Source organism: Rhizobium sp. BK377 (genome assembly GCF_014193935.1).
GTDB lineage: Bacteria > Pseudomonadota > Alphaproteobacteria > Rhizobiales > Rhizobiaceae > Rhizobium.
Genome location: NZ_JACIAC010000006.1, coordinates 229,745 through 342,048, shown reverse-complemented (window position 1 = coordinate 342,048; position 112,304 = coordinate 229,745). Strand labels below are relative to the sequence as shown.

Genomic DNA, 112,304 nt, shown 5'->3' with positions numbered 1-112,304 from the left:
TCACATCGCGCGGCAAGGTGCGTTTGACGTGCTCGAGATAGCGGTAGATATCGCCGTCGACGCGCTTGGCGCGGCCGATTTCTTCGGCCTTGGCAAGCTGTCCCGACAGATCCTTGTCGAGCAGGTCCTCGATCTGGGCTTCGATGTCATCGGAGAGCTTGTAACCATCAGGACCGAAAAGCTTGATACCGTTATCCTGGAACGGATTGTGCGAGGCCGAAATCATCACGCCGATATCACATCGCAGCGAACGCGTCAGCATGGCAACCGCAGGTGTGGGAATAGGACCGAGCAGGAACACGTCCAGTCCCGCCGCGGTGAAGCCGGCCACAAGGGCATTCTCCAGCATATATCCCGACAGGCGCGTATCCTTGCCGATCACCACACGATGACGGTGGGCGCCGTTACGAAAAATCGTTCCTGCGGCGATGCCGACCCGCATCGCAAGGTCCGGCGTCATAGGGAAGATATTGGCTTGGCCTCGAATGCCGTCCGTCCCAAAATAGCGTCTTTTCATATGCACTCCTGCGCTTTCCGCGCGTCGTAGAAGCTTACGCATTCCTCAAGCAAGAATCCGGTTTCAAAGATTGCATTGCGCCCGAACTCGATTCAGCCTTGTTCTTACTCAGCGGAATGCCACAAAACCGCGTAACCGGCACGTAAATTACCAAGAAAACCGATTATATCCTGTTACTAATATTAAAAGGGCCGGATTCCCTGTGGAAATCCGGCCCTTTCAGGCAAATTCCTGTTCACTTTCAGTGAGGCTGAGGTTCCAGCCCGCCCTCGGGTTCATCACCCTTGGAAGCAGGGCGCGCACCGGCCTTTGGAACAGCCGAGCCACGGCTCGGAGGCGAATCATCACCAAGATCGCGTGCAGGCTTCTCGCCACGAATCAGCGCCTTAATCTCTTCACCCGTCAGCGTTTCGTATTCGAGCAGCCCTTCGGCAAGTGCTACGAACTCATCATGCTTTTCCGTCAGGATGTCCCTGGCCTGCTGATAGGCCTGGTCGATCAGGCGGCGCACTTCGTTGTCGATCTTCTGAGCGGTCGCTTCGGAGACGTTCTTCGACTGCGAAACCGAATGACCGAGGAAGACCTCCTGCTGGTTTTCGCCATAAGCAACCTGGCCGAGCTCGTCGGAAAAACCCCACTGGGTGACCATCGCACGGGCAAGCTTGGTGGCCTGCTCGATGTCGGAGGACGCACCCGATGTGATGTTCTCCTTGCCGAAAGTCAGTTCTTCTGCAACGCGGCCACCCATCATGATGCAGAGGCGCGAGATCATCCACTTGTAGCTCATCGAGTAGCGATCGCCCTCGGGAAGCTGCATGACCATGCCGAGCGCACGGCCACGCGGAATGATCGTTGCCTTGTGCAGCGGATCGGCGACGGCGACATTCAACGCGGTGATGGCGTGACCGGCTTCGTGATAGGCCGTGAGCTTCTTTTCCGCTTCGGTCATGGCCGAAGAGCGGCGCTCAGCGCCCATCATGATCTTGTCCTTGGCGTCTTCGAATTCCTGCATGGTGACGACACGCTTGTTGCGGCGGGCGGCCATGAGGGCAGCTTCGTTGACGAGGTTCATCAGGTCGGCACCCGAGAAGCCGGGGGTACCGCGGGCCAGAACCTTGAGATCGACATTAGGTGCCAGCGGAACGTTGCGGGCATGAACCTTCAGGATGCGTTCGCGGCCGACGATATCAGGGTTCGGAACGACGACCTGGCGGTCGAAACGGCCCGGACGCAGCAGCGCCGGATCGAGAACGTCGGGACGGTTGGTCGCAGCGATCAGGATGATGCCTTCATTGGCTTCGAAACCGTCCATCTCGACGAGCAGCTGGTTCAGCGTCTGTTCGCGTTCATCGTTGCCGCCGCCGAGACCGGCGCCACGATGGCGGCCGACGGCGTCGATTTCGTCGATGAAGATGATGCAGGGCGCATTCTTCTTGGCCTGCTCGAACATGTCGCGGACGCGGCTTGCACCGACACCGACGAACATTTCGACGAAGTCCGAACCGGAAATCGTGAAGAATGGCACGTTGGCTTCGCCGGCAACCGAGCGGGCAAGTAGCGTCTTACCGGTGCCCGGAGGACCGACGAGCAGCACGCCGCGCGGGATCTTGCCGCCGAGGCGCTGGAACTTCTGCGGGTCACGCAGGAATTCGACAATTTCTTCCAGGTCCTGCTTGGCTTCATCAACGCCGGCGACGTCGTCAAAGGTCACACGGCCGTGCGCCTCGGTCAGGAGTTTGGCCTTTGACTTGCCAAAGCCCATTGCGCCGCGCGAGCCCCCCTGCATCTGGCGCATGAAGAACAACCAGACGCCGAGGATCAAAAGCATCGGCAGCAGCGTTCCGAGATAGCTCAGGAAGCCGGAGGAACCGTCGGTTTCCGGGCGCGCGGTGACAGCGACATTCTTGGATTGCAGGCGATCGAGCAGATTGTCGTCGATCACGGGCGAATAGGTCTGGAAGGTATTGTTGTTCTCCAGATATGTGCCGGTCAGCCTGTTACCGGTGACCACGACATCCTTCACGCGGTTCGCATCGACCTCACGCAGGAACTGCGAATAAGGGATTTCACGCGAACCCGTCTGCGCCGGAGCCGTCTGGAACATACTGAAGAGGGCGATCAGCAGAAGCGCGATGATCGCCCACAAGGCGAAATTACGTAAGTTAGGGTTCATTGAACTCCCCAGCACTGGACAGTCGCCTCATGGCGACCGTCATATTTGGTCTCTAACATAGGGTTGCGCTACGCCATTGCCAAGGCAATCCACTAGGTCAGATCGTTTTTCCGTCAATACTTCTTAAAAGGTGGCTCCGCATAGGGCGCCTTTGAGAAAACTGCCGAAAGCCTATTGGCAAAGGTGAAATCAAATCGTGTCAAAAAGCGGTCGAAGGGTGCGAAATAGGCCGCCAAATCAACGGATCGGCCGGATTTCGGGGATAAAGTGCCTTTCTCGGCGTATAAGGCCGGCGCCGAAGCAACAGCGCGCTTCCATGCCGCCCTGGGCAGGTGCGCAAAATGCTCCGTGCTCGGCAAAGGAGGCCACCCACTGCGCGTCGACGGCCTAATTGACTGAACAGAGTATGAAACGCCTTCTGCGGACCCGAAAATAATGGTTTTCTCTGGCGAGTACAGGAACGAAGGTGCCCCGGCAGCTGCTGCCTCGACCCCAATGTTTGCTTCCGACCTGTTTCTGACCTCGAACCTGCCGTCCCAGATCCTGGTGCTCCCCGGCGGCAGCACCAGGGGCCAGATCCCCCTGGTCTCGCGCGCCAGATAAAGCCCGTCACGCCGCAGATCGAATACTACCCTGCCGACGCTCATTCGTCCCGGCTTGCCACCAGCTGAGAATGCAAGAAGCTGCTCCATCTGAGCCCTCCCCGGCCCAAACGGCTGTCCTCCGAAAACCGCCGTCAGGCGGCCGAGCGCGTAATCAACGACCGTGCGATCCTGCCTCAGCCCGTCAGGGATTACCTGACCGAGCAGACCGCCATGAAGCCTGAAATAACAATCGAGCCATTCTGCCCCATCGGAAGAAAGAGCCAGTCGTTCATCCCAGATTCCAGTTATATTTGTCTCCGGCTTCGCATCGGCGGAAAGCTGCCGCCGCGTCCGCACGCGCTCGTATTTCACATCCTCATTGCTTGGATCGTCGATCCAGGACATGCCGCGCGCGCTTAGGAAACCGCGGATATCTGCCCGGGCGGAGAAAAGAAGCGGCCGCAGGACCCAGAAACGCCGGTCGAAAAGCATCGCATCCGCTATACCGGTTGAGATTTGCTCCGACCGCATCCCGCGCATCTGCAGCGTTTCACCCTGATCATCGAGCGTATGTCCTGTGACGATGAGATTTGCGTCGAACGCTTCTGCCGCCTCGGCAAGAAGTCGGTAACGCGCCTCGCGCGCAGCTGCCATGATCCCGGTTTTCGGTTTCTCGTCCTGCCAGACCATTGTCCGGTGCGAAATGTCTTTCGATGTGCAGAGAGCAGCGACCTGATGGGCCTCATCTGCAGATCCGTCGCGCAAAGCATGGTCGACGGTTGCGGCGCAAAGGGAAATGGAAAGATCGGGAGCAGCCTTCAGCGCTTCGAGGAGCAGCAGGAGCAGGCCGGTGGAATCGCTTCCGCCCGAAATCGCGACAAGAATGCGCGCAGGCGTCTTCAGCGAAGCGAGGAAACGGCCGATTGCCGCTTCAGGAGACATCGGACCTTCCGGAAACAAGCCGGAGACCTCAGCAGGCGAGACGCTTCTGTTCGCTCGCAACTTTATTTATGACCGCACGGGAGGCCTTCGGATAGCGCTTGCTGACTTCGCGCAAGGTCGCGCAGGCGGTGTCGGTATTATCGAGTGCGGCAAGCGACATGCCGAGCTTCAGCAGCATCTCGGGTGCCTTTTCGGACGTACCATATTTCTGATGGGCGTTCAGGAAGGTCTTGGCTGATTCGTTGAACTTGCCCTGCGAATAAAGCGCTTCCCCAAGCCAGAAATTGGCATCCGCTACACGCGAGCTGTTGGGATAACGGGAGATGTACTGCGTGAATTCCTGCTCCGCCGTGGCGTAGTCACCGGAAAGCACATGGCCATACGCTGCCCTGTACTGATCGGATTCACTACCGAGTGAGGCCGTCTGTTGCGGTGCTGTCGCATTCGGCAGCGGCGCAGAACCAACCGTGGCATTCTTGTTCATCGTATTGCCAACGGGATTGCCGTTCTGGTCAAAATCGATGGAGCCGAGCTCGCGCGGCGGCTGACCGAGACCTTCATTGGCCGGCACATCGGTGGAGGGAGCCGTTTCGGCTCCCTGTGGGGCTTGGATAACCTTGGCGATATCGTCGCCACCACCGGATGCCGGCGGAGCGACGTCGGCTTCGCTCTTCTTCACTGGCGCCTTGGCACCGCCACCGCTGGCACCGCCGCCCGTCTTTTCAAGCTGCTGGAAGCGGAATTCATTGTCTTCCTGCTGCTTGCGGATCGTCTCCTGCATCTGGAGAAGCTGATAGCTCATTTCCTCGATACGGCCGTTCAACTGCCGCATCTGGTCTTCCATCTGCTGGATGCGGACTTCCGCTCCGCTGCTCTGCACGTTGACAACCGGCGCTGCCGGCTGGGCCTGTTGCACGGATTGGCCGCCGATGTGCAAGCCGAAGAACGAAGCGGAATAAGCCGCTCGCTCGCTCCCGGTCACGGCCGCAAGGCACAGCATGCCTGCCACGACTAGTTTCTTCATTTTTGTATCGTCCTGTCCCAGTGATTCTTCGCGCCCCGATGGCACGAACAGGAGATTTTTCCAATTGCTGTCAAAAAGCAACGGAGTCTGGCCAAAGTGTGGTCAAAAAGAAAGGCGGCCCGCAAGCGAGCCGCCCTGTCAAATTCCGGCTTTCGCCGAAAATTACATGCCTGCGCCGCCGAGAACGGTGACCGCACGGCGGTTCTGCGACCAGCATGAGATATCGTCGCAGACGGCGACCGGACGTTCCTTGCCGTAGGAGATCGTCTTCATACGCTGGGCCGGAACGCCGCGCGAAGCCAGATAATCCTTGGTGGCCGCAGCGCGGCGGGCGCCGAGAGCAAGGTTGTATTCGCGGGTGCCGCGTTCGTCGGCATGGCCTTCGACAGTGATCTGGTAGTTCGGGTAACGACCGAGCCACTGAGCCTGACGGTCGAGTGTCTGGGCAGCGTCGGCGCGGATCGATGTGGAGTCGGTATCGAAGAAGATGCGGTCGCCGACATTGACCGTGAAGTCCTGAGCAGAACCCGGCGTTGCAGCACCGGCGCCGAGGCCGAGATCACCGGCACTGTTCGGCACGTTCTTTTTGTTGGCGCAGCTCGCAAGAGCGAGGCCGGCGACAAGCGCGATCATGACGGGGTTGCGGGCGAAATTCTGCAGACGGCTCATTGCCGGGGTGTGAATTCGGCTCATGGCCGGGTCTCCTTGCGACTTCAATCAGGGTTTCCGGACAGTAACCGCACTCGGTTAACCGGCCCTCAAAGATCATGGTTAACGATTTACTGATTTGTCCCTGCTTTGCCCATTTTCAGGACTTTGCGGCGACATGAAGGCGAATTTCGGCCCTCCACTACTCAAGCAGCGGCGACCAGGCCGGGTCCGAGCCATAGGCCGGCGTCTTGATAGCCTGCTCGTTATAACCCGTCAGATCGATCGAATAGAGCTGGGGACCGCCGGCACCGGCCGCCTGACGGAAGAACATGATGACGCGGCCATTCGGCGCCCATGTCGGGCCTTCGTTGTGGAAACCGGTCGTCAGGATACGCTCTCCCGAGCCATCCGGCTTCATGACCCCGATCGAGAACTTACCGCCAGATTGCTTGGTGAAGGCGATCAGATCGCCGCGCGGCGACCACACCGGCGTAGAGTAGCGGCCATCGCCGAAGGAAATGCGGGTCTGGCCCGAACCATCGGCATTCATGACATAGATCTGCGACTGTCCGCCGCGGTCGCTTTCAAAGGCAACGCGGTTGCCGTCAGGCGAATAGGAGGGCGAGGTATCGATTGCCGCGGTCGAAGTCAGGCGGGTCGTCGTGCGCGAACGCAAGTCCATCGTGTAAATGTTCGAGTTGCCTTCCTGCTGCAGGCTCATGATGACCTTCTGGCCGTCAGGAGAAAAGCGCGGCGAAAAGGTCATGCCCGGGAAGTTACCGACGACTTCGCGCTGTCCGGTCTCCAGCTGCAGCAGATAGACGCGCGGCTGCTGGTTGGCGAAGGACATGTAGGTCACTTCCTGCCGGTTCGGCGAGAAGCGCGGCGTCAGAACGAGGTCGCTACCGTCAGTCAGCATGCGCACGTTGAAACCGTCCTGATCCATGATCGCCAGCTGGCGCTTGCGCTGCTGCTTGGTGCCGGATTCGGACACGAAGACCACGCGGGTGTCGAAATAGCCCTCTTCGCCGGTGATCTGCTTATAAATCGCATCAGCGATGATATGCGCGACACGGCGCCAGTTCTCCGGCTGCGTGTAGAACTGCTGGCCCGTCATCTGCTGACCGGCGAACGTGTCCCACAGACGGAACTCGGCGCGAAGACGGCCATCCGCCTCCTGGGTGACGCGGCCGGTGACTAGTGCCTGAGCGTTGATGACCTTCCAATCCTCGAAGCGCGGCGAGGCGTCCGGATTGGAAATCTTCTCGATGAAGGCTGTCTTGTTGATCGGCGCAAACAGTCCAGACCGCTGCAGGTCGGCCGCGATGACCTGTGAAACCTGCGCACCCATATTGCCCTGCAGGAAGTCCGTCACCGCGATCGGCAGCGGCTGGACGTTACCCTTATTGATGTTGATCTCAACAAGTGCGTTGGCCGGCGTCGCGAAGGCAGCGGCGGTCATCAGACCGGCAGCGACCATGATGGCGCGGAAGAAGGAACACTTTGTCATACCAAACAGCCTTTCAGCATTTATGGGTTCAGGTCGCTGGCATCGAAGTTAAAGATAACTTCCTTCCAGCCATCGTATTTATCTTTTGGGAGCATCGTGAAAGGAGCCGCGCGGACGATCGCACGAAACGCAGCGTCCCTAATGGTTTTACGCGTGGCCTCGCTACCACCGCTGGCGTCAGCCTCGGGGGTTCCCAAAATATTGCCGTCTTTGCCGAGCTTCACACGAAATTGCAGTTTGACGCTGCCGGCATCCTTGAGGTTACCGGGGAGTATGAAACGGACAGCGACCGAGCGTTTCATTGCGTCCATGGTCGCTCGGCTTATCATCGGCACCTTCGTACCGCTTTCTTTGCGGACGACAGTCTCAGCACGCGCATTAGGAGAAAGCGTGCAAGCAATCGCCAATATCGCCATGGTCCCGAAAGACTTCGCAAAATGGAATCGCCGGTGCAGCATCTAGATTCCCAGATCGCTCGGATCAAAGTTGACGACGACCTCGTTCCAGGCGTCGTATTTGTCTTTCGGCAGACTTGAGAAAGGCGCTGATTTCATGATGGCGCGATAGGCACCGCCGGCGAGAGCTCGGCGGGTGGAATCATTGTCGCCACCCGTAGCTTCGACTTCCGGCTCGCCAATGATATTGCCGTCCTGATCAAGCTTCATATGAACCTTGATGCGCACGTCAGCCATGCCCTCCATGCCGGGAATGACCGACCAGTTGCCGGCGATCGCGCTTTTCAGCGCATCCATTTCACTGAGCGACAGTTTCGAGGCGCCATTCGTGGCCTTCTTCGCGCCCAGCGATGCTTCCTGCGTCGAACGCTTGGTGCCGCCGGCAGACGGATCCGTCTTGTTCAACAGTGCGGAAATCTCATCCGCGTTGAAGTCGCTCTTCATCGACGAAGCGGATTTCGCCACTTCCTGCTTTTTGTCAGCCTTCTTCTTGTCCGTCGGCACTTCCGCAGCCTTCGGCTGATCCGGGGTCTTCTCCGGTGGTTTTTCGGCCGGTTTCTGCTCCGGCGGCTTTACCTGCGGCTTGACGACCGGGGTCGGCACCTTGTCCGGCAGTGCTTCCGCATCCGGCTTCGGCGGCTCCTCAGGCTTGGCCTGCTCTTCCGGCGGCTTTTCCTCAGGCTTCGGCGGCGGCGTTATTTCTGCCGGCTTGGTCTGGGGAATGGAAGCGACTTGCTTCGGCTGCTCGACCTCGGTCTCTTCCTTGTTGACTTCCTTAACGTCGTTCGGCTTCGGGTCGATCTGCGGCTGGGGCTTGTCGCTCGAATTGGCGGCGGCCGCGTCGCTGTTGCTCGGCTTGGCGTTCGGAACCGGCGGCGTCTTCAGATCGACCTTATTGTCACCGGCGTTTTCCGACGGCTCCGGGATTGGCGGCCGCGTCGTGGGCACAGGCGCAGAGGTCTCCTTCATTGGAGCCTTCTTATCGCCCTGCTGCATCTGCGTGATGGATTCCACCGGCACGAGATCGACCGGCATTGCCTCGAAATCCTCCACCTTGAAAGATTCCGGAGCGCCCAGCGACACCAGCGCCCAGGTAAGCACCAGCCCGTGCAGAACCGCAGATGTGACGACGCTGGTCTTCATCTTGAGCGTTACTGGTCCTTCTTCTGCTGCGTCACGAGGCCGATATTCTTGAAGCCCGCGCCCTGGATACGGGCCATGACGTCAGCAATCACGCCGTAAGGCGCAGTCGCATCGCCGCGCACGAAGATGCGCTCGTTGTAACCGGTGGTGGCGATCGCCTCGAGCTTTGCAGCAATTTCCTCAGCCGGGATCGGCGTTTCCTGCAGATAGACTTCGCCACTGTTCTTGACCGAGATCGTGATCGGTTGCGTCTCGGAATTCAGCGCCTTGGCCTGCGTTTCCGGCAGATCGATCGGAACACCGACCGTCATCATCGGGGCCGCCACCATGAAGATGATAAGCAGCACGAGCATGACGTCGACGAGCGGCGTCACGTTGATTTCGGAGATAACCCCCTTGTTGCGGCCACCGCGGCGGCGGCGTCCGCCGCCCCCTCCGCTATTGCCGCCTACAGCCATACCCATGATCGTCTACTCCGTTACTGCGCAGCCTGGCGCGGCTGCAGCTTCTCGTCGATCTGGCGCGAAAGGATGGCGGAGAATTCGTCCGCAAAACCTTCCATGCGAGCTGAGAGCTTGCCCGCGTCGGCGGAGAACTTGTTGTAGGCGATAACCGCCGGAATAGCGGCGACGAGGCCGATAGCGGTCGCGAGAAGCGCTTCTGCGATACCCGGTGCGACAACCGCGAGGTTGGTAGACTTCGAACCGGCGATTGCCTGGAACGAGGTCATGATACCGACGACCGTACCGAAGAGACCGATGAACGGACCGGCCGAACCGATCGTCGCAAGCGACCCAAGGCGGGCCGAGAGATATTCGGATTCACGGGCGAGTGTGACGTCCATGGCGCGGTCGATACGCATCTGCAGACCGATCGGCGAACGCGCACCGCGCTCGAAGGATTTCTTCCACTCGCGCATCGCCGCGACGAAGATCGCCGCAAGGCCGGTATTGTTGCGCTCGGAAAGCGTCCGGTAAAGTTCTTCCAGCGACTGGCCCGACCAGAAGACCTGCTCGAACTTGTCGAACTGGCGACGGGCGCGTCCGTAGGCTAGATATTTGTCGATGACGATAGCCCAGGTCCACACCGAAGCGGCGATAAGGCCGAGCATGACCAGCTTGACGACGATGCCGGCCTGCATGAAAAGCGACCAGAGACTAACGTCGGTCGTGGCTGCTGCCAATCCTACTTGTTCCATAGATCCAAAATCCCCGAATCCAAACGCCCGGCGCTTGACCGGGCGGCACGAAGTGATCACGCAAGAATGTCTGGCGGCCGCCGTCCAAAGCCCTGGTCAAGCTTCCCAGCTCTTCTTCCGCCTTCTTGCCGTCAAATTTGGTCAAAGGAAGGCGTGCGTCGCACAAACTCCGACTCCGCGAGTAAGACACTATTATGGTTAATAGATCGTTAGTGCCAGACTATGACAGCGGGAACGTCGCGGGAGATTTTGTTCCTGGATTAACTTGACCGGAGAATCGCCCGGTTGCTGAACACAGCGCTCATCTTGCAGCGCGGCAATTCCTTCACATAAAATTCAAGTTTTTTCAAGTCCTCGATTCCGTCACTTTGACGCAGAAAGCGCAGGCTTTAGCCTGGTTATTTTCAGCTTTCAGGAATGAGCATTTGCCTTGCCAGCGCCTCCGGCAACCGGCGCGGCCTGCCCTTGGCGTTGATCACGGCGATGATCACTTTGGCGGCGATCAGCAAAGTATCGTCGCGGCGGATTTCCTGGTTGAGCACCATCTTTGCGCCGCCGGCCTTTTCGGTGTGTGTGATCACGGTCAAAATGTCGTCCATGCGGGCCGGGCTTTTAAAGTCGATCTCCATGCGATGAACGACGAAAACGAGTCCCTCCTCGTCCGCATTGACGAGCTCTCGCTGCTCGACACCGAGGCAGCGCAGATAGTCGGTGCGACCACGTTCGAGGAAATGCAGATAGCGTGCATGATAGACCAGACCGGAGAAATCCGTATCTTCATAATAGACCCGCTGCACGAGTCGGTGGCCTATCTCGGTGAGTTCGCCGGAAATAGAAAAACCGTGTTCCGCCATAATTTTCTCCAAACTTTCCGCCCTCTTTGGCGCAACACGTCTCGACAGGCAAGCATTGAACAATTGTCATATTTCCTAACTATCCCCGTTAGGACGCAACCGATGAGGAGCCAGTGGCATGAAGATTGCGGTGATGGGCGGAGACGGTTTCATCGGTTGGCCAACCTCGCTGCATCTCTCCGATGCCGGGCATGACATCCACATCCTCGACAATCTCTCCCGCCGCTGGATCGATACCGAGCTCGGCGTCCAGTCGCTGACGCCGATGGACTCCATTCAGGAGCGCACTCGTATCTGGCATGCCGAAACCGGCCGCCGCATCCACTTCAATCTGATCGACCTTGCCCGCGACTACGAGCTCCTGAAGAAGTGGCTCGCGGAAAACCGTCCGGATGCGATCATCCATTTCGCCGAGCAGCGCGCCGCGCCCTATTCGATGAAAAGCGACCGGCACAAGAATTACACTGTCAACAACAACGTCAGCGCCACGCATAATCTCTTGAATGCATTGGTCGAGTTGCAGCTCGATGCGCATCTGATCCACCTCGGAACCATGGGCGTCTATGGCTATTCGACTGTCGGTGCCGCCATTCCGGAAGGTTACCTGCCTGTCGGCATCGAGACGATGGATGGCGAAACTGTCTCGCAGGAAATCCTCTATCCGTCCAATCCCGGCTCGATCTACCACATGACCAAGTGCCTGGATCAGTTGCTCTTCCAGTTCTATGCCAAGAATGACGGCCTCAGGATCACCGACCTGCATCAGGGCATTGTGTGGGGCACGCATACTGAACAGACGCGCCGCCATCCACAGCTCATCAATCGCTTCGATTATGACGGCGATTACGGCACGGTGCTGAACCGTTTCCTCATTCAGGCCGCCATCGGCTATCCGCTGACCGTCCACGGCACCGGCGGGCAGACGCGCGCCTTCATCCACATCCAGGATTCCGTTCGCTGCATCGAACTGGCGCTTCAGAATCCCCCCGCCCGCGGCTCACGCGTCGAGATCTTCAACCAGATGACGGAAACCCACCGCGTGCGCGATCTTGCGGAGATGATCGCCAAGATGGCCGGTTCCGAAGTCGTCTGGCTGCCCAATCCGCGCAAGGAAGCTGCCGAAAACGATCTGGTCGTCAGGAACGACAAGTTCCTCGGCCTTGGCCTCAACCCGATCACGCTGCAGGCTGGCCTGCTCGACGAAATCGTCGAAGTCGCCAAGAAATTCGCTTACCGTGTCGACCGCTCCCGCGTCCCGGCCGTCTCCGCCTGGACCAAGGATATCGCCGCGACGATCAATCACGACCCGGAAGGCAAGCGGCTGAAGTCCGTATCATGAGTAGTGCTTTCTTCTCGAGGCAACGGCCTTGCCGAAGCGAGGCCGTTCAGGAAAGTACACCGCATCCATGACCCCTGCCCCGCACTTCGCCTACGTCACTCTCGTCACCAACGCTGATTACGCCATGGGCGCGACGGCACTGGTCAACTCGCTGCGCCGCACTGGTACGGACGCGGCCATTGTCATCCTGCACACCGGCGGTGTTGACGCGGCCACCCTCGCCCCACTGGACGCTCTCGGCTGCCGGCTGATCAAAGTCGGCCATCTGCCTTTGTCTGATGCTTTCAATGAGCGGCATGGGCGCGGCAATCTCCATTCCGCAGCACCTTTCACCAAGGGCCGCAAACCGGCCTTTCACTCGCCGCTCGACAATTTCTGCAAGCTCCGCCTCTGGCAACTCGTCGAATATGAGCGCTGCGTCTTCATCGATGCCGATGCGATCGTCTTGAAGAACGTCGACAAGCTCTTCGCCTATCCGGAATTCTCCGCGGCGCCGAATGTCTATGAAAGCCTTGCAGACTTCCGCCGCATGAACTCCGGCGTCTTCGTCGCCCGCCCCTCGCACGAGGCCTTCCGGAAGATGCTCGCGGTTCTGGATCAGCCCGACATCTTCTGGCGGCGCACGGATCAGACCTTCCTCGAGACGTTCTTCCCCGATTGGCACGGCCTGCCGGTCTATTTCAACATGCTGCAATATGTGTGGTTCACCATGCCGGCTCTGTGGGATTGGAAGAGCATTTCTATCCTGCACTATCAATATGAAAAACCTTGGGAAAAAAATCATCCCAAGGCCGCGAGGCTACAACCTTTGATCGATTTGTGGCATTGTTTCCATACTGGCGGCCATGTGCCGGAGATTGCATCTCTGGCCAATCCGGATGAGGCGGCATGAAAGTACTGGTATCAGGCGGAACGGGCCTCGTCGGACACTATATCGTCGAAGAGCTGCTTTCTGCCGGATATCAGGTGATTATCGGCGGACGGCGTGCGCCGCTCCCCCGATCCTTCTCTCGTCCGGTCGATTTCGTCCCGCTTTCGCTCGATCCGGACAAGGACGATATCGGCGCCTTCGACGACGCCTATTTCTTCGTGCACGCCGCCTTCAATCACATCGAAGGAAAATATCGCGGCGGCGAAGGCGATGACCCGAAGGCATTTCACCGCCTGAACCTCGACGGCACCGTAAAACTCTTCGAGGAAGCAAAGCGCGCCGGTACCCGCCGCTGCATCTTCATCTCCAGCCGCGCCACCTATGGCGAGCATGCACCTGGCACCGAGCTTTTCGAAACCATGCCCGCCACGCCGGAAACCCTTTACGGACAGGTCAAGCTCGATGCGGAACGCACGCTCGCCCATCTTTCCGGACCAGGCTTTGCCGGAGCAAGCTTACGGGCAACAGGCGTTTACGGTGACCGTTCTCCAAACAAATGGGATCGACTGATCGATGACTATCTGAGCGGCCAGCCCATTTCCTCACATGCGGGAACCGAGGTACATGGTCGCGATCTCGGCCGCGCCGTGCGGCTGATGCTGGAAACAGAAAGCGCCCGAATCTCAGGCGAGATCTTCAACGTTTCGGATATCGTCGTCGATACGAAGGATATCCTCTCGTCGATGCGGCATCACGCCGACTGTCCCTTCCCGCTGCCAGAAGCAGCGGACAAGGCAGAGCTTTGCGCTATGAACACAGGCAAGATTCGCGCGCTCGGCTGGAAGCCCGGCGGCATACCCCTTTTCGAGCAGACGATGCGGCAATTGGCCGAGAAACAAACCGTTTCGCGGCCCAGTTCCACGCAAGTCTGATCTGGCAGAGTACGCCCCAAATGTAATCGGGGGTATATTATGCAGCTCGCAACCGTTTCGGCGACCACCCTTCTGCGCGGCACCCAACCGGCACAATCCGGCGTATCGTCCACGAGAGATGAGCCCGACACCGGTGTATTGAAGATCCAGCGGCAGTCGCTGGCGCTGGAGCAGGTGCGCAATTCGCTGGCAAGCTCCGCTGACGATGCAAAGAGCCGCGCCCAGCGCAAGCTGGAAGAAGCCAAGCAGGAGCTTCAGGCGCTGAAGACGGCGGGCTTCCCGCCTGAAGTGATTGCGCGTCTCGCCGCCGAACTCGCGCGAAAGGTCGGCGCCGCGGCCTCCGAATTCGCCTCGGCCGTTGCAACCGGGGGCTCCTCCGACGCAGGTGCTACGACCAGCATTGCAGCCATATCGGCTTCCACCGCCACCACGGCCGATGCCACCGCCAATGCGACGGCCGACGTTGTCGCAAGCGATGCAACGGCTTCTACCGAGGCAAAACAGGGCACCGAAACGACAACGGAAACGGTGGAAGGCGGCACGGACACTGCGGAAACAGATGGCGCGGCTCATGCCCGCAAAGCCTATCAGGAAATCGTCGAGGACGGTCCGAAGTCCTCGGCAATTTCCGCCGATGACCGCAAGACGATGGAGGAGTTCAAATCCGTCGTCCGCGAGCTGAAGCAGATCCTCGAAAAGGCCATGCGCGATCTGCGTGAAAAGAACCGTGACGCCGTCGAAGGTGCAATCGGAGCAGCACAATCAGCCGTGACCGGGCTGTCGGCTGCCGTGCCGACGGCGACCATTCCTTCGAGCATCGTTGTCTAAGCGCGAGGCGCTGCCGTCTGTGGCAGAAAATGAATCGTTGCGTGGTTGACGAGCAGGACAAGGCAGGCGGCGAAGACAGTTGCAAATAGCCTATCCAGCAGTGCTGACGTTGGCAGGGCATGATCGGCGGTTCCCATCGCCATCATCATCAGCGGCGTCATCACGATCGAATAAGCGAGATAATTCCTGGCCCGAAGGAAGGGCCTGGTGCCGCCGAGCATGCCGATGACAAGCACATCGGCCCAACTTGGCAAGGTTAGAAGCGACAGCAATCCCGCACAGCAGACACCGAAGAGAACGCCGATCACTCTTTGCGTCGTCTTCAGCGGCAAACGCTCCGGCCGCCGCTCGATCAGCAGCACCAGCGCCAGCGCCGCCCAGTGAATGTCATGATCGGGAAAGAACAAGTGGGTGAGCGAAACTGCGCCCAGGCAGGAAACCAGCCGGACGGGATATTGCCAACCCGCCGGTTCCGCCAGGGAGCGCCGCAGCCGGTTGAATTTCTGTCTGGCGGTCGGCTTGCGGTCATCCTCAACCGGCTCTGCCAGATGATGGCGAATATGCGCGACGACCGCAGCCATCACCATATGGAGAGCGACAGCAAAAAGCGCGCCGCCGATGACAATCGCAAAAATGAGCAACGGATCTGCCGTGGTGGTAGAAACGATGCCGCCGACCATGACGAGATAAAAGACGAAGCGCATGGCGGCGGCGACAACAACGCGATCGAAGCCGCCGACGACGCCGGCAAGTCCCGCGATCAGCAACAGGCCGATCTGCCACGCACCGCCCAGCCGCCCAATTGCACAGGCAAGCCCGGTCGCAAGCATCAACACCAGCAATGCAGCCCCTGCGCTCGCAGCTTGCGTCCTCAGCCTGCCGTGCGCTACCGTCCCGCTCATCGCCATGCCACCGATCAGGCCAAGCCCCGTATGATGGCCTCTCGCTGCAAGCAGAGCCGGAACGGCCATGGCGAGCGCCGAAACGGTGATTTCGACCGCCGTCACTTCCTTCTCAGTCGACCAGCGAAAGGCTCCGGCAAAGTGATTGAGTGTCTTTTCCATCAACCGTCTCTCGATCCAGGGATGGGGCTCGATCAATACAATACGCACTGCGTACTATATGTCCACTAACAACGACGCCGCCGCGACACTCATCCTGCGTTCGGTCCTGCTGCTCGGCCGCCGCCTGCGCGGCGCACGGTCCGAAAGTCCGCACAGCCTGGCGACCATCGCGATCCTCGCCACTCTTCATCGCTTGGGTCCGATGCCCGCCTGGCGTCTTGCGCTCGAGGAGCGCCTGCAACCGCAATCGGTCACCCGCATCATCGCCGCTCTCGAGCGTGACGGACTGATCAGCCGGATGCGGAGCGAAGCCGATCGCCGCGAGATCGAACTGTCGATCACCCGTCATGGCCGCAACATACTGTCGGAGGATATGGGCGCTCGCCGCGCCTGGCTGGAAAAAGCGATGGACGAACGCCTGACTTCGCAAGAGCGCAAGGCGTTGATCGAGGCGTCGGAGCTTATGCTGAAGCTCGCCTATGCCCATCCCGAGGGCGAGGCGCAATCAGGCGAGGAATAGACCCTTTTCACCTGTCGCCTCCAGCCGCAAGCGGTTATGTTCGCTCGGCAACGATACTGGATTTGAGATGACGCCCAAGGAATTGAAGGCTCAATTGCGCGCCGAACGTCTGGCTGCCCGGGACGCCATCCCGACAGATCTTCGCACAGCCAAAAGCCTCGACATGGCAGCTCATGCCGGCGATGCGATTGCTTTTGCGCCCGGTACAACCATCTCCGGTTTTCTGCCGATCCGCTCGGAAGCAGACCTGCAGCCGTTGATGGCGCGGTGGCGCGGGCGCGGCGGCCGTCTTTGCGTGCCCGCAATCATCGACAAGCAAACCATCGTCTTTCGGGAACTCGTCCACGGTGCGGCACTGAGGAGCACCGGCTTCGGCACGGTCGGCCCAGGCGAAGATGCTGCCATCCTCGACCCCGAAATCATGCTCGTGCCGCTATCGGCCTTCGATTCCCGCGGCCACCGCATCGGCTACGGCGCCGGCCACTATGACCGGGCAATCGACCGTCTCAGACAAAAAGGCCTGTCACCGAAGCTGATCGGCATTGCATTTGACTGCCAGGAAGTGGCAGAGGTACCCGCTGAGCCGCATGACATAAGCCTGGATGCCATCCTGACGGAAAGCGGCCTGCGCCATTTTACCTCACGGATTGGATAGGGAATGCGACTGCTATTTCTGGGTGACATGGTCGGCAAGACGGGACGCACGGCGGTTTGGGACCGCCTGCCTGGCCTGGTTTCCGACCTGAAGCTCGATTTCGTCATCGTCAACGGCGAGAACGCCGCCGGCGGCTTCGGCATCACCGAAGACATCTTTCTGGAAACGATCAATGCCGGCGCCGATGTGGTGACAACTGGCAATCACGTCTGGGACCAGAAGGATGCCGTCGCCTTCGCGGGCCGCCATGACCAGTTTTTGCGTCCGGCAAACTATCCGCAGGGTACGCCCGGGCGCGGCTCGGGTCTTTTCTATGCGCGCAACGGCGCGCGCGTGCTCGTCGCCAACATCATGGGCCGCGTCTTCATGCATCCCGAGCTCGACGATCCTTTCAAGGCGGCCGAAACGATCCTTGCCGCCTGTCCGCTGAAGGAACAGGCCGACGCCATCATCTTCGATTTCCATGCGGAGGCGACGAGCGAAAAGCAGTGCTTCGGCCATTTCGTCGATGGCCGCGCCAGCTTCGTCGTCGGCACCCACACCCATGTCCCGACCGCCGATGCGCAGATCCTCAATGGCGGTACAGCCTATATGTCGGACGCCGGCATGTGTGGCGATTACGATTCCTCGCTCGGCATGGACAAGGAAGAACCGCTCAACCGCTTCATCTCCAAGATGCCGAAGGGCCGCATGGAAGCAGCAACCGGACCTGCCACCATCTGCGGCGTTGGCGTGGAAATTTCCGATGCGACGGGCTTGGCAGAGAAGATCGCCCCCCTGCGCCTCGGCCCGAGGCTTGCCGAGACGATCCCGGAATTCTGGCGCTAGCGCCTCGTAACACGCAATTGTGAGCATGCCGCGTCTGGACCGCTGCGGCAGCATGCCGCATCCTCCGGGCGTCGTGAAAGCGCCGGAGGGTGGCATGAGGCCGCACTGTTTTGTCCTCGCTATCGCATGTTTTGCGGTTTTCTCCGCTCCGAACCTTGCCACAGCCCAGGAAGATCGAAGACCGGTCAGCCAGTGCCAGGCCATCGCGCAAAATATTCCCAAGGCCTCTTTCGCGAGTTTCTCCGGCGCAGCGCCGGTAATTGCTGCGGTTTCCGAAGTTGAGGACGTCACGTTCACCTACCTCGGACATTCGACTTTCGAGATCGAGACGCCTGGCGGCATCGTCATCGCCACTGATTATAACGGGTGGTACAGGCCGGCCGTCACACCCGATGTCGTCACCATGAACAAGGCCCACTCGACGCATTATACGCTGACCCCGGATCCAGACATCAAACACGTGCTGCATGGATGGAGCGACGTGCCTGGCGGAAAAGCCAAAATCAATCTCCTCGTCGGCGATGCCTATATCCGCAATGTGACGACGGACATCCGCTTCAGCTACGGGCTCGGCGGATCGCAACAGGACGGCAATTCCATTTTCATTTTCGAAATCGCCGACCTCTGCATCGGCCATCTCGGCCACCTCCATTATGAGCTGACCGACGCACATTATACGGAAATCGGCAGGCTGGATGTAGTCATGGTGCCGGTCGACGGCGGTCTGACCATGGGAGCCGACAGCATGAGCCGCGTCATCAAGCGGCTGCGGTCATCGCTGATCCTGCCGATGCATCGCCGCGGCCCGCCTGTCAACGCCTTCATCTCGATGTTCGGCAACGGCTTCGACGTCAATTATGCGCCCGACAATAGCCTGACCGTTTCGATGCGTACGCTACCGAAAAAGCCTCTGATCTATGTAATGAAGGACGTGCAGTAAGAAGGTCCGCCGGGCTCGATCCCAAGCCTTTGTCTCACGCAAATTGCAAATGCCGTTTGATGCCGACGTCAGGCATCTTCTCCTCGTCGAAATTGGCCTTGGCAATTTCCCAGCCGAATTTCAGCTTGCTTCCGGTCGAGACCCAGATGTCGGCGTCGTCGACATGCATGGAAAGCATCGTCAGCTTCGGATCCTTCTTGCCGCCTTCATACCAGGCAGCCACGACAGAGTTCCAGAACTCCTCGATTTTTGCGGGATCAGGACGCACCTCGATAACCCCGGACAGGCAGGCATGATAGTCATGGTTCTTGCCGATGACGCAGAAATGCGCGCGGCTGCCGGGTTTGATCATCTGTACGAGTTCGGCATCCGTCTTGGTATAGAACCAGATCGTATTGGTGGTCGGATCGACATTCGGAGCCATGGGCTGCATATGCATGTCGACGCCTGAAAGGCCGAGCATGCCGGCATGGATGTCGTTGATTTGATCCCAGAGTTGACGCGCCGGTTGTTCACGGGCTTCGCTGAAGCTTGCCATAGCCGTTCCTTTCCTGCTGGTGTTGTCGGTTGAAAACGTCATCTTTGCCGCTTTGTTCCGCCATTCGCCATGCCACCAGAGAAGGATTGAAAAGCTGCTTTTTCCTTGAATATCGCCCTTTCCGATCTTATAAGGCGGCCCATTCCGAACAATGAGACGTGAACAGGGGTGCCATGGCTGGCCATTCACAGTTTAAAAACATTATGCACCGCAAGGGCCGTCAGGATTCCGTGCGCTCGAAAATGTTCTCCAAGCTCGCGCGCGAAATCACCGTTGCCGCCAAGGCCGGCCTGCCCGACCCTTCGATGAACGCCCGCCTGCGCCTGGCGATCCAGAACGCCAAGGCCCAGTCGATGCCGAAGGACAACATCGATCGCGCCATCAAGAAGGCTTCCGGCGCCGACACCGAGAACTATGACGAAGTCCGCTACGAAGGCTACGGCCCGGGCGGCACGGCGATCATCGTCGAAGCCCTGACCGATAACCGCAACCGCACCGCCTCCAACGTCCGCTCGATCTTCACCAAGGCCGGCGGCGCACTCGGCGAAACCGGCTCGGTTTCCTTCTCCTTCGATCATGTCGGCGAAATCACCTACAAACTGTCCGCCGGCGATGCCGACAAAGTCATGGAAGCCGCGATCGAAGCCGGCGCCGATGATGTGGAGACCGACGAGGAAGGCCATTACATCACCACCGCCTTCGAGGCCTTAGGCGAAGTTGCCAAGGCGCTTGAAGCATCCCTCGGCGAAGCCGAGACTGTGAAAGCCGTCTGGCGCGCCCAGAACAACGTGCCGGTCGACGAAGAAAGAGCGCAGTCGCTGCTTAAGCTCATCGACTCGCTCGAAGACGATGACGACGTCCAGAACGTCTACTCGAACTTCGAAGTCTCGGAAGAAGTTCTGGCCAAGCTCTCGGCTTGAAGCCGTCCACGATATTGAATGGAAAACCCGGCCATTCCGCCGGGTTTTTTTGCTTGCTAGGATGCTTGCCGGCTAGGCCGCGGCCCGCATGAAATTGCCGAGTCCGGCAAAGAGCTCCACCGATTTCAACCGTGCCTCGATATCATGGATCGGCATGGAGATGATGACCTCATCGGCCTGCGTTTCCTTGAGGAATTCATTTAGCTGGGCCTCTGCCGTGGCTGGGGAGCCGACGACGGCGTAACGCAATGTGTGCTCCACATTCATCTTTTCCATCGGAGACCAGAAGGCGTCCATGTCTTTGACCGGCCGCGGGAAAGGACCACGCACATTGCGCCTGAGATTGACAAATTGCTGCTGTGCAGAGGTGAAGTGATACCGCGCTTCCTCGTCCGTTTCGGAAACAGCGCCCATGACGCCGACCATCACATAGGGCTTGTCCAGTTCCGAGGAAGGCTGGAACCGGTCGCGATAGATTGCGATCGCATCAAGCAGCATGTCAGGCGCAAAATGCGAAGCAAAGGCGAAGGGGAGACCGAGCATGGCCGCAAGCTGGGCGCTGTAGAGACTGGAGCCGAGCAGCCATATCGGAATGTTCGAATTGCTGCCGGGTACAGCGAGGATTGCCTGGTTTTCGATCGGTGCCCCCAGAAGCTGCTGTAGTTCCACTACATCATTGGGAAAACTGTTTGCACCCGCATCGAGGTTACGCCTGAGCGCCTGCGCCGTTCGCATGTCCGTTCCCGGCGCCCGGCCGAGACCGAGATCAACGCGGCCGGGAAATAGCGCTTCCAGGGTGCCGAACTGCTCAGCAATGACGAGCGGGGCATGGTTCGGCAGCATAACGCCACCCGAACCGATGCGGATGGTCTTCGTCACCGCCCCGATCTGGCCGAGAATGACCGAGGTCGCCGCGCTCGCGACGCCGGGCATGCCATGATGCTCCGCCATCCAAAAACGCGTATAGCCGAATTCCTCCGCCTTCTGTGCCATGCGCTTCGACGCCGCAAAGGATTGGCTGATGGTCGTGCCGTCTGCCACAGGGGAAAGATCGAGAATGGAAAAGGGAACCATGAAAACCTGCCGCGCAAGAATGGGAGTGCGGTTTATGTAGGTTCGCCGTGGCTCTATTCCAAATCGCGGCTTAAACAAAAGCTGTCGCAGAAAATAACCGTCATTTGTCGAAAACCGGGGAGAATTTCAACGCACCTGATGGTGGCGATCCTTTGAAGACGATCCGCTGCACATAACGCGTGTCGAGATCGCCATAGGTGAGCTTCCCATCGCTCTCGAAACCGACGCCGCGATAAACTGCGGGATTTCCGATCAGCGCGCAGCCGGTCGCATCACACTCTCTCAGCAGACCAAGCCCCTTCAGGATCAACGCTCGGCCGATTCCCTGCCTTTGCCGTTCCGGTTTCACCGAAATCGGCCCCAGCCCAAACCATCCATCCTCGATATCGCCGACCGTGATTGGCGAGAAGGCAACATGGCCGACAATCTCTTCGCCCTCTTCCGCGACAAGAGATATTGTCAGGTCACCCGACGCGCGGAGATCTCTGACGATCTGAGCTTCGGTATTGTTGCTGAAAGGCATTGATTCGAACGCCGTCCACGTCAGCGCGTGAATGGCGTCGGCATCATCGGGTCTTTCGAACCGGATCAGCAAGATGCGGTCAGGCTCGCTTGCGCAGCAGATGTACGTCGGCGCTGTACTGCTGACCTTCGGCAAGCGTAAAATTGCCGAGCTGACGGTCCATCTCTACGGCCTCGGTTGCCAGACGGTGGATGGCAGCTGTCGTCTCCTCGACCATCGCCGCATTCTGCTGGGTCATGGAATCGAGCTCGGCGACCGCGCTGTTGATCTGTCGCAGGGTGTCGGCCTCTTCACGGGTGGATTCCATGATTTCGTTGATCTGGCCATCGATGGCTTCGACATGACCGCCTATGCTAGCGAGCGCAACGCCTGCCCTCTCAACAAGCGCAACGCCGCTTTCAACCTCATGCGTGGATTTCTGCAACAGACTGGAGATTTCCTTGGCAGCGCTCGAAGAGCGTTGCGCCAATTCGCGTACTTCCATGGCGACGACTGCAAAACCCTTGCCGCTTTCGCCCGCGCGTGCCGCTTCGACGCCGGCATTCAATGCCAGCAGGTTTGTCTGGAAGGCGATATCGTCAATGACGGAGATGATGGTGTTGATCTGCCGCGATGACGCCTGGATCGCTTCCATCGCTGCGATCGTCTCGCGCATGATCTGGCTGGAGCCGACCGTCTCCTTCTTTGCGTCGCGGGCGATGCGCGCGGCCTGCTCGGCGCGTTCGATCTGTACGCGCACCGACTGGGTGATGGCGCTGATCGCGTTAGCCGTCTCGGTAATCGAGCTTGCCTGCCGCTCGGTGCGGCCAGCCAGTTCATCGGCACCGGTGCGCATCTCTTCGGAACCTGCACGGACGGCCATGGAATTGCCGCCGATCGCCGTCATCGTCTCGTTGAGCGTTGCCAGCGCCTCATTGAAGTTCACGCGCAGACTTTCGAGTTCGCTCGGAAAGCGTTTTTCGATCTGGTAGGCCAGATCACCGCTGGCCAGATGATGAAGCCCCTCGTCGAGCGCTGCGACGACATCCTGCAGGCTGCGGGCTTCCGCCTCTCGCTGCGCAAGGTTCTGCTGGCGCTCGCTTTCGGCACGCGCACGCGCCCGCTCATTCTCGGCTTCGAGTTGGCGACCTTCGATCAGCGACTGCTTGAAACGACCAAGCGCCTTCGCCATGGTGCCGATCTCGTCCTTGCGGTTCTCGCTGCCGATCTCGACATCCAGCTTGCCGTCAGCGACTTCGCGGGTCACGCCGGCAAGCCGGACGAGCGGTGAGAACAAGAAGTTGGTGATGAGCCCCGTGGCGATCGCCATGATGACGAGAACGCCGACGCCGATCGAGGTCAGCAGCGTGGCGATCTCGATCGAGCCAGCGTTCAATTCGCTGAGCAGCATGCTTTCAACGACGAGGAAACGGTCGCCACGATAATCAATGCCACGCACATAGGCGCGGGCCGCACCATCGGCGCGATCGAAATCCGCGACCGTCATTGCCGAACTCGCAAGTGCATCCTTGATGAAGGTGAACGGCGCAGTATCCAGCGTTGCAAGCTGACCAGATGCATTGAGGCCGACGGCCGAGCCATCTGCCGAAATGATGGCCGCCTTTGCCGTGCTGCCGGACACGATACCCTTCGCGAGAATGCTGGTGACGACATCGTCGCGCACCTTGAAGAGCATCAGCCCCTTCGCCTGCCCGAGCTTGACGATCGGAACTGCATAGAAGATCGCCGACTTGCCGCTTCCTGCATCGACGCGCAGACCGGAGAAGGCCGTCGGCGCGGAATCGTCGGTCGCCTTGGCGGTGTTTTCCATTGCCTTGGCATAGGCGATGCCCGCTCCGGTCGATTTCCAAGCATCTGACTTCAGGTTTTCGGCGAAGTCGTCGTTCTTCTTGTAGGAATAGAGCACGGTGCCATCGAGATCGACGATCAGGAGGTCGCTGAAGGCGGTATCGGCGAGGTCGCGCGCCACCTCGCCCTGCGTCTTCTCATGGCTCGAATAGTAGAAACCGCTTGGCCCCTCGGGCTTTGCAAGCTTCTCGCGCTGGTCGGCCGGGTTCGGATTATTCGTGATGAAGGCCTTCTTCAGCTCCCCGCGTGCGTCACCCGAGCTCTTCTCCATCGTCTTCCAACCGCTCTTCAGGTTGGTGATCGACATCTGCAGCGCTTCGATACGCGCAATCGAGGTCGCTTGATTTTCAAGCTGCACAAGCTGATCCTGCAGCATGTCGCCGCGGAAGATCAAGACGCTCTCCTTGGCCTTCAGCGCCTGCTCGTCGGAAATGCGGCTGCTGGCGAAATAGGCGAGGATATTGATCACCGCGACCGAGAGCGTGGTCAGCAGGATGAAGGTGGCTATCACCTTGAAGGACAGGGACTGAAATCTCTGAGCCATGAAATACGAACCCTTCGGAACAGCGGCGCCGGCGAGTGGAAGCACGGAGACATCACCCGCCGGTTGAAATGCAAACAGACCATCAGAAGCCTTAAGCTTTGCGAAAGCTGGCCCCTCTCACATTTGACGGACTAGAATTCAGGCATCCGGTTTAATTCGCGGTAAACACCGCCCCGCAAAAACAACGAATGTTTTCGCTTTGTTCACACATCAATGGCACTTATTTCGTCATCGCTATAAGGTGAGCTATGCAAAACACGATTCGTATCATCGGTATCGATCCCGGCCTTCGCCGCACCGGATGGGGCATCATCGATACGCTCGGCAATTCGCTGCGCTTCGTTGCCTCGGGAACTGTCACTTCGGATGGTGACATGGACCTCGCTTCCCGCCTCTGCCAGCTGCATGACGGCCTTGCCGATGTGGTCCATTCCTACAAGCCGGATGAGGCCGCCGTCGAGCAGACTTTCGTCAACAAGGATGCGGTAGCAACCCTCAAGCTCGGCCAGGCCCGCGGCATCGCCATGCTAGTGCCGGCCCGCGCCGGTCTCCCGGTATCGGAATATGCGCCGAATGCCGTGAAGAAGACCGTCATCGGTGTCGGTCACGGGGAGAAGCAGCAGATCCACATGATGCTGAAGATCCTGATGCCGAAAGCCGAATTCAAGGGCAACGACGCCGCCGACGCTTTGGCAATCGCCATCTGCCACGCCCATCATCGCGGCAGCAACAGAATGCGGGCAGCTGCCAACGCTCTCGCAACCCATCCTTGACGGAACAATATCATGATCGGCAAGCTGAAAGGCATTATAGATGAGATCGGCGACGACTATGTGCTCGTGGATGTGCACGGCGTCTGCTACGTCGCCTATTGCTCGGCGCGCACGCTCTCGAAGCTCGGTTCCGTTGGAGAAGCCTGCGTGCTCTTTATCGAAACCTATGTGCGCGAGGACCAGCTTAAGCTCTTCGGTTTCCAGACCCGGCTCGAGCGCGAATGGTTCAATCTGCTGCAAAGCGTGCAGGGCGTCGGCGCGAAAGTGGCGCTCGCCGTGCTTTCGACCCTGACACCTCCCGAACTTGCCAATGCGATCGCCCTCCAAGACAAGACCGCCGTTTCGCGCGCCCAGGGCGTCGGTCCCAAGGTCGCGATCCGTATCGTCACCGAACTCAAGAACAAGGCACCTGCCTTTGCCGGCGAGGCGATTAATATCGGCCTCAAGCAGGAGATCGGCGAAGGCGTGGCAGCCGCTCCCGTCGCCGACGCTGTTTCGGCGCTAACCAATCTTGGCTATTCGCGCGATCAGGCCGCCAATGCGGTCGCCGCCGCCATGAAGACAGCCGGCGAGGACGCAGACAGCGCCAAGCTGATCCGCCTCGGCCTGCGGGAACTTTCGCGTTGATTGCCCGACGGGATGTCAACGGCGACCGCTTGGTGTATGGACTTGAGCAAGCTTTGAACGGAAGTGCCTGATGACCGCTGATCGCCTGATAGCGCCTGAAAAGCGTGGCGAAGACCTGGATACGACGCTGCGCCCGCAGTCTCTGGACGAGTTCACCGGCCAGGCGGAAGCGCGTGCCAATCTCAAGATTTTCATCGAAGCAGCCAAGAACCGAGGCGAGGCGCTGGATCACGTCCTCTTCGTCGGTCCGCCGGGCCTCGGCAAGACGACGCTGGCGCAGATTATGGCGAAGGAACTCGGCGTCAACTTCCGCTCGACCTCCGGCCCGGTCATCGCAAAAGCCGGCGATCTCGCTGCGTTGCTGACCAATCTCGAAGAGCGCGACGTTCTTTTCATCGACGAAATCCATCGCCTCAATCCGGCGGTCGAAGAAATCCTCTATCCGGCCATGGAAGATTTCCAGCTCGACCTCATCATCGGCGAAGGCCCGGCCGCCCGCTCGGTGAAGATCGATCTGTCGAAATTCACGCTCGTTGCCGCGACCACCCGCCTCGGCCTGCTGACGACCCCGTTGCGCGACCGTTTCGGCATTCCGGTGCGCCTGTCCTTCTATACGGTGGAGGAGCTGGAGCTGATCGTTCGCCGCGGCGCCCGCCTGATGGGCCTTGGCATGACCGATGACGGCGCCCGCGAGATCGCGCGGCGCGCTCGCGGCACGCCGCGCATCGCCGGCCGCCTGCTGCGCCGCGTACGCGACTTCGCCGAAGTCGCAAGGGTCGAAGCCGTCACCCGCGAGGTCGCCGACGAGGCGCTGACCCGCCTGCTGGTCGACAATGTCGGCTTTGACCAGCTCGATAAGCGTTACCTCAACATGATCGCGGTCAACTTCGGCGGCGGCCCGGTCGGCATCGAAACCATTGCCGCCGGCCTCTCCGAGCCGCGCGATGCCATCGAAGACATTATCGAGCCCTACATGATCCAGCAGGGTTTTATCCAGCGTACGCCACGTGGCCGCGTTCTGACCGCAATCGCGTGGAAACATCTCGGCATGCAGCCACCTAAGGATATGGAGGCTGCGCAATTCGGGCTGTTCCGAGAGGATGATTGATTGATCAGCCGGCGCGGTTTCCTTAAATTGATGGGTGGCAGTTTTGCCGGCCTCATGGCACTCGGCGGATATGCCTTCGCCTATGAACCGCTGGCCCGGCTGACAATTTCCCGTTACAAGCTAACCCCGCCGGGCTGGACACCCGGTCTGAAGCTGCGTCTTGTCGCATTGGCCGATTTCCACGCCTGCGAACCCTGGATGTCGGCAGACCGCATCACCTCGATCTGCGCCCGCGCCAACGAACTGGAGGGCGACCTCACCTTCCTGCTCGGAGACTACGCGGCGGGCATGAACATGGTGACGGGTTACGTTCATTCCAGTGAATGGTCAAAGGCGCTGGCGACGCTCAAAGCCCCGCTGGGAGTCCATGCGATCATGGGCAACCATGATTGGTGGGAAGATAGAACCGCGCAGATGAATGGCGGAGGCGATACGTTCGGACATAGGGCTTTGGCCGACGCCGGTATTCCCGTCTACAGCAATCGCGCCGTCCGTTTGGAAAAGGACGGATATGGCTTTTGGCTGGCGGGTCTGGAAGACCAGTTGGCGCTCCTGCCGGGCAGGAAATGGGGCCGCAGCCGGATGCAGGGTCTCGATGATCTCGACGGAACGCTCGCGCAGGTTTCCGATGACCTGCCCGTCATCCTGCTCGCCCACGAGCCTGATATTTTTCCGCGCGTGCCCGAACGTGTATCGCTCACCCTGTCCGGCCATACGCATGGAGGACAGATCCGTCTTCTCGGTTATTCGCCGATGGTGCCCTCACGCTATGGCGATCGGTATGCCTACGGCCATATCCTAGAGAACGGCCGAAATATCATCGTTTCCAGCGGACTCGGCTGCTCCATCGCGCCCGTGCGCTTCGGCGTTCCGCCGGAGATAGTGGTCATCGATGTCGGATAATATCATGCCCAAGAGAACCGTCGTTCGCCTCAATGCAGGCCGCCAGCGCTTCAACTACCGCATTGCCGGGCTCGGCTTTCGTGATGGGCACGTGCTTGTCCATCGCGCCGTTCACGAACCTTTCTGGACTTTTCCCGGCGGCCGTGCGGAGATCGGCGAAACCTCTGAGGAAACGCTGAAGCGGGAGATGATGGAGGAGATCGGCGTCGAAGTGACCGTCGGTCGCCTGCTCTGGAGCGTCGAGAACTTCTTCCATTACGAGGGGCGCGACTGGCATGAACTCGGCCTCTACTATTTCATGGAAATCCCCCAGGAATTTCCGTTCCGCACGCATGAGATCATTCATCGGGTGGAGGACGGCGACAACCATCTGGAATTCAAATGGGTGCCTGCAACATTCCAGGCCCTGACTACGCTTGATATTCCGCCCTATTTCATCGCGGCCGAGATCGAGAACCTGCCCGCCTCGCCCCGTCATCTCGTGTGGCGAGACGGCGATCTCGATGACAAGAACTAGGGTAAACCCCCGCAAAAGCGTGAAGCGTTCTGCGTCCAGGATTGCCTGAAAACAAAGAGACAATGCATGCATTAAAGAGGAGAGGCGATGCCGAGTTTCGATCCCTGTCGCATGTTCCGAAAGCTCGCCTACAACAATGCCCTGGCGAACAACCGGCTTCTTGCCGCCTGCGCGACCCTCAAGCCCGGTGAATTCGAGGCAATGCGTATAAGTTTTTTCCCGTCGATCAAATCGACGCTGAACCACATTCTCACGGTCGACTGGTACTATGTCGATGGGCTGGAAGGCGGCACGCTCGGCCTTCACGCTTTCGACATCGAAGAACCCTTTGACGATATCCCGTCGCTCTCCACAGAGCAGGCGAAGGTCGACCAGCGTCTTGTTGCGATCTGCGAAGGTCTGACACCCGAGAAGCTTGCCTCGACCATGGAGCTTCAGCGCGAGGGCCGCATCCAGCGGGAACGCGTGGACGATGTGCTGAGTCACCTCTTCCAACATCAGACGCACCATCGCGGTCAGGTCCATGCCATGCTGGCTGGAAGCAGCGTCGCCCCGCCGCAACTCGATGAATTCATCGTCGATGACGATGCTAGGTTCCGAGGCGGCGAGGTTGCCGCCCTCGGCTGGAGTGAACAGATGCTGATGCGTTAGAGCATGTCGCGCAAAAACGCCGCGCGGTTTTGCGGTAACGACATGCGAAAACAAGAGCCTGAAGCGTGGCAAGCGAATCTGAAAGATCGCGCCGCTCTTTAGCCCTTGAGGCGCGCCTTCAAGCCGTCGACGATCGTCTTCGTCAGAAGATCGTAATTTTCGTCGAAGTGATGATCGCCCGGCAGTTCGATGACCTCGCCGCCGACGTCCTTGACGGCGGGACAGGCAACATCATCGTCATCATCCTTGCCGTAGATGCATTGGACGAGCTTCGGATCGGCACCCTTGAGGTCCTCGATAGGATCGCCGCCTGCCCCCTCGGTTTTCTGACCGAGCCATCCCATGACGGAGATGACATAATCGACCTGGTGCGACAGCGAGAGAAGCGAAATCTGCGCAACAGCCGCCTTCTCCGCAGGCTTCAAAAGCTGGTAGGAGGCGGGCACTATATCGGCGCCGAAAGAATAACCGATCAGCAGGACATGCTTGACCTTCCACTGCTTGCGGTAGAATTCGATGATACGGGAAAGATCGTCGGCCGTTTCTTGCGGCTTCCGCTCCGTCCAGAAATAGCGTAGCGAGTCGATGCCGACGACGGGGATGCCTTCCTTCTGCAGCTTGCCGCCCACTTCCTTATCGATATCGCGCCAGCCCCCGTCGCCGGAATAGATCACCGCCATCGTGTCCAGATTCGGGGTGGCGTCGAGAACGGCAAGCGGCAGGCCGAGCGGATTGTCGAAGGCGCCGGAAGCCGTCACCAGATCGTCGAGCGTATCGGCAAACACAGTCTGCGCATCGTCGGTGGATTCGCGGATTTCGATGGCGTCATGTGTCTTCTTGAGATCCTCGACATGAGCACGGCCATCCTTGTCGGCCTTGGGCGTGAAGGTGGCGATAACAGGATCCGGCAGAGCACCATCGGTGAGCCCATAGACGCTGCGGTCCCCGACCACCTTCTTCGTGGCCGGTGTACAGAGCTCCTTGCTCAACGGAATGCCGGCCCGCGGATCGACGGCAAATGTCTGGCCGATCGTCGCATCAGGTGTCTGTGCGGCAATGGCAAGCGCCAGCGCGCCGCCTTCGCCGATGCCGGCAACGATCGGCAGGTGATAGGGGCTGTTGCCGGCGGCGCGCTGTACCTGCTGGCTGAGCGATTCAATATCGGAAACCGTGTAGATGCAGCCATCGTTGAGACTGACGTCATAGCGGTTCAGCGCTTCCATATAGGACGGAAAATCGACGCCGATGACGACGGAACCCTGCGAAACCAGACGATCTGCCTCGGTCTTTTCATTGTCTCCCCAGCCCGCTGCATCGGAAATCAGGAAGACCGCGCCCTTCACCTCGCCCTGCGGCAGGAAGATGTGCGGCGAAGGGATAAGGCCAGTTTCGAAACTCTCAGTGGTTTCATCCGCAGCATAAGACGGCGCGGCGGCGAGCATGCTGACGCATACAGCAGCAAACAGATATTTTTTCATCATTTTCTCACTACCCCTTTCAATCCGCCCCCGATCAGAAACGTCGCATCCATCAATGCGATCATCGGATTGCCCCCTCCTGAAACCGCAAGATAGCGCGGTTGCCAGTGCGGATGAAACTTGGATTTGAAGGCGCGAAGCCCTTTGAAGTTGTAGAAGCGCTCGCCGTGTTCGAAGACGGTACCGCCGATACGGTCCCAAACAGGCGCCACCTCGCGTTTCGACATGCCGGAGAGGGGCGCCATGCCGAGGTTGAAATGTGTAAAACCTTGGGCGCGCAGATGTTCCATGATCTGCACGAACAGGAAGTCCATGGATCCCTTGGGCGCATCAGGCGAGAAGCGCATCAGGTCGATCGTCCCTTCCTCTTTCGCCGCGGTGACAAGGATATTGGCAAAGGCAACGATTCGGCCGTCCTTCTTGAGAATGCCGACCGGTTGCGACTTTACATAGTCCGGATCGAAGGCGCCAAGCGAGAAGCCCTTCTCCTTGGCATTGTGATGCTCGAGCCAAGCGTTGGAAACGGCCGAGAGATCGTCGATGATCCCGGGAATATCGACTGGTTCGACAACGCTGAATTCCAAACCGTCGCGCTGGGCGCGGCTTGCGGTCTGGCGCAAGTTCGCCCATTTGCCGCCCTTCATCTCGAAGGTGCGCAGATCGGTCACTGCCAGTTCGCCGAGCTTGAAGGCGCGCAGTCCGGCGTCGGCGCAATGCGAAAGCAGCGCCGGCGAGATCTGGTAGAATACAGCGCGGCAGCCTGCCGCGCGCGCCGCTTCCACGAAGCGCCAGACCAGTTCCGGCACAGCATGACGATCGCCGATCGGATCAAACAACGCTATCCACGAACGGCCCTGCCGGCCATACATGATGAAGGCGTCGCCCTTTTCCGAAAACATGATGGACTTATCGCCCATGCGCACCAGATTGGCGTCTGCGCTATCCTGTTTCTCGACGATTTCCACGGCACGGCGCACCGCCTCCTCATCTGCCGGTTCCGGTTTGAAAGTCGCCGGCCGCAACAGGCTGAAAATGGCAATGGCTGAGGAAATGATGGAGATGCCGAGCACGGCACGCAGGCCGCGCGGCGCTTCTGCGGCAAATTCGAACTGCCACCAGAGCTCGTTGCTGTATTCGACGTCACGATAGACGAAGAGCAGGATGACGACCGCGCCTCCGATAATCACAGCGATCGCCATCAGCCAGGAAGCCGTCATCGCCTGGTTGAGAAGCGAAGCATGGCGAGTAAAAAGCCGACGACTGACGAATAGGCCGAAAACGAGAAAGGCGAGGAAAGCCGCTTCGACAAGGGCGATCGCCTTCAGCAACGAGAGCGTCAAGGCAGCAACCGCCGAAAACACCGCCACCCACCAGGCGCCATCAAGCCTCTGGCCAAGGCCCCGCGCCGCAACGACCAGTGCAAGGCCAAGAAGGCTGGAGAGGAAGTGGGCACCTTCCACAATCGGCAGCGGCAGATAGTTGGAGAGGAATTCGAGATTCTGGTCAGGCGTCGGCGTCACGCTCGAAAAAATCAGCATGACGCCGAGAAGCAGCGCCAGTGCCGAAAGCAGCTGCGGCATCAGCCGCCCGCCGATGCGCCGCACGCTGGAGGCGGCCGGATGATCCACGAAGCGGCGAAGCTCCGTCACCGAAACCGCAAGGATGGCGATCAGCAGCGGCAAGACGTGATAGATCAGACGATAAAGAACCAGTGAGCCGAGGACGGCATCGATATTCACCGCGCTGCCGAGCGAAGCGATGATGACGGTCTCGAAAACGCCGAGGCCCGCCGGCACATGGCTCAGCACGCCAAGGCCGACGGCAATTGCATAAACTGCCAGAAACACCGGCCAGCCAATCGCCGTCTGTGGCAGGAGCACATAGAGCACTGAGGCGGAAGCCGCGATATCGAATGCGGTCACCAGGAACTGGCGCGACCAGGTACGCGAATCCGGCAGGCGGAGCGCGATCGACCCGATTTCGATCACCCGGCCTTCGCGGCCGATGACCATGAGAGAGCCGAGGATTGCCAGGATCGCTGCCGCGATGATGCGAAGCCACAGGCTGCTGACGCTGATCAGCGGGGCGATTTCATCGGCAATGACGAGGAGCGCAATTGCGGCGACGGCAGCCAGCCCGAGGCCGAAGGAAAGTGTCACGAAAGCGATGATACGGCCGATATCTTCGGGCGCAATTCCAAGCCGCGTATAGGCACGGTAACGGATCGCACCACCGGAGAGAGCGCCGAAACCGGCGGTATTGCCGACAGCATAGGCGCTGAAGGCCGTGAGGGCGACATGCGGGAAGGGCAGACGCCTGCCGATATAGTCGATGGCGTTGAGATCATAGAAGACGAGCGCCAGGAAGCTCAGCGCCGTAAAGAACAGTGCGATCAGGATCGAACTCGGCCGCGTTTCGGCCAGTGCCTCGACCACATCGTCATAGCGCACCTCATCCGTCAGCTGCATGATCGCATAGCCGACGAGGCAGAAAATGAGGAGCGTGGCGAGAGCCGTCAGCGGTGTGCGGTAGCGCCGGAAAAGTGCGCCAAAGGAAGAGCCCTCTTCCGGCTCTGAAGTAACTTCCAACTTGTCGTTACCCGACATCTCTTACCTGCCGTAATTGCCATCTCGCGGGAATCTCTTTTGAAAGACGTAACATAAGCAACATACAGGCTCTATGAACCATGTTGCGGCTACCCACACCCGCGCACTTGCCGCCTCCTTCATCCTCAATTGGGGCAAATTTGCGCAGTGCTGATCCCTGATCGCATTGCGATTTCGTAAGCTTTGTCTTTCAATCGAAGATCAGGTCGTCGGCTCTCCCGCGGCACGGGCCTGCGCCGCATAACGCGCCGCAGCGACGCTCGCCTCAATCTCGCGCTCGCCGGAGACCTGCACGGTCGGCACGGCGAATTCGATACCGTTCTCCTTGAAGGCATTGCGGATCATCGCCAGCGCATTGCGGCGGATGACGAACTGCTCACCGGGCTTGGTCATCATCGAAAGGCGGATTTCGATTGCGAATTCGCCGAACTGCTCAACCCCCTTCATCTTCAGCGTTTCGATGATATTCGGACCCCACTCGGGGTTGTCGAGAAGCTGCTGGCCGATCTGCTTGATGATCTTCTTCGTTTTCACGAGATCGGTGTCATAGGTCACGTTCAGGCTTATCTTGTCGATCGTCCAATCGCGGTTGAGGTTCTTGACGGCCCCAAGTTCCCCGAAAGGCACCGTCGTCAGCGGCCCACGATGATGGCGGAGTTTGACGGAACGCAGGCTGAAGGCTTCGACCACGCCCTTGTGGCTGCCGCTTTCGATATATTCGCCGACACGAAAAGCATCGTCCCACAGATAGAACATGCCGCTGATGACATCCTTGACGATGGTCTGCGCACCGAAGCCGACTGCGACGCCGACGACGCCGGCACCGGCGATCAATGGCCCGATCTCGATGCCGAGGCCCGAGAGTACCATCAGAACGGCGATCACGACGATGACGACGGCAAGGATGTTGCGGAAGATTGGCAGCAATGTCTGCAGACGCGCGCGCTTGACCTTGTCCTCATCGCTGACCGTGCTGTCGACGGGCGAATCCAGAAGCTTGCCGTCGATATAAGCCCGGACCAGATGCCAAAGAAGATCGGCCGCAAGGAGGATGACGATACCGCCGATAATACCGCGTGCCACTCGATCGATCATCGTTTCGTTCGACATCATCATCGTGGTGGTTTCGACGCCGAGCATGCGTCCAAGCCAGATCGCTGCAAAGGCGATGATCAGCGCCCGGACGCCACGGTCGAGTAACACAGTCGCGATGCGGCGTTTGGCAAGAAAACCCGCTTCGGCATAGTGGAAGGATTTGACCGCCAGCGTCGAAACGGCGAGCACCCTCGGCAGCAGCAGGAGATAGATGCACACCCAAAGGAGCCAATTGAAGCTCAGCACCCATATGCCCCAGAGCAGCAGGAAATAAAGGGTCAGCAGCCAGGTAATGGCATAACTGCGCCGGGTTTCATTGCCCGGCCGTGACCAGACAGCTTCGGTGGCAATCAAGAAGAGGCCGACGCCGAGCATATAGCCGATCAGATACCGCGCGCCCATCGAATAGCCGAGCGGTTGCATCGATTGCAGGACGGCCCAGCCGAAGACGAAATAGATGACAAACAAGGTGCAGCGGCGGAACCAGAACTGCGCGACAGCCGGATCAACCGCAACCGTCTCTCCCTCGCCGCGTGGCAAGGTGACCAGATCGACGATGACACCGCCAATGGAAACGGCGAAGCGTTGGACGACGACAGCGATGGCAATGGCAATCGCGACATTCAGGCTGACCGGCGGCCAATTGAAGCTGATCAACGTGAGTCCCGTCGCGAGGCCGAATACGATGGCCGGAATGACCCGAGCGGCAAGGCGCGTAACTGTCATCTGCGCTGCCCGCTCCCGCCTTTCACGTACCATCCTTCGCACCAGGATTTCGACGATGAAGCCGGTGACGAGGACTGCGAGAAATTGCCCGACCATGCGAAGCGGACCAGCCGCGCGCAATTCGCCGAGAAAAAGCGATGACGTCCGTGCGACTTCGGAAGGTAGTGTCATCGCCGCACCCGAGACCATGGCGATGTGCCTGCGGGCGTGCTGGAGGCGGTCGGACAATATCGACATTTCCTCGTTATTGCCGGTCGAGGCTGCGGGCGCCGCCATCTGCGTCGCCATCCATTGCTTCACTTCGGGCGTTTGCATCAACTCCATCATCTGCCGCACCTGGGCAGGCGGTGGCGCAACGTCGGTGGAAGTTGCCGGCGTCGTCTGCGCGGAAACGGCGCCGAAAAGAGAAAGCAGCATCATGATGCTGCAGATGCCGATCGCAGAAATTTGCCCCATGCCCGCCTCCGGTTTTGCACGTCAGGCATTTATGCAAGTGCTGCGCCGGAAAAGCCAGACAGACAAATGGTCTAGCTATCGTGGCGAAAACAAAGCCGCCGGACCTCGCGGACCGGCGGCTGACATAAAGACAGCGTGTTTTGCTTATTTGTGCGGCTTCTCGGCATGACCACCGAAGCCGGCGCGCATGGCCGAAAGTACCTTGTTGGCGAATTCGTCCTGGTCGCGCGAGGAGAAACGGCCGTGAAGCGCGGCGCTGAGCACCGGCGTCGGCACGCTTTCGTCGATGGCGGCCATGATCGTCCAGCGGCCTTCGCCGGAGTCCGAAACACGACCCGCATATTGGGTAAGGACCGGGTCCTTGTGCAGCGCATCGGCCGTCAGGTCGAGCAGCCAGGAGGTGATGACGCTGCCACGGCGCCAGACTTCGGCGATCTCCGGCAGGTTGAAATCGTACTGGTAATATTCCGGATGAGAGAGCGGCGCCGTTTCGGCATCGGCCTCATGCGTCAGAGCGCCGATATTGGCGTGCTTCAGGATGTTGAGGCCTTCCGCATAGGCGGCCATCAGACCGTATTCAATGCCGTTATGAACCATCTTGACGAAGTGGCCGGCACCATGCGGGCCGCAATGCAGGAAACCCTGCTCGGCGGTGCTGAGAGCTGCAGCTTCCGGCGTGCGGTTCGGCGAGGCCTCCGCGGTGCCGTTGCCCGGTGCCAGCGTTGCGAAGATCGGCGACAGATGCTGTACGATACCCTTCTCGCCGCCGATCATCAGGCAATAGCCACGTTCGAGGCCGAAGACGCCGCCGCTGGTGCCAACGTCGACATAGTGGATGCCCTTGGTGATGAGTTCCGCGCCGCGGCGGATGTCATCGTGATAGTAGGAGTTGCCGCCATCGATCAGGATATCGCCGTCATGCAGCAGCGGGACGATCGAGGCGATGACCTTGTCGGTGATCGCGGCCGGCAGCATCAGCCAGACGGCACGCGGGCGGGCGAGCTTCGAGACGAATTCTTCGAGCGAGCCACTACCGTCGGCACCGAGACCAACGAGCTCGGCGACGCTTTCCGGCCTGGCGTCATAGACCACGCATTCGTGGCCGCCCCGCATCAAGCGCTGGACCATGTAATTGCCCATACGGCCCAAACCTACCATGCCAAGCTGCATCTGAAATCTCCTGGGATTTAATCGATATGATTCCGGAAACTAACACCCGCATCGTGACAGGCAAGCGAAGTCTCTGTCACGAAGACGAGTGCGTCTATTGCATCTTGCGCAGGGCTATGGCTTCCGCACTCAGCAATCTGCCGTCTTCAGAACGTAATTCCAACCCTCCGACGGACATATAGCCGCCTCATCGGCGGCTATATGATCTTCTGCCTGCTCGGCGGAACCTTCATCGCGACGTCGACGCCGCCATAGATCAGATCGTTCATGACGCTTCCCCTCACCCCTCCTGCGCTTTGGCCTGCTCACCCCGCATCTCGCTGAGGAACATGCCTTCGCGCAGATTGATGCCGTATTCGACAAAGGCCTTCATGCAGCAGAACATCTGCGTCCAGCCCTCGAGATTCTGGTAGGTTCCGCGGCGCCCCGGCTCATCCTCGCGCCAACCGTCCTCCGCGATGGTCACCATGGTGCCACCGTCATCAAGCGGTTTGAAATTCATCTCTACGAGGGTGTTGTAAGGCTTCTTCTCCTCGTCAGTTGCGCCATCCCAGCGCAGCACGATCTTGCTGTCTGGCACGAGCTCGACCACCTCGACCGGTACATCTTTCCACCAGGTCACCGTCGTCCCCTCAACCAGCGGCGCGCTGGCACCGCCCACCGTGGTGAAATAGCTCGAGAGTTTCTTCGGGTTGACGACCGCATCGAAGACATCAGCCACCGGGCGGCCGATGCGGCCCGAGACGCGAATATTGAGGGACATGCGACTTCCTCCTCTTCTCCGTTGTATCCGGCCTTAATTATGTTATAAAAACATAACATGTCAAGCGAATCGGATGACGACCCCATTTTCAAGGCGCTAGCGCATCGCCGCCGCCGCGATATTCTCGACCTTCTGAAGGAAGAACCACGCACGACAGGCGCGCTCTGCGAAGCATTCCCGGAGATGGACCGCTGCACTGTCATGCAGCATCTGAAGGTGCTGGAGGAAGCCGATCTGGTGATTGCCAGGAAAGAGGGCCGGGAGCGCTGGAACCATCTGAACAGTCTGCCGATCAAGCAGATTCATGACCGCTGGATCAGCGCCTATGCCGGCCACGCATTGTCCATTCTCGACCGGCTGAAGAGCGACCTCGACAATCCCACCCATTAACTTGCAGCGGCAATCGTCGCGGCTCTATGATAAAGAGAGGGAGGAACCATGCCGATATCGGGATCTGCCATCCGGCGCATGCGTCAGCTGCGCAATATGAAGCAGGAGCATCTGGCGGAATCCTCGCCGTCAACCAGGCGACCGTCTCCCGCTGGGAGCGGGGTATCCTGCCGGTCACCGTTGCTCAGGCAAGGCGGCTGGAAAGCATCTTCGCTTCCCCATCATCCTCCGCCGATGCGCCGTTGACACGGACCGCAACGCCGGCCGTCTGCGGCGGAGCGAACCGATGATCATTGCAGAGATTGCCTGAGCTATAGCAAACAGGGACGGGCCGAAGCGCCCGTTCCCTAAGCTGCCCTATCCCAAGCCGGCGCCAACCCTTCCGGGCTGACGATACGGCCATCGGCTTTCGCCAACGCGTGGATTGCCGTCATCTCTTCGGAAGAGAGTTCGAAATCTAAGATCGCCGCATTCTCCTGTGCGCGCCGTTCAGAGACGGTCTTGGAAAGCACGATCAGATCCTGCTGAACGATCCATCGGAGAACGATCTGGGCAATCGGCTTGCCATGCCTGGCGGCAATCGCCTTCAGCACCGCATCCTCAAACACCTTGCCGTCAGCCATGGCGTAATAGGCCGTCACCGACATATCGAGCTGCTTTGCAGCGCGCAGCACCGGCGTTTGATCAATATAGGGATGATATTCCACCTGGTTCGTCACGGTCGGCAGGCTGCTGAGCTTGACGGCTTCCCCCATCAGATCAGTATTGAAGTTCGACACGCCGATATGGCGCACCTTGCCCGCCTTCGCCACTTCATTCAGCGCGCCGATCTGCTCGGCAAGCGGTACGGTTTGGTCCGGCCAATGAAGCAGCAGCAGATCCACATAGTCGGTCTTCAACTTCTTCAGGCTCTCGTCGACCGATGCAAGGAAGGCATCGCGCTTGTAGTTCTCGACCCAGACCTTGGTGGTCAGGAAGATATCGCCACGGGCGACGCCGGAGCGGCGGATACCGTCGCCGACCTCGGCCTCGTTGCCGTAGATCTGCGCGGTATCGATATGGCGATAACCGTTTGCGAGCACATGCGAGACCATGCGCTCGGCGTCCGGGCCCGGCATGCGGAACGTGCCAAAGCCGAGGGCGGGAATGGAGGCGCCATTGGCGCTGACGAATTTCATGTTGCTTCCTTTCGAGTGCGGGGAGGTCAGGCCGCGCTGCAGGCCGTGGCTGCAGCCGGGGTGGAGCGGCGGTCGAGGGCGCCGCTGCGGATGGTGAGGCCAAGGGCGACAGTGACGAGCGCTGCAGCAACGAATGGCGTGGCGCCCAGCCCGAAGCGGGACTCAACCACCAGACCACCCACCCAGGCACCCATAGCAATGCCGAGGTTGAAGGCGGCGATATTGAGCGCCGAAGCAACATCGACCGCATTCGGCCGGAGCCCACGTGCCAGCTGTACGACATAAAGCTGCAGGCCCGGCACATTGGCAAAGGACAGGAAGCCGAGGATTGCGAGCGTTGGGATCGTCAGCCAGGGCGAGACAGCCGTGAACCCGAAGAGCGCCAGCACGAGTGCCTGGGCGATAAACAGGAATGTCAGCGCTTTAACCGGATCGCGGTTGGAGATGCGTCCGCCGACGACGTTGCCGACGGCAATCGCCACGCCATAGAGCATCAAGATCAGGCCGACGGCCGAAGAGGCAAAGCCGGTAATCTGCTCGAGGATCGGTGCGAGGAAGGTGAAGGCAACAAAAGTGCCGCCATAACCGAGTGCCGTCATGGCATAGACGAGTAGTAGCCGCCCCGTAGCAAGCACGCGGATCTGTTCACCGATGCTGGCCGGCGGAGCCTTCTTGAGGTTCGAGGGCAGCAGGAAAGCAATGGCTGCGAAGGCAACGACACCGAGACCGGCAACGGCAGCAAAGGTGGTACGCCAACCGAAGGTCTGGCCGATGAAAGTACCCAGCGGAACGCCGGTGACGATTGCAACCGTCAGGCCCATGAACATCATCGCAATAGCCGACGCCCTTCGATTCTCCGGCACAAGATCGGCAGCGATCGTGGAACCGACGGAGAAGAATACCCCGTGCGCGAAGGCCGAGACCACGCGGGCAATCAGCAGCACTTCGTAGCCGGGGCTGAGCGCCGCGATAATGTGGCCGATAATAAAGAGCGCCATCAGCCCCAGCATCAGCGGTTTGCGCTCGATCCGCCCGGTCAGCGCCGTCAGGATCGGCGCACCGAAGGTGACACCCAGCGCATAGACGCTGACGATGAGGCCGGCGAGCGGCAGGGTGATGTGAAGGTCGGTGGCAACCGTCGGCAACAGGCCGACGATGACGAATTCCGTCGTGCCGATCGCGTAAGCCGCAATCGTCAATGCAAAGAGAGCGAGTGGCATGAGAGTGACCCGATGATTGGTTCTTGTTCGGGTCGGAATATGGGCGTGGTGCACTTCCTCGATAATTGCCTATAATAGCTCAACAGTTGTGAATTGAATTCAAGATAGGAAACGGATGGATAACCGCATCGGCGAGATGGATGTCTTCGTGCAGGTGGCCGAACTGCAAAGCTTCTCGGCCGCTGGCCGCAAGCTCAAGCTTTCGCCCTCCGCCGTCAGCAAGCTCGTCAACCGGCTCGAGGACCGTCTCGGCACGCGTCTTCTGGTGCGCACGACCCGCGCCCTGCAACTGACGCCAGAGGGCGAAATCTATCTCGAACGCTCCCGACGCATCCTCGCCGACATCGAGGAAACGGAACGCGCCGTCGCAGCAGGCGGCACGACGGTGGCTCGAGGACGCCTGCGCGTGAGCACGTCGGTCGCCTTTGGTGTTCGCTACATAGTGCCGCTGGTACCCGATTTCCTGAAGCTTTATCCCGAGGTCGACCTCGACCTCGCACTCAGCGATGGCATTATAGATATCATCGGCGAACGCGCAGATATCGCCATCCGTTCGGGCGCCTTGCGCGACTCCTCACTTAAGGCGCGCAAGCTCCTCGAAAGCCGCCGCATTATCGTTGCCTCACCCGGCTATCTGAAACGGCAAGGCATCCCGGAAAGCCCTGAGGATCTCGATCATCACAACTGTCTGACCTTCAGCTTCCGCTCGACCTCGGAGGAATGGCCATTCCGCAATCCCGAAAATGGCGGTCGCTTCTCGAGACCCGTCTTTGGCAACCTCGAAACCAACAACGGACCGACGGCTCGCAGCCTTTGCCTCGCCGGCCTTGGCCTCGCCCGTGTCGGTCAGTTCCATGTACAGCCGGATATCGATGCCGGAACGCTGGTGCCCGTATTGGAAACCTATAATCCTGAAGATATCGAACTCATTCACGCCGTTTATCCTGGTCACGAACATCTTGCCGCACGTATCCGAGCCTTCATCGATTTCCTGGTCGAGAACATTCATTGAGGAAGACCTCCGTCATTCCCCTGTCACGGCTCAACGATAGCGAGCGCTCCATGCCGATAGAAATCCATCCGCCGCGCCAAAGCTGGGCCGACGACTTCGCAAGTTTGAAGCGGGTCATCCTGCGCGCAGCACCCGCTGGCGCCTTGCTCCATCACATCGGCTCCACGGCCGTGCCCGGACTTGTCGCAAAGGATATCATCGACATCCAGGTGAGTGTCGATGCTCTTGAACTGGTCGATAGAACAGCGTTCGAACGCGAGGGGTTCGAGAGCCGCTCGATCGTAACCGATCACTGTCCACCAGGTCTCGATCTGGCAGATGGCGAGCTGAGAAAGCTGTATTTCAAAAGCAGGGGCCGGCCCGCGAATATCCATGTTCGTGAAAGGGGCCGATTCAATCAGCGCTATCCGCTTTTATGCCGGAATTTCCTGCGCGCTCATCCGACGGCGGCAGCAGCCTACGGGCTGATCAAACAGCGCCTCGCCGGTTTTTTCCCTGACAATGCCGATGCCTACTACGACATCAAGGATCCGGTCTTCGATATCATCATGGAAGGCGCCTACGACTGGGCGAAGCTGACCGGGTGGACAGAGCCCCCGAGCGACTGACAATAAAGCTGATTGGGGAAATGGGCTGGCTGGTCAGGAAGAACCGGCCAAAAAGAAAAGAGCGCGATCCACACAACCGGTGGAAACTTTCGATCCTGGGCGCCTACGAAAGTAGGTGGGCGCCGTGTGTCCAGACCCACGAGCCCGGACAGGGACAGCTCCCTAAGGATCGGGTATGGCCCCGAGGATTCATTGTTCCTGTCGAGAAGCACAGACCGCGTGAGGGAATATAGGGGCATTTACGTCGCCGCACCAGTGGGGCAGCGGTGCTGTTCGAAATTAATTAAGTTCGGCGGGCGCGCGGCCGTTGAGCTTGTCGGTGATGCCCTGAATGCGGCTCGTCACTTCCGAAAGCGCCGCCGCAATGCCTTCTTCCGTACGGGCGGTGGCAGCAAGCACGGTATCCCGGTTGCCACGCAGCGTCTCCAGCTCCGATTCCAGCCCGGCGACGCGCCGCGTCAGCTCCGAGATCTCGTCCATGACCATGATCCCGGCCATGACGGTAATCCTGAGATCGCCGATTTCGCCGAACTGTCCCTTGAGATGGCCGACATAACGGTCGAAACGGGTCGCGAGGTCAGTCAGATGATCTTCCTGTCCCTCTTCGCAGGCCATGCGATAGGCCTTGCCGTCGATTGTTACCGTTACCTGCGCCATGCTATCAAGTCCTCTAGCGGTCAAGAACCGCGCGGATCGTTTCCATCGCCGTCACCAGGCGGCGCGAAACCTCGCGGTTGACCTCTTCCAGTCGGTTCGCGCGGAATTCGGCCTGATCCAGCTCCTGGGCAAGGCGCGAGCGGTCGGCATGCACGCGGCGAACCTCACCCTCGATCTCGCCCTGCTCGCGCTGGCGCTCGATACGCATGTCGACGGCATTCTCAAGGCCCGAGATCGCCTGTTTCAGCTCCGTAAGCGCAGCTTCGATGGTTTTGCCGTTAGGCGTCATGTCTCTTCCGGTTCCCCGCACAAGACCCGCGAATCGGCCTCTGCCGCCGACCCTGTATTTTCAAGAGGATATGCAGCTAGGTTGGAGCGCGTCAATAAAGCCTCCCGGCTTAGCCCCGCCCTATTCTGTGGATGAGCGATTTACATAAGCCCGTCACACAAAATTCGTCTTTTGTAAAACTTGACCGTCAAATGTCAAAAATCGTCGCACCCGCCCTCCAAACGGCTTCCATTTTGTTGACTTGGCCGTTCCAACTGCTATGTCTCGACCGCTCTCATTGATGGTCTTGTCAGGCTCGAGGCCATCCTCCAACCCGGAACCAGCGGAAAAGCCATGACCTCACGCGAACAAAACGATCGGATGGCGAATGCGATCCGATTCCTCTCCATGGACGCCGTCGAAAAGGCGAATTCCGGCCACCCGGGCATGCCGATGGGCATGGCGGATGTGGCGACGGTCCTCTTCACCAAATATCTCCGCTTCGATCCCCAAAAGCCGCACTGGCCGAACCGCGACCGTTTCGTGCTTTCGGCCGGCCACGGCTCGATGCTGCTCTACTCGCTGCTCTATTTGACCGGCTATCCCGACATGTCGATAGAGGACCTGAAGCAGTTCCGCCAGCTCGGCTCCAAGACCGCCGGCCACCCGGAATATGGTCATGCCACCGGCATCGAAACCACAACCGGCCCGCTCGGCCAGGGCATTGCCAACGCCGTCGGCATGGCGATCGCCGAGCGCAAGCTGCGCGAAGAGTTCGGTCCGGAACTGCAGGACCATTATACCTACGTCATCAATGGCGACGGCTGCCTGATGGAGGGTATCAGCCATGAGGCGATCGCGCTCGCCGGCCATCTGAAGCTCAACAAGCTGATCCTCTTCTGGGACAACAATTCGATCACCATCGACGGCGCCGTCTCGCTGTCAGACTCGACCGATCAGATCGCCCGCTTCAAGGCCGTGCACTGGAACACGATCGAGATCGACGGCCACGATCAGGCCGCTATCGCCGACGCGATCGAAGCTGCCCACAAGTCCGACCGCCCGACATTCATCGCCTGCAAGACGGTCATCGGCTTCGGCGCTCCGAACAAGCAGGGCACTCACAAGGTACACGGCAATCCGCTCGGTGCCGACGAAATTGCCGCCACCCGCAAGGCGCTGAATTGGGAATATGAGCCCTTCGTCGTCCCCTCCGATGTTCTCGACGCATGGCGCGCGGCCGGCACCCGCTCTGACAATATCGTCAAGGCATGGGAAGAAACGCTTTCCAAGTCGCCGGCCAAGGCCGAGTTCACCCGCCGTTTTGCCGGCGACCTGCCCGAAGGTTTCGACAAGGCCATCGACGACTACAAGAAGAAGCTTGCCGAAACCAAGCCGACGATCGCCTCCCGCAAAGCATCCGAAGACGCGCTCGAAGTCATCAACGGCTTCGTACCGGAAACACTGGGCGGCTCCGCCGACCTGACGCCGTCGAACAATACCAAGACCAGCCAGATGCATTCGATCACGCCGACGGATTTCGCCGGTCGTTACATGCACTGGGGCATCCGCGAGCACGGCATGGCATCTGCCATGAACGGTATCGCGTTGCACGGTGGCCTCATTCCTTACGGCGGTGGCTTCCTGATCTTCTCCGATTATTGCCGTCCGCCGATCCGCCTCGCCTCGCTCATGGGCATCCGTGTCATCCACGTGCTGACGCACGATTCGATCGGCGTCGGCGAGGACGGCCCGACCCATCAGCCGGTCGAACAGATTGCCGGTCTGCGCGCCGTCCCGAACCTGCGGGTCTTCCGCCCTGCAGACGCCGTGGAAACCGCGGAGTGCTGGCAGATCGCCATGAAAAGCAAGAACCATCCGTCTGCGTTGGCTCTCACCCGCCAGAACCTGACGACCGTCCGCACCGAATATAACCAGAAGAACCTCTGCGAACTCGGCGCTTATACGCTCGCCGGCAATGCCGACGCCAAGGTCACGATCTTTGCGTCCGGCTCAGAAGTGGAACTCGCCGTGGCCGCCCGTGCCACGCTCGAAGGCAAGGGTGTCAGCGCCCGTGTCGTTTCCGTTCCCTGCACCGAACTCTTCTTCGATCAGCCGGAAGCTTACCGCAAGGAAGTCCTCGGCAACTCGCCGGTTAAGATTGCCGTCGAAGCTGCCGTTCGCGAAGGGTGGGATGCCTTCATCGGTCCGGAAGGAACCTTTATCGGCATGAAGGGCTTTGGCGCATCCGGCCCCGCAAAGAAAGTCTTCGAACATTTCGGCATCACGGCTGACGCCGTCGTTGCAGCTGCAGAAGCGAAGCTTTAATAGAAGTACCTTCGGGTACTTCCTCATCTACTATTAGCAAGCCCCACCTCTAGGGAGTGAATGCACATGACAGTCAAGGTTGCCATCAACGGTTTCGGACGTATCGGCCGCAACGTTCTTCGCGCCATCGTCGAGTCCAGCCGCACCGACATCGAAGTCGTCGCCATCAATGACCTCGGCCCGGTTGAGACCAATGCCCACCTGCTCCGTTACGACTCCATCCATGGCAAGTTCCCGGCCGAAGTGAAGGTCGAAGGCGATACGATCATCGTCGGTGGCGGCAAGCCGATCAAGGTCACCGCGATCAAGGATCCGGCAACCCTTCCCCATAGGGAACTGGGTGTCGACATCGCGATGGAATGCACGGGCATCTTCACCGCCCGCGACAAGGCTGCGGCCCACCTGACGGCTGGCGCCAAGCGCGTCATCGTTTCAGCTCCTGCCGATGGCGCTGACCTGACCGTTGTCTTCGGCGTCAACCATGACCAGCTCACCAAGGAGCACTTGGTCATCTCCAACGCCTCCTGCACCACGAACTGCCTTGTGCCGGTCGTCAAGGTTCTCGATGACGCCGTTGGCATCGACCACGGCTTCATGACGACCATCCACTCCTACACCGGCGACCAGCCGACGCTCGACACGATGCATAAGGACCTGTATCGTGCCCGCGCTGCTGCGCTTTCAATGATCCCGACCTCGACGGGCGCTGCCAAGGCCGTCGGCCTCGTTCTGCCGCACCTGAAGGGTAAGCTTGACGGCACCTCGATCCGCGTTCCGACCCCGAACGTCTCAGTCGTCGACTTCAAGTTCGTTTCCAAGAAGACGACCACGGTCGGCGAAATCAACGAAGCCATCAAGGCTGCCGCAAACGGCAAGCTGAAGGGCATTCTCGGCTATACCGACGAGCCGCTCGTCTCGCGCGACTTCAACCACGACAGCCACTCCTCGATCTTCGCAACCGATCAGACCAAGGTCATGGAAGGCAACTTCGTGCGCGTCCTGTCCTGGTACGATAACGAGTGGGGCTTCTCCAGCCGCATGTCCGACACGGCTGTCGCCTTCGCCAAGCTCATCTGAGCCTTCAGGCAGTGACATTAGAAAACGGCTCGGGAAACCGGGCCGTTTTCGTTTCGGGCAAACGTTGAGGAAAGAGCGTGACGCAGCTGACCATTCGCAAGGCGACTGTTGATGACGCGGAGGAACTCTGCAGACTTATCAATGAAATCATCGAAGCCGGCGGCACGACCGCGCTGCAGGATCCCTTTTCTCCCGAAATCCTGGCTGACTGGTTCATATCAGGCGAATTCGCAATTGTCTGCCATGTGGCGCAAGCGGGCTCTGGCCTGACAGGCTTTCAGTTCCTCAGCCGTTACGGCGACCTGCCAGAGGGTTGGGCCGATATCGGAACTTTCGCGCGCCAGAGCCCAAAGATATCAGGCGTAGGCACCGCGCTGTTTGCAGCAACGCTTTCCGCTGCCGAGGAACGCAATATCGACGTCATCAATGCGACCATCCGCGCCGATAATGCCGGCGGGCTGGCCTACTACGAGAAGATGGGGTTTCGCACCTATAACACGCTGGAGAAAGTGCCGCTGAACGACGGTACGCCGGTGGATCGAATTCAAAAGCAATATCAGGTGAGCAAAGATAAAAGCGGCCTCTGACGGCCAGCTCAATAAAAAGTCCCTCACCCGGCCTATCCGCCCTCCTCTCGCCTGAATTGCTTCTACATTCTTTATCAGACTTTTTTCCGTAGCATTCCTCACTGGTCCTTACCCGAGGGCTGTCCAGCAGCATGATGCAGCGATGCAGTAGAGGTTAAGCCCGCAAGGCCTACCCTTCTGCTGTATTTTGCCGTTTATTAAAAGATCGCACTGGGCGCGGAGGGGCAAGGGACAGGCCGGAGCGGCTTCGGGATGGCGTGATGAGGCGAAAGGGGTAGGCATGGAAGCGTTTTACATTGTGGTGCTCGTTGCGACGGCGCTTGTGCTTCTTGCTGCCTTTTCGAGCCTTCTTGCCTTCCGCTTCGGCGCTCCCCTGCTTTTGCTGTTCCTGATGATCGGCCTTGCCGCCGGTGTCGATGGTCTCGGCATCGAATTCAGCAACAACTACCTCGCCTATGTCCTGGGTTCGATTGCTCTTGCAATCATTCTCTTCGATTCCGGCTTTGGCACGCCGATGCAGGCTTTCCGCATTGCAGCGGTGCCGTCGCTGACGCTGGCCTCGGTCGGCGTGCTTCTGACGGCAGCCCTCTTTGCCTTCGCCGCCCGATGGCTGCTCAACTTCACCTGGCTGGAAGGCATGCTGCTCGGCTCGATCGTCGCCTCCACCGATGCCGCCGCGGTCTTCTTCCTGTTGCGCATCGGCGGCATCAATATCAGGGACAAGGTGCGTTCCACGCTGGAAGTCGAATCCGGCACCAACGACCCGATGGCGATTTTCCTGACCATCGCACTGGTCGAGGTCTTAGCGAGCGGCGAACGCTACGCCGGTATCAACATCGGCATGCTCGCCATGTTCATTCAGCAAATGGGCCTCGGCGTCATCCTCGGCCTGCTCGGCGGCATGATGATCGTGCTGATCGCTGGCCGGCTGGAAACCGATCGCGGCCTCACGCCGATCTTCGTGCTGGCGCTCGCCCTGCTTGTCTTCTCGTTCACTGGCGCAGTCGGCGGCAGTGGTTTCCTTGCCGTCTATGTCGCCGGCATCTACGCTGGAAACCGCAAGATGCAGGCGATCGGCACCATTAGGCGCTTTCAGGATGGCATGACTTGGCTTGCCCAGATCATCATGTTCCTCGTGCTCGGCCTGCTGGCGACGCCCTCGCAGTTCCCGGTCATCATCGTACCGGCAATCCTGCTGGCACTGTTTCTGATCTTCGTCGCCCGGCCGCTCGCCGTCTGGCTGTCGCTGCTGCCTTTCGATTATACGCAGCAGGAAATCGGCTTTGTCGCTTGGGTCGGCCTGCGCGGCGCGGTCTCCATCCTGCTTGCCATCATGCCGATCCTCGGCGGCCTGCAGCACAGCCAGATCTATTTCAACACCGCGTTCATCATCGTGCTCGTCTCGCTGCTCGTACAAGGCTGGACGATCAAACCGGTTGCCAAGCGCCTCGGCCTCATCATCCCGCCGCGCATCGGCGCGGTCGACAAGGTCGAGGTCGATCTGCCGGGTGCCGCCAATCACGAGCTGCTTTCCTATCGCGTCATCAAGGACAGCCCGGTTCTTCGCGGCGAACGCATTCCGCGCTGGGCAGCCCCCTCCCTCGTGATCCGGGACGGCAAGTCGATGCGCTACCAATATGCCGGCCGCCTGAGGGAAAACGATCTCGTCTACCTCTTCATCGCACCCAGCTATTCGCGCCTGCTCGACCGGCTCTTCGCCAGCCGTGCACCTGTTGATGAGGACGACGCGGAATTTTTCGGCGCCTTTGCGCTGTCGCCGGCCCGGCCTGCCGCCGATCTCGATGCTGCCTATGGTCCGGGCCTGCTCAACGAATCCGAAAAGGGTCTGACGATCGCCGAACTGATGAAACAGCGTCTCGGCGGCAAGGCGGACTATGCCGATCGCGTCCGTCTCGGCTCGCTCATCCTCATCGTCCGCGACCTCGACGACCAGGATCACATCACCTCCGTCGGGATGTCGCTGGAAGCCGTCGAGCCCGCCATTACGCTGCCGATCTTCATCAATCTGCGCGAGATTATCCAGCGCACCCGCGAGCGTATGAAAGGCCGTAAAAAGCACGAGGCGACGGCTGCGGAAAGCGCTGCCGGACGTGACGAAAGCCCGCGCTAAAACGGCCGCCGACTGCCTTGCGTCTCCCCCGATCCTTGCTATGGTCGGCGCAACTTTCGCAACCACGAACGGATCCTTCCATGGCAGCTTTCAAGACCCTCGACGACCTCAACGACATCGCCGGCAAGCGCGTTCTCGTTCGCGTCGACCTCAACGTCCCGGTCAAGGACGGCAAGGTTACGGACACGACCCGCATCGAGCGCGTTGCGCCGACGATCCTCGAACTGTCAGAAAAGGGCGCCAAGGTCATCCTGCTCGCTCATTTCGGCCGCCCGAAGGACGGTCCCTCACCAGAATTCTCCCTCTCGTTGGTTGCCCCCTCGGTCGAGCAGGTACTTGACCACGCCGTGCTGACGGCTTCCGACTGCATCGGCGAGGCAGCCGCTTCTGCCGTCGCGAAGATGACCAATGGCGATATCCTCCTTCTGGAAAACACCCGCTTCCACAAGGGCGAGGAAAAGAACGATCCGGATTTCACCAAGGCGCTCGCGGCAAACGGCGATATCTATGTGAACGACGCCTTTTCGGCCGCGCACCGCGCCCACTCCTCCACCGAAGGTCTTGCCCATCATTTACCGGCTTATGCGGGGCGCACGATGCAGGCCGAACTCGAGGCACTGGAAAAGGGCCTCGGCAAGCCGGTCCGTCCGGTTGTCGCAATCGTCGGAGGCGCCAAGGTCTCGACCAAGATCGATCTCCTGATGAACCTCGTGAAGAAGGTCGATGCGCTCGTCATTGGCGGTGGCATGGCCAACACCTTCATTGCCGCCCGCGGCACCGACGTCGGTAAATCGCTCTGCGAACATGATCTCGCCGATACCGCCAAGCAGATCATGATCGAGGCCGCCACCGCCGGCTGCGCGATCGTTCTGCCTGAAGACGGTGTCGTCGCCCGCGAGTTCAAGGCAGGTGCTGCCAATGAGATCGTCTCGATTGAAGCCATCCCTGACGATGCCATGGTCCTCGATGTCGGGCCGAAGTCGATCGATGCCGTCAAGGCTTGGATCGAACGCGCCGCTACGCTTGTCTGGAACGGTCCGCTCGGCGCGTTCGAAATCGAACCCTTCGACGCGGCGACCGTTGCCGCCGCGAAATTTGCCGCCGAGTGCACCGAGGCGGGTAAGCTCACGTCCGTCGCGGGCGGTGGTGATACGGTCTCAGCATTGAACCATGCCGGCGTGGCCGAAGAGTTTACCTATGTTTCGACGGCAGGCGGCGCCTTCCTTGAATGGATGGAAGGAAAGGAACTGCCCGGCGTGGCCGTTCTCTCCCGTTAACTCACCCACTGATCGGTAAGCCGATTAGGCAGATATTCCAGCAGGATAGACCGCGGAGGCTAGCGCTTCCGCGGTCTTTTGCTCAAAAAGAGAAAAAATTCCCGAACTTTCAAACGATTGAAATCAATTCAATCGTTTCAATGACTTAGCGCTCCCATTTTTCTCCCTATAAACTTCTGTTATCCGAGTTCTATATTGTCAATTCTGCTGGGTTTCATTGTGGAGAGAACGAGATGAGCGAACGACTGGAAGACATTGCAGTGAAGATGGTTGCTGGCGGTCGGGGCCTGCTTGCAGCCGACGAATCGACCTCCACCATCAAGAAGCGTTTCGATACGATCAATCTTGAATCGACCGAAACCAGCCGCCGCGATTATCGCGAGATGCTCTTCCGCTCGGAAGACGCAATGAAGAAGTACATTTCCGGTGTCATCCTTTACGAGGAAACCCTGTTTCAGAAGGCCGCCGACGGCACGCCTTTCGTCGACATTATCAAGGCCGCCGACAGCATTCCGGGCATCAAGGTGGATATCGGCGCCAAACCGATGGCCAAGTTCCCTGGCGAAACCATCACTGAAGGCCTCGACGGCCTCGCAGACCGCCTTGCCAAATATCACGAAGCCGGCGCCCGTTTCGCCAAGTGGCGCGGTGTGATCGCTATCTCTGAGACCCTGCCGACCCGCGGTTCCGTACGTGCGAACGCTCAGGCGCTGGCCCGTTATGCAGCGCTCTGCCAGGAAGCTAGGATCGTCCCGATCGTCGAGCCGGAGTGCCTTATGGACGGCAAGCCGGGCGACCACAATATCGACCGCTGCGCCGAAGTGACCGAATCCACGCTGCGCATCGTCTTCGAGGAACTGGCCGAAGCACGTGTCAGCCTCGAAGGCATGATCCTCAAGCCGAACATGGTCATCGACGGGAAGAATGCGCGCAAGGCTTCCGTCGCTGAAGTTGCCGAGCGCACCGTGCGGGTACTGAAGCACACGGTCCCGTCAGCAGTTCCGGGTATCGCCTTCCTCTCCGGCGGCCAGACCACGGAAGAAGCAACCGCGCATCTCTCCGCGATCAATTCGGGCTACGATCTGCCCTGGCTCGTCACCTTCTCCTATGGCCGCGCCCTGCAGGACAGTGCGCTCAAGACCTGGAATGGCAAGCAGGAAAACGTCGCCGCCGGCCAGCGCGAGTTCACGCACCGCGCTGAGATGAACAGCCTCGCCGCCAAGGGCAATTGGAAGGCTGAGCTCGAAAAAGCTGCATAAGCTTCTTGAGCATCGAGAAAAACACGCAGGCGGCGAGCATCTTCGCCGCCTGTTTTCTTTTGTGCCTGCGTATCGCCACTGCGATTTGTCATGGCGACAAGATAATCCTTCGCCGCAATCGCCGGCCTCGGTAATCATGGCGCCTCAACCATCGGAGCCGCCATGAACAGCCTGTCCTACACCACCGTCGACGTATTCACTTCCACCCGCTTCGAGGGTAACCCGCTCGCGGTCATGAGCGACGCCAGGGGTGTCAGCGACGCCACAATGCAGAAGATCGCCGCCGAATTCGGCTATTCAGAAGTCACCTTCGTGCTGCCGCCGGAGAAGCCCGAAAACACGGCAAGGGTGCGCATCTTCACGCCGACGATGGAGATACCCTTCGCCGGTCATCCCAATGTCGGCACCGCCTATATACTCGGCCAGCAAAGCGAAATCTTCGGCCGCCCCACCGGCGATACGCTGCGGTTCGAAGAAAAGGCCGGCCTCGTGGAAGTCGCCCTGCAGCGCCGTGAAGGCCAAGTCACAGCAGCGACGATCCGTGCTCCACGACCGCTTGAAATAGGAGACACGATACCCGATGCGATCATCGCCGGCTGCGTCTCCATCGATCCGGCGTCAATCCGCAAGAACACGCATGCCCCGGTCTTCGTCTCCGTCGGCCTGAAATTTGCCGTTGCCGAACTCGAAAGCCTCGAGGCTCTGGCCGCGGCAAGCCCTAATATCAACGGCTTCCAGGCTGCGGCCAAGTCTCTAACGGGCAGCCACGATTTCTCCCTGTTTCTCTACGTTCGCCCGGCGGCTACGCCATGGAATATCCGCGCCCGCATGTTCGCACCGCTGGACAACGTCATCGAAGATCCGGCGACCGGCAGCGCTTCGGCAGCCCTTTCCGCCTATCTCGTCTCACTCCAGCCGGCGGCGGACATCAGCCAGCACGTGACGATCGAACAGGGCATCGAAATGGGCCGGCGCAGCATCATCGAACTCGATGTGATCAAGAAGGCCGGCACGGTGACTGACGTGACGATCTCGGGAAGTTGCGTGCCCGTTATGAAGGGCGAAATCATCCTACGGGACTGAATGTAGGCATCACACTACAAAGTCGCGCGCCAGCAGCGCCACCGCCCAGATGGCAAAGGCAATCAGCGCGATCTTCCAGAAATCCATCCGGCGGCGCAGCCCTGGATAGCCGAGCGGCTTGATGACCTGGATTGCCATGGCAAGGATGAGCAGCAACGCTATCAGCTTTGTCATGGCTTTATTTTTTCCATTTATCAGAATGTCACAGGACGGACATTTTTTCACGCGAACAGAGAATATCTACTCGCCGTAAAGGCATTCCGGGACACAATCAACATTCTTATGGACTAGGCAGATACAGGTCTCGCCTTATGTCCTTTTCAAAGCGAACACGCCGAGTCTGGGGATATGACAAGAAATCTGCTGTCCGTCGCTGCGCTGCTCTTTGGCACGCTTTTCCTTTTCATGGGCAACGGATTGCAGGGCATTCTGCTTCCCGTGCGCGGAAATCTCGAAGGTTATGCAACGACCACACTCGGCTTGCTCGGCACGTCTTGGGCCGCGGGCTTCGTCATCGGCTGCCTCGTTGCCCCGAAGATCGTGCGCCGCGTCGGCCATGTGCGCGCCTTCTCCGGCTTCATCGCGATTATCGCCATCATCGCGCTCGTGAGCGGCATCGTCATTGACCCGGTCTGGTGGGTCATCCTGCGCGCCGTCACCGGCTTCTCAACCGCAGGCACCTCGATGATCATCGAAAGCTGGCTGAACGAACGGGCGAACAATGAAAGCCGCGGTGCGATCTTTTCGCTCTATATCGGCATCACGCTGCTCGGCGTCGTGGGCGGTCAGTTGATGATCCCGCTGGAAGACGTGCGCACGCCGGTGCTCTTCATGATCTGCGGTATCTTCTACTGCATCGCCATGCTGCCGACGACGCTCTCGACCGCCGCCTCGCCACAGCCACTGAAGGCGGTGAAACTCGATCTGCCTGCACTCTATCGCAATTCGCCCGTCTCCTGCCTCGGCATTCTGCTCGTCGGCATCGCCAACGGCGCCTATGGTACGCTCGGCGCCGTCTTCGGCGCGGGTGCCGGCCTCTCCGATACTTCGATTGCGGTGATGATGAGTGCTACCATCTTTGCTGGCGCGATAATGCAGCTTCCGGCCGGGCGACTTTCCGACCGCATCGACCGCCGTTATGTGCTGGCGGCCATGTCGGCCATTGCAGCGCTCGCCGGCCTCCTGATATTCGTATTGCACCCCTCGTCCCCTGCTTTCCTGATCGGCCTCGTCATCCTCTACGGTGCCGTTGCCAATACGCTCTATCCGATCGCCGTCGCCCATGCGAACGACTTTGCGGCATCGGAGGATTTCGTGAAGGTTTCGGGCGGCCTGCTGCTTCTCTACGGTATCGGCACCGTCATCGGCCCGACGATTGGTGGTCCGGTCATGTCGGTCATCAGCCCGCATGCACTCTTCCTGGTGACGGCGCTCGCCCATCTTCTGATCACCGGCTACGCCATCGTCAGGAGCCGCATTCGCGCAGCCATTCCGGCAAGCGACCGCGATGCCTATACGACGATCCCGACGGCAACATCTCCTACGCTTACGCCGCAAAGCATGTCCCTTGCCGAGCGCGGCTCCAACAAATCTCCCGAAAGCGGCGATCCTGCTGTAAAGTTCGGCTGATGAACTGAAACGTGTCGCGCAAACTGTGCCGCGGTTTTGCGCGACGTGCCCTGAAACAGAGACTTAAAGTGTGGAAGCGAATCTGAGAGATCACGACACGGTTTAAAGGAGGAGCGACAATGAGCCTCATGGATGACGACAGACCACAGAAGAAGACCGCACACGAGATCGGCTCCGATCTCTCCATGCTTTCGGTGGACGAACTGAAGGCGCGCGTGGAGCTATTGAAGGCTGAGATCGCGCGGCTGGAAGCCGAAGCCACCAAGAAGGCGTCCGGCCGGATTGCCGCCGAAAGCCTTTTCCGATCATAAGACTGTGAACGAGCAAATATTGCTTCGAAATTACTTGTCACAAGTCTTAAATTGGGACGGCGTTAATAAAAAATTAAGCTTTATAAGATATTACTCGTGCCGTTCGGATTCTTCTGGACCTCAGACAGTTTTCCAAGCGGTGAATTGGTCTGATTTTTCTCCCTGTTTTACCTTGAGAGCCGCCTTTGCGGCTCTTCTTTTTGCGCTGCCTTGGATCTTTCCACGAAACTGTGGAGATTAACCTTTTCTTAAGAAACGGCTTGCGCATCTAGGCTAAAGATACCATCTTGAAGTCATAAAGACCGGCCTTGGAAACTTTTCCGCGGAAACCGGCGTTACCTGATAGTAGATGCGTGCAACAGGGATTCTTTAGATGTCGGAACTTGGATTGAACACGATCAGTTTTGCAGGGCGCGCTGCCGCATCCTCACAGTTCAAGACGCTATATGCAGAGGGCATGTCGCTGGTTGAGGAAACCGCATCCTACCTCGACGGCCAAGGCCGCGCAGCCTCCAAGGTGCTGCCGCGCATGGCCTCGGTCCTTTACGCGGCTGAATCGATGCGCCTGACCACCCGTCTCATGCAGATGGCGTCCTGGCTGCTCCTGCAGCGTGCCGTCAACAACGGCGAAATGTCCCGCGATCAGGTTCTGGCTGAGAAGAACAAGGTTCGGCTCGACGGCTTCAACGTCGACCGCAACGCTCCGGGCTGGGGGGACCTGCCAGAATCCTTCCGCGACCTCGTAGAGCGGTCGCTTCGCCTGCAGAACCGTATCGCCTTGCTTGACCGCGAAATCTATCGCCCCGCAGAAGCTGCGATCGTTCCGGACAATCAGAACAGTGTCCAGGCTCAGCTTTCCCTGCTGCAGACGGCCTTCGGCAACAACTGATCCGGCATCATAGAGTTTCGTTGAAAACCGGCTGCGGCAACGCGGCCGGTTTTTTGTTTGCTCGACGCTACAGTCATGAAACACAAAAAAGCCCGGCTTGAAACCGGGCTTTTGCGAATTCCGCCGAGCGGAAGCGAATTAGAGGCCGAGGCCACTGAAACGCTTGTTGAACTTCGAAACACGGCCGCCGCGGTCCATCAGCTGCTGGTTACCGCCGGTCCAGGCCGGGTGCGACTTGGAGTCGATTTCGAGGTTCATGACAGCGCCTTCCGAACCCCAGGTCGAGCGGGTTTCGTACTCGGTGCCATCGGTCATGACTACCTTGATGGTGTGGTAGTCGGGATGGATGCCTTCCTTCATGACAATCTTCCTGCGATGCCGAGGTCCAATTTGCCGCAGACAGTTGCGGCGGAAGAACCGATTGAATAAATGAAGCCGCAGTCGTGAAGGCTACGGCTTTCCATTAGAATGCGGTGCCTATACATCAAGGGCGCCGGGATAACAAGGGCCAACGAAGCCGCAATACGCGGTCTTTGAGGGCGATCGGAGACAATTTGGCAGAGCAGGCAGAACTTGGGGAGAAGAAGTCGCGTTCGCTGAAGCCGCTCGGCAGGTTGACACCTTATGTGGCACGCTACCGTGGCATGGTGGCCGGTGCTCTGATTTCGCTGGCGCTCGCCGCCGTTACATCGCTTGCCATACCGCTTGCCGTGCGGCGCATGATCGATCACGGCTTTACCCAGGCCGACGGTACCTTCATCAACAGCTACTTTGCCATGCTGATGGTCATGGCCATCGTGCTCGCCGTCGCCAGTGCACTCCGCTACTATTTCGTCATCACCATCGGCGAGCGCATCGTTTCGGACCTGCGCCGCGATGTCTTCTCGCATGTCACACGGCTGTCGCCCTCCTTCTTCGACGTCAACCAGTCCGGCGAGATCGTCTCGCGACTGACGGCCGACACCACGCAAATCAAATCGGCCGTCGGCGCCACCGCTTCCGTGGCGCTTCGCAACCTGATCCTCTGTATCGGCGCGCTCGGCATGATGATCGTGACCTCGCCAAGACTTTCGAGCCTTGTCATTGTCGCAATCCCGATCATTGTTTTTCCGCTTGTCGCCGGCGGCCGCTCGGTGCGCAAGCGTTCCCGAGCAGCGCAGGATACACTGGCAGAGGCTTCCGCCTTCGCTAATGAGACGATCGCTGCAAGCCGCACCGTGCAGGCTTTCAACGCCGAGACCGCTGCGGCAGACCACTACGGCTCGGCCGTCGAATCCGCCTATCGGGCCGCACGTTCCGCCGTCTCTTCCCGAGCGCTGCTGACGGGCATCGCCATCACCCTGATCTTCGGCAGCGTGGTCGCCGTTCTCTGGTTTGGCGCTCATAGTGTCCTTGCCGGCACGCTTTCGGCCGGCACGCTCGGCCAGTTCCTGCTCTATGCAGTCATTGCAGCCGGCTCGCTCGGTGCGCTCTCGGAAGTCTGGGGCGAGCTTTCGCAGGCAGCCGGTGCCGCTGACCGCCTGACCGAGCTTCTCGACGAAGTCTCGCCGATCGCCGCCCCCGAAAACCCGCAAGCTCTCCCCTCGCCCGCCCAAGGCCGCGTGCAATTCGACGGCGTGCACTTCGCCTATCCGTCTCGCCCAGGCAAGTCGGCCCTGCACGGACTGGATTTCACGGTGCTGCCGGGAGAAACGGTCGCGATCGTCGGTGCATCAGGCGCCGGCAAGAGCACGGTCTTCTCGCTGCTGCTGCGCTTCTACGATCCGCAACAGGGTAGCGTGAAGGTCGACGGTATCGACGCCCGCCAGGCAGACCCGGACGCCTTGCGGCAGCGCATTGCTATCGTGCCGCAGGATGTCACCATATTCGCCGCTTCGATCCACGACAACATCGCTTTCGGTATTCAAGGCGCCACGCGCGAGCAGGTACGCACCGCCGCGATCGCGGCCCAGGCCGATGAATTCATCAACCGGCTGGACAGGGGCTACGATACCCAAGTCGGTGAACGGGGCGTAACCCTATCTGGTGGCCAGCGCCAGCGCATCGCCATTGCCCGCGCGATCATGAAAAACGCGCCCATCCTGCTTCTGGACGAAGCGACCTCGGCCCTTGACGCCGAGAGCGAAACGCTTGTGCAGAGGGCGCTTGACGGGCTTATGCATGGCCGCACTACTGTTGTCATCGCTCACCGCCTCGCCACTGTTCTCAAGGCCGACCGCATTCTCGTCATGGATCAGGGCCGTGTCGTCGAGGAAGGCACACATCAGAGCCTGATCCGTCACGGCGGCATCTATGCGAAGCTCGCCCGCCTGCAATTCGATGCAGCCAACGAGGATGTGCTGGCAACCGCCAAATAGCTGCCTCATACGCCATCGCGACTAAAGTCTGATCGCTATAACTCCCCGGACGCGGTTGCCTTTGCGCCAACCCGCCCTAACCTCCCTATGCCCGAGGTAGGGGCCTTTGCTGTTGAAGTCTGTGGGAGGAGATTCGGATGGCGCTTTCTGATATAACCCGTCGCATGAGCCTGGCGCTCGGCCTTGGGCTGCTCGCAGCGGCCACGGGCACGGCCGCATCGGCCCAGAGCTTTCCTGACCGATCCATAACCATGATCGTGCCCTTCGCGGCAGGAGGCTCGACCGATGTCGTCGCCCGTATCGTCGCGCAGAAAATGTCCGAAGATCTCGGCCAGCAGGTCATCGTGCAGAATGTCGCGGGAGCCGGCGGCAACCTCGGCGCTGACAATGTCGCGCGCGCCGAACCGGACGGCTATACGATCCTGATGGGTACCGTCGCAACCCACGCGCTCAATCCGCTGATCCTGAAGTCGACGCCCTATGACCCAGAGAAGGATTTCGCGCCGATCTCGTTGCTCGTGATCGTGCCGAACGTGCTGGTTGTCAATCCGGAACTGCCCGCAAAGAACGTGCAGGAGCTGATCGCGCTGCTAAAAGCCGATCCGGACAAATATAGCTATGCCTCATCCGGTAACGGCACGCCGCTGCATCTTTCCGGCGAACTTTTTAAAAGCATGGCGGGCATCGACATGCAGCATATTCCCTATAAGGGCGCTGGGCCGGCATTGAACGACGTCATCGGCAATCAGGTGCCGATCATGTTCGACAACCTGCCCTCGTCGTCGAGTCACATCAAGGCCGGCACGCTGCGGGCACTCGCCGTAACGACCGCCGAACGCGCGTCATCCTTCCCTGATATTCCGACCGTCGCAGAATCCGGTATATCAGGATACGAGACCTATACGTGGAATGCGCTCTTTGCACCGGCCAATACGCCGGCCGATGTGATCGCCCGCCTCAACGCCTCCGCCAAGAAGGCGCTGGCGGATCCGGCCGTAGCCGAGCGGATGAAGGAATTCAGCGCGAGGATCGTGGGTTCCACGCCGGAGGAACTCGCCGCCCATGTGAAAGCCGAGCTTGCGAAATGGAAACCGGTCGTGGACGGCGCTCATATCCAAATGGAATGATTACAACGGGAGGGGACAGCATGCCGTTAGCTCCTTCTCTCACGCCCGATCCAGCCGGTGGCATTTGGACGCCATGCGACTGAATTCTAATTAAGGTAGTGGAAAAGCCCATTATTCTGGGCTAGCTTTCGGAAGGCTGATGGACAATTTCAGCTTACCAGGAGGGATCCATGTACAGATTTGAAGTTTACAAGGATAAGACCGGTGATTTCCGCTTCCGCTTCAAGGCATCGAACGGCGAGACCATGTTCTCGTCCGAAGGCTACAAGGCGAAGGCGTCCGCAATGAACGCCATTGAATCCATCAAGAAGAATTCGTCTGGCGCCGATGTCGTGGATCAGACGAAGGCGGAAGCCTGACCGGAAACGGAGGCGGCTCGGTCGCCTCCAGCACTCCCTACTCAGCGTATTTTTTGCGCATTTCTCTGTCATCGGTTTTTTCGATCGCAATGTCGAAATGAGGACGACTGAGACCTCATTGTTTCGGAACGGCTTGAGGCCGCGCCACCGGAACATTGCAGCATGGGCGAATTCGACCTTACATGCGGCTTGTCCGGTCAAACGCCCCTAGAGGATCAGGAGTTTCCGATGCAATACGCCCTTATCATTCGTGAATCCGCAGAAGACTTCGTCCGCCGCAGCGACCCTGCCTACCGCGATGGCTGGACGGCCTATACCAAAGCACTGGTGCAAGCCGGGATCTTGACCGCCGGTGCCGGCCTGACCCCGCCCGAGACAGGCACGATTGTGCGTCGCAAGGGTGAGAACCACGATGTACAGGATGGCCCCTACCCGGAGGGCAAGGAATCGCTCGGCGGCTTCTATGTGATCGATGTGCCCGATCTCGATACAGCGCTCGCATGGGCCACACGGGTTCCCGTCTCCGAACAGGGCTCGGTGGAAATACGGCCCCGGCTGCAGGTCGCGTGAGGCCGTTGTGACATCAGATGCGGGCCGTGCCGCCGAGAATGTGGCACGGCAATCCTACGGCAAACTCATCGCCTTCCTTGCCGCCCGCTCCCGCGACGTTCCGGCCGCGGAGGACGCCCTGTCTGATGCGCTGGCGGCCGCGTTGCGGGTCTGGCCCGAGCGCGGCATTCCCGACAATCCGGAGGGCTGGCTTCTCACCGCAGCCCGCCGCAACCTCATACAGGCTGCCCGCCATCGAACCGTGCGCGACAATGCCAGCGAGACGATTGCGCTGGCCGTCGAGGAGGCCGAGCAGCGCATGAACGATGCACGAAACGCCGACTTTTCCGATGAACGGCTGAAGCTGCTTTTTGCCTGCACACACCCGGCAATTGATCTGTCCGTTCACACGCCCCTGATGCTTCAGACCGTGCTCGGCATTGATGCGAAGACAATCGCGCAGGCCTTCGTAATCTCCCCGGATGCCATGAGCCAACGCCTGGTGCGGGCCAAGGCCAAGATCCGCGAGGCCGGCATTCCCTTCACCATTCCCGAGCGGCAGATCCTGACGGAACGGCTGGCAGACGTGCTCTCGGCAATCTATGCCGCCTACGGGCTCGGCTGGGACGGTCTCGATGGTGAAGGAGACAGTCGCACGGGTCTGACCGATGAAGCGATCTGGCTTGGCCGCACACTCATGACCATCCTGCCCGAGGAGCCGGAGGTCGTCGGGCTACTCTCACTGATGCTTTATTGCGAGGCGAGAAGACACGCACGGCGTGATAGCGATGGCGTCTACATACCGCTTGAGGAGCAGGATACCGGTCTCTGGAACGAAATCATGATGGCCGAAGCCGATGCATTCTTGAGGAAGGCAGGCACCTTCGACCGTTTCGGTCCGTTCCAGTGCCTGGCGGCGATCCAGTCCGTCCACGCCACGCGCCGCCGGACGGGTACGACCGATTGGAAGGCGCTCGTCACCCTCTACCGAGCTCTCATCGCGATGAAGCCTACACTCGGGTCCCAGGTCAGCCATGCCGCCGTGATCGGCAGGGTCGATGGCGCGGCCCCGGCTATCGCGCTGCTGAACGGATTGGAACAGCGAGGCATCGCCAGCTACCAGCCTTACTGGGCGGTGCGGGCTCATCTGCTGGCAGACCTTGGCGAAAGCGATACCGCGGCAGAAGCTTACAGGATAGCGATCGGCCTCAGCGACAGTCCCGCCGTCCGCACCTTCCTCACCGGCAAACTTCAGGCCGTTATTTCTCGGTCAGCTTGAGCTCGATACGGCGATTGGTGGCGCGAGCTTCCGGCGTATCGCCCGGTGCAATCGGCTGGAACTCACCAAAGCCTGCCGCAACGAGCCGGTCTGCGGGCACGCCCTGCGCGATCAGGAACTTCACGACCGAAATCGCGCGGGCGGATGAAAGCTCCCAATTGTCGCGGTAGCGACCTGAGCCCGACAGCGCGACGTTGTCCGTATGGCCATCGACGCGCAGAACCCAGTTGATCTCAGGCGGAATTTCCTTGGCGAGGTCCAGCAAGGCAGCGGCAAGCTTTGCCATTTCCGTTTGGCCATCCGGATTGAGGTCGGCACCGCCGGATGGAAACAGCACTTCGGACTGGAAGACGAAACGGTCGCCGACGACGCGGATGTTGTCGCGGTCGGACAGGATTTCACGCAGGCGACCGAAGAAGTCCGACCGGTAGCGGTTGAGTTCCTGCACGCGCGCAGCCAGCGCCACGTTCAGGCGGCGGCCGAGATCGGCGATTTTCGTCTGCGAGGTCTGATCCTTCTCCTCGGAAGCCTGAAGTGCGGCCTCGACAGCGGCGATCTGGCTGCGTAGCGCTGCGATCTGCTGGTTGAGGAGCTCGACCTGACTGAGGGCACGGTCGCTGACCTGCTTCTGCTCATCGAGCTGCTGCGTCAGCGTTCCGATCTGCTGCTTTGCCGCATCCTGGCCGCCGGCACCGGCGCTGAGAAGCGCCTGTAATCGCGTACGCTCGCCTTCGGCACTTGCAAGCGAAGCCTGCAGATTGGCAACGGAATCCTGAAGATCCTGATTGCTGCCCTTCTCCAGCGCCAGCAATTGCGTGAGCTCGTTGATCTGGCCATTGAGACGCGTCAGCACCTCGTCGCGGCCGCTGATTTCGCGGCTGAGAATGAACTGGCCGACAACGAAAACCGTGAGGATGAACATGATGGCGATGAGCAGCGTCGATAGAGCATCGACGAAGCCCGGCCAGTAGTCCACCGCGCGTTGGTGGCGGCGGTTGCGGGCAAGAGGCATGGCTTACTTGCCCTCGCTCTTTTCGACATGGACGGACCGTTCGCGCGCTCTGTCGCTGCCGCGGTCTTGGACGCCGATGCGTTCAGCCAGACGATCGAGCGTGCGGCGCATCGCCTTTGCTTCGTCCTGCTGGACCTCGATCCAGTCGCGCAGCATCTGCTGCTCGTTGCGCATGTTCTTGACGAGGCCCTGGATGCCTTCGGCAAGGCTCGCCATGGCGGCGACCGACCGCTGGCTGGACGCGCCGTCCCCTTCGGCGACCTTTCGCAGATATTCCGACAGTGCCTTCATATCTTCCGAGGAGCCGCCGGAAACGCCATCGAGCGCCGGCACCGGGATGTCCGAGCCGACATCGGTAATGGAGGAGAGCCAGTTTTCCAGCTCCGTATAGAAACGGTTCTGCGCACGTCCGGCCTGCAAATCGAGGAACCCGAGGATCAGCGAGCCCGAAAGACCGAGCAGCGAGGACGAGAAAGCCTGGCCCATGCCCGAAAGCGGCGTTGCGAGCCCTTCCTTCAGCGTCGAAAGCACATCGCCCGTGCCATTCGAGCCGGCATCGAGCGACTGGATGACAGAGCTGATCGAGCCGATTGTGCCAATAAGGCCCCAGAAGGTGCCGAGCAGGCCGAGGAAGACGAGCAGGCCGATGAGATAGCGGGAAACGTCACGCGACTCGTCGAGGCGGTTGGCAATCGAATCCAGAATGGAGCGCAGCGCGGTGGTCGATAATGCAACCCCGGACCTGCTACGATTTCCGATCAGCGCCCGCATCGGCGCAAGCAGCCGCGGATGGCGGTTCACCTTCTCCGCACTGCCAGCAGCGCGGAAAGAATTGAACCAGCGTACTTCCGGCCGAAGCGACAATACATGATTGAAAACGAGAATGATTCCAACGGCAAGAACGCCGACGATGAGACCGTTCAGGCCCGGATTATGCATGAAGGCAGTCTGTGTCTGCCGGAACAGGATCGCCGCTATGAAGCCCACGATGATGAGGAACAGCACCATCGTCCAGAAGAACGACATCGGGCTGGAGAGTTTGTAAGCGTAGCCACCGGCCGTCTTCTCGGTCGAGCCGAACTCGGCCACATTCACATTTTCCATAGGTTCCTCGGCCTCCGGACTCTTTACAGCCGAAGACTAGATCAACATTGTGCCAAATTGAAGTATGCGCAGGCGAAAAGCCGGACTTTACAACAGGCTGTTGCCCGGATCGTCACTTGGTCGGAACCGGCCGCTTGACGACTTCCGTGAGCGCTTTGTGGATATGCTCGTTGCCGGCTATGATCGCACCGGTCTCCAGAATTGACGCCCCGCCGTCCCAGTCAGTCGCATAACCACCCGCTTCGCGGATGAGCAGAATGCCGGCAGCCATGTCCCAGGGCGACAGTGCCGCCTCCCAGAAGCCGTCGAAACGACCGGCGGCCACATAAGCAAGATCGAGCGAGACAGCGCCCATGCGGCGGATGCCGGCGACTTCGCCCATGACATGGCGCAGCTCGATCAGGAACTTACCGTGATTGCCGCGGCCGAGATGGGGCACGCCGCAGCCGATGACGCTGTCGGAAAGCACCCGGCGCGAGGCGACGCGCAGACGCCGATCGTTCAGGAACGCGCCACCGCCACGCTCGGCAGTGTAGAGCTCGTCGGTAGCCGGATTGAAGACTACGCCTGCGACGATCTCATTGTTGCGCTCGAGCGCAATCGAAACGGCAAAAGCCGGAATACCGTGCAGGAAATTGGTCGTGCCGTCGAGCGGATCGACGATCCAGCGGTGCGCGCCGTCGGTGCCCTTGATCTCTTCGCTCTCTTCGCCAAGGAAGCCATAGGTCGGACGAGCCTTGAGAAGCTCTTCCTTGACGATCCTCTCGGCCTTGCGGTCGGCATTCGAAACGAAGTCGCCCGGTCCCTTCACGGATACCTGCAGGTTCTGCACTTCCCCGAAATCACGCCCCAGCGACTTGCCTGCCTTGATGGCAGCCTGAACCATGACATTGAGAAGAGCTGAACGGGCCATGTGGGCATTTTCCTTGGATAATACGGGACGCGCTGTCAGGGGCGGGATATGTCCCTGAACGCCGGAAGCGACAGCGCTGCATAGATTGGCGGCCTCAAGACCACAAAATCAGGGAAATTTCAAGGGGAATGCCGCATGGCAGGGTTGCAGTACGAAAGGATAGTTCCCAATTATTCTGGACAGATCAGTCCATAAACGTTATTGAGACATTATGGCAAGACACAAGGAATTCGATCGCGACACCGTACTCAAGGCGGCTATTACCGTGTTCACCGAACACGGCTACGAGGGCACGTCGACGGATGCGCTGCTGTCGGCCATGAAGATCAGCCGGCAAAGCATGTACGACACTTTCGGCGACAAGCGCCGCCTCTATCTGGCAGCGCTCGACCGTTACAATCTCGACAGCGTCTCTCAAATCGTGGCCGATCTGCGCCGCGATATGGCACCTTTGAAAGCTTTGGAAGAAATGCTCATCGCCTTCGCCTCCCGTCCGGAAACCGAAGCCGGGCATGGCTGCCTTGGCGTCAGCGCTGTGTGCGAGTTCGGACGCACGGACAGCGAGGTCTCGGCGCTGACCGACAAGGCGTCCCGCCTGCTTTCATCCGCAGTGCACACAATCCTCGAGGAAGGCAAGAAGCGGGGCGAGGTCGCAGATGATGTCGACACCACCGACGCAGTTCAGTTTCTCGGCTCGACCCTCTCGGGCATGAAGATCAGTGCCCGCAACGGCGCCTCTCGCGAAACGCTCCGCGGAATAGCCCGCCTCGCCATCCGAAGCCTCCGGTAAAAGTGCTGGAACTCTCAATCCGTTTTCGCACGCCCAATTATAGATCAAACAGTCCAAAAAGAAAGGAAGCCACAATGTCTCAACCACTTTCCGGCAAGATCGCCCTCGTAACCGGTGGCTCGCGCGGTATCGGTGCCGCAATCGTCCGCCGCCTCAGCAGCGATGGCGCAACCGTTGCCTTCACCTATTCCGCCTCCGGCGACAAGGCGAAGGCCATTGTCGCCGAGATAGAAGCAAAAGGTGCGAAGGCGCTGGCCATCAAGGCAGACAGCGCCGATCCGAAAGCCGTTCAGGATGCGGTCGATGAGACTGTCTCGGCATTCGGCGGCATCGACATCCTTGTGAACAGTGCCGGAATTCTGATGCTGAATTCGGTAGAGAATTTCCCCCTCGAAGACTTCGACCGCATGTTTGCAATCAACGTTCGCGCTGTCTTCGCCGGTACGCAGGCTGCCGTGCGTCACATGAGAGCGGGCGGGCGCATCATCACCATCGGCAGCATCGTCGCCGACCGCAGCGGCTTCCCGACCTCTTCGGTCTATTCCATGACCAAGGGCGCGGTCGCCGCCATGACGCGCGGCCTTGCCCGCGATCTCGGCCCGCGCGGCATCACCGTCAACAACATCCAGCCAGGTCCGACGGCAACGGACATGAACTCAAACGAAGCCAGCCATGAGATGCTGAAACAGTTGATGGCACTCGGCCGCATGGGCGAGGACAAGGAAATCGCCAGCTTCGCCGCCTATCTCGCCAGCCCGGAAGCCTCCTTCATCACCGGTGCCAGTCTGACGATCGACGGCGGTTATCTGGCCTGATGCTGACAAGCGAAAGGCGGCGCAGATGCGCCGCCGTTCCTTTCAGTGTTCGAAACTCAGGATTTCTGCTGCGTGATCAGCACTTCGCGGGCGATTTGGTCGAGTGGCAGAATACGGTCGACGCCGCCCTTGGCGATCGCTTCCTTCGGCATGCCGAAGACGACTGAACTCGTCTCGTCCTGGGCAACTGTGTAGGCGCCGGCCTGATGCATTTCCAGCATGCCGCGCGCACCATCGTCCCCCATTCCCGTCATGATGATCCCCATGGCGTTCGAGCCAGCCGAACGGGCAGCGGAACGGAACAGCACATCAACAGACGGACGGTGGCGGGAAACTAGCGGTCCTGGCTTGACAGACACATAATAACGCGCCCCCTGACGCTCCAGCAGCATGTGCTTGTCGCCGGGCGCGATCAGCACGTGACCGCGCAACACCGGATCGCCGTCGGCTGCTTCCTTGACCTCGACCTCGCAAAGACCGTTGAGGCGCTTGGCGAAAGCCGCAGTGAATTTCTCCGGCATGTGCTGGACGATCACCATGCCCGGCGCATTGGCCGGCAGCGCCTCCAGAAATTCACGCAGGGCTTCCGTCCCGCCCGTCGAAGCGCCGACGCAGACGACCATTTCCGTCGTCTTCGCCATGGCCCGGCCAGTTGGTGGCGGCAGCATCGCATCGGCCGTCAGCTTCTTGGCCGGCCCTTCCGCTGAAGCCGCACGGACGCGGCCTGCAGCGCGGCGCACATTCGCAAGCCGCGCATGCGAAGCGCTCTTCACTACTTCACGAATACGCATCGCATCATCGGCGAGACTGTCGGCCGCACCGATCTTCGATTTCAGGATGACATCGACAGCTCCAGCCTCCAGCGCCTGCAGCAGCGTTTCCGAACCTGCTTCCGTCAGCGACGAACACATGACGACCGGGATGGGCCGCTGTGACATGAGCTTTCGCAGGAAGGTGATGCCGTCCATGCGCGGCATTTCCACATCGAGCGTAATCACATCGGGGATTTCCTCCTGAATCTTGCGCGCCGCCATAAAGGGATCGGAGGCGACACCCATGATCTCAATGTCCGGATCTCCCTCCAGAACCTTCGTCAACGTCTGCCGAACGCTGGCGGAATCGTCGATGATGAGGACACGGATCTTCTTATTCATGTAATCCTCTCAGATACGCTGAAACACCGTATTTGAAACCTGCTTCAAGGGAAGGTCGAAGCCGGTGATCGATTCCGAGTGGCCGATAAACATGTATCCTCCTTTGGCGAGGCAATCGCAGAGGCGGCCGAGGACGCCCGCCTGGGTCTGCTTGTCGAAGTAGATCAATACGTTGCGGCAAAAGATCAGGTGCATCATGTCACCAACAGGATATTTCTCATCCATCAGGTTCATGCGGGCAAAGCCGACACGGCTGCGCAGCTTCGGCGAGATGCGAACCTCACGGCGACCCTGCTGCTTGGCAACCATGACATATTTCTTCTGCAGGTCGCGCGGCACCGGAGCGACCAGATCTTCCGCATAAATACCCTTTCGCGCGGTCTGCAGCACATCGGTGGAAAGATCGGTCGCCAGTACGCTATAGGAAACATCGCTGCGGCTCTCGACGAATTCGGCCAACACCATAGCCATCGTATAGGGCTCGGCCCCCGTCGAGCAGGCAGAACTCCATGTGCGGATCGTCCGCAAGCCGCTGTCCGCGAGCGTCGGCAGGGCGATCGTCTGCATATATTCGAAATGCTTGGCTTCCCGGAAGAAGTCGGTCTTGTTGGTCGTCACGACGTCGATCAGATAGACGGCCTCCTGATCGAGGCCGCCCTCGTTGAACAGGAAATCACAATAATCGTCGAAGCTCGCATGGCGCGTAGCGCGCAAGCGCCGGCGCAGCCGACCCTCCAGCATCGTCAGCTTTGTCGACGGCATTTTGATGCCGCTATAGTCGTAGATGAACCGAGCCAGCTTGTCGAAATTACGTTTGCTGATCCTGTCACCCGGCAATTGGGTTTCTACCGCAGCCATACTCATAAAACGTGACGCTCCGAACAGGTTTTGAAGGCCTCAGGCGGCCGATTGCAGGACAGTGGCATCCTCGCGCGACAGAAGTCGGGCAAGGTCGATTATGACGACGAAGCCGTTCTCGCGGCGCACGACACCGGCGATGTAATCCGAACGCCAGCGTACGCCGATATCAGGTGCGGACTCGATCTGATCGCGACGGAAGGGCGTCACTTCGAAAACGCGATCGGCAACGAGGCCGAGCGTCAGAAGGCGATTTTCCATCGGAACGTCGAGAACCAGCACGCGCGTATGCGGCGTCGGCACGGTTTTCGACATGCCGAGCTTCAGGCGCAGATCGATCGTCGGAACGCCCTGGCCGCGCACGTCGCGCAGACCGAGCAGATAGTCGGGACCATTCGGAATCTTGAACGCTTCCGCATAGTCGAGGATTTCGCGCACCACCTCCACCGGAACGGCGAAGATCTCTTCGCCGAGGCTGAAGGTCACGAATTGGGCTTCCAGAGATGTTGTTGCCATGATCAACCGCTTTCCTTGGATTCGGGCGCCCCCATTATCGGAGACGCCTGTTAATAGATTGAAAGGACCCGGACGCTCAGGCGCTTTCCTTGAACTCGGCATCCCCGTCGTCGGGGCCACCCATTGAAAGGTCGAGAGCAAAGCCCTTGGCGCGTGCCTGCTGGGCGGCGACCGTATTGGCAGGTGCGGTCTTCTTGGCGACCGGCTTTCGGGCTGCGGCCGGAGCCGGTGTGCGCATCGTCACCTTGGCAGCCGGAGCGCGCGACAGGCGGTTGCCGGCCATGTCCACCTTGAAGAAGGCGATCGACGCCTGCAGTTCCTCAGCCTGGGTCGCCAGTTCTTCGGAGGTCGCCGACATCTCTTCGGAGGCGCCGGCATTCTGCTGCGTCACCTTGTCGAGCTGCTGGATCGCCTCGTTGATCTGGGCTGCACCGATATCCTGCTCGCGGCAGGCGGCGCTGATTTCGGAGACCAGTTCGGCCGTCTTGCGGATGTCGGGCACCAGGCGCCCGAGCATGTCGCCGGCTTCCTGCGCTGCCTTCACCGTATCACCGGACATCGCACTGATTTCCGCAGCTGCCGACTGGCTGCGTTCGGCAAGCTTGCGCACTTCGGAAGCGACCACCGCAAAACCCTTGCCGTGTTCGCCGGCACGCGCAGCTTCGACAGCAGCGTTCAAGGCAAGCAGGTCGGTCTGACGGGCGATTTCCTGAACGATGCCGATCTTCTCGGCGATCGTACGCATAGCGGCCACCGCCCGGTTGACGGCATCACCGGAATTCTCCGCATCCTTGGCGGACTGGCGGGCAATCTTCTCGGTCTGGGCGGCATTGTCGGCATTCTGCTTGATGTTGGCGGCCATCTCCTCCATCGACGCGGACGCTTCTTCAGCCGAGGCCGCCTGCTCTGTTGCGCCCTGCGACACCTGCTCGGAACTCGCCGACAGTTCCTGGCTGCCGGACGAGACGTTTTCAGCTGCGGCAATCGCATCGGCAACGACACCACGCAGGCGCTCGACCATCTGCTCCAGAGCGATGCCCAGCGTATCCTTGTCGGACAGCGGCTGCGGAGAGACGGTCAGGTCGCCGTTAGCGATCTGGTTGGCAATCTGCGCCGTTGTGCGCAGATTGCCGGTCATCCGCGTCATGGAATTGACCAGGTCACGGATCTCGTCGTTGCTCCTGTGCTCAATGTCCTGTTCGAGATCGCCAATGCTGACCGCATCCGCGAGTTGGACTGCGCGCTTGAGGCCACGGGAGATATTGAGCAGGATCCAGATGGCAGCAGCAGAGGATACGATGATCAGGCCGATCGTCATCATCACGAGCATGTTGCGCGACTGCGCATACTGATCGTTGGTGGCGGCGTCGGTTTCGGCGACATTGCCGGTCACGGTGTCGTTCAGCTTGGTGAGAATGCTGAGAAGCTGGGTTGTTACCGCCTGGCCTTCGCCCATCGAAATGACGCCGGCCTGGCTATTGGATTCGCTGGTGTTCTGCGTGGCAAGCTCGGCAACGCGATCCTGCAGCGCCGTCCACTTGCCGTAGAGGTCGCCGAACTGAGCCATGCCATTCCTGATGTCAGTATCTTCGGAAGTGGCAAGGCGAGCCTGCAGTGTCTTGATCTGTTCGCGCTGCTGCGAAATCTCATCGACATAGCCGGCGATCTTGCTCGGATCCGTGTTGATGATCGCATCCTTTTCGGCGCGGATGGAACGCATCACGGCATCGGAGAGGTCGCCGGAATCGCGCAGATTGGCCACCGGACCGGCAACCATGACCGTGATGTCGTTATTCAGCGACGAGAGATTATAGATCGAAAGACCGGCCATGGCGCAGGTCAGGAGAACGATAAAACCGAACACCAGGCCCAGTTTGAGTTTGATCGTGAAGCGCATTCCAAGCCCCCTTTAGGACTGCAGCGGATATCCCGCGAAATGACACATTGTGCCGCCGTAAAAACGCTTCATGCGTTGCCGGCTGAGCCGGTGTGCCCCGGCGCTTCCATGCGCCGGCTGTAACGGGGCCGCTGTTGCTGCGGCCCCGATGCGTCCGCCGGGAAGAGGCTATGCGCTTTCCCGGAAATCATCGTCCGCCATGTCTGGTCCGCCCATGGACATGTCGAGGGCAAAACCTTTGGCGCGGGCCTGCTGAGCAGCAACGCCGTTGGCGGGAGCCGCCTTGCCGGTCGGCTTGCGGGCCGCAGACGGAGCCGGGCGTGTGGTCACCTTGGCGGCCGGTGCGCGGCCCTGACGGCCACTCGTCGCCATTGCCTTGCCACCCGCCGTGTCCACTTTGAAGAAGGCGATGGACGTTTGCAGTTCCTCGGCCTGGGCAGCGAGCTCTTCCGACGTCGCAGACATCTGCTCGGAAGCACCCGCATTCTGCTGGGTTACCTTGTCGAGCTGCTGGATCGCCTCGTTGATTTGCGACGCACCGACATCCTGTTCGCGGCATGCCGAACTGATCTCCGCCACGAGTTCCGCCGTCTTTCTAATATCAGGCACCAGGCGGCCGAGCATATCGCCTGCCTCCTGGGCGGCCGTGACGGTATCGCTCGACATGGCGCTGATTTCGGCTGCTGCCGACTGGCTGCGCTCGGCAAGCTTGCGCACTTCGGAAGCGACGACGGCAAAGCCTTTGCCGTGCTCGCCGGCACGAGCAGCCTCCACGGCAGCGTTGAGTGCGAGAAGGTCGGTCTGGCGGGCGATTTCCTGAACGATGCTGATTTTCTGGGCGATCGTACGCATGGCTTCGACGGCGCGGGAAACGGCGCTGCCGCTCATCTCCGCATCCTTGGCGGACTGACGGGCGATCTTTTCCGTCTGGGCGGCATTGTCGGCGTTCTGTTTGATGTTGGCAGCCATTTCTTCCATCGAGGAGGAAGCTTCCTCGGCCGCAGAGGCCTGCTCGGTGGCGCCCTGCGATACCTGCTCCGAGCTCGCCGAAAGCTCCTGGCTGCCGGCCGAAACATTCTCGGCGGCTGCAATTGCATCCGCGACGACATCACGCAAGCGCTCCACCATCTGTTCGAGCGCAGTGCCGAGTGTATCCTTGGCCGAGAGCGCCTTCGGAGAAACGGTCAGATCGCCGGCAGCAATCTGCGTGGCAATATCGGCGGTGGCACGAAGATTGGTGACCATGCTTTGCATCGCGATGCCGAGCGTATCCTTGGCTGAAAGCGGCTTGACCTCGACCGAGAGGTCGCCTTCAGCGATCTGGTTGGCAACATCGGCGGTGGCGCGCAGGTTGTTCACCATGCCGAGCATGGCAATGCCGAGCGTATCCTTGTCGGAGAGCGGTTTCGGTGTAACGCTGAGGTCACCGTTCGAAATCTCGTTCGCGATGCCAGCGGTATTGCGCAGATTATCCGTCATGACGTTGATCGTGTTCACCAGATCCTTGATCTCGTCGTTGCTCTTGATCTCGACCTTCTGGTTCAGATCGCCGATGGCGACAGCGCTGGCGACGTTCATGATCTTGCGCAGGCCACTGTTGATGCCGAGCGCGATCCACAGTGCGGCGGCAAAAGCGATGACGGAAGCGCCGATGGCGATGCCGATCAGCAAGTTTCTGGTGTTGCCGTAGAGGATTTCCGTATCGTCGTCGGCCTGGGTCATCGCCTTCTGCTGATGAGTGACAAGCGCCGTGAAGACGTCTTCCAGCTCCATGACGATGGCGCGAACCTCACCACCGGAATAAGCCGTGGCCCCTGCCCTGTCGCCGCTTTCCTGGATCAAGGCGACTTTGTTGGAACCATCAACGAAACGTTTGCTCAGCTCGATCAGCCTGTCCCATGTCGGCTTGCTGTCAGCCATTGCGATCTGCTGACCGCCTGTCGCGAACGCGAGCATTTCATCCATGCTTTTTGCCGAGTTTTCGTAGTGTTTCTTGGCCGCTTCAGGATCCGTTTCCAGAAGGGCGTTCTTCTGCCACCTGATGGCATCGAGCTCGGCAGCTTTGGCCTCCAGAGCCAGCTCCAGGCTTTTTGAAGGGCCTGCGATCAGGTTGCCAACGGCATCGTTCAGCGAACTGAGGCTGATAATTCCAAAGACTGCACTACCCACTAGCAACAGTATGACGAAGCCGAATGCGGCTGCGAGCTTGAGCTTGATCGTGATGCGCATCGCAATACCCCTATTTGAAAGCGACATAAATAATTTGAATGATGGTTTCCTTGTTGCCGCCTCATGCAGCAAAGCATCCCGTCCGGCGTTCCTAGGCCCCGAAAGCTCGTGTCAGGGGCCACATGCGAGGCCCCTGACGGGATCAATCAGGAAAGTGCTCAGGCGCTTTCCTTGAACTCGGCATCGCCGTCGTCGGGGCCACCCATGGAAAGGTCGAGAGCAAAGCCCTTGGCGCGTGCCTGCTGGGCGGCGACCGTATTGGCAGGTGCGGTCTTCTTGGCGACCGGCTTTCGGGCTGCGGCCGGAGCCGGTGTGCGCACCGTCACCTTGGCAGCCGGAGCGCGCGACAGGCGGTTGCCGGCCATATCCACCTTGAAGAAGGCGATCGACGCCTGCAGTTCCTCAGCCTGGGTCGCCAGTTCTTCGGAGGTCGCCGACATTTCCTCGGAAGCGCCGGCATTCTGCTGCGTCACCTTGTCGAGCTGCTGGATCGCTTCGTTGATCTGGGCTGCACCGATATCCTGTTCACGGCAGGCGGCGCTGATTTCGGACACCAGTTCGGCCGTCTTGCGGATGTCGGGCACCAGGCGCCCGAGCATGTCGCCGGCTTCCTGCGCTGCCTTCACCGTATCACCTGACATCGCACTGATTTCCGCTGCTGCCGACTGGCTGCGTTCGGCAAGCTTGCGCACTTCGGAAGCGACCACTGCGAAGCCCTTGCCATGTTCGCCGGCACGTGCAGCTTCGACAGCAGCGTTCAAGGCAAGCAGGTCGGTCTGACGGGCGATTTCCTGAACGATGCCGATCTTCTCGGCGATCGTACGCATGGCGGCCACCGCCCGGTTGACGGCATCACCGGAATTCTCCGCATCCTTGGCGGACTGACGGGCAATCTTCTCGGTCTGGGCGGCATTGTCGGCATTCTGCTTGATGTTGGCGGCCATCTCCTCCATCGACGCGGACGCTTCTTCAGCCGAGGCCGCCTGCTCTGTTGCGCCCTGCGACACCTGCTCGGAACTCGCCGACAGTTCCTGGCTGCCGGACGAGACGTTTTCAGCTGCGGCAATCGCATCGGCAACGACACCACGCAGGCGCTCGACCATCTGCTCCAGAGCGATGCCCAGCGTATCCTTGTCGGACAGCGGCTGCGGAGAGACGGTCAGGTCGCCGTTAGCGATCTGGTTGGCGATCTGCGCCGTTGTGCGCAGATTCGTCACCATGCTGCGCATCGCGATGCCGAGAACGTCCTTGTCCGACAGGGGCTTGGCATCGACGGACAGGTCACCCATAGAGATCTTGTCGGCAAGTTCTGCGGTATTGCGCAGATTGGCCGTCATGACATTGACGGTCTCGATCAGATCTTTGATTTCGTCATTGGTCTTGACGGCAACATTCTGGTCGAGGTCACCGATTGAAACGGCCTTTGCGACAGTCGCGATCTTCTTGAGACCATTGCTGATGCCAAACATGATCCAGATGGCAGCGCTCAGCGCGATCAACACGGCAATACCCGATGCAACGCTGAGGATCAGTTTGGTAGAGTTATAAAGATCGTCGTTGGCCTGGTTAGTCGCCTTCATTCCCTTGCGCTGGATTTCGACAAGGGCGGCAATTGCTTCGCCCATATCGTTCGTCATGTCACGCAGTTCGCCAAGCGAGAGGGCCTGGGCACCGGCCTGATCGCCCTTGGCGTCGAGCTGTTGAAGTTCAGCGGATTTCTCACGGAATTTCGCACCAATGCCTTGCAACTTTTCCCAATAGGGCTTGCCTTCGGGCGAAGCGATTTTGTGGCCGTCGTTGACGGACTCAAGCATCGCCTGCAGGTTCTGATCGGCCTCCTTGTAGAATCCGTACGACGTCTGCGGATCGGTTGAAAGCAGGGCATTTTTCTGCGCGCGAATGGCGTTGACTTCGGCCACGTTGGCTGTCAGCGCGAGTTCAAGACGGCGCACAGGCCCATCGATCATAGCACCGCTGGCATCATTCAAAGAGCCGAGACTCATGCTGCCATAAACGGCGATGCCGACCAACAAGAGGGTCATCAAGCCGAAGGCAAGACCCAGTTTCAGTTTAATGGTGAAGCGCATTTGAATACTTCCTTGAAGGTGATCGACAGAGCTGGATGCATGACTCGAAGTTCGGGCATGGGTCGTCATTCTGCCGCTTTTGGCGGCATGCATTGCGGGCACGTTCAATTGCTGGAGGCCATCGTCGCTTGCTCCGCATGTCCATCGTTACGGACCCCTGCGGGAGTTCACGATCGGCTTGCAAAACCGCAGCGCGTCTGACTGCGGAAGATCCCACTTTCGGGGAAACCCGATGCTCCGCCTGTCTCTTAAAGCTGGCAGGCGGACATCTGCCGATCGATACCAACGCATACACACGTCGGGCATTTCCTTAAGCCACGGGCCAGAGGTCCGCGGCAGTCTTCATTTCAACGAAACGCTTAGGCGCTTTCGCGGAAATCGTCGTCACCGGCGTCCGGGCCGCCCATCGACATGTCCAGAGCAAAGCCCTTGGCGCGTGCCTGTTGGGAAGGAACGGTGTGGCCCTGATTGTGGTTATGCGTCGCCGGAGCTGGCTTGCGTGGGGCAGCGGCGGAACCGTTGACCACCTTGGCAGCCGTCTTTGTAACGGTCTTCCGTACGCCGGCACGGGTCGCACCTGCCGCATCGACCTTGAAGAAGGCAATTGAAGCCTGCAGTTCCTCGGCCTGAGCGGCAAGCTCTTCCGAAGTAGCCGACATTTCTTCCGAGGCGCCGGCATTCTGCTGGGTCACCTTGTCGAGCTGCTGGATCGCCTCGTTGATCTGCGAGGCGCCGATATCCTGCTCGCGGCAGGCGGCACTGATCTCCGAGACCAGTTCGGCGGTTTTCCGGATGTCAGGAACCAGACGGCCGAGCATTTCGCCGGCATCGCGTGCGGCCTTGACGGTGTCGCTCGACATGGAAGAGATCTCAGCGGCTGCAGACTGACTGCGTTCAGCCAGCTTGCGGACTTCCGAGGCGACGACCGCAAACCCCTTGCCATGTTCGCCGGCACGCGCAGCTTCGACAGCGGCATTCAGGGCAAGAAGGTCGGTCTGACGGGCGATTTCCTGGACGATGCCGATCTTCTCGGCAATCGTGCGCATCGCATCGACGGCGCGGTTGACAGCATCCCCGGAAGCTTCCGCGTCCTTGGCAGATTGGCGGGCGATCTTCTCGGTCTGGGCAGCATTGTCGGCATTCTGCTTGATGTTGGCAGCCATCTGCTCCATCGAAGCGGATGCCTCTTCAGCCGAAGCCGCCTGCTCTGTCGCACCCTGCGAGACCTGCTCGGAGCTGGCCGAGAGTTCCTGACTGCCCGATGAAACATTATCGGCGGCGGACAAGGCGTCGGCGACGACGCCGCGCAGGCGTTCGATCATGACATTGACGTTGCCGAGCAGTTCACCGATTTCGTCATGCGTGGTGATTTCGGCCATCTTCGTCAGGTCGCCTTCGGCAACTTCGCGGACAACGGTGTTGGCGCGGCTGAGACCCTTGCTGATAGTATTCGCGATCCAGAAGGCAGTGAGGCCGGCAATCAGCAACGCTACGGCAGCAACCGCAATCATCGTCGTGCGCGTCGTGGCATACTGCTGATCGGCGCTATCATCGGCTTCTTTCATGCGCTGCTTTTCGAGCGTCAGAACTTCATCGAGTGTGGCGTCGATATCGTTGGCCGCCTGGCGAGCCGTCGTGACCGAGACATTGTTGGCGCCGTCCACATTGCCGTCTTTGATGAAATTTCGGATCTGGTCGTCAGCCTGATTGAATGCCTTAGAGAGTTCGGCAACGCGTTCCCAACGCGCCTTGCCTTGCTCGGTCGCAAGCTTCGTCACGGCAGCGAAGGCATCGGCGAAATCCTTACGAGCCTTGTTGCCCTTTTCGATAGCACCGGAAGCGTCGTCGGCATTACGCGCCGTCAGGAGGTTCTTCTGCTGGCGGATGGCTTCGAGCTGGGCGATATTGATCTGTTGCGCCAGGTCGAGGCGCGCAGCGGGACCAGCAAGAAGATTGCCGATCGTGTCGTTCAGCGAACCGAGGCTGAAGATGCCGTAGGCGGCAGTGCCCATGAGCATGAGAATGATAAAAGTGAACGCTGTCACCAGCTTTGTCTTGATCGTCAATCGCATCGTCTTAACCCCTCAATAATTGGCCGCCGGCTAGTTGACGGCCCCCGCCGTCTCATGCCTCGATGAAAAAATTGCTTGCAAATTCGGGAGGATGATGAACTCGCCATCCCTCTTGACCAGGCAGTTGATGTAATCCGCGCGCCAGCGCATGCCCACGCTTGGCGGCGGTTCACTGGCGCTCCTCGTCAAGGTCGTCACCTCGTTCACCTTGTCGGTACGCATTCCCACCAGGGTCTGCTCCCCCTGCAGATCGACCTCGATGACGATGATGCGGCTGTCGATCGTCGCTTCCGAAGCTTCCATCCCAAAAGCGAGGCGAAGATCGGCAAGCGGAATGACCTTGCCGCGGAAGTTGATGACGCTGGCGACGAAGGGCTGGCTGCCCGGCACCGCGGTCTCGGGAAGCAGATCCAGGATTTCCTGGACGATGACAGCTTCCAGCGCGAAGGTTTCGCCATTGAGATCGAAGGTCAGAACTTCGATTTCCTCGGCGTATTTCCAGTGCTTGTCTAATTTTTCGGCTGTTGCTGCTGTGCTCATCCTGCCACGCGCAATTGCGCCTCCTGTTGCTGACCCGCGGCAACGAGATGCCCGACGTCAAGAATGAGGGCGACGCTGCCGTCGCCGAGAATGGTGGCGCCAGAGAAGGTCGCCACGTCGTTGTGCAGTTTCGACATCGACTTGATGACCGTCTGGTGGTCGCCGATGATCTGATCGACCACGAGGCCGACACGTTCGGTGCCCGTCGAAATGACGACGACCTTTTGATGCACGTCCGGCTTGGTGCCGGTACGGAAGAGATCGCGAAGCCTGAGGAACGGCACCAGACTGTCGCGCAGCGAGATGAAGCTGCGCCCACGCGAGCGAAGATCTTCTTCGAGCGACAGTTCGAGGCATTCCTCGACCGCCGAGAGTGGGATGACATAACGACCGGAACCGACACGAACGAGCAGGCCGTCGATGATGGCAAGCGTCAGCGGAATGCGGAGAGAGACTTCCGAGCCCTGCCCCGGCAGGCTGACGATCTCGATTGCGCCGCGCAGCGCCTCAACCGTTTTCTTGACGACGTCCATGCCGACGCCACGACCAGAGAGATTGGTGATCGTTGCAGCCGTAGAGAAGCCCGGTGCGAAGATGAGTTGCAGCAATTCCTGATCGGAAAGCGGCTGGCCAGGCGCGATGAGCCCCGAGGATTCCGCCTTGGCGCGAACCCGATCGCGGTTGATGCCGCGGCCGTCATCCTTGATCGAGATGATGACCTCGCCGCCGGACTGACGGGCGGCAAGCGTCACAGTTCCTGCTTCCGTTTTGCCGGCAGCAAGGCGTTCGGCAGGCGGCTCGAGGCCGTGATCGATCGAGTTGCGAACGAGGTGAACCAATGGATCGGCGAGACGCTCGATGACGGTCTTGTCGACTTCGGTGGTCTCGCCTTCGGTGACGAGTTCGATCACCTTGCCGGTTTCACGCGCAAGATCATGGACGAGGCGGCGGAAGCGTGAGAAGAGCGTCCCGACCGGCACCATGCGCAACACCATCATCGTGTCGCGCAGCTCGCCGGAGAGACGTTCGATTTCTTCCGAAACCGAGCGCAGGGCAATATCCGAACTGGAGCTTGCCAGCTGGCTGAGGCGCGACTGGGCAATGACGAGTTCACCGACGCGGTCCATCAGCTCGTCGAGACGCTCTGCCGGAACGCGAACGTTTTCCTGTGCCTTTGCCTGGGCTGCCGCCTGAACGGGAGCCGTTTCGCGTTTCACCGGAACCGCCTCGACCGGTCGGAATTCCGGAGCGGCGGCTGGCGCGGATGCGACCGGGGCTGGCGTAACCGGGGCGACCGGAGCGGGAGCTCCATCTCTCTTTGTCTCGGCAGATGCGGCTTGCGGATCGGAGATTTCCTGAACGTCGAGCTCCATGTCATCCATGACGAAGATGAAGACGTCGTCGATCGCCGAACGGTCCTGTTCGCTGGTCAGAATGACGTCCCAGGAGACGTAAAGCTCAGTTGGAACCAGATCGTCGAGCTGCGGAATGCCTGATGTGTTTGCGCGGACTGTGCATTCGCCGAGATCGCGCAGTTCATCCAGAAGACCAAGCGGATTGGTGCCGTTAGCCATGGAATTCGCCGGCAGGCTGAAGCGGATGCGCCAGGTCGTTTTCTTCTTGGTAGGAGCGGCCGCCGCAGGCGCGGCAGCAGCGGAGGCGACGGCTTCTTTGACTTCGGCCTTGCCGCCGACGGCGGCCTGGAGTTGTACAAGCAGCTTGTGACCGGTATCGCCGTGATCCGCGTCGGGCTGTTCGACGAGGGCGCGCATATGGTCCTGCGCGGCGAGCACGGCAGCGACGAGCTCAGCGGTTGCCGGAACCTCACCCTTGCGAACACGGTCGAAGGCCGTCTCGCAATGATGGGTGAAAGCGGCTAGCGCCTCAAAGCCAAACATTGCCCCCGAGCCCTTCAACGTGTGAAGGCCGCGGAACACGGCGTCGACGAGATCCTTGTTTTCGAGGTCGTGGTTCAGGTCGAGAAGGCCGGCTTCGATCGCCTCGAGGCATTCGGCCGCTTCGGTACGAAAGACTGCGACTGGATCAAGCGAACTCATCTGCCCAGAACCTTCTTCGCGATCTTAACGAGATTTTCCGGATCGAACGGTTTGGTGAGCCAGCCGGTGGCGCCGGCGGCCTTGGCACGGGCCTTGAGGTCCGCATCGGACTCCGTCGTCAGGAAGATGATCGGCACGCCGGCCTGGGCGGGCAGTTTCCGCAGCTCCTCGATCATCGTCAGCCCGTCCATGACGGGCATGTTGAGATCAGTGACGATCAGGTCGAAATTGCCGCTCTTGGCAATCGCCAGGCCCTCGGCGCCATTGACGGCTTCGGTGACTGCATAGCCTGCATTGGTGAGCGTGACCTTGGTGGTCAGCCGGATGCTGGCGGAATCGTCGACGGTCAGGATGTTTGCGCTCATAGCGTCACCTCTTTATGCAACCAGAACTTTGTGTCTTCGTGATCGAAGGCTTCCGCAAATCCGGCACGCTCAAGAACCTTGAGAAGCGAGCCGCTGGCCGGAGCCGAAAGCGTGATAGTCTTGCCTGTCGCTTTTGCCTGACGACGGGCGGCTTCGACGAGCTGAAGAAAACTCAGATCCGCTTCCGCGTTTTCGGGAAGGCTTAGAATAATGTTATTACTGTCGCGAAATTGATCGATAATCTTCGCGTATACTTCTGAAGCAGTACGAATGCTCAGAACTTCGGGAAGCGATATAGATTCGAAATATTGCGCCTGAGTATCCAATGCAGCCTCCATGGTCGGAGAATACTTAACGACCCTAAAAGGACTCTCATGACAGGCTTAACAGCGCGTAAACAGCGGTTGTAGGAAATTGCAATTACAGCGAGTCCGGACTCCCTGATTTCTCATCCAAGATAACTTATACTGATGCATGTTCATGTTATAAAATAAGTCGTAAAAACATGTAGATAATCCGGATCTAAACGGTACGCATCAAATTTCGCCGAACTCTTTTAAGCGTTGTTAATCACAACGTTGACGAGTCTGCGGCGTTTACCTGCCGTTTCCATCCTGCCCGTAAAAATAGAATCAAATTGCCTGTGTTTAGAAGTAAAGGTACAAATGTGACAAACACGATGTCATCGGCACAGACTGCGCTCTACGCCTCAGGGTCGGACATCAGCCTGACCCTGGAATCGGCCCGCGCTCAAGTCGAGGAACGGTTCCTCGAAGGTGGCACCGTTCTGCTTTCGGTGATGGATGTCCTCAATCGTCTGTTGACGTCGCTGGAACAGCTCACCAAGGCATTGGACACCAATGAGGCGAGTGACACCAGCGCCGATCTGAATGCGACCGTTCAGAACTTGATTGAGCTTCCCGGCGCTGAGGAAAACCGTCAGCAGGCTCTGACGGCACTGGCCCAAACGGGCTCGGAACTGCACCGGCACGTCGCGGATATGCAGGAGACGATGCGCTACCTGCGCACCTTCGCAGTCACGGTAAAGATAACGGGTGCGGGTCTCGCCGAATTCGCGGGCTTCGCACAGGAAATCCTCGAGCGCATCTATTCGGGGACGGACGAAGTCAATCGCTTTGCAAGCCATCTGGACAGTCTGCTGAAGGAGGTCAAGCTCGCCCTCTCCTTTGGCAACAGTCTGTCCAAAAGCTACGCCGGCACCGTTCCCGCAGTCGCCACGGCGCTTAAGGACGACGCAAAGAAGATTGCCGATCACCGTCAGAACCTCGGCGCCATCGCCCGCGAGGTAGGCGCCATCGCTCGCGGCGTACAGGGCAAAGTCGCATCTACGCTTTCGGCACTGCAGATCGGTGACATTACCCGCCAGCGCATCGAGCATGTGCAGAGTATCTTCTCGCTGCTGGAGAATTTCTTCGCGAGCGCAGACGGCGCCAAGCTCGATGCCGATGCACGCAAACGGCTGCAGAACGTCATCCACCACCTGACCGCCGCGCAGATGGCTGAGATGTGCACCGACTTCCAAAGGGATTCCCGCAACGTCGTAAAGACCATCGCGAGCTTCAGCCAGGATACGCAGCAAATTCTGCGATTGCGCGACCAGATGAGCGGTCAGAGCGACGGCAGCGGCGGCAATTTCATGCGCGCGCTGGAATCCAGCGTCTCCGCTGCCCATGAGATCGTCAAGCAGGTCGATACGGCAAGCCGTCAAGCCGACCAGGTCAGTCAATCGACGATCGGCACTGCTGCAACGCTTCTGCAGTCAATCGAAGCGATCCGAGCAGTCAAGACTGATATTCACTATATGGCGCTGAATACCAACCTGCGCTGCAGCCGTCTCGGCGAGGAAGGTAAGTCGATCAACGTCGTCACCGCCGAGTTGCGCATCTTTGCCGGCAAGCTCGATGATTCAGCCGATGCCATCGTCAATGGCCTGCCGGCGCTCGAAGCCTCGGCTGGGCGCGTTGCCCCCGCCGCCGGCACCAAGAATGGCGGTCTTGCCGAAAGCCTCACCTCGGCCGTCAGCACGATCCGCTCGGCCGCCAACTTGATGGAAGACGAACTCCAGGTGCTTGCCGAACATGGCCGCGAGGTCGCGACCAGGATCAACCTGCTGATCGGCAAGCTCGATTTCCAGCATGATCTCGGCGACGTGCTCGCCCGCTGCGCCGATGTGCTGGAAACCGCGGCCGGCGACCAGATCGCCGATATTTCCGACATCGCCGAAGCAATCGCTCCGCTCGACCGCACGATCTTCAAGCTCTACACCATGGTCCAGGAACGCAATGTCCATCGCGACATCATTCCCGCCACCGAGCAAGCAACGGCAGCGGCTCCTGCTGAGCCCGCCAAAGTCCGGAGCGACGAAGATCTGTTCGAGGACGCCCTTTTTTAGAAGGGGCCACGGGTTAGAGCAACTCCAGCAAAAGTGGGAACCGGTTTTGCGTCCGGAATTGCAGAAAAACAATAAGGTAGAGCATTGAAGGCGACTCTGTTTTCGCTGGAAATGCTCTAGTTGATGCGGCGGAACTTGTTCGCCGCTTCGATCGCCGCCTTCTGCTGGTCGTCCTCGATGCCGAGATAGAAATCCTCGAGCGAGGGGTCGCTCAATCCCGCCCGCCGCGACAGGACATACCATTTGGCAGCTTCGATCGGATCGGGCGCCGTACCGATCGCATTAATGTAGAGATGCGCGAGCTTGTTCTGCGCGACGACATTGCCCCGGTTGGCGGCAAGCTTCAGCCATTCGAAACCGCGCACGTAATCCTTCGGCCCGCCGACACCGTTGACCAGCCAAATACCCATATCGAGTTGAGCCGTATCGAAGCCCGCCCGCGCCGCGCGCGCCATCCAGTCCCGGGCCAGCTGCTTCTTGTCTTCGGGCAGGTCTGAGACCTGCTGATAGATCTGCGCTACCGCATATTGCGCGTCGGCGACGCCCTGCTCTCCCGCCTTTTCATAGTAAGGCAGGGCAAGTTTCAGACCCTTGTTGCCGGGATTGTCGGCAACGAGGGTCTGCGCCCAATTGAATTGGGCGGACGAATTCCCGCCGTCGGCCGCCTTGCGCATATATTCGTCGGCCTTCGCCTTGTCGCGCGTGACATTGTTGCCCTCCATCAGGAGCAACGCATATTTGAACATGGCGGCCGGATCGCCGCCCTCCGCCGCCTTGCCGTACCAGAAGGCAGCATTCTTCATGTCCCGCTTGACGCCGAGGCCCTGCGACAGGATTTCGGCGATCAGGGTCTGGGCTGCCGGATCGCCGAGTTGCGCCCGTGGCAGCGCCTTGTCCATGGCGGTCAGATAATAGCCACGCTGATAGGCGCCGAACGCCTCGTCGACCGGACCCGTATATTCCTTTTCAGGCGGCAGGTCGGGCAGCTTCGCACCCATACGATCGAAAACCCCGACACCATCGGACGGTACAATCCCCTGCGGCTGCGGTCGGTCGGTACGGAACGTCTGGCTGGGTGCCGCAGAAGGTTCGGTGATCGCTTCATTTGTCTGTGCCAGCACAAATTCCGGCCAGACCGCAAAAAAGGCCGTCATACAAAGGAGAGCGCATCTCGAAGGGCGGGCGGGCATCGGCATAAGCGCGATATCAATCCTCAAACCGTGGCGCTTTTTCGTCAAGCAAAGCATTGATCTGAGCCACGATCGAGGGCGCCTGAGCCGGCTCTGCGAATACCCCCACGCGCATTGCCACAAACTCGGCCCCAGTCTCTGCAACGGCAAGCACGGAAGCCGGATCAGTGCCGCCCATGACGATGCACGGAATTTCGATCATCGACGCCCACCACTCGGCAAGCGCCAGGTTTTTCGGGTGCGCCTCCGGCTTAATGTCGCCGTCGAGCTTGCCGAAGAAGATGTAATCGGGCCGCTCCTCGCCGACCTCCAGTGCATTATGCCGGTCGGCGGCATTGCCGCCGCCGACGATCAGCTTGTCCGCATAACGATCGATCGCATCGGCAATCTCGCTTGCCGGTCCCGTAATGTGCAGGCCATCGGCTTTCGAACGGCCGACGACGCGGCTATCGCCGGCAATCAAAGCCGCAGCACCGGCATTCTGGATGATGGGCACGAGCTTTTCGGCATGTTTCTGAAAGCTGCTATCATCGAGACCATATTGCGGCAGGATAACGGAGGCGACATCGCCGCCCTTCAACGCATCGGCAACGATCGTCGCCCGTTCATCGGCGTCGGCGATATCGGGCACAACGAGAACAAGGCGGCAGCGGTTTTCCGGTTCGGTCATGAAGTCTTTCCATCTGCGGCGGTTTTTCCCGCTCTATGGCGGATCCGCACTCGTTTTGAGTGAGTAATTCCGATAGAGGGGGCTTGCAAGGGCAGGAACTTCAAAAGCATGCCGCATGATCTGTCATTTTACTACGCCGCAATCCCGGCTGTCATTCTTGTCGGGCTTGCCAAAGGCGGAATGGGCGACGCTTTGTCGCTGATCGGTCTTCCCTTTCTCGCCCTCGTCGTGGCACCCGTCGAAGCCGCCGCGATTCTGCTTCCCATCCTCGTCTTCATGGACATGATATCGCTGGTCATCTGGCGCCAGCATGGCGACTGGAGGACGCTGAAGATGATGCTACCGGGCGCCCTTCTCGGCATCGCTTTCGGCTGGGCCACCTCCGCTCTGGTGCCGGGAAGCGTGCTGCGCATTCTCATCGGTACCGTCACCGTTGCCTTCTGCCTGCGTTACTTCTGGAACAATTTCGGCCCCGGCAAGGGAAAAGTCGTCCCGCCACGACCCCAGCGCCCGGTCCTGGCAAGTCTTTGGGGCACGTTTTCCGGTTACGGCAGTTTCGTCGCCCATGCCGGCGGCGCGCCTTTCCAGATCTACGCCCTGCCGCTCAAGCTGCCGCCACGCGAATTCACCGGCACGAGCGTGCGCTTCTTCGCCATTTTGAATGCTGTCAAGCTCGTTCCGTATTTTGCGCTTGGGCAGTTCGAGACCCGCAATCTTCTGGCCTCTGCCACGCTCTTGCCCTTCGCCCCGCTGGCAACGATTACCGGGGCATGGTGTGTGCGGCGCATGCAGCCGCAGATATTCTACCCATTCATGTATGCCATGGCACTGATCGCTGCTTTCCTGATCCTGCGTGAAGGCATGCTCGAATAGGATGCGTTTCGTTGCGATGCACAATTCCCTTGCTGGATACGCCTGTTTGACGTAACTTTTTGGGATGTCGAACACGGACCCTTTCGCCGCGATTGCCGATCCGAACCGGCGGTTCTTGCTGGAGGAATTGCGACGCGCGCCAAAGACGGTCAATGAGCTTGCCGAGGGCCTGCCGATCAGCCGCCCCGCCGTGTCGCAACACCTGAAAGCGCTGCTCGAAAGCAACCTCGTTTCCGTGACTTCGGAGGGAACGAAGCGCATCTACACGGTCAATAACCGCGGCTTCGACAAGCTCAATCTCTGGCTGGATCAGTTCTGGGCCTGAAGGCGCCCTTTTCGTAAAAACGCCAGCCCGATGCCGCATGCAAGGGACTGGCGCTTGATTTCGGTTATTCACCGGGTCTTGCTTGATAAACTAGAAAATTGGGGAATTTACCTTTTCTTTCACAAGACTGATGTCCGGCGATATCCTGGAAAGATCAATGGACGGATGACTTGAGACGCTCGATCTCGTCCTTGATGCGCAACTTACGGCGCTTGCATTCGGCAAGTTCAGTATCGGAAATAGAGGGAGATGTTCTCAGGGCATGCAACTCCTCCTCGAGAGCGACATGCTTTTTCTGGAGCGATTCAAGATGAGCTTGAACAGTCATTTGACCCTTCCTTCCTCTTACCCTTCCCCAGCCATCCATTGCTGGAGATCCAAGGTGTCAACGCGCGGACTGTGACACATTTTTGAATGCTTGTCGAAGGCCAAAAGATGGAGACTAAGCGGCAAATTCATGATCAACACTAACTTCCCGTTACCTCTATTTGGTGATAGGAGCTTGCGGAAATTATCGGCAGACCGGACAAGGTCCGAAGACGATCATGGGGAATGCAAATGGCCGATCAGGAACAGGCGGAAATCAGGCTCATGGTGGCGCGCCTGCGCCAGGAGCATGAGGATTACGACGCCGCGATCAACGCCATGATCGAGACGGGATGCGATGCTCTGCGCATCCAGCGCATGAAGAAGAAAAAGCTCGTGATCAAGGACAAGTTGTCCAAACTGGAAGATCAGATCATCCCCGATATCATCGCCTGAAGGAACGATTGTGACGATAACAGACAGACCGCCAGTCGCCATTATCATGGGCAGCCAGTCAGACTGGGAAACCATGAAGAATGCTGCCGATACGCTGGAGGCGCTGGAAATCGAGTATGACGCGCGTATCATCTCGGCTCATCGCACACCCGACCGGCTCGTGAATTTCGCCAAAGGCGCACGTGCCGAAGGCTTCAAGGTCATCATAGCAGGCGCGGGTGGCGCGGCTCACCTTCCGGGCATGACGGCGGCCATGACGCCGCTGCCGGTTTTCGGCGTGCCGGTCCAGTCGAAGACTATGTCCGGCCAGGACAGCCTGCTCTCTATCGTCCAGATGCCAGGCGGCATCCCCGTCGGCACGCTTGCCATCGGCAAGGCCGGCGCGATCAACGCAGCACTTCTTGCTGCTGCCGTGCTTGCTCTTTCCGACGACGAGGTCGCCGAACGCCTCGACGAATGGCGCGAGCGCCAGAGCGCTTCTGTTGCCGAATATCCGATGGACGATCTCTGATGGTAAGGACGATAGGCATCATCGGCGGTGGCCAGCTCGGCCGCATGCTTGCCATGGCCGCAGCACGGCTGAATTTCCGCACGGTGATATTGGAACCGCAGGCCGACAGCCCCGCCGCCCAGCTCGCCAACCGCCAGATCACCGCCGCCTATGACGATCCTTCAGCACTCGCCGAACTGGCCGGGCTCTGCGATGTCGTAACCTACGAATTCGAGAATGTTCCCGTCACCGCTGCAGAAATGCTGGCAAAGAGCGTGCCCGTCTATCCGCCGCCGAGGGCGCTGGAAGCTGCTCAGGACCGACTGGCCGAAAAAGGCTTCATCAATGGCTGCAACATTCCGACGGCCCGTTTCCACGCGGTCGACAGCCAGGCCGATCTCGAATCTGCATTGAAAGATTTCGGCGGCCAGGGCGTGCTGAAAACCCGCCGCCTCGGCTATGACGGCAAGGGTCAGAAGGTATTCCGCTCGCCGGCCGACAATCCTCACGGCGCCTATGCGGAACTTGGCTCTGTGCCGCTCATTCTCGAAAGCTTCGTCGCCTTCGAACGCGAGGTCTCGATCATCGCCGCCCGCGCCGCCGACGGCACTGTGCTCTGTTTCGACCCGGCCGAAAACGTGCACCGCAACGGCATCCTGCATACTTCGACAATTCCGGCGACAATCTCCGCCGCCACCGCCGATGCGGCGCGCAAGGCTGCCGAACAGATTCTCACCGCGCTCGATTATGTCGGCGTCATCGGCATCGAGTTCTTCGTGCTGGCCGATGGCAGCCTGATCGCCAACGAGATGGCGCCGCGGGTCCACAATTCCGGCCACTGGACGGAAGCGGCATGCGTCGTCTCGCAATTCGAACAGCATATCCGCGCCGTCGCCGGCCTGCCGCTCGGCAATCCGCGCCGCCATTCCGATTGCGTGATGCAGAACCTCATCGGCGACGATATTCTTGCCGTTCCGGACTGGCTGAAACGTGACGACACGCTGGTGCATCTCTACGGCAAGACCGAGGCGCGCGCCGGTCGGAAGATGGGCCACGTGACGACGCTGACGGGCAAAGCCTGCTGAGCCGTTTGCCCGGCCAGCGCCTGAAACCCGCGGAAAAAAGCCTTCACGTGGTTGACACAAGGAAGAGGCCGGGTTATCTGCTCCCCCACCTAAAGAGCGCGCCCAGCCGGCGCGCTTTTGATTGTTAAAAGACACGGGCGAATGTGAATTCCCCCAGAAACATCGCGGATCAGAAAAATGAAGATCAAGAATTCGCTCAAGTCGCTCAAGGCGCGTCATCGTGACAACCGTCTCGTTCGCCGCAAGGGCCGCATCTACATCATCAACAAGCAGAACCCGCGCTTCAAGGCTCGTCAGGGCTGATTGCGCGTATCCGGTTTGCCTGCCCTCAGGCGGGCATATCGGTTGGTCGCTTCGGTGATCACGCCAAATTTGTTTGATCTTCAGCGATGGCGGGCTAATATGTCCGCCATGCGCTTTTTTGCCTTGACCTCAGCGGCGCTGCCGCTTGCTTTCACCTTGTTTGCCCCTGCCCCTCCTGCCATGGCGCAGCAGAAGGATGTTATTGTCGAACAACAGGCCAACACCGATTCGTCGCCGAAGCAGCGTCTCGACCAGCTCTATGGTCAGTTGAAGCGTGAACGCGACCCGGACAAGGCAGGCAGCATCGCCAATCAGATTCGCATGGAATGGAACGATTCCAACAGCGCGACGATCAATCTCCTGATGCAATGGGCTGACAAAGCGATCGAGGAGAAGCGCAATCCCGCAGCGCTCGATTTTCTCGATGAAGCCATCGCCCTGAAACCCACCTATACCGAAAGCTGGAATCGTCGCGCAACGCTGAACTTCGTGCTCGGCAATTATCGCAAGTCGATGGCAGATATCGAACAGGTGCTGAAGCTCGAACCCCGTCATTTCGGCGCGCTGTCAGGCATGGCGGCTATTCTCGCCGCCACGGGCAATGACCAGATCGCCCTCAAGGCCTGGGAGCGCGTTCTGGATGTCTACCCCGCCGATCGCACTGCGCAAGAGCAGGTCGGCACGCTCTCGGAAAAGCTCGCCGGCAGCCGCACCTGACAGATCCGGCGCGCACTTGACGGCGTAGGAAAGCGTACAATCTTAACTCAGTGATGTGGTCTCTGTCCGGTTGAAGCCATGCTTGCCGAAGTTTCTGCCCTTCTCGCTCCCGTTGCTGCCGCTATCGGCTATTCCTCCTACAAGGCTCGCCAGTTCGAACATGCCTATCCCAATATCGGCGAACTGACCGATATTGGCGGCTATCGCATGAATGCTGTGCATATCCGGCGCCCCGACGCTGCCGATCTTCCGCCCCTGGTCTTCATCCATGGCGCGAGCGGCAACTTGCTGGACCAGGCGGGCGCCTTTCGCGAGCCGCTGGAAGGCCGCGCCGAGATGCTCTTCGTCGACCGCCCCGGTCACGGCTACTCCGAACGCGGCGGGCCGGAGAACGCACTGCCGTCAGGCCAGGCCGATGCCATTGCCAAACTGATGGAAAAGCGCGGCATCGAGAAGGCTGTTATCATCGGCCATTCCTTCGGCGGCGCGATCGCTGCAGCCTTCGGCGTCCGCCATCCGGACAAGACGGCGGGTCTGCTGTTCCTGGCCCCTGCTTCCCATCCATGGCCTGGCGGCATCGACTGGTATTATCATGTCGCGACGACACCGGTTGTCGGATGGCTCTTCAATCATGCGCTCGTCGTGCCGCTTGGCCTGCACCGGCTGGAGCGCGGTACGGTGAATGTCTTCCGCCCCAACCCCCGGCCCCTCGATTACGTTGCCAGGACCGGTCCGTCGCTGGTATTGCGGCCGCGCGCCTTTTACAATAACGCCACCGACTTCAAGCGGCCCCATGAATATCTGACGGCCAACGCGCCGCACTATTCCGAGATATCAGCACCATCAGTTATCATCACCGGCGACAAGGACGAGATCGTCTGGGAGCATCTGCATTCGCGTGGATTGGCGCGAGATATAAGGGGGTCGGAACTCGTCACGATCAAAGGCGTCGGCCACAAGCCTGACTATCTTGCGACCGACGTCGCCATTGCAGCCATCGAGAAGATTGCCGGCAAGCCGCGCAACCTTGCAGCGATTGCCCGCAAGGCAGAAGAACGGCTCGCCGGTTCTTCCACCAATCAGACGCTCGGAACAATGCCACCATCAATCGTATGTTCAGCACCGTGAACTGGGCGACGTGAAGGGAGAACCAGGCCGTTTTGGTTTTCGCTCCCGAGGCATCACCGATGGGACGCCTCATCAGGTCGCGAGGTGAATGCCGCCGTCACAAGTCAGGACGTGACCGCTCATGAAGCTGCTCGATACCAGGAAGGCGACGGCCTTGGCGACATCCTCCGGCCGGCCGATGCGACCGACCGGGGTGCGGCCGGCAAAATCCTCGAAGACAGTCTGACGCTGCTCGGCGGGCAGGAAATCCCACCACGGCGTATCGATCACACCAGGCGAAACGCCATTCACGCGCAACGGCTTCAACTCAGCCGCAAGTACCCGTACCATCGCCTCGATCCCCGCATTGACGGCGGCAAGACCTGCGGTTCCCGGTATTGCGGCCTGCGCACTAACGGCAGATACGAAGGTGATACTGCCTTCTGGCTGCAGGAAAGGCAGAGCCGCTTGCGCCGTCGCCGCATGCGGGATGAGCTTCGTCTGGAAGCCGGCGAGCAGGTCGGCCATGTCGAGCGTCGCGAAAGGACCGGCACCATGGCCGCTGCCTAGCGCCAGCACGAGATGATCGAAGGGTCCGAGGCTTTCGAAGGCCTGCTTCACCGCGGCGGGATCTCGCGCATCGATGGCGATCATTCCGACCTCGCCGGAAAGATGGTCAACAGAAGCCTTGAGCTTCGCCTGATCCCGCGCGGCGATGGTGACGCGAAACCCCTGTTCCAGAAGCAGTCTTGCCGAGGCAAGGCCGATGCCTGAAGAGCCGCCGATAACGACTGCGTGCTGCAATGACATGGAATACTCCTTTGCATGATCGAACTTCCGCTTTCGTTGCCGGGAGCGGTTTCATCTTGCGGGGTTCCAAAATCGCAAACAGACTCAATTTTATCCTGGTATCGATACTGATATGATGACTGCCATGGATCAGAAACTCGATACGTTCGAAGCCCGCCGTCGAGAATTCGCGGCCTTCCTGCGCTCGCGCCGCGAGCGGCTGCGGCCTGCCGACGTCGGCCTGCCGGACGGTTTTCGCCGCCGCACGCCGGGGCTCAGGCGCGAAGAGCTCGCCATGATCGCCGGTGTCGGCACCACCTGGTACACCTGGTTGGAACAGGGGCGCGACATCCGCCCCTCCCCGCAGGTGCTGAACGCGCTCGCAAACGCACTTCGCCTTGATGAGGCCGAGCGCCAGCATCTCTTCACCCTCAACAGTCGCCAGTCGCCGCAGCCACTTTCGTCAGCCCCTGAGGTGGTCGATAAGCCGCTGCGCCGCATGCTGGACAATCTGACACATCAGCCGGCTTATGTGCTTGGTCGCCGCTGGGACGTACTGGCCTGGAACCGTGCCGCCGACCTGCTCTTCGGTGGTTATGACCGGCTGGGACCGGACGAGCGCAACACCATGCACCGGCTGTTTGCCGATGATTTTCACCGCACCCTGCTGGTCGACTGGGAGGCCGTCGCCCGCGTCTCGCTCGCCATGTTCCGCGCCGACAGCGCCCGTTATGCCGGCGACCCGGATTTCGAGCGTCTCATCGCACTGCTCCAGCAGGCGAGTGCGGAATTCCGCGCCTGGTGGCCACGCCATGAAGTCGTGGCTCCGCTGTCAGGCGTGAAGCGCCTGAACCATCCGCTCAAGGGCTTGATGTGTTTCGAACATACCGGCCTCGCGCTGATGAGCCAACCGGACATGAAGCTGATCGTCTACACGCCTCTCGAAGAGCACGACACGAACAGGAAACTCGCTGAGCTTCTCACCTGATCATTGTCTCTCACAGAAGCGACGCCATATCTTCCCCATCGCCGTCCTTCGAGGGGAAAATCATGGACCGCCTTCCCAGACAATCCGTCGCCATTCTCGCCGCCATTTCGCTTTGTCTCGCACCGTTGCCGGCTTTTGCCGCTTCGCCGGCACCTGTCGAAGCTGAGCACGGCATGGTCGTCACCGCCCAGCATCTGGCAACCGATGTCGGCGTCGACGTGTTGAAGAGCGGCGGCAATGCCGTCGATGCCGCGGTCGCAGTCGGCTATGCGCTCGCCGTCGTCTATCCGACGGCCGGCAATCTCGGCGGCGGTGGCTTCATGACGATCCGGATGAAGGATGGAAAAACGACCTTTCTTGATTTCCGCGAACGCGCACCGCTCGCTGCAACCAAAACCATGTATCTCGATGCCAAAGGCGATATCGTCCCGCGCGCCAGCCTCGACGGTTATCTCGCCGTCGGTACGCCGGGTTCGGTGATGGGCTTTGAGACCGCCCGCGAGAAATACGGGACCAGGACGCGTGAGGAACTGATCGCCCCGGCTTTAAAATATGCGAAGGAAGGCTTTACGCTGGAACAGGGTGACGCAGCCACTTTCGCCAGCAGCGCCAAACGGCTCGCGAAAGACGAAGAAGCTGCAAAAATCTTCCTGAAAAGCGGCGGCAGCGCCTATATGCCCGGTGAGAAACTGGTGCAGCCCGATCTCGCCGCCGTCCTGCAGTCGATCTCGGAGAAAGGCCCCGATGCCTTCTACAAGGGCGCGCCTGCCGAGGCGATCGTCAAGGCCAGCCAGGCCAAGGGCGGCATTCTCGCCAAGGACGATTTCGAGCAGTACAAGGTGAGGGAACTGAAGCCGATCGAGTGCAATTATCGCGGCTATGACATCATTTCTTCGCCGCCGCCCTCCTCCGGCGGCGTCATCATCTGCGAGATCTTGAACGTCCTCGAAGGCTATCCGCTCTCTTATTTCGGTTACGGATCGGCCGAGGCAGTACACATCATGGTCGAGGCCATGCGTTATGCCTATGTGGACCGCAACGCCGCCCTCGGCGACCCCGACTTCATCGACAATCCCGTCTCTAAACTGCTGGACAGAAGTTATGCGGCGTCAATTCGTGCCAAGATCGATCCCTATCGGGCCGGCACCTCGGCCAATCTGAAGCCGCTCGGCGGTAAGGAAAGCACCGAGACCACGCATTATTCCATTATCGATGATGAGGGCAATGCAGTTGCCGTGACCTATACGCTGAACGGCTCCTTCGGTGCCGGTGTCGTCGCACCCGGTACCGGCGTGCTGCTCAACAACGAGATGGACGATTTCACCTCCAAGCCCGGCGTGCCGAACCTCTATGGCCTCGTGCAGGGCGAGGCTAATGCCATCGCGCCGAAGAAGACGCCGCTTTCTTCGATGAGCCCGACGATCGTCACCAAGGACGGCAAGCCCTTCATGGTGATCGGCAGCCCCGGCGGCTCGCGCATCATCACGATCACCCTGGAAGCCATCCTCAACGTCGTCGATTTTGGCATGGATATCAGCCAGGCGGTCAATGCTCCGCGCATCCATCACCAGTGGCAGCCGGACATGGTCTACCTGGAGCCCTACGCCCTCTCGCCGGATACCGAAAAGGCGCTTGCCGCAATGGGTTACAAGTTCGATGCCGGCAATAATACGCCCGTCTGGGGACAGGCGGCCGGCATTCTCGTCGGCGGCAGGAGCCTTGCGGCGATCGAGAAGGGCGGCGGCGCCCGTTACAACGGCGCGATGGACAGTCGCGCAGCCGAAGGTTCCGCCAACGGCTATTGAGCAAGCGCCTCAGCGGATTCTCACCCGAACAAAATCGCCGTCGATCTCGACATGCGGTTTTGCGCCCGGCACGCTTGGCTGCCGGGCGTCGACCCAGGAAGCCTGCGCCGCTACCTTGTAGTCGACCGGCACATTGTCTCCGAAGCCGAGATAGGCATCGAGCGCGCGAGCGCGGATCGACACGTTTTCGTCCGCTTCAACCCTGTCGAAGTCGAGGGAAGCCTTCACGGCATCCCCGCGGATATCGATGCCACTGGCATGACCGTCGAGGGTGACGTCGGCCGCCTTTCCGGCAACGGCAAGCTCGGAAAAATGACCAATGAGCCTTGCGGTGAAGGCGCTCTGATCGATCCGGAGGGCCGCACCGGCAGGCACATTGGCATTGACCTCAACCACGCAGCCGGATGGGTCCAGCCAGGACGATGCGGCGATATCGATATGCAACACCGTACCATCAACCCGCATGTCGCTATTGTTGCGACAATCGGCAAAGTACCAGCTTGAATACCAGGATGAGAACCAGCCTTTCCGTCGCCCGCTCAGCGATGCGCCATAGGGCTGATCGCGTCGCGTGGTGATGTTGATCGAGCTTGCGTCACCGCTGATGGCAACCGCACGCACGCCTGAAAGATCGGGAATTGCAGTTGTCGATGCCTTGTCCGGCAGAGCCGCAGACGCTACCAGAAGCACCGGCATCACAAGAAGAATGATCATCGAAATCCGTCCATGAATGAGGTCCTCCCGTCGAGGACATTTCCAGGATGGATTTTCAGCCCTCATTTCGAGACCTCGATCACGATCCGGGTCGACCGCGAACGCAATCGGGTTCATTCTGGGATCATTGTTGCCGCCGGATATCGCCGATGATCTTCGTTCCCCTGCCATTCGTCGTGGCTTTGCTGCTTGCCATCCTGCTCATCCGCATGTTGCGCCAGGGAGATGGGGCGCTCGCCGAAAAGCGGCCTTTCCTGCTGCTGATCGGGTTCTACATCCTCCAATCCGTAGTAATCGGCATCCGCTGGGGTTACGACGTCATCGCGATCATGCCGATTCAATCGTTGATCGCGACGACAATCGCGGCCCTCGCCTGGGTCTGCTTCAAAGGGCTTGCTATGGAAGAGCAACCCACCTTTTTCCGTTTCTGGCCGCACCTTTTGCCGACAGCCTCGATCGTCGTCTTGATCGCGCTCTATCCAGAGCCGATCAGTCTCGCGATCATTCTGATCTTCCTCGGTTATGGTGCAGCGCTCCTCTGGCTTGCCCGGCATGGCCCGGATGCGCTCGTCGCCTCCCGCCTTGACGGCGCGGTGCTGTCCTATCGCTCGCTGCAGATTACCGGCTTTGCCCTCATCGCCTCCGCCGTCACCGACGTCATCATCAGCTTCGATTTCACCAAGACCGGCGGCATTCATGCGGGCGCCATCGTCGCACTCGGCAATGTCGTCGCGCTGCTGATCCTTGGCACCGCCGCTTCGGTGGCAAGTAGCGGCAGCAGCATGGAAGCAACATCTGAGGAGCCACCGCCACCGCCGGCGACGGAAGAAGACGAAGCCGTCGCCGCAGCGCTCGATACGCTGATGCGCGCCCGCCAGCTCTATCGAGATCCCGAACTCAATCTCACCCGCATTGCCCGCAGGATGAATCTCCCTGCTCGGCGCGTCTCCACGGCCGTCAACCGCATCCACGGCATGAGCGTCTCGCAATATGTGAACGACTTCCGTATCCGCGCCGCCTGCGAGCAGCTGGTCGGCACCGATCACTCGATAACACAGGTGATGTTCGACTCCGGCTTCATCAGCAAGTCCAACTTCAATCGCGAATTCGCGCGCATGAACGGCGAAAATCCCACACAGTTCAGAAGGCGGCGCGTCCCGCGGGAATCGGGTGGCGCCGCGTCCAATGTCATATTCATGTCACCGTGACAAAGTCGCCGTTCACAAGCAAAGATGCGCGCTCTATGCATGAGCGGCATTAAAGCAAAAAGAGATTCCCATGGCTTCCATTGAAATGATCGTTGCCGCCCGGGCTCGCCTGCGCGGTCACGCGCGGCGCACGCCGCTTCTCTCCTCCCCTTTTCTCGATGAAATCGCCGGCCGGCGGCTGTTCGTGAAGGCCGAGTGCCTGCAGCATTCCGGCTCATTCAAGTTCCGCGGCGGCTGGTCCGCCGTCTCGGGCATCGATCCGGAACTACGCAAGAAGGGTGTCATCGCATTCTCCTCCGGCAACCATGCGCAGGGGGTGGCACTCGCCGCCCGCATGCACGGCATCCCCAGCGTCATCATTATGCCGAGCGACGCGCCGAAGCTGAAGATTGCCAATACGCGCGCCTTCGGCGCCGAAGTGGTGCTCTACGATCGCGCCAATGAAGACCGCGACGAGATCGGCGCGAAGCTATCATCCGAGCGTGGCCTGACGCTCATCAAGCCCTTCGACGAGCCGCTGGTCATTGCAGGCCAGGGTACGACCGGGCTGGAGATCGCCGAGCAGACGGAAGAGGAAGGCGTGAAGAACGCCGAAGTGCTCGTTCCCTGCGGTGGCGGCGGCCTCAGTTCCGGCATTGCCCTCGCACTCGAAGCAAGTGCGCCGGACTTCCGTGTCCGCCCCTGCGAACCGGAAGATTTCGACGACACCACCCGCTCGCTTGCGTCGGGCAAGATCGAACGCAACGCTGCAATGACCGGGTCGATCTGCGATGCGATCGTCACTCCGCAGCCGGGCAACATCACCTTCCCAATTCTCAAGCGTCTGGCCGGACAGGGTATTGTCGTGACGGATGATGAGGCACTGCGCGCCGTAGCTCTCGCCTTCACCCGCCTCAAGATCGTCGTCGAACCGGGCGGAGCCGTCGCTCTTGCTGCCGCACTCTTCCACGGCGACCAGTTGGAAAGCGACACGGCCGTCGTCGTCACCTCCGGCGGCAATATCGACGCCGATGTGTTCACCAATGCACTGGAGCGCTTCGGCTAACGCGCGACAGCGCTCTGGAAGACCCTGATCGCGATCGACGACGACCTCGATCATGATCGGGGTCTCCCTCACCTGGGAAAGAACGAAAACCTCGTCTTGCCGCCACATGGCGGTCTCGTTCCGAGGTTTCCATGAGACATCTTTTCACCCTGCTGCTGTCGGCCGGCCTTCTTGCTGCCAACACTCCGGCACATGCGGCCGACCCTGTCGGTCTGTCCTTTCTTTCTGTTCCGGTTCCCGAACGCCACGGCACCATGGAGATTACGCTCTGGTACCCGGCCACAACAGGCGGAACACCCATCCTGATCGGCGACAGTCCGCTTTTCAAAGGCGAGATCGTCCAGCGGGACGCAACTCCCGCTGCCGGTAATTATCCGCTGGTTCTGCTTTCCCACGGCGGCCTGAAATCCGGCCCTTTCATCGGCGCCTGGATGGCCTCGCACCTCGCTTCCAAGGGCTTCGTGGTGGCAATGATGCGTCAGCCGGATCCACAGACGATAACGAGCGAGGAGAGCATTCATGAAATTTGGCTCCGGCCCGCCGATCTCTCGGCCGCGCTGACCGCGATCGAGAAGGACAGAACGCTATCTGCACAGATAGACCGAAACCGTATCGGCGTGCTGGGCTTCCTCATCGGGGGAACATCCGCACTTTCGCTTGCAGGCGGCAACTTGGATCCGCAAAGCTTTGCACACTCCTGCGATCCCGACGGCACCGGCGTCGACTGCGCCGAGTTCGCGAGCGCCGGCATCGATCTCCGTGCCGTAGACAGTCAGAAGCTCAGCCGCTCTCATCTTGACGCGCGGGTGAAGGCGGCTGTTATCATCGATCCTGAATTCGCCGCCAATTTCGCGCCCGAAAGCCTCAAGCGCATATCGATCCCGGTGCGACTCATCAATCTCGGCACACCGGAAACCCTCTGGCCCGGCCTGCGCGCATCAGGCCTGCAATACATAATACCCAATGCGCGCTACGATCTGTTGACGGACGCTTCGCAATACAGCGCCTTCAGTGAGTGCAAGCCGGCTGGCACTGCGATCCTTCGCGAGGAAGGTGAAGAGCCTCTCTGCGACGACACCGAGGGAACGAGGCGGTCTTCTATTCACGATCGCCTGGCAGAGATGGTCGCAGCAACCTTCCACGCAGATCTCCCATAACGGAAACATCGTCCGCGGCCACCTGCGGACGATGTCGTTCTCCGGTGGCCGCCCTCAGGCGACCTTGTAGCGCGGAGCCGGCACCGAACGCGACAGGTTCGGCATCAGCGCCTGGCGCGCCTGTTCATAAGCGGCGAGCAGGCCGGCATCTTCGAGCGCCGGGATCGTCGCAAATTCTCCCTCGGCAAGACCTGCCAGCGAGGCATCGACCATGTTTTCCGCCGACATGACGATTTCGCCCGGCAGGTGCTCGACCGGTGTGCCGGCGATACCCCAGAATTCGGTCGCCGTAGCACCCGGCAATACGACTTGAACGCGGATATTCTTGTCGGCAAGCTCGTGCTTCAGCGACTGGCTGAAGGCGAGCACGAAGGCTTTGCTGCCACCATAGACACCGTTCAGGACCTCGGGCGCGATTGCGACGATCGAGGCGATGTTGATGATTGTGCCGCCACCGCGGGCAACGAGGCCCGGCGCAGCTGCATAGGTCAGCCGCGTCAACGCCGTCACGTTGAGCTCGATCATTTCCTGCATCTTGTCGACGTCGGAGGCGAGCAGCGGCGCCGTGCCGCCAAAGCCGGCATTGTTGACGAGCATGGTGATGCTCTGATCTTCCTTCAGCACCTTCTCGACTTTGGCGAGATCGTCCTTGTTGCCGAGATCGGCAGACAGCGCCTCGACGGTTCGGCCCGTTTCATCGCTCAGCCGGCTTGCCAGCGCCTTCAGCCGCTCGCCGTTGCGGGCCACAAGGATGAGATTGTAGCCCTGCTTCGCCAGCCGGTGGGCATAGATCGCGCCAATGCCTGAAGAGGCGCCCGTGACCAGCGCCGTACCCTTATGTTCTGGTGCCATGATCGTTTCTCCATTTCGTGCGCCGGCCCGATTGCCTGCGCTTGAGGAGAGTTTTACGCCCGATTGCCGATGTCCTGAATGTCATATATACCACCTTTTAGGACATTCCCTTTTTGAGGACGTGACGCCATGCAGCAAATCGGTTTCCTGCTCTTTCCCGGTTTCCAGATCATGAGCCTCGCTGCCGTCTCCGCCTTTGAATTCGCCAATCTGGAACTCGGGGAAAAGGCCTATGACATCCACTATCTTTCCGAGACCGGCGGCCCGATCGCCAATTCGCTCGGTATGATCATCGAAACCGAAGCCTTCGGCGATCCCGATTTCGACACGCTGATCGTCGCCGGAGCACCCGACATCAGGCTGCCCACTCAGGCCGAGGCGGATTTCATTCGCGCAGCCCTTCCCGCGGCGCGCCGCCTTGCCTCGATCTGCACCGGCGCTTTCCTGCTTGCCGATGCCGGTGTCCTTGGTGGCCGACGCGCGACGACGCATTGGTATCTCGCCCGCGAACTGCAGAACCGTTACCCCGAGATCAGGATGGAAGAGGACCGCATCTACATTATCGACGGTTCCGTCTGGACCTCGGCGGGCATGACGGCGGGGGTCGATCTGGCGCTCGCAATGGTCGAGAAGGACCACGGGCTGGAAATCGCCCGCGCCGTCGCCCGCATGCTCGTCGTCTATCATCGCCGCGCCGGTGGTCAGTCCCAGTTTTCGGCTCTTCTGGAGCTCGAACCGAAATCGGACCGCATCCAGAAGGCCCTTGCGCATGCGCGCAGCAATCTGAAATCCACGCTCTCAGTGGAGGAACTGGCCGAGGCCGCGCATCTGAGCCCCCGTCAGTTCAGCCGTGCCTTCCGCGCCGAAACGGGTCAGTCGCCGGCAAAGGCCGTCGAAAACCTGCGGCTGGAGGCGGCCCGCCTGATGATGGAGCAGGGCCGCCATCCGATCGATGTCGTCGCCCGCGAAACCGGCTTTGCCGATCGCGAACGTATGCGCCGCGCCTTCCTGCGCGCCTTCGGCCAGCCGCCGCAGGCAATCCGCCGGGCGGCACAACAGGAAATGTAGGCGTGATGTAGCAGGCAAAATTGGATGCATCCTCTCCGTCCGCGGCGGGGTGGCGGAGGTGGCGGAGGTAGAAAGCGTATTTCCAAGAGGAGCCGTAAGCGCTGCGATGCCGCCTCTATAAATGCCGGCAAAAGTGACTTCCGGCATGTTTGAGCAACTAACCTCCTCCACCTCCTCCAGTCGATTTAAATCTATATATATCAATGATTTGAACCGGCGGAGGCAACCTCCTCCGAACCTCCTCCAGTTGGGATGAACCTCCTCCACTGAGAGCACCGAGCGTCCGTTCGGACGCAAAAATAGCGCCCTTTTCGCGAACATGGGCATCTTGTGGAGGAGGTTCCCCGAAGTGGCGGAAGTTCCGATACGAAGCAACCTCCTCCACATCCGCCATCACGCAGAGTTGCGCAGCGGTTGGGGACATGCTGTTAACCCTGCTGAAGCGCCCTGCGGATGGCGATTTCGACAGGCGAGTAGGCGCCATCCTCACGCACAAGCTTTAGCGGCTCGGAAGGCGCAAGGCCCGGCTGCGCCATAAAGCGCGGTTCCTTGCCCCGATGCATCTGCGCCGCATGGATAAGGAAAGGATGGCACAAATACACCGTACCCGCCTGCCCGGTCGCCAGAGCAAGTGGCCTGTCCTCGCCGACATGCTCCAGCCACAGATGCGCCATGCCCGCTTCGCCGGCCGGCTCCAGCATCCTTGCGATATCCTTGTGCGATCCGACCCGGATACGCGTCGGCGCGTCTTCTTCGCCGACATCCGAGAACAGGAAGAGCATCAGGAGCGCCCGTCCGCGTGAGGTGATGTTCACCCGCCACGCCGAAAAATCCCGCTGCTCGTCAGGGTTTCCATCCTCTCCGGGAAAGCTCAGATCCACATGCCAGCCGGCATCACCAGGATCGTCAGGATGCGGGAAGCGAACAGGAAAGCTGCCAAGGCCGTCACGCGGCTCCCAGCGTCCCTTGCCGACGAGCTGATCAAAAGCCGAATGCAGCACGAGCGTATTGACCGCCGCACTGAACGGTCCGCCGCCATAGCCGGCAAGCCGGACGACCGGCCGCATCCAGGTCTTCGGATCATCGGCGGCGAAAGGAATGTCCCGCCACATGATGGCGCGGGCTTCCTCAGCCACCTCACGGGGAAAAGCATCATCGATCCGCACAAAGCCGTCCTCGATGAATTGTTCGATCTGCGCGGCGTTGAGCGCCGGCGGGTAACCAGTGGATGTCATGAAATATCTCTCTATCGCCGAACCCTGCCGGCATTGTCCATCGGCCGGAAGCAGGGTGGTTACAGTCCACGGCAACGCCCCAGCCGCCGGGCTGGTGAAGTGGCCGCATCTTCCTTTGCCCGAGGGCAGAGCGTTAGAGGCTCAAGAAGAAGACCGTAGCGATGTTGAGAGCGATCATTTTCATAGCGATGGGAGGCTACCGGCTCCCGCGAGCAGGGTCAATATTTCGCCCGAATCTTCGCAGCGCCTTCTCCTGATCGGATGGGATAGGAATATCGCGCACTGCCTCGTGCACCGCCTGCAGCACCAGTTCCGCCAGCCGACTCGTTGCAGCATCCGGCTCCGCTTCCGCTCGATGCAAGACCAGACCCAGGTCAGGCAGCTCCGGCAGGCCCGCTTCGCCGGGCGCCAGCATCCGCACCTTGGCGGGCAGCCCAATGGGCGTGCGCACTGTAATGCCCAATCCCGCGGCGGTTGCCGCCCAGAGGCCGCCGAGGCTTGGACTGACGAAGGACAGCCGCCAGGAGATACCGGCCTCGTCCAGCACTTTCGTCGCGGCATTCCTGAGCAGGCAGGGCGCCTCAAGCGAAGCAAGCGGCATCGGCTCCCCGCTTCCAGCCGCCCACGCAGGTAAGCCGTTCACCGGGCCGATCCAGCGCATCGGCACGTCGGCAATATGCTCGCAATGGGCGGTCAAAGTGCCGGCGCTCCAGGCGAGCGCAAGATCGAGCTTCCCCGTCGTCACCCGTTCCAGAAGCTCGGCATTGCGCACCACCCGTGCTTCGATCCGCACCTTCGGATGCGCCCGGGCAAAACGTCCGAGCACCTCGGGTAGCAAGTTCTCTCCGAAATCCTCCTGCAGGCCGAGCCGCACCCAGCCTTCCAGTTCGACACTCTGGACCGCAGCGACCGCCTCGTCGTTCAGATCGAGCAATCGCCTTGCGTAGGCAAGCATCGTCTCTCCGGCTTCCGTCAGCGCCAGTCCGCGCCCGGATTTACGAAAGATCGGCGTGCCGGCCTGTTCCTCCAGTTTCTTGAGTTGTGCGCTGACGGCCGATGTCGACCGTCCGAGCCGATCTGCCGCCCTGGCGAAATTGCCGAGATCCATGCCGGTCGCGAATGTCCTCAGCACATCCAGGTCGAATGTAATCCGCCGCATGTAATGATCCCAATTTTCAGGATTATAGATCCATAAAATTCTGATTTTCTGCATCATGGTGTCGTGGCATGCCTCTCCTGTCAAGATAAAGAACAAGGAGGCATTCAATGCCATTCGCTCGCATCTCCCTTCTAAAGGGCAAGTCGCAGGACTATCTCAGCGCCCTTTCAGACGCCATCCACACGGCAATGGTCGAAACGTTCAATGTGCCGTCGGCCGACCGCTTCCAGGTCATCCATCAACATGAGCCGGGCGAATTGATCTTCGATCGCAATTACCTTGCCGGTCCGCGCTCTGACGATTTCGTGCTGATTTCGATCACGACCGGCAAGCCGCGAACGCAAGAAATGCGCAATGCCTTCTTCCGCCGAACCGCCGAATTGCTGCAACGCTCCCCTGGTTTGCGTCCGGAGGATGTAATGATCGTCGTTTCGACGAGCGAACCGGGTGAATGGTCCTTCGGCGGCGGATTGGCGCAGATGACTGAGCCCGGCTGGGAAGCTCGCGCCATGGGGACCCCGACATGAGCGCGGCAAATCCGAAAACCATGACGATCCGCCGTCCCGGCAGTGCGGCCCGTTCTCCCGAAGGCATCTCGAATGCACCCTTCTGGGTCGAAATGCTGCTCGACAGCGAGATCGATGGCGAGAACACCGCCATGCGCGCAACCCTCGACCCCGGTACCGTGACGCACTGGCATACGCATCCGCGCGGCCAGCTTCTTTATGTCCTTTCCGGCGTCGGTCTCGTGCAGCGCAAAGGTGAATCAGTCGAGGAGGTCAGAACCGGAGATGCAATATGGTTCGCCCCGGACGAGCTTCACTGGCATGGGGCAACAGCTGACAGCCCTTTCAGCTATCTCAGCATCCAGGGTTTCGAGAAGGGACGCTTCGTCGACTGGTCTGACAGAGAGGAGACACAGCCATGATGGCCATGCAATATTCCTTCACCTTGCCTGCAGATTACGACATGAAGATCATCGATCACCGCATCCGCGACAAGGGGCCGGCAATGAACGGCTTCCCGCATCTCGGTTTCAAGGCCTTTCTGAGCGCTCGCCGGGGCGAATTCGGCAGCCGGGAAAATCTTTATTCGCCCTTCTATCTCTGGGATCAGCCCGAAGGCGCCGGCAATTTCATTTGTGGTCCGGGCTTTGCCGCCCTGACGGACGCCTTTGGTCGCCCGCGCATTCGCCACTGGATCGTCTGGCATGCGCATGTCTTACCGGACCTTGCCAATGCCCGCTTCGCCGACAGTCAATATCTCCCTATCGAACAGCATGCCCCTCTGCCCAACCTGCGGCAGCAGGAGGTGGATCTGTCAAAACAGGAAGCCGACGGCAAACATGTGCTCGCCCGCATAGCCGCCTTCGATCCGCATGACTGGACGATGGTGCGATTTGGCCTTCACGCGGAAGCCCCGCCTGCCTCGGACGGCAAGCAGATTTATCGCGTCGGTCACCTCTCCCGCGGCTAAGAACACCAAGAGCAAAATCAAAAACAAAAAGCGCCCCTCTTCCGAGAGACGCTCTGTATTTTCTGTGCCTGAAAACGATCAGATGCCAGTCTGGCCGTCGGAGCCGATATAGGCGATGCGCAGCATGTTGGTCGCCCCGGGTGTCCCGAGCGGCACACCGGCCGAGATGATGATGCGATCGCCCGGCTTGCCGAAGCCTTCGGCAGCAACGATGCGGCAGGCGCGGTTGACCATATCATCGAGATCTGTCGCGTCATGGGTGACGACGCAATGCATGCCCCAGACAACCGACAAACGGCGCGCCGTCTTGATGATCGGCGACAGAGCGATGATCGGCACCTGCGGGCGCTCGCGCGAAGCGCGAAGGCCGGTCGTGCCCGACGATGTATAGCAGACGATGGCCGACAGCTTCAGCGTCTCGGCGATCTGGCGGGCGGCGAGCGAGATAGCATCCGCACCGGTTGCTTCCGGTTGGGCGCGCTGCGCGTAGATGATGCCCGGATAATGCGGATCCCTTTCCACCGTGCTCGCGATCGAAGCCATCATCGAAACGGATTCGACGGGATAGGCGCCGGAAGCCGATTCGGCCGACAGCATGATCGCATCGGCGCCTTCGAAGACGGCAATGGAAACGTCCGAAACCTCGGCACGCGTCGGAACCGGCGAAGAGATCATCGATTCCAGCATCTGCGTGGCGACGATGACGGGCTTGCCTGAACGGCGGCAGGCGCGGATGAGCTGCTTCTGGATACCCGGCACGGCTTCGAGCGGCATTTCCACGCCGAGGTCGCCGCGAGCGACCATCAGGGCGTCGGAAAGCTCGATGATTTCCTCGATGCGCTCCAGAGCCTGGGGCTTTTCGATCTTCGACATCAGGCCGACGCGGCCGCGGGCGATCTTGCGCACTTCTGCGAGATCGTCGGGGCGCTGAACGAAGGAGAGCGCCACCCAGTCGACATCGTCGGTCGCGAGAACCGCGTCGAGATCGGCTCGGTCCTTGTCGGTCAGCGCGCCGACGCCGAGCAGCGTGTCGGGCAGACTGACGCCCTTGCGATCGGAAATGCTGGTACCGGCGATAACCGTGGTGACGATGCTTTTGCCGTCGCACTTTTCGGCGCGCAACGCCAGCTTGCCGTCATCGATCAGCAGGCGATGGCCCGGCTGCACGGCTTCGAGAATTTCAGGATGCGGCAGATAAACGCGAGTGTTGTCGCCAGGGGTGTCATTGTTGTCGAGCGTAAAGGTCTGGCCGGGCTTCAGCTCGACCTTAACGTCGGCGAACTTGCCGACGCGCAGCTTCGGGCCCTGGAGGTCGGCCAGAATGCCGATCGGCCGGCCCGAGCGGGCTTCGACGGCGCGGATACGCTGGACGAGCGTGCGCATCAGATCATGGCTCGCATGGCTCATATTGATGCGGAAGATATCCGCACCTGCCTGGTGCAGCTTCTCGATCATCGATTCCTCGGAGGAGGCCGGGCCGAGGGTGGCGAGGATTTTAACTTTGCGGTTACGCTTCATCAATTCTGGCTTTCTTGCGTCCCTGGGGTGTCGGAGAGTTGAACCATCCAGCTTCCCTGGCGGCCCGTATCATATTCCTTGAATCCCATTTTTTGATAACCCCGGGCATAGCAGTCCTGCACGCCCGCGATCTTGAATTCGTTTTCCGCCACGCACATCTGCACGTCACCCGTCCATCGGCCTCCCCGGGCGGCATCCTCTGCGTAGAGGTAGTAATAACGCGACTGTAATTCTCCCTCGATCAGCGTAGCGCAGGTCGTTGCCGGCACCTGCCACCAGCCCTCCGTAACCCAGCCTTCCTTCGCGCGATATCCGATCGCAACGCCAACCAGATTTTGCGTACCATTGCAGACACGGAAATCCGCGCGCGCGGCATCTGCGATGAAGAACGGTGAAACGGCTGCAAGAGCGAACAATGCGAGACGGACCAGCGGCCCGGACCGCGTGAGGAAACTTGGCGCGGCTTGGATCAACACGACTCCCAAATAGCTCCACGGTTATTCGTTGTCCGTGTCTTCTTGCGCCGCCATCAAACGAAAGTCAACGCAATGCTAATCGATTATATTTCCTTTCATAACCGCCCCTCGGATGCATCTCGTCACGCTTGACCTGCCCATCGCGCTTGAACCGTCCGGACGCGCATGCAATCACTGGACGAAGACGCGAAATGACAATCGGCAATTTCCAAATGGATCACTTCCCATCCTTCGAAATCCTACCCGGCCAACATGACAAAGGCATGGTGATCCTCGGCGATCATGCCATGAACCGCCTGCCCGCACGATATGGCCAGCTCGGCCTGCCGGAGAGTGCCTTCTCCAGGCACATCGCCTATGACATCGGCATTGACGGCCTTACCCGCAAGCTGTGTGCACAACTGGGCGTGCCAGGCGTGCTCGGTGGTTTTTCGCGCCTTCTGATCGATCCTAACAGAGGCGAGGACGACCCGACACTGATCATGAAGATCTCCGACGGGGCCATCATTCCCGGCAACCATCCTATTAGCGAGGAGGAGTGGAACTACAGGATCGAGACTTTCCACAGACCCTATCACAATGCCGTGTCGGAGACGATCGATAAGGTGGCGAATGCGACCGGCAAAGCCCCACTGGTACTGTCCCTCCACTCCTTCACGCCTGCCTGGAAAAGCGTTCCCCGCCCTTGGCATGCAGCAGTGCTCTGGGATAGCGACCACCGCGCCGTCGGCCCATTGCTTGAAAAACTGCGCGCCGATCCCGATCTCGTCGTCGGTGACAACGAACCCTATGACGGCGCCTTGAAGGGTGACACCATGTATCGTCATTGCATGACGACGGGTATCCCGCACGCGCTTCTGGAAGTGCGCCAGGACCTCATCGGCAGCGAGACCGGCATCGAGGAATGGGCGGCGCGTCTGGCACCCGTCTTTGCGGAGATGAACACCGATCCGGCTCTGCATGCATACAGCGTGCACGCTTCGCGGACCGGCCCCTATTGAGTGAAAGGACTTGGCCCATGACCACGCTCAGCAAGGAACAACAGACAGAATTCGAGGCAGCCGCCTTCCGCCGGCTCATCGCGCATCTTCGCGAACGAACCGACGTGCAGAACATAGATCTGATGAATCTCGCCGGCTTCTGCCGCAACTGCCTGTCCAACTGGTATCGCGAGGCTGCGGAAGCCGAAGGCGTCAATATGACGAAGGACGAATCGCGTGATGTCGTCTATGGCATGCCCTACGAAGACTGGAAGAACCTTCACCAGACGGAAGCATCGCCTGTGCAAAAGGCCGCTTTTGAGGTGAACAACCCGCACAAATAGACCATACCGCCTCAAACCGCCTTGACGCTGGCGGCACTTCGCGGCAGTCACTGGCAACCGAATACATATCCCGAAATCAGGAGAACACGATGTCTGATGCACATGGCGTCGCCCGCGATCAGCTTCGCGCTTTTGTCGAGCGCATTGAACGCCTGGAAGAAGAAAAGAAGACCATCGCCGACGACATCAAGGACGTCTATGGCGAAGCAAAGGGCATGGGCTTCGACACCAAGATCCTCAAGAAGGTCGTTGCGCTGCGCAAGAAGGACGAACAGGAACGCATGGAAGAAGACGCGATCCTCGACACCTATCTGCACGCTCTCGGCATGATCGAGTCCCCGCCGGAAGGCTGAAGGTCGGCCAGCTCCGTTCGCGAAAGCCGCCTTCATGGCGGCTTTTCTTTTGGCTCAGCGACGGCCATTCACGCCGGTCGAGAGCATACTTGCAGGTGATGAAAACATCTTGCGCAGCCATAAAAGCAAAAGCCGCCCGACAAATGCCAGGCGGCCTCGTTTCGTCAGAATATAATCCTATCAGCGCGTGTTGAACTTGCGCACTTCCATGAAGTTGACGGCCGTGCCGCTGAAGCGGGCGGGATCTACCGAAGCAGTCTTCTGGAAGCCTTCGGCATAGACCGAGGTAGGCTGGGCGCGCAGTGTCTGGCTGACGAAGCGTGGTGCCTGTACCTTTTTGGACGCCATTTCCAGGCGGGCATTGGTCAGAGCCCACTGCGAGATCATCTTCTGGGTCAGCTTCGGCTCCGTACGCACCGTCTGGCGGCCTTCGTCGGCGGCGACCGCTTCCTGCTTCGTCGGCCGGCCACCCTTGGTGGGGAGGCCCTGCGCGACCGGGCTGTCGAGGGTGACAGGCTTCGGTGCTGAAGGAGGTGCAGCGAAGCTCGCGGACTTGGTCATCGGAGCAAGTGCGGCAAGCTGCAGCGGCGGCTTGTCGAGTGCCGGCGGGTTCTTCGGGGCGGCGGCATTGATTGCCTGCTCCACGGTCTGCGGCTCGGAGGGCGCGTTCATAGCGACATCAGCGTCACCACTCTCGTCCTGCTGCTTTGCAAGCGCCGCGGCCATGGCGGGGGAAAGCGTATCCTGATCAGCTTCGTCTTCCCCCGCTTCAGGATCGGCATTCTGTGCAGCAAGCAGGTTTTCGGCAACGGCCGGACGTTCGGCTGGGGTCGGAACGCTCGTCGACATCAGGCTCGGATCGACAGAGGCAAGTTCAGCATCACCCGGCGCACGACGCTGCCCAAGGAGCGATGGAACCGGAATGCTGTAGCCGCTGAGATCGGCGAAATGCTCCGGTTCCTGCGGCTGGCCAGCCGGCAAGGCGGCAAGTGCCTGCTGCGCCGCGTTACCCGCAGATGGCGGCACCAGAGCATTGACAACCTCATTGCCGGCAAGCTGGTTGCTGAAGGCCGGACGAACCTGTGGCACCGGTGCGTTGACGCTTGCAACTTCGGTCTGAGGCTGCGGTTCAGCAGCGGGGACAGCTTCAGCCTTCGGCGGCGTTGCCTTGGCGACAGCCACCGGTGTGCTATCCTCCGAATTATCCTCTTCCTCGTCGGCGCCGCCACCAAAGAGATAGGCAAACAATGTCTTTTGCTTGCGAGGCTCTTCATCCGAAGCGGAAGCGCCGGCGCTCGCCATCATGATCTGGCTGCCGTTCGCCACGCGACGCTTGTAATCGGCCATCGCCTGCTGGTAGCCCGGCAGCGGCTTGCCATCGGCGGGAATATGAATGGTGTTTCCATCAGGGAAGAGCCTGACCAGCTCGTCGCGGCTCATGCGCGGCCATGCGCGGACGCCGCCGACATCCATATGCACGAAGGGTGAACCCGATTTCGGATAGAAGCCGACGCCACCGACCTGCATCTTCATGCCGATGCCGCGCAAGGTGGCGAGCTTCACGTCAGGAATGAAGAAATCCATCGCCTTGCCGAGCATATGCTGGCTCTTTTCGGCGACACCGGAATTACGCGAACGGCCGCGCAGCATCTCGTTGGTAGCCGGCGAGCGGAAACCGCAGACGACATTGATGTAATCCCTGGAACCGGACTGGCGGTAAACTTCCCAGATGAGGTCGAAGAGACGCGGATCCATCTTCGTCGGCTGATTCTTTCGCCAGTCGCGCAGGAACCGGTTGAGCTGTTCGAGGCCCTTGGGGTCGAACTTGCCGTTTCGCTTGTAGGTGATGACTGCCTTTTCACCGGTATGAATGAAATAGAGCTTCAGGCTGCGGGTATCGCCTGCAGCCTGAGACGGCGTGCTTACGAATACAGGTGAGGAAACCGCGAGCGCAAGAAGGGCGGCCGCTGCCGTCCTAACTGCCCTTCCGCCAATCTTGGCGCACAAGCGCCAACTCAAGCGCGAAAGCTTGGTATTCCCATTCAGATTCGGCAACTCGATCCCCGTCAGACAGTCAATGTCCCGTGCTGTCTCAAATGGCTGTCAATTGCGGTCACACGATGGCAAAAATGCCACACATGATCAACCTTTTCTTTACATAGTGAACGAGCAGCTAACAAGTGGTTTATGGACAGTAACGAAACGTGGTTGCCTCATTCTTAATAAAAAGGCGCTTATGCCGCATCTTTCTGAGGATTATCGGGGTCGATACCGTAGTCCTTGAGCTTTCTATAAAGTGTGGACCGGCCGATACCTAGCTTTCTTGCCACTTGACTCATTTGTCCTCGGTAGAATTTCAAGGCGAAACGAATCAGTTCTTCCTCGACGTCGGCAAGACGCCGAACGTCACCGGCCTGATTGACGCTCGATATCGCTTTGTCGGAAGCCTCGGTCCCGCGGCCCATCGTCTCGGCGGCGGATTCCGCCTGATAATCCTCGGGGAATTCCGCGTCCGGATCGAGATGCGAATTGTCGGCAACGAGCGCCAGATGATCCACGACCTCATAGTTCGGAAGCTGGGCGGCGATCTGCGGGAAGTCCGCTTCAGTCAGCTCCGGACCTTCGGCAAGCACGACGGCACGGAAGATTGCGTTTTCGAGTTGGCGGATATTGCCAGGCCAGTCGTAGGCGGTCAGCAACGCCAGCGCGCCGGCATTGACCGTCATGCGGCGGCCATTCTTTTGCTCGCCGGAGAAGCGGTCTGCAAAAACCCGCACCAGATGCGGAATGTCCTCCTTGCGCTTACGCAGCGCCGGAATGGTGATCGGGAAGACGTTCAGGCGATAGTAGAGGTCCTCGCGGAAGTGGCCGTTCTTGACCTCTTCGATCAGATCCTTGTTCGTCGCCGAGATGAGGCGAACATTGACCTTGTGCGCAGTGCGCGCGCCAACGGTCTCGATCTCGCCCTGCTGAACGGCGCGCAGCAGCTTCACCTGCACCTCGAGCGGCAGATCGCCGATCTCGTCGAGGAAGATGGTGCCGCCATCGGCTTCCATGAACTTGCCGATATGCTTTTCGGTAGCACCTGTGAACGCACCCTTTTCATGGCCGAAGAGGATGCTTTCAACGAGATTGTGCGGAATGGCGCCGCAATTGACCGTCACGAACGGCTTGCTGGCGCGATCACCCCCCGATTGGATTGCGCGTGCCACCAATTCCTTGCCGACGCCCGATTCTCCTTCGAGCACAACCGGAATGTTGGATTGGGAGGCACGCTGCGCCAGATCGATGACCCGGATCATTGCCGGGCTCGCCGAAACGATGTCGTCAAAGCCGATGGAGCCCGAACGCGAACGGCGGCCGGCACGGGCCTTCACTTCGCGCTGGTCGAGCTTCATGGCATTGGAAATAGAGGTGTTGATCCGTTCCGGGGAAACCGGCTTGACGACGAAGTCGAAAGCACCGGCGCGCATGGCCTGCACGACGGTTTCGATGCCGCCCTGACCTGTCTGGACAATGACCGGAATCTGCGTTCCGAAATCATGCAGCGCTTCGAGGAACTCGAGGCCGGTCATTTCCGGCATCATCAGATCGAGCACGATGACATTGAAAAGGCCGGGATCGCGCTTCACCATCTCCAGCCCGATGCGGCCGTTTTCGGCCTGGTGCACCACATGGCCGCTACGCTCGATCGCGTTTTTGAGCAGACGGCGCTGCACGGGATCATCCTCGACCACAAGGATCTGCCCTGCCCCTTTGAGCTCATTGTAACCGGTCATTGTCGCCTCACTTCATGCGAAACCATAGAGGGCACTCTGACAGAAAGGCTTGAACATCCAGTTTTGAGAAACAATTGCATTTTAACGATTACGACAGGCCGTTTTCGTGCCGTAACAGGGCCCTTTTTGCGCCGAAAAACCCTTGCTGACGGGCGTTACGACGCTTAGACAGTCAGACCTGTTATAAAAGAGGAAGAGGAACCTCCCGATGAGACATATGCTTGCGCACGCCGATCTTCATCTTTCGGCAGCGGCTCCCGCTGCAGCGGTAGACCCGGCTCTCGGCGAGCTTCCCTCCTGGCGGCTGCAGGATCTCTACCCCTCGGCCACTTCCACGGCTTTCGTTTCCGACATGGAAAAGGCCGGCAAGGCAGCGTCTGATTTTGAAACCAAGTGGAAGGGCAAACTTGCCGCAGCCGCCACCAGGAAGGGCGAGGAAGGTATCGGCCAGGCACTGAAGGAATATGAGGCGCTTGACGATGTCATGGGCCGCCTCGGCTCCTTCGCAGGCCTTACCTACTTCTCGGATACGTCCAACCCGACAAACGGCAAGCTCTATGGCGATGTCCAGACCAAGCTTACCGATTATTCCGGCCGCCTGCTGTTCTTCGCTCTCGAACTCAACCGCATCGACGATGCGGTGATCGATACCTGCATGGCAAATGATCCGGTTGCCGGGCACTATCGCCCCTGGCTGGTCGACCTGCGCAAGGACAAGCCCTACCAGCTCGAAGACCAACTCGAACAGCTCTTCCTCGAAAAGTCGATGACGAGTGCCGCCGCCTTCAACCGTCTCTTCGATGAGACGATGGCGGAGCTGCGCTTCGAGATCGACGGCGAAAAGCTGCCGCTCGAAGTGGCGCTGAACATGCTGCAGGAAAAGGATCCGGAAGTGCGCCGTAAAGCGGCAATGGCGCTCGCCGAAACCTTCAAGACCAATATCCGCATCTTCACGCTGATCACCAACACGCTCGCCAAGGACAAGGAGATCGCTGATCGCTGGCGCGGCTTCGAAGACATTGCCGATAGCCGCCATCTGGCGAACCGCGTCGAGCGCGAAGTGGTCGACGCCCTTGCCGCAGCCGTCAAGGAGGCCTATCCGCGCCTCTCGCATCGCTATTACAAGATGAAGGCCAAATGGCTTGGCATGGAGCAGATGAATTTCTGGGATCGCAATGCACCGCTTCCGGAAACCTCGAGTGCCGTCATCTCCTGGACCGAAGCCAGGGACACGGTGCTGTCCGCCTACGGTAATTTCGCGCCGGAAATGGCTGAAATCGCCAAGCGCTTCTTTGACGAACAATGGATCGACGCCCCCGTTCGCCCCGGCAAGGCGCCTGGCGCTTTCGCTCACCCGACCGTCCCTTCTGCCCATCCCTACGTGCTCGTCAATTACATGGGCAAGCCGCGTGATGTCATGACCCTCGCCCACGAACTCGGCCACGGCGTTCATCAGGTTCTTGCCGGCGCACAAGGCGCCCTCATGTGCCAGACGCCGCTGACGCTTGCCGAAACTGCTTCCGTCTTCGGCGAGATGCTGACCTTCCGCGCGCTGCTCAACCGGACGACCGACAAGCGCGAGCGCAAGGCCATGCTTGCCCAGAAAGTCGAGGACATGATCAATACGGTCGTGCGCCAGATCGCTTTCTACGAGTTCGAGCGCAAGGTTCATACTGCCCGCAAGGCCGGCGAACTGACCGCCGATGACATCGGCGAGCTGTGGCTTTCCGTCCAGTCGGAAAGCCTTGGCCCGGCGATCAAGATTTCCGAGGGTTATGAGACCTACTGGGCCTATATCCCCCACTTCATCCATTCGCCCTTCTATGTTTACGCCTATGCTTTCGGCGATTGCCTGGTGAACTCGCTCTATGCCGTCTATCAAAAGGCCGAGAAGGGCTTTCAGGACAAGTATTTCGAGATGCTGAAGGCCGGCGGCACCAAGCATCATTCCGAACTGCTGAAGCCCTTTGGCCTGGATGCGACCGACCCGTCCTTCTGGAGCAAGGGGCTATCGATGATCGAAGGCCTGATCGACGAACTCGAAGCGCTGGACAAGGCATAAGCCGCCCAAACTCGCAGCTTCGCTGGAAA

At 59.9% G+C, this 112,304-nt stretch carries 110 protein-coding genes, 1 other RNA gene and 1 pseudogene (1 of these 112 cut by a window edge); 58 read left to right on the top strand and 54 right to left on the bottom strand.

Annotated features, from left to right (window positions below):
• From glmM to ybgC, 11 genes are all read right to left on the bottom strand, one after another.
• A protein-coding gene (gene glmM / locus FHT92_RS23395; protein ID WP_183748846.1) for a phosphoglucosamine mutase crosses the window boundary here: on the bottom strand, positions 1-517 show its 5' end (the start). 836 nt of this gene lie to the left of the window's left edge; the window shows 517 of its 1,353 coding nt (coding positions 1-517); its start codon is at positions 515-517; its stop codon lies off the left edge, out of view.
• Positions 518-758: 241 nt separating this feature from the next.
• Positions 759-2,690 carry an ATP-dependent zinc metalloprotease FtsH gene (gene ftsH, locus FHT92_RS23390; RefSeq protein ID WP_183748845.1) on the bottom strand — a complete coding sequence of 644 codons (1,932 nt, stop codon included), beginning with the start codon at positions 2,688-2,690 and terminating at the stop codon, positions 759-761.
• Positions 2,691-2,803: 113 nt separating this feature from the next.
• Positions 2,804-4,216: a tRNA lysidine(34) synthetase TilS gene (gene tilS / locus FHT92_RS23385; RefSeq protein ID WP_409527166.1), complete on the bottom strand. Its 1,413-nt coding sequence runs from the start codon at positions 4,214-4,216 to the stop codon at positions 2,804-2,806.
• A 28-nt stretch (positions 4,217-4,244) separates the two neighbouring features.
• Positions 4,245-5,240 carry a tol-pal system protein YbgF gene (gene ybgF, locus FHT92_RS23380; RefSeq protein ID WP_183748844.1) on the bottom strand — a complete coding sequence of 332 codons (996 nt, stop codon included), beginning with the start codon at positions 5,238-5,240 and terminating at the stop codon, positions 4,245-4,247.
• 162 nt (positions 5,241-5,402) lie between these two features.
• Positions 5,403-5,933, bottom strand: coding sequence for a peptidoglycan-associated lipoprotein Pal (pal, locus tag FHT92_RS23375; protein WP_183748843.1), 531 nt, complete (start codon positions 5,931-5,933; stop codon positions 5,403-5,405).
• Between the two features lie 157 nt (positions 5,934-6,090).
• Positions 6,091-7,401 carry a Tol-Pal system beta propeller repeat protein TolB gene (tolB, locus tag FHT92_RS23370; protein WP_183748842.1) on the bottom strand — a complete coding sequence of 437 codons (1,311 nt, stop codon included), beginning with the start codon at positions 7,399-7,401 and terminating at the stop codon, positions 6,091-6,093.
• 20 nt (positions 7,402-7,421) lie between these two features.
• Positions 7,422-7,859 (bottom strand): hypothetical protein, encoded by a 438-nt coding sequence (locus FHT92_RS23365; RefSeq protein WP_183829762.1) that lies wholly within the window; start codon positions 7,857-7,859, stop codon positions 7,422-7,424.
• A complete protein-coding gene (locus FHT92_RS23360; RefSeq protein WP_027692924.1) occupies positions 7,860-8,999 on the bottom strand; it encodes a hypothetical protein in 1,140 nt (379 codons plus the stop codon). It abuts the gene before it with no gap.
• A gap of 8 nt (positions 9,000-9,007) precedes the next feature.
• Positions 9,008-9,463 (bottom strand): protein TolR, encoded by a 456-nt coding sequence (tolR, locus tag FHT92_RS23355; RefSeq protein WP_007827059.1) that lies wholly within the window; start codon positions 9,461-9,463, stop codon positions 9,008-9,010.
• Between the two features lie 14 nt (positions 9,464-9,477).
• Positions 9,478-10,197: a protein TolQ gene (gene tolQ / locus FHT92_RS23350; protein WP_183748840.1), complete on the bottom strand. Its 720-nt coding sequence runs from the start codon at positions 10,195-10,197 to the stop codon at positions 9,478-9,480.
• A gap of 404 nt (positions 10,198-10,601) precedes the next feature.
• Entirely contained in the window at positions 10,602-11,051 is a 450-nt protein-coding gene (ybgC, locus tag FHT92_RS23345) for a tol-pal system-associated acyl-CoA thioesterase (protein WP_183748871.1), read from the bottom strand.
• A gap of 118 nt (positions 11,052-11,169) precedes the next feature.
• Here ybgC and FHT92_RS23340 point away from each other — a divergent pair, with 118 nt between their 5' ends.
• The 4 genes from FHT92_RS23340 to FHT92_RS23325 all read left to right on the top strand — a co-directional run bounded on the left by FHT92_RS23340 (position 11,170) and on the right by FHT92_RS23325 (position 15,021).
• Positions 11,170-12,390, top strand: a complete 1,221-nt coding sequence (locus tag FHT92_RS23340; protein WP_183829759.1) for an NAD-dependent epimerase/dehydratase family protein — start codon at positions 11,170-11,172, stop codon at positions 12,388-12,390.
• A 67-nt stretch (positions 12,391-12,457) separates the two neighbouring features.
• Complete coding sequence (locus tag FHT92_RS23335) at positions 12,458-13,282, top strand: glycosyltransferase (RefSeq protein WP_183829757.1); 825 nt, start codon at positions 12,458-12,460, stop codon at positions 13,280-13,282.
• Positions 13,279-14,193 carry an NAD(P)-dependent oxidoreductase gene (locus FHT92_RS23330; RefSeq protein ID WP_183829754.1) on the top strand — a complete coding sequence of 305 codons (915 nt, stop codon included), beginning with the start codon at positions 13,279-13,281 and terminating at the stop codon, positions 14,191-14,193. The genes FHT92_RS23335 and FHT92_RS23330 overlap by 4 nt, the downstream gene beginning before the upstream one ends.
• Before the next feature lie 39 nt (positions 14,194-14,232).
• Positions 14,233-15,021 carry a hypothetical protein gene (locus FHT92_RS23325; protein WP_183829751.1) on the top strand — a complete coding sequence of 263 codons (789 nt, stop codon included), beginning with the start codon at positions 14,233-14,235 and terminating at the stop codon, positions 15,019-15,021.
• On the opposite strand, the gene FHT92_RS23320 is transcribed toward FHT92_RS23325, so the two are convergent.
• Positions 15,018-16,085, bottom strand: a complete 1,068-nt coding sequence (locus tag FHT92_RS23320; protein ID WP_183829749.1) for an FUSC family protein — start codon at positions 16,083-16,085, stop codon at positions 15,018-15,020. The two genes, FHT92_RS23325 and FHT92_RS23320, sit on opposite strands and share 4 nt — an antisense overlap.
• Here FHT92_RS23320 and FHT92_RS23315 point away from each other — a divergent pair.
• The 4 genes from FHT92_RS23315 to FHT92_RS23300 all read left to right on the top strand — a co-directional run bounded on the left by FHT92_RS23315 (position 16,069) and on the right by FHT92_RS23300 (position 19,028).
• Positions 16,069-16,605 (top strand): MarR family winged helix-turn-helix transcriptional regulator, encoded by a 537-nt coding sequence (locus FHT92_RS23315; RefSeq protein ID WP_246735534.1) that lies wholly within the window; start codon positions 16,069-16,071, stop codon positions 16,603-16,605. The two genes, FHT92_RS23320 and FHT92_RS23315, sit on opposite strands and share 17 nt — an antisense overlap.
• Positions 16,606-16,672: 67 nt before the next feature.
• Entirely contained in the window at positions 16,673-17,260 is a 588-nt protein-coding gene (locus FHT92_RS23310; RefSeq protein WP_183748834.1) for a 5-formyltetrahydrofolate cyclo-ligase, read from the top strand.
• 3 nt (positions 17,261-17,263) lie between these two features.
• Positions 17,264-18,088, top strand: a complete 825-nt coding sequence (locus tag FHT92_RS23305) for a TIGR00282 family metallophosphoesterase (protein WP_007827096.1) — start codon at positions 17,264-17,266, stop codon at positions 18,086-18,088.
• A gap of 94 nt (positions 18,089-18,182) precedes the next feature.
• Positions 18,183-19,028 carry an MBL fold metallo-hydrolase gene (locus FHT92_RS23300; protein ID WP_183829746.1) on the top strand — a complete coding sequence of 282 codons (846 nt, stop codon included), beginning with the start codon at positions 18,183-18,185 and terminating at the stop codon, positions 19,026-19,028.
• Positions 19,029-19,062: 34 nt separating this feature from the next.
• Here FHT92_RS23300 and FHT92_RS23295 read toward each other — a convergent pair whose 3' ends face one another.
• A complete protein-coding gene (locus FHT92_RS23295) occupies positions 19,063-19,566 on the bottom strand; it encodes a pyridoxamine 5'-phosphate oxidase family protein (RefSeq protein WP_183748832.1) in 504 nt (167 codons plus the stop codon).
• Positions 19,567-19,739: 173 nt separating this feature from the next.
• Between FHT92_RS23295 and FHT92_RS23290 the strand changes: the two genes are divergently transcribed.
• Positions 19,740-20,486 carry a YebC/PmpR family DNA-binding transcriptional regulator gene (locus FHT92_RS23290; RefSeq protein WP_183748831.1) on the top strand — a complete coding sequence of 249 codons (747 nt, stop codon included), beginning with the start codon at positions 19,740-19,742 and terminating at the stop codon, positions 20,484-20,486.
• Between the two features lie 72 nt (positions 20,487-20,558).
• Here FHT92_RS23290 and FHT92_RS23285 read toward each other — a convergent pair whose 3' ends face one another.
• From FHT92_RS23285 to FHT92_RS23275, 3 genes are all read right to left on the bottom strand, one after another.
• Positions 20,559-21,560: an LLM class flavin-dependent oxidoreductase gene (locus FHT92_RS23285; protein WP_183829744.1), complete on the bottom strand. Its 1,002-nt coding sequence runs from the start codon at positions 21,558-21,560 to the stop codon at positions 20,559-20,561.
• Between the two features lie 100 nt (positions 21,561-21,660).
• Positions 21,661-22,155 carry a GNAT family N-acetyltransferase gene (locus FHT92_RS23280; RefSeq protein ID WP_183829741.1) on the bottom strand — a complete coding sequence of 165 codons (495 nt, stop codon included), beginning with the start codon at positions 22,153-22,155 and terminating at the stop codon, positions 21,661-21,663.
• Positions 22,156-22,162: 7 nt separating this feature from the next.
• On the bottom strand, positions 22,163-24,475 hold the full coding sequence (locus FHT92_RS23275) for a methyl-accepting chemotaxis protein (RefSeq protein ID WP_183829738.1): 2,313 nt from the start codon (positions 24,473-24,475) through the stop codon (positions 22,163-22,165).
• 248 nt (positions 24,476-24,723) lie between these two features.
• Between FHT92_RS23275 and ruvC the strand changes: the two genes are divergently transcribed.
• From ruvC to FHT92_RS23245, 6 genes are all read left to right on the top strand, one after another.
• Positions 24,724-25,248, top strand: a complete 525-nt coding sequence (gene ruvC / locus FHT92_RS23270) for a crossover junction endodeoxyribonuclease RuvC (RefSeq protein WP_183748827.1) — start codon at positions 24,724-24,726, stop codon at positions 25,246-25,248.
• Between the two features lie 12 nt (positions 25,249-25,260).
• Entirely contained in the window at positions 25,261-25,875 is a 615-nt protein-coding gene (gene ruvA / locus FHT92_RS23265) for a Holliday junction branch migration protein RuvA (RefSeq protein ID WP_183748826.1), read from the top strand.
• A gap of 70 nt (positions 25,876-25,945) precedes the next feature.
• Complete coding sequence (gene ruvB, locus FHT92_RS23260; RefSeq protein WP_183748825.1) at positions 25,946-26,983, top strand: Holliday junction branch migration DNA helicase RuvB; 1,038 nt, start codon at positions 25,946-25,948, stop codon at positions 26,981-26,983.
• Entirely contained in the window at positions 26,984-27,886 is a 903-nt protein-coding gene (locus FHT92_RS23255) for a metallophosphoesterase (RefSeq protein WP_183829735.1), read from the top strand.
• A 4-nt stretch (positions 27,887-27,890) separates the two neighbouring features.
• On the top strand, positions 27,891-28,403 hold the full coding sequence (locus FHT92_RS23250) for an NUDIX hydrolase (RefSeq protein ID WP_183829732.1): 513 nt from the start codon (positions 27,891-27,893) through the stop codon (positions 28,401-28,403).
• Between the two features lie 87 nt (positions 28,404-28,490).
• Entirely contained in the window at positions 28,491-29,054 is a 564-nt protein-coding gene (locus FHT92_RS23245; RefSeq protein WP_183829729.1) for a DinB family protein, read from the top strand.
• A 98-nt stretch (positions 29,055-29,152) separates the two neighbouring features.
• Here FHT92_RS23245 and FHT92_RS23240 read toward each other — a convergent pair whose 3' ends face one another.
• The 5 genes from FHT92_RS23240 to FHT92_RS23220 form a co-directional block, all read right to left on the bottom strand.
• Positions 29,153-30,532 (bottom strand): virulence factor family protein, encoded by a 1,380-nt coding sequence (locus tag FHT92_RS23240; protein ID WP_183829726.1) that lies wholly within the window; start codon positions 30,530-30,532, stop codon positions 29,153-29,155.
• Positions 30,532-33,138, bottom strand: coding sequence for a bifunctional lysylphosphatidylglycerol flippase/synthetase MprF (gene mprF / locus FHT92_RS23235; protein ID WP_183748821.1), 2,607 nt, complete (start codon positions 33,136-33,138; stop codon positions 30,532-30,534). The genes FHT92_RS23240 and mprF overlap by 1 nt, the downstream gene beginning before the upstream one ends.
• A gap of 201 nt (positions 33,139-33,339) precedes the next feature.
• Complete coding sequence (locus FHT92_RS23230; protein WP_183829723.1) at positions 33,340-35,415, bottom strand: mechanosensitive ion channel family protein; 2,076 nt, start codon at positions 35,413-35,415, stop codon at positions 33,340-33,342.
• A 144-nt stretch (positions 35,416-35,559) separates the two neighbouring features.
• Entirely contained in the window at positions 35,560-36,585 is a 1,026-nt protein-coding gene (gene gnd / locus FHT92_RS23225; RefSeq protein WP_183748819.1) for a phosphogluconate dehydrogenase (NAD(+)-dependent, decarboxylating), read from the bottom strand.
• A 280-nt stretch (positions 36,586-36,865) separates the two neighbouring features.
• The gene (locus FHT92_RS23220) at positions 36,866-37,348 is read right to left on the bottom strand and encodes an SRPBCC domain-containing protein (RefSeq protein ID WP_183748818.1); all 483 of its coding nucleotides are present in this window, start codon (positions 37,346-37,348) and stop codon (positions 36,866-36,868) included.
• 57 nt (positions 37,349-37,405) lie between these two features.
• Here FHT92_RS23220 and FHT92_RS23215 point away from each other — a divergent pair, with 57 nt between their 5' ends.
• Both FHT92_RS23215 and FHT92_RS29755 read left to right on the top strand, forming a co-directional pair.
• Positions 37,406-37,738 carry an ArsR/SmtB family transcription factor gene (locus tag FHT92_RS23215; RefSeq protein WP_183748817.1) on the top strand — a complete coding sequence of 111 codons (333 nt, stop codon included), beginning with the start codon at positions 37,406-37,408 and terminating at the stop codon, positions 37,736-37,738.
• 48 nt (positions 37,739-37,786) lie between these two features.
• Positions 37,787-38,007: pseudogene (locus FHT92_RS29755) on the top strand (multiprotein-bridging factor 1 family protein); the annotation flags it as partial.
• 78 nt (positions 38,008-38,085) lie between these two features.
• On the opposite strand, the gene FHT92_RS23210 reads toward FHT92_RS29755, so the two are convergent.
• Complete coding sequence (locus tag FHT92_RS23210; protein ID WP_183829720.1) at positions 38,086-38,916, bottom strand: aldo/keto reductase; 831 nt, start codon at positions 38,914-38,916, stop codon at positions 38,086-38,088.
• A gap of 26 nt (positions 38,917-38,942) precedes the next feature.
• Positions 38,943-40,136, bottom strand: coding sequence for an MFS transporter (locus tag FHT92_RS23205; RefSeq protein WP_183829717.1), 1,194 nt, complete (start codon positions 40,134-40,136; stop codon positions 38,943-38,945).
• A gap of 115 nt (positions 40,137-40,251) precedes the next feature.
• Here FHT92_RS23205 and FHT92_RS23200 point away from each other — a divergent pair, with 115 nt between their 5' ends.
• Together FHT92_RS23200 and FHT92_RS23195 are read left to right on the top strand one after the other, a co-directional pair.
• Positions 40,252-41,148, top strand: a complete 897-nt coding sequence (locus FHT92_RS23200) for a LysR family transcriptional regulator (RefSeq protein ID WP_183829714.1) — start codon at positions 40,252-40,254, stop codon at positions 41,146-41,148.
• Positions 41,145-41,756 carry a GrpB family protein gene (locus FHT92_RS23195; protein ID WP_246735533.1) on the top strand — a complete coding sequence of 204 codons (612 nt, stop codon included), beginning with the start codon at positions 41,145-41,147 and terminating at the stop codon, positions 41,754-41,756. Before FHT92_RS23200 ends, FHT92_RS23195 begins: the two co-directional genes overlap by 4 nt.
• Before the next feature lie 61 nt (positions 41,757-41,817).
• Here FHT92_RS23195 and ssrS read toward each other — a convergent pair.
• The 3 genes from ssrS to FHT92_RS23180 form a co-directional block, all read right to left on the bottom strand.
• Positions 41,818-41,976, bottom strand: a non-coding RNA gene (ssrS, locus tag FHT92_RS23190) — 6S RNA.
• A gap of 59 nt (positions 41,977-42,035) precedes the next feature.
• Positions 42,036-42,413 (bottom strand): cell division protein ZapA, encoded by a 378-nt coding sequence (locus tag FHT92_RS23185; RefSeq protein ID WP_183748813.1) that lies wholly within the window; start codon positions 42,411-42,413, stop codon positions 42,036-42,038.
• Positions 42,414-42,426: 13 nt separating this feature from the next.
• The gene (locus FHT92_RS23180) at positions 42,427-42,702 is read right to left on the bottom strand and encodes a DUF4164 domain-containing protein (RefSeq protein ID WP_007826550.1); all 276 of its coding nucleotides are present in this window, start codon (positions 42,700-42,702) and stop codon (positions 42,427-42,429) included.
• 333 nt (positions 42,703-43,035) lie between these two features.
• On the opposite strand from FHT92_RS23180, the gene tkt reads away from it, so the two are divergent.
• The 7 genes from tkt to FHT92_RS23145 all read left to right on the top strand — a co-directional run bounded on the left by tkt (position 43,036) and on the right by FHT92_RS23145 (position 52,423).
• A complete protein-coding gene (gene tkt / locus FHT92_RS23175; protein ID WP_183748812.1) occupies positions 43,036-45,009 on the top strand; it encodes a transketolase in 1,974 nt (657 codons plus the stop codon).
• A 66-nt stretch (positions 45,010-45,075) separates the two neighbouring features.
• Entirely contained in the window at positions 45,076-46,086 is a 1,011-nt protein-coding gene (gap, locus tag FHT92_RS23170; RefSeq protein ID WP_183829711.1) for a type I glyceraldehyde-3-phosphate dehydrogenase, read from the top strand.
• 86 nt (positions 46,087-46,172) lie between these two features.
• Positions 46,173-46,673 carry a GNAT family N-acetyltransferase gene (locus FHT92_RS23165; RefSeq protein ID WP_183829894.1) on the top strand — a complete coding sequence of 167 codons (501 nt, stop codon included), beginning with the start codon at positions 46,173-46,175 and terminating at the stop codon, positions 46,671-46,673.
• A gap of 280 nt (positions 46,674-46,953) precedes the next feature.
• A complete protein-coding gene (locus tag FHT92_RS23160) occupies positions 46,954-48,804 on the top strand; it encodes a potassium/proton antiporter (protein WP_183748810.1) in 1,851 nt (616 codons plus the stop codon).
• An 80-nt stretch (positions 48,805-48,884) separates the two neighbouring features.
• A complete protein-coding gene (locus tag FHT92_RS23155; protein WP_183829709.1) occupies positions 48,885-50,081 on the top strand; it encodes a phosphoglycerate kinase in 1,197 nt (398 codons plus the stop codon).
• A 233-nt stretch (positions 50,082-50,314) separates the two neighbouring features.
• Positions 50,315-51,340 carry a class I fructose-bisphosphate aldolase gene (locus FHT92_RS23150; RefSeq protein ID WP_183748808.1) on the top strand — a complete coding sequence of 342 codons (1,026 nt, stop codon included), beginning with the start codon at positions 50,315-50,317 and terminating at the stop codon, positions 51,338-51,340.
• A gap of 162 nt (positions 51,341-51,502) precedes the next feature.
• On the top strand, positions 51,503-52,423 hold the full coding sequence (locus tag FHT92_RS23145) for a PhzF family phenazine biosynthesis protein (RefSeq protein WP_183829706.1): 921 nt from the start codon (positions 51,503-51,505) through the stop codon (positions 52,421-52,423).
• 9 nt (positions 52,424-52,432) lie between these two features.
• Here FHT92_RS23145 and FHT92_RS23140 read toward each other — a convergent pair whose 3' ends face one another.
• The gene (locus FHT92_RS23140; protein WP_165911954.1) at positions 52,433-52,597 is read right to left on the bottom strand and encodes a hypothetical protein; all 165 of its coding nucleotides are present in this window, start codon (positions 52,595-52,597) and stop codon (positions 52,433-52,435) included.
• 174 nt (positions 52,598-52,771) lie between these two features.
• Between FHT92_RS23140 and FHT92_RS23135 the strand changes: the two genes are divergently transcribed.
• The 3 genes from FHT92_RS23135 to FHT92_RS23125 all read left to right on the top strand — a co-directional run bounded on the left by FHT92_RS23135 (position 52,772) and on the right by FHT92_RS23125 (position 55,252).
• The gene (locus FHT92_RS23135; protein WP_183748806.1) at positions 52,772-54,052 is read left to right on the top strand and encodes an MFS transporter; all 1,281 of its coding nucleotides are present in this window, start codon (positions 52,772-52,774) and stop codon (positions 54,050-54,052) included.
• 119 nt (positions 54,053-54,171) lie between these two features.
• Positions 54,172-54,363, top strand: coding sequence for a DUF1192 domain-containing protein (locus FHT92_RS23130; RefSeq protein WP_183748805.1), 192 nt, complete (start codon positions 54,172-54,174; stop codon positions 54,361-54,363).
• A gap of 373 nt (positions 54,364-54,736) precedes the next feature.
• Positions 54,737-55,252, top strand: coding sequence for a DUF1465 family protein (locus tag FHT92_RS23125; RefSeq protein WP_112545041.1), 516 nt, complete (start codon positions 54,737-54,739; stop codon positions 55,250-55,252).
• A gap of 138 nt (positions 55,253-55,390) precedes the next feature.
• On the opposite strand, the gene rpmE is transcribed toward FHT92_RS23125, so the two are convergent.
• Positions 55,391-55,612, bottom strand: coding sequence for a 50S ribosomal protein L31 (gene rpmE, locus FHT92_RS23120; protein WP_183748804.1), 222 nt, complete (start codon positions 55,610-55,612; stop codon positions 55,391-55,393).
• 194 nt (positions 55,613-55,806) lie between these two features.
• Between rpmE and FHT92_RS23115 the strand changes: the two genes are divergently transcribed.
• From FHT92_RS23115 to FHT92_RS23095, 5 genes are all read left to right on the top strand, one after another.
• Positions 55,807-57,609: an ABC transporter transmembrane domain-containing protein gene (locus FHT92_RS23115; protein ID WP_183829703.1), complete on the top strand. Its 1,803-nt coding sequence runs from the start codon at positions 55,807-55,809 to the stop codon at positions 57,607-57,609.
• Between the two features lie 137 nt (positions 57,610-57,746).
• On the top strand, positions 57,747-58,736 hold the full coding sequence (locus tag FHT92_RS23110; RefSeq protein ID WP_183829700.1) for a Bug family tripartite tricarboxylate transporter substrate binding protein: 990 nt from the start codon (positions 57,747-57,749) through the stop codon (positions 58,734-58,736).
• 170 nt (positions 58,737-58,906) lie between these two features.
• On the top strand, positions 58,907-59,095 hold the full coding sequence (locus FHT92_RS23105; protein ID WP_183748801.1) for a YegP family protein: 189 nt from the start codon (positions 58,907-58,909) through the stop codon (positions 59,093-59,095).
• A 228-nt stretch (positions 59,096-59,323) separates the two neighbouring features.
• Entirely contained in the window at positions 59,324-59,665 is a 342-nt protein-coding gene (locus FHT92_RS23100) for a YciI family protein (protein WP_183748800.1), read from the top strand.
• Positions 59,666-59,672: 7 nt separating this feature from the next.
• Positions 59,673-60,923, top strand: coding sequence for an RNA polymerase sigma factor (locus FHT92_RS23095; protein ID WP_183829697.1), 1,251 nt, complete (start codon positions 59,673-59,675; stop codon positions 60,921-60,923).
• Here the strand turns inward: FHT92_RS23095 and FHT92_RS23090 are convergent.
• From FHT92_RS23090 to FHT92_RS23080, 3 genes are all read right to left on the bottom strand, one after another.
• The gene (locus tag FHT92_RS23090) at positions 60,904-61,935 is read right to left on the bottom strand and encodes a peptidoglycan -binding protein (protein ID WP_183748798.1); all 1,032 of its coding nucleotides are present in this window, start codon (positions 61,933-61,935) and stop codon (positions 60,904-60,906) included. The two genes, FHT92_RS23095 and FHT92_RS23090, sit on opposite strands and share 20 nt — an antisense overlap.
• A gap of 3 nt (positions 61,936-61,938) precedes the next feature.
• The gene (locus tag FHT92_RS23085; protein ID WP_183748797.1) at positions 61,939-63,039 is read right to left on the bottom strand and encodes a MotA/TolQ/ExbB proton channel family protein; all 1,101 of its coding nucleotides are present in this window, start codon (positions 63,037-63,039) and stop codon (positions 61,939-61,941) included.
• Positions 63,040-63,151: 112 nt separating this feature from the next.
• The gene (locus tag FHT92_RS23080; RefSeq protein WP_183829694.1) at positions 63,152-63,952 is read right to left on the bottom strand and encodes an inositol monophosphatase family protein; all 801 of its coding nucleotides are present in this window, start codon (positions 63,950-63,952) and stop codon (positions 63,152-63,154) included.
• A 211-nt stretch (positions 63,953-64,163) separates the two neighbouring features.
• On the opposite strand from FHT92_RS23080, the gene FHT92_RS23075 reads away from it, so the two are divergent.
• Both FHT92_RS23075 and FHT92_RS23070 read left to right on the top strand, forming a co-directional pair.
• Positions 64,164-64,742 (top strand): TetR/AcrR family transcriptional regulator, encoded by a 579-nt coding sequence (locus tag FHT92_RS23075; RefSeq protein ID WP_183829691.1) that lies wholly within the window; start codon positions 64,164-64,166, stop codon positions 64,740-64,742.
• A 74-nt stretch (positions 64,743-64,816) separates the two neighbouring features.
• Positions 64,817-65,557: a 3-oxoacyl-ACP reductase family protein gene (locus tag FHT92_RS23070; protein WP_183829689.1), complete on the top strand. Its 741-nt coding sequence runs from the start codon at positions 64,817-64,819 to the stop codon at positions 65,555-65,557.
• 56 nt (positions 65,558-65,613) lie between these two features.
• Here FHT92_RS23070 and FHT92_RS23065 read toward each other — a convergent pair whose 3' ends face one another.
• The 11 genes from FHT92_RS23065 to FHT92_RS23015 form a co-directional block, all read right to left on the bottom strand.
• Positions 65,614-66,711 carry a chemotaxis response regulator protein-glutamate methylesterase gene (locus tag FHT92_RS23065; RefSeq protein ID WP_183829686.1) on the bottom strand — a complete coding sequence of 366 codons (1,098 nt, stop codon included), beginning with the start codon at positions 66,709-66,711 and terminating at the stop codon, positions 65,614-65,616.
• A 9-nt stretch (positions 66,712-66,720) separates the two neighbouring features.
• A complete protein-coding gene (locus tag FHT92_RS23060; protein ID WP_183748792.1) occupies positions 66,721-67,575 on the bottom strand; it encodes a CheR family methyltransferase in 855 nt (284 codons plus the stop codon).
• A 33-nt stretch (positions 67,576-67,608) separates the two neighbouring features.
• Positions 67,609-68,085: a chemotaxis protein CheW gene (locus FHT92_RS23055; protein WP_183829683.1), complete on the bottom strand. Its 477-nt coding sequence runs from the start codon at positions 68,083-68,085 to the stop codon at positions 67,609-67,611.
• A gap of 76 nt (positions 68,086-68,161) precedes the next feature.
• Positions 68,162-69,982: a methyl-accepting chemotaxis protein gene (locus FHT92_RS23050; RefSeq protein ID WP_183829680.1), complete on the bottom strand. Its 1,821-nt coding sequence runs from the start codon at positions 69,980-69,982 to the stop codon at positions 68,162-68,164.
• A gap of 168 nt (positions 69,983-70,150) precedes the next feature.
• Positions 70,151-72,211: a methyl-accepting chemotaxis protein gene (locus tag FHT92_RS23045; protein ID WP_183829677.1), complete on the bottom strand. Its 2,061-nt coding sequence runs from the start codon at positions 72,209-72,211 to the stop codon at positions 70,151-70,153.
• 158 nt (positions 72,212-72,369) lie between these two features.
• Positions 72,370-74,298: a methyl-accepting chemotaxis protein gene (locus FHT92_RS23040; RefSeq protein ID WP_183748786.1), complete on the bottom strand. Its 1,929-nt coding sequence runs from the start codon at positions 74,296-74,298 to the stop codon at positions 72,370-72,372.
• A gap of 359 nt (positions 74,299-74,657) precedes the next feature.
• Positions 74,658-76,370, bottom strand: coding sequence for a methyl-accepting chemotaxis protein (locus FHT92_RS23035; protein WP_183829674.1), 1,713 nt, complete (start codon positions 76,368-76,370; stop codon positions 74,658-74,660).
• Between the two features lie 30 nt (positions 76,371-76,400).
• Positions 76,401-76,910: a chemotaxis protein CheW gene (locus FHT92_RS23030; protein WP_183748782.1), complete on the bottom strand. Its 510-nt coding sequence runs from the start codon at positions 76,908-76,910 to the stop codon at positions 76,401-76,403.
• Complete coding sequence (locus FHT92_RS23025; RefSeq protein ID WP_183829671.1) at positions 76,907-78,967, bottom strand: chemotaxis protein CheA; 2,061 nt, start codon at positions 78,965-78,967, stop codon at positions 76,907-76,909. The genes FHT92_RS23030 and FHT92_RS23025 overlap by 4 nt, the downstream gene beginning before the upstream one ends.
• Entirely contained in the window at positions 78,964-79,332 is a 369-nt protein-coding gene (locus tag FHT92_RS23020) for a response regulator (RefSeq protein ID WP_183748778.1), read from the bottom strand. Before FHT92_RS23020 ends, FHT92_RS23025 begins: the two co-directional genes overlap by 4 nt.
• Positions 79,329-79,658 carry an STAS domain-containing protein gene (locus FHT92_RS23015; protein WP_183829668.1) on the bottom strand — a complete coding sequence of 110 codons (330 nt, stop codon included), beginning with the start codon at positions 79,656-79,658 and terminating at the stop codon, positions 79,329-79,331. Before FHT92_RS23015 ends, FHT92_RS23020 begins: the two co-directional genes overlap by 4 nt.
• A gap of 353 nt (positions 79,659-80,011) precedes the next feature.
• On the opposite strand from FHT92_RS23015, the gene FHT92_RS23010 reads away from it, so the two are divergent.
• Positions 80,012-81,745, top strand: coding sequence for a chemotaxis protein (locus tag FHT92_RS23010; protein WP_183829665.1), 1,734 nt, complete (start codon positions 80,012-80,014; stop codon positions 81,743-81,745).
• A 116-nt stretch (positions 81,746-81,861) separates the two neighbouring features.
• Here the strand turns inward: FHT92_RS23010 and FHT92_RS23005 are convergent, their stop codons facing one another.
• On the bottom strand, positions 81,862-82,941 hold the full coding sequence (locus FHT92_RS23005; protein ID WP_183829662.1) for a tetratricopeptide repeat protein: 1,080 nt from the start codon (positions 82,939-82,941) through the stop codon (positions 81,862-81,864).
• A gap of 10 nt (positions 82,942-82,951) precedes the next feature.
• Positions 82,952-83,605 (bottom strand): thiamine phosphate synthase, encoded by a 654-nt coding sequence (locus FHT92_RS23000; protein WP_183829658.1) that lies wholly within the window; start codon positions 83,603-83,605, stop codon positions 82,952-82,954.
• A 108-nt stretch (positions 83,606-83,713) separates the two neighbouring features.
• Here FHT92_RS23000 and FHT92_RS22995 point away from each other — a divergent pair, with 108 nt between their 5' ends.
• Positions 83,714-84,478, top strand: a complete 765-nt coding sequence (locus FHT92_RS22995) for a sulfite exporter TauE/SafE family protein (protein WP_183748768.1) — start codon at positions 83,714-83,716, stop codon at positions 84,476-84,478.
• 64 nt (positions 84,479-84,542) lie between these two features.
• A complete protein-coding gene (locus FHT92_RS22990; protein WP_025669780.1) occupies positions 84,543-84,803 on the top strand; it encodes an ArsR/SmtB family transcription factor in 261 nt (86 codons plus the stop codon).
• 154 nt (positions 84,804-84,957) lie between these two features.
• Here the strand turns inward: FHT92_RS22990 and FHT92_RS22985 are convergent, their stop codons facing one another.
• Positions 84,958-85,131: a YdcH family protein gene (locus tag FHT92_RS22985; RefSeq protein WP_007826474.1), complete on the bottom strand. Its 174-nt coding sequence runs from the start codon at positions 85,129-85,131 to the stop codon at positions 84,958-84,960.
• 230 nt (positions 85,132-85,361) lie between these two features.
• Here FHT92_RS22985 and FHT92_RS22980 point away from each other — a divergent pair, with 230 nt between their 5' ends.
• From FHT92_RS22980 to FHT92_RS22955, 6 genes are all read left to right on the top strand, one after another.
• Positions 85,362-85,565 (top strand): YdcH family protein, encoded by a 204-nt coding sequence (locus FHT92_RS22980; protein WP_007826473.1) that lies wholly within the window; start codon positions 85,362-85,364, stop codon positions 85,563-85,565.
• Positions 85,566-85,581: 16 nt separating this feature from the next.
• Positions 85,582-86,076, top strand: a complete 495-nt coding sequence (gene purE / locus FHT92_RS22975) for a 5-(carboxyamino)imidazole ribonucleotide mutase (RefSeq protein WP_183748867.1) — start codon at positions 85,582-85,584, stop codon at positions 86,074-86,076.
• Entirely contained in the window at positions 86,073-87,140 is a 1,068-nt protein-coding gene (locus FHT92_RS22970) for a 5-(carboxyamino)imidazole ribonucleotide synthase (RefSeq protein ID WP_183829892.1), read from the top strand. Before purE ends, FHT92_RS22970 begins: the two co-directional genes overlap by 4 nt.
• Before the next feature lie 177 nt (positions 87,141-87,317).
• Complete coding sequence (ykgO, locus tag FHT92_RS22965; protein WP_109457334.1) at positions 87,318-87,443, top strand: type B 50S ribosomal protein L36; 126 nt, start codon at positions 87,318-87,320, stop codon at positions 87,441-87,443.
• A 99-nt stretch (positions 87,444-87,542) separates the two neighbouring features.
• Positions 87,543-88,160, top strand: a complete 618-nt coding sequence (locus FHT92_RS22960) for a hypothetical protein (RefSeq protein ID WP_183829655.1) — start codon at positions 87,543-87,545, stop codon at positions 88,158-88,160.
• 78 nt (positions 88,161-88,238) lie between these two features.
• Positions 88,239-89,288 carry an alpha/beta fold hydrolase gene (locus FHT92_RS22955; protein ID WP_183829652.1) on the top strand — a complete coding sequence of 350 codons (1,050 nt, stop codon included), beginning with the start codon at positions 88,239-88,241 and terminating at the stop codon, positions 89,286-89,288.
• Between the two features lie 72 nt (positions 89,289-89,360).
• Here the strand turns inward: FHT92_RS22955 and FHT92_RS22950 are convergent, their stop codons facing one another.
• Complete coding sequence (locus FHT92_RS22950; RefSeq protein ID WP_183829650.1) at positions 89,361-90,077, bottom strand: SDR family oxidoreductase; 717 nt, start codon at positions 90,075-90,077, stop codon at positions 89,361-89,363.
• 112 nt (positions 90,078-90,189) lie between these two features.
• Here FHT92_RS22950 and FHT92_RS22945 point away from each other — a divergent pair, with 112 nt between their 5' ends.
• Both FHT92_RS22945 and ggt read left to right on the top strand, forming a co-directional pair.
• Positions 90,190-91,044, top strand: coding sequence for a helix-turn-helix transcriptional regulator (locus FHT92_RS22945; RefSeq protein ID WP_183829647.1), 855 nt, complete (start codon positions 90,190-90,192; stop codon positions 91,042-91,044).
• Positions 91,045-91,106: 62 nt separating this feature from the next.
• Positions 91,107-92,849: a gamma-glutamyltransferase gene (gene ggt / locus FHT92_RS22940; protein WP_183829644.1), complete on the top strand. Its 1,743-nt coding sequence runs from the start codon at positions 91,107-91,109 to the stop codon at positions 92,847-92,849.
• Positions 92,850-92,858: 9 nt separating this feature from the next.
• Here the strand turns inward: ggt and FHT92_RS22935 are convergent, their stop codons facing one another.
• Positions 92,859-93,563: a hypothetical protein gene (locus tag FHT92_RS22935; RefSeq protein WP_183829641.1), complete on the bottom strand. Its 705-nt coding sequence runs from the start codon at positions 93,561-93,563 to the stop codon at positions 92,859-92,861.
• Positions 93,564-93,712: 149 nt separating this feature from the next.
• Here FHT92_RS22935 and FHT92_RS22930 point away from each other — a divergent pair, with 149 nt between their 5' ends.
• From FHT92_RS22930 to FHT92_RS22920, 3 genes are all read left to right on the top strand, one after another.
• Positions 93,713-94,771: a helix-turn-helix domain-containing protein gene (locus FHT92_RS22930; RefSeq protein WP_183829638.1), complete on the top strand. Its 1,059-nt coding sequence runs from the start codon at positions 93,713-93,715 to the stop codon at positions 94,769-94,771.
• Positions 94,772-94,841: 70 nt separating this feature from the next.
• Entirely contained in the window at positions 94,842-95,816 is a 975-nt protein-coding gene (locus FHT92_RS22925; RefSeq protein WP_183829635.1) for a threonine/serine dehydratase, read from the top strand.
• 131 nt (positions 95,817-95,947) lie between these two features.
• Positions 95,948-96,973 carry a dienelactone hydrolase gene (locus FHT92_RS22920; RefSeq protein ID WP_183829632.1) on the top strand — a complete coding sequence of 342 codons (1,026 nt, stop codon included), beginning with the start codon at positions 95,948-95,950 and terminating at the stop codon, positions 96,971-96,973.
• 54 nt (positions 96,974-97,027) lie between these two features.
• Here FHT92_RS22920 and FHT92_RS22915 read toward each other — a convergent pair whose 3' ends face one another.
• A complete protein-coding gene (locus FHT92_RS22915) occupies positions 97,028-97,825 on the bottom strand; it encodes an SDR family oxidoreductase (RefSeq protein WP_183829629.1) in 798 nt (265 codons plus the stop codon).
• 129 nt (positions 97,826-97,954) lie between these two features.
• On the opposite strand from FHT92_RS22915, the gene FHT92_RS22910 reads away from it, so the two are divergent.
• Complete coding sequence (locus FHT92_RS22910) at positions 97,955-98,893, top strand: GlxA family transcriptional regulator (RefSeq protein WP_183829627.1); 939 nt, start codon at positions 97,955-97,957, stop codon at positions 98,891-98,893.
• A 428-nt stretch (positions 98,894-99,321) separates the two neighbouring features.
• Here the strand turns inward: FHT92_RS22910 and FHT92_RS22905 are convergent, their stop codons facing one another.
• Together FHT92_RS22905 and FHT92_RS22900 are read right to left on the bottom strand one after the other, a co-directional pair.
• Positions 99,322-100,128 carry a phytanoyl-CoA dioxygenase family protein gene (locus FHT92_RS22905; protein ID WP_183829624.1) on the bottom strand — a complete coding sequence of 269 codons (807 nt, stop codon included), beginning with the start codon at positions 100,126-100,128 and terminating at the stop codon, positions 99,322-99,324.
• A 196-nt stretch (positions 100,129-100,324) separates the two neighbouring features.
• Entirely contained in the window at positions 100,325-101,287 is a 963-nt protein-coding gene (locus tag FHT92_RS22900) for a LysR substrate-binding domain-containing protein (protein WP_183829621.1), read from the bottom strand.
• 107 nt (positions 101,288-101,394) lie between these two features.
• Between FHT92_RS22900 and FHT92_RS22895 the strand changes: the two genes are divergently transcribed.
• From FHT92_RS22895 to FHT92_RS22885, 3 genes are read left to right on the top strand one after another with little or no spacing between them, the layout of a single operon-like run.
• Entirely contained in the window at positions 101,395-101,814 is a 420-nt protein-coding gene (locus tag FHT92_RS22895; protein WP_183829618.1) for a tautomerase family protein, read from the top strand.
• Positions 101,811-102,215, top strand: coding sequence for a cupin domain-containing protein (locus FHT92_RS22890; RefSeq protein WP_183829614.1), 405 nt, complete (start codon positions 101,811-101,813; stop codon positions 102,213-102,215). Before FHT92_RS22895 ends, FHT92_RS22890 begins: the two co-directional genes overlap by 4 nt.
• Positions 102,212-102,763 carry a DUF4865 family protein gene (locus tag FHT92_RS22885; protein WP_183829612.1) on the top strand — a complete coding sequence of 184 codons (552 nt, stop codon included), beginning with the start codon at positions 102,212-102,214 and terminating at the stop codon, positions 102,761-102,763. Before FHT92_RS22890 ends, FHT92_RS22885 begins: the two co-directional genes overlap by 4 nt.
• Positions 102,764-102,841: 78 nt before the next feature.
• On the opposite strand, the gene pyk is transcribed toward FHT92_RS22885, so the two are convergent.
• Both pyk and FHT92_RS22875 read right to left on the bottom strand, forming a co-directional pair.
• Positions 102,842-104,281, bottom strand: a complete 1,440-nt coding sequence (pyk, locus tag FHT92_RS22880; protein ID WP_183748735.1) for a pyruvate kinase — start codon at positions 104,279-104,281, stop codon at positions 102,842-102,844.
• Entirely contained in the window at positions 104,281-104,754 is a 474-nt protein-coding gene (locus tag FHT92_RS22875) for a DUF1036 domain-containing protein (protein WP_409527019.1), read from the bottom strand. Before FHT92_RS22875 ends, pyk begins: the two co-directional genes overlap by 1 nt.
• Before the next feature lie 215 nt (positions 104,755-104,969).
• On the opposite strand from FHT92_RS22875, the gene FHT92_RS22870 reads away from it, so the two are divergent.
• The 3 genes from FHT92_RS22870 to FHT92_RS22860 all read left to right on the top strand — a co-directional run bounded on the left by FHT92_RS22870 (position 104,970) and on the right by FHT92_RS22860 (position 106,434).
• A complete protein-coding gene (locus FHT92_RS22870) occupies positions 104,970-105,758 on the top strand; it encodes an N-formylglutamate amidohydrolase (RefSeq protein WP_183829889.1) in 789 nt (262 codons plus the stop codon).
• Positions 105,759-105,775: 17 nt separating this feature from the next.
• Positions 105,776-106,081 carry a DUF1244 domain-containing protein gene (locus tag FHT92_RS22865; protein ID WP_183829609.1) on the top strand — a complete coding sequence of 102 codons (306 nt, stop codon included), beginning with the start codon at positions 105,776-105,778 and terminating at the stop codon, positions 106,079-106,081.
• Positions 106,082-106,170: 89 nt separating this feature from the next.
• Entirely contained in the window at positions 106,171-106,434 is a 264-nt protein-coding gene (locus FHT92_RS22860; RefSeq protein ID WP_007822869.1) for a DUF2312 domain-containing protein, read from the top strand.
• A gap of 180 nt (positions 106,435-106,614) precedes the next feature.
• Here the strand turns inward: FHT92_RS22860 and FHT92_RS22855 are convergent, their stop codons facing one another.
• Positions 106,615-108,489, bottom strand: coding sequence for a DUF882 domain-containing protein (locus FHT92_RS22855; protein WP_183829606.1), 1,875 nt, complete (start codon positions 108,487-108,489; stop codon positions 106,615-106,617).
• A 179-nt stretch (positions 108,490-108,668) separates the two neighbouring features.
• A complete protein-coding gene (locus FHT92_RS22850; protein ID WP_183829602.1) occupies positions 108,669-110,213 on the bottom strand; it encodes a sigma-54 dependent transcriptional regulator in 1,545 nt (514 codons plus the stop codon).
• A 208-nt stretch (positions 110,214-110,421) separates the two neighbouring features.
• On the opposite strand from FHT92_RS22850, the gene FHT92_RS22845 reads away from it, so the two are divergent.
• On the top strand, positions 110,422-112,275 hold the full coding sequence (locus FHT92_RS22845; protein ID WP_183829599.1) for a M3 family oligoendopeptidase: 1,854 nt from the start codon (positions 110,422-110,424) through the stop codon (positions 112,273-112,275).
• The last annotated feature ends 29 nt before the right edge of the window (positions 112,276-112,304 follow it).

What these genes read in the sequence shown, in the direction of transcription:
- FHT92_RS23055 (WP_183829683.1), bottom strand. Translation starts at nt 68,085, where the DNA reads ATGGCAACAACATCTCTGGAAGCCCAATTCGTGACCTTCAGCCTCGGC.
- FHT92_RS23290 (WP_183748831.1), top strand. Translation starts at nt 19,740, where the DNA reads ATGGCTGGCCATTCACAGTTTAAAAACATTATGCACCGCAAGGGCCGT.
- FHT92_RS23160 (WP_183748810.1), top strand. Translation starts at nt 46,954, where the DNA reads ATGGAAGCGTTTTACATTGTGGTGCTCGTTGCGACGGCGCTTGTGCTT.
- FHT92_RS23030 (WP_183748782.1), bottom strand. Translation starts at nt 76,910, where the DNA reads ATGAGCACAGCAGCAACAGCCGAAAAATTAGACAAGCACTGGAAATAC.
- FHT92_RS23275 (WP_183829738.1), bottom strand. Translation starts at nt 24,475, where the DNA reads ATGGCTCAGAGATTTCAGTCCCTGTCCTTCAAGGTGATAGCCACCTTC.
- FHT92_RS23065 (WP_183829686.1), bottom strand. Translation starts at nt 66,711, where the DNA reads ATGAATAAGAAGATCCGTGTCCTCATCATCGACGATTCCGCCAGCGTT.
- FHT92_RS23180 (WP_007826550.1), bottom strand. Translation starts at nt 42,702, where the DNA reads ATGACGCCTAACGGCAAAACCATCGAAGCTGCGCTTACGGAGCTGAAA.
- FHT92_RS22895 (WP_183829618.1), top strand. Translation starts at nt 101,395, where the DNA reads ATGCCATTCGCTCGCATCTCCCTTCTAAAGGGCAAGTCGCAGGACTAT.
- FHT92_RS23155 (WP_183829709.1), top strand. Translation starts at nt 48,885, where the DNA reads ATGGCAGCTTTCAAGACCCTCGACGACCTCAACGACATCGCCGGCAAG.
- FHT92_RS23150 (WP_183748808.1), top strand. Translation starts at nt 50,315, where the DNA reads ATGAGCGAACGACTGGAAGACATTGCAGTGAAGATGGTTGCTGGCGGT.
- pal (WP_183748843.1), bottom strand. Translation starts at nt 5,933, where the DNA reads ATGAGCCGAATTCACACCCCGGCAATGAGCCGTCTGCAGAATTTCGCC.
- FHT92_RS23300 (WP_183829746.1), top strand. Translation starts at nt 18,183, where the DNA reads ATGAGGCCGCACTGTTTTGTCCTCGCTATCGCATGTTTTGCGGTTTTC.
- tolQ (WP_183748840.1), bottom strand. Translation starts at nt 10,197, where the DNA reads ATGGAACAAGTAGGATTGGCAGCAGCCACGACCGACGTTAGTCTCTGG.
- FHT92_RS23240 (WP_183829726.1), bottom strand. Translation starts at nt 30,532, where the DNA reads ATGAAAAAATATCTGTTTGCTGCTGTATGCGTCAGCATGCTCGCCGCC.
- FHT92_RS23085 (WP_183748797.1), bottom strand. Translation starts at nt 63,039, where the DNA reads ATGGAAAATGTGAATGTGGCCGAGTTCGGCTCGACCGAGAAGACGGCC.
- FHT92_RS22865 (WP_183829609.1), top strand. Translation starts at nt 105,776, where the DNA reads ATGACCACGCTCAGCAAGGAACAACAGACAGAATTCGAGGCAGCCGCC.
- FHT92_RS23020 (WP_183748778.1), bottom strand. Translation starts at nt 79,332, where the DNA reads ATGAGCGCAAACATCCTGACCGTCGACGATTCCGCCAGCATCCGGCTG.
- FHT92_RS23200 (WP_183829714.1), top strand. Translation starts at nt 40,252, where the DNA reads ATGGATAACCGCATCGGCGAGATGGATGTCTTCGTGCAGGTGGCCGAA.
- FHT92_RS23245 (WP_183829729.1), top strand. Translation starts at nt 28,491, where the DNA reads ATGCCGAGTTTCGATCCCTGTCGCATGTTCCGAAAGCTCGCCTACAAC.
- FHT92_RS23040 (WP_183748786.1), bottom strand. Translation starts at nt 74,298, where the DNA reads ATGCGCTTCACCATTAAACTGAAACTGGGTCTTGCCTTCGGCTTGATG.
- FHT92_RS23060 (WP_183748792.1), bottom strand. Translation starts at nt 67,575, where the DNA reads ATGAGTATGGCTGCGGTAGAAACCCAATTGCCGGGTGACAGGATCAGC.
- FHT92_RS22890 (WP_183829614.1), top strand. Translation starts at nt 101,811, where the DNA reads ATGAGCGCGGCAAATCCGAAAACCATGACGATCCGCCGTCCCGGCAGT.
- rpmE (WP_183748804.1), bottom strand. Translation starts at nt 55,612, where the DNA reads ATGAAGGAAGGCATCCATCCCGACTACCACACCATCAAGGTAGTCATG.
- ybgC (WP_183748871.1), bottom strand. Translation starts at nt 11,051, where the DNA reads ATGGCGGAACACGGTTTTTCTATTTCCGGCGAACTCACCGAGATAGGC.
- FHT92_RS23365 (WP_183829762.1), bottom strand. Translation starts at nt 7,859, where the DNA reads ATGCTGCACCGGCGATTCCATTTTGCGAAGTCTTTCGGGACCATGGCG.
- FHT92_RS22850 (WP_183829602.1), bottom strand. Translation starts at nt 110,213, where the DNA reads ATGACCGGTTACAATGAGCTCAAAGGGGCAGGGCAGATCCTTGTGGTC.
- FHT92_RS23010 (WP_183829665.1), top strand. Translation starts at nt 80,012, where the DNA reads ATGTCATCGGCACAGACTGCGCTCTACGCCTCAGGGTCGGACATCAGC.
- ruvC (WP_183748827.1), top strand. Translation starts at nt 24,724, where the DNA reads ATGCAAAACACGATTCGTATCATCGGTATCGATCCCGGCCTTCGCCGC.
- FHT92_RS23045 (WP_183829677.1), bottom strand. Translation starts at nt 72,211, where the DNA reads ATGCGCATCACGATCAAGCTCAAGCTCGCAGCCGCATTCGGCTTCGTC.
- FHT92_RS22910 (WP_183829627.1), top strand. Translation starts at nt 97,955, where the DNA reads ATGCAGCAAATCGGTTTCCTGCTCTTTCCCGGTTTCCAGATCATGAGC.
- FHT92_RS23320 (WP_183829749.1), bottom strand. Translation starts at nt 16,085, where the DNA reads ATGGAAAAGACACTCAATCACTTTGCCGGAGCCTTTCGCTGGTCGACT.
- FHT92_RS22935 (WP_183829641.1), bottom strand. Translation starts at nt 93,563, where the DNA reads ATGATCATTCTTCTTGTGATGCCGGTGCTTCTGGTAGCGTCTGCGGCT.
- FHT92_RS23340 (WP_183829759.1), top strand. Translation starts at nt 11,170, where the DNA reads ATGAAGATTGCGGTGATGGGCGGAGACGGTTTCATCGGTTGGCCAACC.
- FHT92_RS22930 (WP_183829638.1), top strand. Translation starts at nt 93,713, where the DNA reads ATGATCTTCGTTCCCCTGCCATTCGTCGTGGCTTTGCTGCTTGCCATC.
- FHT92_RS22990 (WP_025669780.1), top strand. Translation starts at nt 84,543, where the DNA reads ATGTCGAACACGGACCCTTTCGCCGCGATTGCCGATCCGAACCGGCGG.
- FHT92_RS22915 (WP_183829629.1), bottom strand. Translation starts at nt 97,825, where the DNA reads ATGGCACCAGAACATAAGGGTACGGCGCTGGTCACGGGCGCCTCTTCA.
- FHT92_RS23360 (WP_027692924.1), bottom strand. Translation starts at nt 8,999, where the DNA reads ATGAAGACCAGCGTCGTCACATCTGCGGTTCTGCACGGGCTGGTGCTT.
- FHT92_RS23305 (WP_007827096.1), top strand. Translation starts at nt 17,264, where the DNA reads ATGCGACTGCTATTTCTGGGTGACATGGTCGGCAAGACGGGACGCACG.
- FHT92_RS23210 (WP_183829720.1), bottom strand. Translation starts at nt 38,916, where the DNA reads ATGAAATTCGTCAGCGCCAATGGCGCCTCCATTCCCGCCCTCGGCTTT.
- FHT92_RS22960 (WP_183829655.1), top strand. Translation starts at nt 87,543, where the DNA reads ATGTCCGCCATGCGCTTTTTTGCCTTGACCTCAGCGGCGCTGCCGCTT.
- FHT92_RS23125 (WP_112545041.1), top strand. Translation starts at nt 54,737, where the DNA reads ATGTCGGAACTTGGATTGAACACGATCAGTTTTGCAGGGCGCGCTGCC.
- FHT92_RS23075 (WP_183829691.1), top strand. Translation starts at nt 64,164, where the DNA reads ATGGCAAGACACAAGGAATTCGATCGCGACACCGTACTCAAGGCGGCT.
- mprF (WP_183748821.1), bottom strand. Translation starts at nt 33,138, where the DNA reads ATGTCGGGTAACGACAAGTTGGAAGTTACTTCAGAGCCGGAAGAGGGC.
- FHT92_RS23140 (WP_165911954.1), bottom strand. Translation starts at nt 52,597, where the DNA reads ATGACAAAGCTGATAGCGTTGCTGCTCATCCTTGCCATGGCAATCCAG.
- FHT92_RS22950 (WP_183829650.1), bottom strand. Translation starts at nt 90,077, where the DNA reads ATGTCATTGCAGCACGCAGTCGTTATCGGCGGCTCTTCAGGCATCGGC.
- FHT92_RS22985 (WP_007826474.1), bottom strand. Translation starts at nt 85,131, where the DNA reads ATGACTGTTCAAGCTCATCTTGAATCGCTCCAGAAAAAGCATGTCGCT.
- FHT92_RS23230 (WP_183829723.1), bottom strand. Translation starts at nt 35,415, where the DNA reads ATGGGGCAAATTTCTGCGATCGGCATCTGCAGCATCATGATGCTGCTT.
- FHT92_RS23185 (WP_183748813.1), bottom strand. Translation starts at nt 42,413, where the DNA reads ATGGCGCAGGTAACGGTAACAATCGACGGCAAGGCCTATCGCATGGCC.
- FHT92_RS23110 (WP_183829700.1), top strand. Translation starts at nt 57,747, where the DNA reads ATGGCGCTTTCTGATATAACCCGTCGCATGAGCCTGGCGCTCGGCCTT.
- FHT92_RS23135 (WP_183748806.1), top strand. Translation starts at nt 52,772, where the DNA reads ATGACAAGAAATCTGCTGTCCGTCGCTGCGCTGCTCTTTGGCACGCTT.
- ykgO (WP_109457334.1), top strand. Translation starts at nt 87,318, where the DNA reads ATGAAGATCAAGAATTCGCTCAAGTCGCTCAAGGCGCGTCATCGTGAC.
- FHT92_RS23090 (WP_183748798.1), bottom strand. Translation starts at nt 61,935, where the DNA reads ATGCCTCTTGCCCGCAACCGCCGCCACCAACGCGCGGTGGACTACTGG.
- FHT92_RS22905 (WP_183829624.1), bottom strand. Translation starts at nt 100,128, where the DNA reads ATGACATCCACTGGTTACCCGCCGGCGCTCAACGCCGCGCAGATCGAA.
- FHT92_RS23070 (WP_183829689.1), top strand. Translation starts at nt 64,817, where the DNA reads ATGTCTCAACCACTTTCCGGCAAGATCGCCCTCGTAACCGGTGGCTCG.
- FHT92_RS23130 (WP_183748805.1), top strand. Translation starts at nt 54,172, where the DNA reads ATGAGCCTCATGGATGACGACAGACCACAGAAGAAGACCGCACACGAG.
- FHT92_RS22845 (WP_183829599.1), top strand. Translation starts at nt 110,422, where the DNA reads ATGAGACATATGCTTGCGCACGCCGATCTTCATCTTTCGGCAGCGGCT.
- ftsH (WP_183748845.1), bottom strand. Translation starts at nt 2,690, where the DNA reads ATGAACCCTAACTTACGTAATTTCGCCTTGTGGGCGATCATCGCGCTT.
- gnd (WP_183748819.1), bottom strand. Translation starts at nt 36,585, where the DNA reads ATGCAGCTTGGCATGGTAGGTTTGGGCCGTATGGGCAATTACATGGTC.
- tkt (WP_183748812.1), top strand. Translation starts at nt 43,036, where the DNA reads ATGACCTCACGCGAACAAAACGATCGGATGGCGAATGCGATCCGATTC.
- FHT92_RS23105 (WP_183748801.1), top strand. Translation starts at nt 58,907, where the DNA reads ATGTACAGATTTGAAGTTTACAAGGATAAGACCGGTGATTTCCGCTTC.
- FHT92_RS23295 (WP_183748832.1), bottom strand. Translation starts at nt 19,566, where the DNA reads ATGGCAAGCTTCAGCGAAGCCCGTGAACAACCGGCGCGTCAACTCTGG.
- FHT92_RS23335 (WP_183829757.1), top strand. Translation starts at nt 12,458, where the DNA reads ATGACCCCTGCCCCGCACTTCGCCTACGTCACTCTCGTCACCAACGCT.
- FHT92_RS23100 (WP_183748800.1), top strand. Translation starts at nt 59,324, where the DNA reads ATGCAATACGCCCTTATCATTCGTGAATCCGCAGAAGACTTCGTCCGC.
- FHT92_RS23325 (WP_183829751.1), top strand. Translation starts at nt 14,233, where the DNA reads ATGCAGCTCGCAACCGTTTCGGCGACCACCCTTCTGCGCGGCACCCAA.
- FHT92_RS23310 (WP_183748834.1), top strand. Translation starts at nt 16,673, where the DNA reads ATGACGCCCAAGGAATTGAAGGCTCAATTGCGCGCCGAACGTCTGGCT.
- FHT92_RS23080 (WP_183829694.1), bottom strand. Translation starts at nt 63,952, where the DNA reads ATGGCCCGTTCAGCTCTTCTCAATGTCATGGTTCAGGCTGCCATCAAG.
- FHT92_RS23025 (WP_183829671.1), bottom strand. Translation starts at nt 78,967, where the DNA reads ATGAGTTCGCTTGATCCAGTCGCAGTCTTTCGTACCGAAGCGGCCGAA.
- FHT92_RS23000 (WP_183829658.1), bottom strand. Translation starts at nt 83,605, where the DNA reads ATGACCGAACCGGAAAACCGCTGCCGCCTTGTTCTCGTTGTGCCCGAT.
- FHT92_RS22980 (WP_007826473.1), top strand. Translation starts at nt 85,362, where the DNA reads ATGGCCGATCAGGAACAGGCGGAAATCAGGCTCATGGTGGCGCGCCTG.
- ruvA (WP_183748826.1), top strand. Translation starts at nt 25,261, where the DNA reads ATGATCGGCAAGCTGAAAGGCATTATAGATGAGATCGGCGACGACTAT.
- FHT92_RS22955 (WP_183829652.1), top strand. Translation starts at nt 88,239, where the DNA reads ATGCTTGCCGAAGTTTCTGCCCTTCTCGCTCCCGTTGCTGCCGCTATC.
- FHT92_RS23215 (WP_183748817.1), top strand. Translation starts at nt 37,406, where the DNA reads ATGTCAAGCGAATCGGATGACGACCCCATTTTCAAGGCGCTAGCGCAT.
- FHT92_RS23145 (WP_183829706.1), top strand. Translation starts at nt 51,503, where the DNA reads ATGAACAGCCTGTCCTACACCACCGTCGACGTATTCACTTCCACCCGC.
- tolR (WP_007827059.1), bottom strand. Translation starts at nt 9,463, where the DNA reads ATGGGTATGGCTGTAGGCGGCAATAGCGGAGGGGGCGGCGGACGCCGC.
- gap (WP_183829711.1), top strand. Translation starts at nt 45,076, where the DNA reads ATGACAGTCAAGGTTGCCATCAACGGTTTCGGACGTATCGGCCGCAAC.
- ggt (WP_183829644.1), top strand. Translation starts at nt 91,107, where the DNA reads ATGGACCGCCTTCCCAGACAATCCGTCGCCATTCTCGCCGCCATTTCG.
- FHT92_RS23285 (WP_183829744.1), bottom strand. Translation starts at nt 21,560, where the DNA reads ATGGTTCCCTTTTCCATTCTCGATCTTTCCCCTGTGGCAGACGGCACG.
- ruvB (WP_183748825.1), top strand. Translation starts at nt 25,946, where the DNA reads ATGACCGCTGATCGCCTGATAGCGCCTGAAAAGCGTGGCGAAGACCTG.
- FHT92_RS23220 (WP_183748818.1), bottom strand. Translation starts at nt 37,348, where the DNA reads ATGTCCCTCAATATTCGCGTCTCGGGCCGCATCGGCCGCCCGGTGGCT.
- ybgF (WP_183748844.1), bottom strand. Translation starts at nt 5,240, where the DNA reads ATGAAGAAACTAGTCGTGGCAGGCATGCTGTGCCTTGCGGCCGTGACC.
- FHT92_RS22995 (WP_183748768.1), top strand. Translation starts at nt 83,714, where the DNA reads ATGCCGCATGATCTGTCATTTTACTACGCCGCAATCCCGGCTGTCATT.
- FHT92_RS23035 (WP_183829674.1), bottom strand. Translation starts at nt 76,370, where the DNA reads ATGCGATTGACGATCAAGACAAAGCTGGTGACAGCGTTCACTTTTATC.
- FHT92_RS22925 (WP_183829635.1), top strand. Translation starts at nt 94,842, where the DNA reads ATGGCTTCCATTGAAATGATCGTTGCCGCCCGGGCTCGCCTGCGCGGT.
- FHT92_RS22900 (WP_183829621.1), bottom strand. Translation starts at nt 101,287, where the DNA reads ATGCGGCGGATTACATTCGACCTGGATGTGCTGAGGACATTCGCGACC.
- FHT92_RS22945 (WP_183829647.1), top strand. Translation starts at nt 90,190, where the DNA reads ATGATGACTGCCATGGATCAGAAACTCGATACGTTCGAAGCCCGCCGT.
- tilS (WP_409527166.1), bottom strand. Translation starts at nt 4,216, where the DNA reads ATGTCTCCTGAAGCGGCAATCGGCCGTTTCCTCGCTTCGCTGAAGACG.
- FHT92_RS23050 (WP_183829680.1), bottom strand. Translation starts at nt 69,982, where the DNA reads ATGCGCTTCACGATCAAACTCAAACTGGGCCTGGTGTTCGGTTTTATC.
- FHT92_RS22920 (WP_183829632.1), top strand. Translation starts at nt 95,948, where the DNA reads ATGAGACATCTTTTCACCCTGCTGCTGTCGGCCGGCCTTCTTGCTGCC.
- pyk (WP_183748735.1), bottom strand. Translation starts at nt 104,281, where the DNA reads ATGAAGCGTAACCGCAAAGTTAAAATCCTCGCCACCCTCGGCCCGGCC.
- FHT92_RS22860 (WP_007822869.1), top strand. Translation starts at nt 106,171, where the DNA reads ATGTCTGATGCACATGGCGTCGCCCGCGATCAGCTTCGCGCTTTTGTC.
- tolB (WP_183748842.1), bottom strand. Translation starts at nt 7,401, where the DNA reads ATGACAAAGTGTTCCTTCTTCCGCGCCATCATGGTCGCTGCCGGTCTG.
- FHT92_RS23330 (WP_183829754.1), top strand. Translation starts at nt 13,279, where the DNA reads ATGAAAGTACTGGTATCAGGCGGAACGGGCCTCGTCGGACACTATATC.
- FHT92_RS22870 (WP_183829889.1), top strand. Translation starts at nt 104,970, where the DNA reads ATGGATCACTTCCCATCCTTCGAAATCCTACCCGGCCAACATGACAAA.
- FHT92_RS22885 (WP_183829612.1), top strand. Translation starts at nt 102,212, where the DNA reads ATGATGGCCATGCAATATTCCTTCACCTTGCCTGCAGATTACGACATG.
- FHT92_RS23005 (WP_183829662.1), bottom strand. Translation starts at nt 82,941, where the DNA reads ATGCCGATGCCCGCCCGCCCTTCGAGATGCGCTCTCCTTTGTATGACG.
- FHT92_RS23205 (WP_183829717.1), bottom strand. Translation starts at nt 40,136, where the DNA reads ATGCCACTCGCTCTCTTTGCATTGACGATTGCGGCTTACGCGATCGGC.
- FHT92_RS23250 (WP_183829732.1), top strand. Translation starts at nt 27,891, where the DNA reads ATGCCCAAGAGAACCGTCGTTCGCCTCAATGCAGGCCGCCAGCGCTTC.